Source organism: Nocardioides sp. Bht2 (assembly GCF_047308515.1).
Taxonomy (GTDB): Bacteria; Actinomycetota; Actinomycetes; order Propionibacteriales; family Nocardioidaceae; genus Nocardioides.
This window is the reverse complement of record NZ_JBLBWI010000001.1, coordinates 952,843-1,064,264: the sequence shown is the minus strand read 5'-3', so window position 1 is coordinate 1,064,264 and position 111,422 is coordinate 952,843. Positions and strand designations below refer to the sequence as shown.

General features: G+C 67.9%; 115 protein-coding genes and 2 tRNA genes (1 of these 117 running past the window's edge). 60 read left to right on the top strand and 57 right to left on the bottom strand.

Going from position 1 to position 111,422, the window contains the following annotated elements; genetic code table 11:
- Positions 1–213 precede the first annotated feature (213 nt).
- Both ACLM5J_RS05195 and ACLM5J_RS05190 read right to left on the bottom strand, forming a co-directional pair.
- Positions 214–1,035 (bottom strand): rhomboid family intramembrane serine protease, encoded by an 822-nt coding sequence (locus tag ACLM5J_RS05195; protein ID WP_413654992.1) that lies wholly within the window; start codon positions 1,033–1,035, stop codon positions 214–216.
- A gap of 103 nt (positions 1,036–1,138) precedes the next feature.
- Positions 1,139–1,651: a peptidylprolyl isomerase gene (locus tag ACLM5J_RS05190; protein ID WP_413654991.1), complete on the bottom strand. Its 513-nt coding sequence runs from the start codon at positions 1,649–1,651 to the stop codon at positions 1,139–1,141.
- 276 nt (positions 1,652–1,927) lie between these two features.
- Between ACLM5J_RS05190 and ACLM5J_RS05185 the strand changes: the two genes are divergently transcribed.
- Positions 1,928–2,587, top strand: a complete 660-nt coding sequence (locus ACLM5J_RS05185) for a hypothetical protein (RefSeq protein ID WP_413654990.1) — start codon at positions 1,928–1,930, stop codon at positions 2,585–2,587.
- Position 2,588: 1 nt separating this feature from the next.
- On the opposite strand, the gene ACLM5J_RS05180 is transcribed toward ACLM5J_RS05185, so the two are convergent.
- Entirely contained in the window at positions 2,589–2,999 is a 411-nt protein-coding gene (locus ACLM5J_RS05180; RefSeq protein WP_413654989.1) for a DUF3817 domain-containing protein, read from the bottom strand.
- Positions 2,996–3,904, bottom strand: a complete 909-nt coding sequence (locus tag ACLM5J_RS05175) for an SURF1 family protein (protein WP_413654988.1) — start codon at positions 3,902–3,904, stop codon at positions 2,996–2,998. Before ACLM5J_RS05175 ends, ACLM5J_RS05180 begins: the two co-directional genes overlap by 4 nt.
- Before the next feature lie 68 nt (positions 3,905–3,972).
- On the opposite strand from ACLM5J_RS05175, the gene ACLM5J_RS05170 reads away from it, so the two are divergent.
- On the top strand, positions 3,973–4,758 hold the full coding sequence (locus tag ACLM5J_RS05170; protein WP_413654987.1) for an MBL fold metallo-hydrolase: 786 nt from the start codon (positions 3,973–3,975) through the stop codon (positions 4,756–4,758).
- A gap of 3 nt (positions 4,759–4,761) precedes the next feature.
- Here ACLM5J_RS05170 and ACLM5J_RS05165 read toward each other — a convergent pair whose 3' ends face one another.
- Complete coding sequence (locus ACLM5J_RS05165) at positions 4,762–5,841, bottom strand: hypothetical protein (protein WP_413654986.1); 1,080 nt, start codon at positions 5,839–5,841, stop codon at positions 4,762–4,764.
- A gap of 334 nt (positions 5,842–6,175) precedes the next feature.
- Here ACLM5J_RS05165 and ACLM5J_RS05160 point away from each other — a divergent pair, with 334 nt between their 5' ends.
- Together ACLM5J_RS05160 and ACLM5J_RS05155 are read left to right on the top strand one after the other, a co-directional pair.
- Positions 6,176–6,445 (top strand): type II toxin-antitoxin system RelE/ParE family toxin, encoded by a 270-nt coding sequence (locus ACLM5J_RS05160; protein ID WP_413654985.1) that lies wholly within the window; start codon positions 6,176–6,178, stop codon positions 6,443–6,445.
- Positions 6,432–6,728 (top strand): addiction module antidote protein, encoded by a 297-nt coding sequence (locus tag ACLM5J_RS05155; protein ID WP_413654984.1) that lies wholly within the window; start codon positions 6,432–6,434, stop codon positions 6,726–6,728. Before ACLM5J_RS05160 ends, ACLM5J_RS05155 begins: the two co-directional genes overlap by 14 nt.
- A 106-nt stretch (positions 6,729–6,834) precedes the next feature.
- Here the strand turns inward: ACLM5J_RS05155 and ACLM5J_RS05150 are convergent.
- From ACLM5J_RS05150 to dnaA, 11 genes are all read right to left on the bottom strand, one after another.
- Positions 6,835–6,907: transfer RNA gene (locus ACLM5J_RS05150), tRNA-Ala, on the bottom strand.
- Between the two features lie 29 nt (positions 6,908–6,936).
- The gene (locus ACLM5J_RS05145; protein ID WP_413654983.1) at positions 6,937–7,065 is read right to left on the bottom strand and encodes a DLW-39 family protein; all 129 of its coding nucleotides are present in this window, start codon (positions 7,063–7,065) and stop codon (positions 6,937–6,939) included.
- A 60-nt stretch (positions 7,066–7,125) separates the two neighbouring features.
- Positions 7,126–7,199 (bottom strand) — tRNA-Ile (locus ACLM5J_RS05140).
- 139 nt (positions 7,200–7,338) lie between these two features.
- Positions 7,339–7,851, bottom strand: coding sequence for a DUF3566 domain-containing protein (locus ACLM5J_RS05135; protein ID WP_413654982.1), 513 nt, complete (start codon positions 7,849–7,851; stop codon positions 7,339–7,341).
- Between the two features lie 3 nt (positions 7,852–7,854).
- Positions 7,855–10,473: a DNA gyrase subunit A gene (gyrA, locus tag ACLM5J_RS05130; protein ID WP_413655007.1), complete on the bottom strand. Its 2,619-nt coding sequence runs from the start codon at positions 10,471–10,473 to the stop codon at positions 7,855–7,857.
- 162 nt (positions 10,474–10,635) lie between these two features.
- Positions 10,636–12,732, bottom strand: a complete 2,097-nt coding sequence (gene gyrB / locus ACLM5J_RS05125; protein ID WP_413654981.1) for a DNA topoisomerase (ATP-hydrolyzing) subunit B — start codon at positions 12,730–12,732, stop codon at positions 10,636–10,638.
- Positions 12,733–13,039: 307 nt separating this feature from the next.
- Complete coding sequence (locus tag ACLM5J_RS05120; protein ID WP_413654980.1) at positions 13,040–13,621, bottom strand: DUF721 domain-containing protein; 582 nt, start codon at positions 13,619–13,621, stop codon at positions 13,040–13,042.
- Complete coding sequence (gene recF, locus ACLM5J_RS05115; RefSeq protein ID WP_413654979.1) at positions 13,602–14,771, bottom strand: DNA replication/repair protein RecF; 1,170 nt, start codon at positions 14,769–14,771, stop codon at positions 13,602–13,604. Before recF ends, ACLM5J_RS05120 begins: the two co-directional genes overlap by 20 nt.
- Positions 14,771–15,679, bottom strand: a complete 909-nt coding sequence (gene gnd / locus ACLM5J_RS05110; protein WP_413654978.1) for a phosphogluconate dehydrogenase (NAD(+)-dependent, decarboxylating) — start codon at positions 15,677–15,679, stop codon at positions 14,771–14,773. Before gnd ends, recF begins: the two co-directional genes overlap by 1 nt.
- Before the next feature lie 37 nt (positions 15,680–15,716).
- Positions 15,717–16,853 carry a DNA polymerase III subunit beta gene (gene dnaN / locus ACLM5J_RS05105; protein WP_413654977.1) on the bottom strand — a complete coding sequence of 379 codons (1,137 nt, stop codon included), beginning with the start codon at positions 16,851–16,853 and terminating at the stop codon, positions 15,717–15,719.
- A gap of 401 nt (positions 16,854–17,254) precedes the next feature.
- Positions 17,255–18,682, bottom strand: a complete 1,428-nt coding sequence (gene dnaA / locus ACLM5J_RS05100; protein WP_413654976.1) for a chromosomal replication initiator protein DnaA — start codon at positions 18,680–18,682, stop codon at positions 17,255–17,257.
- 488 nt (positions 18,683–19,170) lie between these two features.
- Here dnaA and rpmH point away from each other — a divergent pair, with 488 nt between their 5' ends.
- The 8 genes from rpmH (at position 19,171) to ACLM5J_RS05060 (ending at position 24,253) form a co-directional block, all read left to right on the top strand.
- Positions 19,171–19,308 carry a 50S ribosomal protein L34 gene (gene rpmH / locus ACLM5J_RS05095; protein ID WP_413654975.1) on the top strand — a complete coding sequence of 46 codons (138 nt, stop codon included), beginning with the start codon at positions 19,171–19,173 and terminating at the stop codon, positions 19,306–19,308.
- 26 nt (positions 19,309–19,334) lie between these two features.
- Positions 19,335–19,673 (top strand): ribonuclease P protein component, encoded by a 339-nt coding sequence (rnpA, locus tag ACLM5J_RS05090; protein ID WP_413654974.1) that lies wholly within the window; start codon positions 19,335–19,337, stop codon positions 19,671–19,673.
- Positions 19,670–19,921, top strand: coding sequence for a membrane protein insertion efficiency factor YidD (gene yidD / locus ACLM5J_RS05085; protein WP_413654973.1), 252 nt, complete (start codon positions 19,670–19,672; stop codon positions 19,919–19,921). Before rnpA ends, yidD begins: the two co-directional genes overlap by 4 nt.
- Before the next feature lie 9 nt (positions 19,922–19,930).
- On the top strand, positions 19,931–20,905 hold the full coding sequence (gene yidC / locus ACLM5J_RS05080) for a membrane protein insertase YidC (protein ID WP_413654972.1): 975 nt from the start codon (positions 19,931–19,933) through the stop codon (positions 20,903–20,905).
- Between the two features lie 38 nt (positions 20,906–20,943).
- Entirely contained in the window at positions 20,944–21,441 is a 498-nt protein-coding gene (locus ACLM5J_RS05075; RefSeq protein WP_413654971.1) for a protein jag, read from the top strand.
- A gap of 71 nt (positions 21,442–21,512) precedes the next feature.
- Positions 21,513–22,190 carry a 16S rRNA (guanine(527)-N(7))-methyltransferase RsmG gene (gene rsmG, locus ACLM5J_RS05070; RefSeq protein ID WP_413654970.1) on the top strand — a complete coding sequence of 226 codons (678 nt, stop codon included), beginning with the start codon at positions 21,513–21,515 and terminating at the stop codon, positions 22,188–22,190.
- An 87-nt stretch (positions 22,191–22,277) separates the two neighbouring features.
- On the top strand, positions 22,278–23,252 hold the full coding sequence (locus ACLM5J_RS05065; RefSeq protein WP_413654969.1) for a ParA family protein: 975 nt from the start codon (positions 22,278–22,280) through the stop codon (positions 23,250–23,252).
- Positions 23,249–24,253: a ParB/RepB/Spo0J family partition protein gene (locus ACLM5J_RS05060; RefSeq protein WP_413654968.1), complete on the top strand. Its 1,005-nt coding sequence runs from the start codon at positions 23,249–23,251 to the stop codon at positions 24,251–24,253. Before ACLM5J_RS05065 ends, ACLM5J_RS05060 begins: the two co-directional genes overlap by 4 nt.
- A gap of 1,967 nt (positions 24,254–26,220) precedes the next feature.
- Here ACLM5J_RS05060 and ACLM5J_RS05055 read toward each other — a convergent pair.
- On the bottom strand, positions 26,221–26,997 hold the full coding sequence (locus ACLM5J_RS05055) for a lysophospholipid acyltransferase family protein (protein WP_413654967.1): 777 nt from the start codon (positions 26,995–26,997) through the stop codon (positions 26,221–26,223).
- A 90-nt stretch (positions 26,998–27,087) separates the two neighbouring features.
- Here ACLM5J_RS05055 and ACLM5J_RS05050 point away from each other — a divergent pair, with 90 nt between their 5' ends.
- On the top strand, positions 27,088–27,810 hold the full coding sequence (locus ACLM5J_RS05050) for an N-acetyltransferase family protein (protein ID WP_413654966.1): 723 nt from the start codon (positions 27,088–27,090) through the stop codon (positions 27,808–27,810).
- On the opposite strand, the gene trxA is transcribed toward ACLM5J_RS05050, so the two are convergent.
- The 7 genes from trxA to ACLM5J_RS05015 form a co-directional block, all read right to left on the bottom strand.
- Positions 27,800–28,156: a thioredoxin gene (gene trxA / locus ACLM5J_RS05045; RefSeq protein ID WP_413654965.1), complete on the bottom strand. Its 357-nt coding sequence runs from the start codon at positions 28,154–28,156 to the stop codon at positions 27,800–27,802. The two genes, ACLM5J_RS05050 and trxA, sit on opposite strands and share 11 nt — an antisense overlap.
- 41 nt (positions 28,157–28,197) lie before the next feature.
- The gene (gene trxB, locus ACLM5J_RS05040) at positions 28,198–29,163 is read right to left on the bottom strand and encodes a thioredoxin-disulfide reductase (RefSeq protein ID WP_413654964.1); all 966 of its coding nucleotides are present in this window, start codon (positions 29,161–29,163) and stop codon (positions 28,198–28,200) included.
- A 67-nt stretch (positions 29,164–29,230) separates the two neighbouring features.
- Complete coding sequence (locus ACLM5J_RS05035) at positions 29,231–29,950, bottom strand: hypothetical protein (RefSeq protein ID WP_413654963.1); 720 nt, start codon at positions 29,948–29,950, stop codon at positions 29,231–29,233.
- An 80-nt stretch (positions 29,951–30,030) separates the two neighbouring features.
- Positions 30,031–30,693: an RNA polymerase sigma factor SigM gene (gene sigM / locus ACLM5J_RS05030; protein WP_413654962.1), complete on the bottom strand. Its 663-nt coding sequence runs from the start codon at positions 30,691–30,693 to the stop codon at positions 30,031–30,033.
- On the bottom strand, positions 30,690–32,480 hold the full coding sequence (locus ACLM5J_RS05025; RefSeq protein WP_413654961.1) for a protein kinase family protein: 1,791 nt from the start codon (positions 32,478–32,480) through the stop codon (positions 30,690–30,692). The genes sigM and ACLM5J_RS05025 overlap by 4 nt, the downstream gene beginning before the upstream one ends.
- Positions 32,481–32,541: 61 nt before the next feature.
- The gene (gene murJ, locus ACLM5J_RS05020; protein ID WP_413654960.1) at positions 32,542–34,233 is read right to left on the bottom strand and encodes a murein biosynthesis integral membrane protein MurJ; all 1,692 of its coding nucleotides are present in this window, start codon (positions 34,231–34,233) and stop codon (positions 32,542–32,544) included.
- Complete coding sequence (locus tag ACLM5J_RS05015) at positions 34,230–36,413, bottom strand: hypothetical protein (protein WP_413654959.1); 2,184 nt, start codon at positions 36,411–36,413, stop codon at positions 34,230–34,232. Before ACLM5J_RS05015 ends, murJ begins: the two co-directional genes overlap by 4 nt.
- A 46-nt stretch (positions 36,414–36,459) precedes the next feature.
- On the opposite strand from ACLM5J_RS05015, the gene ACLM5J_RS05010 reads away from it, so the two are divergent.
- Positions 36,460–37,926, top strand: coding sequence for a CCA tRNA nucleotidyltransferase (locus ACLM5J_RS05010; protein WP_413654958.1), 1,467 nt, complete (start codon positions 36,460–36,462; stop codon positions 37,924–37,926).
- Positions 37,927–37,977: 51 nt separating this feature from the next.
- Positions 37,978–38,982 (top strand): 1-aminocyclopropane-1-carboxylate deaminase/D-cysteine desulfhydrase, encoded by a 1,005-nt coding sequence (locus ACLM5J_RS05005; RefSeq protein WP_413654957.1) that lies wholly within the window; start codon positions 37,978–37,980, stop codon positions 38,980–38,982.
- 27 nt (positions 38,983–39,009) lie between these two features.
- Here ACLM5J_RS05005 and ACLM5J_RS05000 read toward each other — a convergent pair whose 3' ends face one another.
- Entirely contained in the window at positions 39,010–40,071 is a 1,062-nt protein-coding gene (locus tag ACLM5J_RS05000) for an oxygenase MpaB family protein (RefSeq protein ID WP_413654956.1), read from the bottom strand.
- Positions 40,072–40,178: 107 nt separating this feature from the next.
- Here ACLM5J_RS05000 and ACLM5J_RS04995 point away from each other — a divergent pair, with 107 nt between their 5' ends.
- The 8 genes from ACLM5J_RS04995 to ACLM5J_RS04960 all read left to right on the top strand — a co-directional run bounded on the left by ACLM5J_RS04995 (position 40,179) and on the right by ACLM5J_RS04960 (position 48,167).
- Positions 40,179–40,775, top strand: a complete 597-nt coding sequence (locus tag ACLM5J_RS04995; protein ID WP_413654955.1) for a TetR/AcrR family transcriptional regulator — start codon at positions 40,179–40,181, stop codon at positions 40,773–40,775.
- An 85-nt stretch (positions 40,776–40,860) separates the two neighbouring features.
- Positions 40,861–42,105: a zinc metallochaperone AztD gene (gene aztD / locus ACLM5J_RS04990; RefSeq protein WP_413654954.1), complete on the top strand. Its 1,245-nt coding sequence runs from the start codon at positions 40,861–40,863 to the stop codon at positions 42,103–42,105.
- Positions 42,106–42,209: 104 nt separating this feature from the next.
- Positions 42,210–42,677 (top strand): SRPBCC family protein, encoded by a 468-nt coding sequence (locus ACLM5J_RS04985; protein ID WP_413654953.1) that lies wholly within the window; start codon positions 42,210–42,212, stop codon positions 42,675–42,677.
- 82 nt (positions 42,678–42,759) lie between these two features.
- Positions 42,760–43,410 carry an AIM24 family protein gene (locus ACLM5J_RS04980; RefSeq protein WP_413654952.1) on the top strand — a complete coding sequence of 217 codons (651 nt, stop codon included), beginning with the start codon at positions 42,760–42,762 and terminating at the stop codon, positions 43,408–43,410.
- A gap of 2 nt (positions 43,411–43,412) precedes the next feature.
- Positions 43,413–44,126 (top strand): AIM24 family protein, encoded by a 714-nt coding sequence (locus ACLM5J_RS04975; protein ID WP_413654951.1) that lies wholly within the window; start codon positions 43,413–43,415, stop codon positions 44,124–44,126.
- A 42-nt stretch (positions 44,127–44,168) separates the two neighbouring features.
- Positions 44,169–45,395: an ornithine--oxo-acid transaminase gene (rocD, locus tag ACLM5J_RS04970; protein WP_413654950.1), complete on the top strand. Its 1,227-nt coding sequence runs from the start codon at positions 44,169–44,171 to the stop codon at positions 45,393–45,395.
- Positions 45,396–45,494: 99 nt separating this feature from the next.
- Complete coding sequence (locus ACLM5J_RS04965; RefSeq protein WP_413654949.1) at positions 45,495–46,730, top strand: NHL repeat-containing protein; 1,236 nt, start codon at positions 45,495–45,497, stop codon at positions 46,728–46,730.
- Positions 46,731–46,814: 84 nt separating this feature from the next.
- On the top strand, positions 46,815–48,167 hold the full coding sequence (locus ACLM5J_RS04960) for a lipase family protein (RefSeq protein WP_413654948.1): 1,353 nt from the start codon (positions 46,815–46,817) through the stop codon (positions 48,165–48,167).
- A gap of 24 nt (positions 48,168–48,191) precedes the next feature.
- Here the strand turns inward: ACLM5J_RS04960 and ACLM5J_RS04955 are convergent, their stop codons facing one another.
- Positions 48,192–48,758 (bottom strand): helix-turn-helix domain-containing protein, encoded by a 567-nt coding sequence (locus ACLM5J_RS04955; protein WP_413654947.1) that lies wholly within the window; start codon positions 48,756–48,758, stop codon positions 48,192–48,194.
- A gap of 73 nt (positions 48,759–48,831) precedes the next feature.
- Between ACLM5J_RS04955 and ACLM5J_RS04950 the strand changes: the two genes are divergently transcribed.
- Together ACLM5J_RS04950 and ACLM5J_RS04945 are read left to right on the top strand one after the other, a co-directional pair.
- Positions 48,832–50,436, top strand: a complete 1,605-nt coding sequence (locus ACLM5J_RS04950; RefSeq protein ID WP_413654946.1) for an FAD-dependent oxidoreductase — start codon at positions 48,832–48,834, stop codon at positions 50,434–50,436.
- 149 nt (positions 50,437–50,585) lie between these two features.
- Positions 50,586–51,188, top strand: a complete 603-nt coding sequence (locus tag ACLM5J_RS04945) for a hypothetical protein (RefSeq protein ID WP_413654945.1) — start codon at positions 50,586–50,588, stop codon at positions 51,186–51,188.
- Positions 51,189–51,774: 586 nt separating this feature from the next.
- Here ACLM5J_RS04945 and ACLM5J_RS04940 read toward each other — a convergent pair.
- Positions 51,775–52,068 (bottom strand): hypothetical protein, encoded by a 294-nt coding sequence (locus tag ACLM5J_RS04940; protein WP_413654944.1) that lies wholly within the window; start codon positions 52,066–52,068, stop codon positions 51,775–51,777.
- Positions 52,069–52,151: 83 nt separating this feature from the next.
- Here ACLM5J_RS04940 and ACLM5J_RS04935 point away from each other — a divergent pair, with 83 nt between their 5' ends.
- Complete coding sequence (locus tag ACLM5J_RS04935; RefSeq protein ID WP_413654943.1) at positions 52,152–52,550, top strand: hypothetical protein; 399 nt, start codon at positions 52,152–52,154, stop codon at positions 52,548–52,550.
- A 184-nt stretch (positions 52,551–52,734) separates the two neighbouring features.
- Positions 52,735–53,208 carry a nucleotidyltransferase domain-containing protein gene (locus tag ACLM5J_RS04930; protein WP_413654942.1) on the top strand — a complete coding sequence of 158 codons (474 nt, stop codon included), beginning with the start codon at positions 52,735–52,737 and terminating at the stop codon, positions 53,206–53,208.
- Between the two features lie 231 nt (positions 53,209–53,439).
- On the opposite strand, the gene ACLM5J_RS04925 is transcribed toward ACLM5J_RS04930, so the two are convergent.
- Positions 53,440–54,876 (bottom strand): hypothetical protein, encoded by a 1,437-nt coding sequence (locus tag ACLM5J_RS04925; RefSeq protein ID WP_413654941.1) that lies wholly within the window; start codon positions 54,874–54,876, stop codon positions 53,440–53,442.
- Positions 54,877–55,116: 240 nt separating this feature from the next.
- Positions 55,117–55,968 (bottom strand): nuclease-related domain-containing protein, encoded by an 852-nt coding sequence (locus ACLM5J_RS04920; protein ID WP_413654940.1) that lies wholly within the window; start codon positions 55,966–55,968, stop codon positions 55,117–55,119.
- A 223-nt stretch (positions 55,969–56,191) separates the two neighbouring features.
- Between ACLM5J_RS04920 and ACLM5J_RS04915 the strand changes: the two genes are divergently transcribed.
- A complete protein-coding gene (locus tag ACLM5J_RS04915) occupies positions 56,192–56,593 on the top strand; it encodes a PGPGW domain-containing protein (RefSeq protein ID WP_413654939.1) in 402 nt (133 codons plus the stop codon).
- A 166-nt stretch (positions 56,594–56,759) separates the two neighbouring features.
- Complete coding sequence (locus ACLM5J_RS04910; RefSeq protein WP_413654938.1) at positions 56,760–58,838, top strand: OmpA family protein; 2,079 nt, start codon at positions 56,760–56,762, stop codon at positions 58,836–58,838.
- A 215-nt stretch (positions 58,839–59,053) separates the two neighbouring features.
- Here the strand turns inward: ACLM5J_RS04910 and ACLM5J_RS04905 are convergent, their stop codons facing one another.
- From ACLM5J_RS04905 to ACLM5J_RS04885, 5 genes are all read right to left on the bottom strand, one after another.
- Complete coding sequence (locus tag ACLM5J_RS04905; RefSeq protein WP_413654937.1) at positions 59,054–59,395, bottom strand: metallopeptidase family protein; 342 nt, start codon at positions 59,393–59,395, stop codon at positions 59,054–59,056.
- Positions 59,396–59,441: 46 nt separating this feature from the next.
- Positions 59,442–59,852 carry a PIN domain nuclease gene (locus ACLM5J_RS04900; protein ID WP_413654936.1) on the bottom strand — a complete coding sequence of 137 codons (411 nt, stop codon included), beginning with the start codon at positions 59,850–59,852 and terminating at the stop codon, positions 59,442–59,444.
- Positions 59,843–60,064, bottom strand: coding sequence for an antitoxin (locus ACLM5J_RS04895; RefSeq protein WP_413654935.1), 222 nt, complete (start codon positions 60,062–60,064; stop codon positions 59,843–59,845). The genes ACLM5J_RS04900 and ACLM5J_RS04895 overlap by 10 nt, the downstream gene beginning before the upstream one ends.
- 198 nt (positions 60,065–60,262) lie before the next feature.
- A complete protein-coding gene (locus ACLM5J_RS04890) occupies positions 60,263–61,345 on the bottom strand; it encodes an inositol-3-phosphate synthase (RefSeq protein ID WP_413654934.1) in 1,083 nt (360 codons plus the stop codon).
- Between the two features lie 84 nt (positions 61,346–61,429).
- Positions 61,430–62,002: a PadR family transcriptional regulator gene (locus tag ACLM5J_RS04885; RefSeq protein WP_413654933.1), complete on the bottom strand. Its 573-nt coding sequence runs from the start codon at positions 62,000–62,002 to the stop codon at positions 61,430–61,432.
- Positions 62,003–62,288: 286 nt separating this feature from the next.
- Between ACLM5J_RS04885 and ACLM5J_RS04880 the strand changes: the two genes are divergently transcribed.
- The 3 genes from ACLM5J_RS04880 to ACLM5J_RS04870 are packed head-to-tail and all read left to right on the top strand — an operon-like array spanning position 62,289 to position 67,037.
- Complete coding sequence (locus ACLM5J_RS04880) at positions 62,289–64,562, top strand: transglycosylase domain-containing protein (RefSeq protein WP_413654932.1); 2,274 nt, start codon at positions 62,289–62,291, stop codon at positions 64,560–64,562.
- Positions 64,563–64,574: 12 nt separating this feature from the next.
- On the top strand, positions 64,575–66,056 hold the full coding sequence (locus ACLM5J_RS04875; RefSeq protein ID WP_413654931.1) for a glycosyltransferase family 87 protein: 1,482 nt from the start codon (positions 64,575–64,577) through the stop codon (positions 66,054–66,056).
- A gap of 36 nt (positions 66,057–66,092) precedes the next feature.
- Positions 66,093–67,037 carry a hypothetical protein gene (locus tag ACLM5J_RS04870; protein ID WP_413654930.1) on the top strand — a complete coding sequence of 315 codons (945 nt, stop codon included), beginning with the start codon at positions 66,093–66,095 and terminating at the stop codon, positions 67,035–67,037.
- A gap of 62 nt (positions 67,038–67,099) precedes the next feature.
- Here ACLM5J_RS04870 and ACLM5J_RS04865 read toward each other — a convergent pair whose 3' ends face one another.
- The 4 genes from ACLM5J_RS04865 to ACLM5J_RS04850 form a co-directional block, all read right to left on the bottom strand.
- On the bottom strand, positions 67,100–68,149 hold the full coding sequence (locus ACLM5J_RS04865) for an alanine racemase (protein WP_413654929.1): 1,050 nt from the start codon (positions 68,147–68,149) through the stop codon (positions 67,100–67,102).
- Positions 68,146–69,300 carry a lipid II:glycine glycyltransferase FemX gene (locus tag ACLM5J_RS04860; RefSeq protein ID WP_413654928.1) on the bottom strand — a complete coding sequence of 385 codons (1,155 nt, stop codon included), beginning with the start codon at positions 69,298–69,300 and terminating at the stop codon, positions 68,146–68,148. Before ACLM5J_RS04860 ends, ACLM5J_RS04865 begins: the two co-directional genes overlap by 4 nt.
- A 17-nt stretch (positions 69,301–69,317) precedes the next feature.
- On the bottom strand, positions 69,318–70,124 hold the full coding sequence (locus tag ACLM5J_RS04855) for a deoxyribonuclease IV (RefSeq protein ID WP_413654927.1): 807 nt from the start codon (positions 70,122–70,124) through the stop codon (positions 69,318–69,320).
- A gap of 123 nt (positions 70,125–70,247) precedes the next feature.
- Positions 70,248–71,690 (bottom strand): threonine dehydratase, encoded by a 1,443-nt coding sequence (locus tag ACLM5J_RS04850; protein ID WP_413654926.1) that lies wholly within the window; start codon positions 71,688–71,690, stop codon positions 70,248–70,250.
- 99 nt (positions 71,691–71,789) lie between these two features.
- Between ACLM5J_RS04850 and ACLM5J_RS04845 the strand changes: the two genes are divergently transcribed.
- The gene (locus ACLM5J_RS04845) at positions 71,790–73,055 is read left to right on the top strand and encodes a hypothetical protein (RefSeq protein ID WP_413654925.1); all 1,266 of its coding nucleotides are present in this window, start codon (positions 71,790–71,792) and stop codon (positions 73,053–73,055) included.
- Positions 73,052–73,174, top strand: a complete 123-nt coding sequence (locus ACLM5J_RS04840; protein WP_413654924.1) for a hypothetical protein — start codon at positions 73,052–73,054, stop codon at positions 73,172–73,174. The genes ACLM5J_RS04845 and ACLM5J_RS04840 overlap by 4 nt, the downstream gene beginning before the upstream one ends.
- Before the next feature lie 17 nt (positions 73,175–73,191).
- On the opposite strand, the gene ACLM5J_RS04835 is transcribed toward ACLM5J_RS04840, so the two are convergent.
- A complete protein-coding gene (locus ACLM5J_RS04835) occupies positions 73,192–73,914 on the bottom strand; it encodes a PaaX domain-containing protein, C- domain protein (RefSeq protein WP_413654923.1) in 723 nt (240 codons plus the stop codon).
- A gap of 66 nt (positions 73,915–73,980) precedes the next feature.
- On the opposite strand from ACLM5J_RS04835, the gene ACLM5J_RS04830 reads away from it, so the two are divergent.
- Complete coding sequence (locus ACLM5J_RS04830) at positions 73,981–75,636, top strand: acyl-CoA dehydrogenase family protein (RefSeq protein WP_413654922.1); 1,656 nt, start codon at positions 73,981–73,983, stop codon at positions 75,634–75,636.
- A gap of 12 nt (positions 75,637–75,648) precedes the next feature.
- Here ACLM5J_RS04830 and ACLM5J_RS04825 read toward each other — a convergent pair whose 3' ends face one another.
- Positions 75,649–76,704: a protein kinase domain-containing protein gene (locus ACLM5J_RS04825; RefSeq protein ID WP_413654921.1), complete on the bottom strand. Its 1,056-nt coding sequence runs from the start codon at positions 76,702–76,704 to the stop codon at positions 75,649–75,651.
- A 166-nt stretch (positions 76,705–76,870) separates the two neighbouring features.
- Here ACLM5J_RS04825 and rpsF point away from each other — a divergent pair, with 166 nt between their 5' ends.
- The 4 genes from rpsF (at position 76,871) to rplI (ending at position 78,609) form a co-directional block, all read left to right on the top strand.
- Entirely contained in the window at positions 76,871–77,158 is a 288-nt protein-coding gene (rpsF, locus tag ACLM5J_RS04820) for a 30S ribosomal protein S6 (RefSeq protein ID WP_413654920.1), read from the top strand.
- 94 nt (positions 77,159–77,252) lie between these two features.
- Entirely contained in the window at positions 77,253–77,822 is a 570-nt protein-coding gene (locus tag ACLM5J_RS04815; RefSeq protein WP_413654919.1) for a single-stranded DNA-binding protein, read from the top strand.
- An 82-nt stretch (positions 77,823–77,904) separates the two neighbouring features.
- Positions 77,905–78,141 (top strand): 30S ribosomal protein S18, encoded by a 237-nt coding sequence (gene rpsR / locus ACLM5J_RS04810; protein WP_101525917.1) that lies wholly within the window; start codon positions 77,905–77,907, stop codon positions 78,139–78,141.
- Positions 78,142–78,162: 21 nt separating this feature from the next.
- Positions 78,163–78,609 carry a 50S ribosomal protein L9 gene (gene rplI, locus ACLM5J_RS04805; protein WP_413654918.1) on the top strand — a complete coding sequence of 149 codons (447 nt, stop codon included), beginning with the start codon at positions 78,163–78,165 and terminating at the stop codon, positions 78,607–78,609.
- Between the two features lie 139 nt (positions 78,610–78,748).
- On the opposite strand, the gene ACLM5J_RS04800 is transcribed toward rplI, so the two are convergent.
- The 6 genes from ACLM5J_RS04800 to ACLM5J_RS04775 all read right to left on the bottom strand — a co-directional run bounded on the left by ACLM5J_RS04800 (position 78,749) and on the right by ACLM5J_RS04775 (position 84,943).
- Complete coding sequence (locus ACLM5J_RS04800) at positions 78,749–79,384, bottom strand: hypothetical protein (RefSeq protein WP_413654917.1); 636 nt, start codon at positions 79,382–79,384, stop codon at positions 78,749–78,751.
- A 65-nt stretch (positions 79,385–79,449) separates the two neighbouring features.
- Positions 79,450–80,775, bottom strand: a complete 1,326-nt coding sequence (locus ACLM5J_RS04795) for an MATE family efflux transporter (RefSeq protein WP_413654916.1) — start codon at positions 80,773–80,775, stop codon at positions 79,450–79,452.
- Between the two features lie 20 nt (positions 80,776–80,795).
- Positions 80,796–81,755, bottom strand: a complete 960-nt coding sequence (locus ACLM5J_RS04790; protein WP_413654915.1) for an SDR family oxidoreductase — start codon at positions 81,753–81,755, stop codon at positions 80,796–80,798.
- Positions 81,752–82,687: a bile acid:sodium symporter family protein gene (locus ACLM5J_RS04785; protein ID WP_413654914.1), complete on the bottom strand. Its 936-nt coding sequence runs from the start codon at positions 82,685–82,687 to the stop codon at positions 81,752–81,754. Before ACLM5J_RS04785 ends, ACLM5J_RS04790 begins: the two co-directional genes overlap by 4 nt.
- On the bottom strand, positions 82,684–84,021 hold the full coding sequence (locus tag ACLM5J_RS04780; RefSeq protein WP_413654913.1) for a flavin-containing monooxygenase: 1,338 nt from the start codon (positions 84,019–84,021) through the stop codon (positions 82,684–82,686). The genes ACLM5J_RS04785 and ACLM5J_RS04780 overlap by 4 nt, the downstream gene beginning before the upstream one ends.
- 115 nt (positions 84,022–84,136) lie before the next feature.
- A complete protein-coding gene (locus tag ACLM5J_RS04775) occupies positions 84,137–84,943 on the bottom strand; it encodes a hypothetical protein (RefSeq protein ID WP_413654912.1) in 807 nt (268 codons plus the stop codon).
- Between the two features lie 444 nt (positions 84,944–85,387).
- Between ACLM5J_RS04775 and dnaB the strand changes: the two genes are divergently transcribed.
- The 3 genes from dnaB (at position 85,388) to ACLM5J_RS04760 (ending at position 90,554) form a co-directional block, all read left to right on the top strand.
- Entirely contained in the window at positions 85,388–87,955 is a 2,568-nt protein-coding gene (gene dnaB, locus ACLM5J_RS04770; protein ID WP_413654911.1) for a replicative DNA helicase, read from the top strand.
- A gap of 108 nt (positions 87,956–88,063) precedes the next feature.
- On the top strand, positions 88,064–88,612 hold the full coding sequence (locus ACLM5J_RS04765) for an ImmA/IrrE family metallo-endopeptidase (RefSeq protein ID WP_413654910.1): 549 nt from the start codon (positions 88,064–88,066) through the stop codon (positions 88,610–88,612).
- Positions 88,613–88,979: 367 nt separating this feature from the next.
- The gene (locus ACLM5J_RS04760) at positions 88,980–90,554 is read left to right on the top strand and encodes an AMP-binding protein (RefSeq protein ID WP_413654909.1); all 1,575 of its coding nucleotides are present in this window, start codon (positions 88,980–88,982) and stop codon (positions 90,552–90,554) included.
- Between the two features lie 13 nt (positions 90,555–90,567).
- Here the strand turns inward: ACLM5J_RS04760 and ACLM5J_RS04755 are convergent, their stop codons facing one another.
- Entirely contained in the window at positions 90,568–91,455 is an 888-nt protein-coding gene (locus ACLM5J_RS04755) for an LLM class flavin-dependent oxidoreductase (protein ID WP_413654908.1), read from the bottom strand.
- Between the two features lie 67 nt (positions 91,456–91,522).
- Complete coding sequence (locus tag ACLM5J_RS04750; RefSeq protein WP_413654907.1) at positions 91,523–91,921, bottom strand: HIT family protein; 399 nt, start codon at positions 91,919–91,921, stop codon at positions 91,523–91,525.
- 130 nt (positions 91,922–92,051) lie between these two features.
- Here ACLM5J_RS04750 and ACLM5J_RS04745 point away from each other — a divergent pair, with 130 nt between their 5' ends.
- A complete protein-coding gene (locus ACLM5J_RS04745) occupies positions 92,052–92,537 on the top strand; it encodes an ATPase (RefSeq protein ID WP_413654906.1) in 486 nt (161 codons plus the stop codon).
- Complete coding sequence (locus tag ACLM5J_RS04740) at positions 92,534–92,875, top strand: ArsR/SmtB family transcription factor (RefSeq protein WP_413654905.1); 342 nt, start codon at positions 92,534–92,536, stop codon at positions 92,873–92,875. The genes ACLM5J_RS04745 and ACLM5J_RS04740 overlap by 4 nt, the downstream gene beginning before the upstream one ends.
- Positions 92,876–92,884: 9 nt before the next feature.
- Here ACLM5J_RS04740 and ACLM5J_RS04735 read toward each other — a convergent pair whose 3' ends face one another.
- Positions 92,885–93,439 carry a dihydrofolate reductase family protein gene (locus ACLM5J_RS04735; RefSeq protein ID WP_413654904.1) on the bottom strand — a complete coding sequence of 185 codons (555 nt, stop codon included), beginning with the start codon at positions 93,437–93,439 and terminating at the stop codon, positions 92,885–92,887.
- 31 nt (positions 93,440–93,470) lie between these two features.
- Entirely contained in the window at positions 93,471–93,914 is a 444-nt protein-coding gene (locus ACLM5J_RS04730) for a VOC family protein (RefSeq protein WP_413654903.1), read from the bottom strand.
- A 94-nt stretch (positions 93,915–94,008) separates the two neighbouring features.
- On the opposite strand from ACLM5J_RS04730, the gene ACLM5J_RS04725 reads away from it, so the two are divergent.
- Entirely contained in the window at positions 94,009–95,643 is a 1,635-nt protein-coding gene (locus ACLM5J_RS04725) for an AMP-binding protein (protein WP_413654902.1), read from the top strand.
- Between the two features lie 9 nt (positions 95,644–95,652).
- Here ACLM5J_RS04725 and ACLM5J_RS04720 read toward each other — a convergent pair whose 3' ends face one another.
- The gene (locus ACLM5J_RS04720; protein ID WP_413654901.1) at positions 95,653–96,390 is read right to left on the bottom strand and encodes a DinB family protein; all 738 of its coding nucleotides are present in this window, start codon (positions 96,388–96,390) and stop codon (positions 95,653–95,655) included.
- Between the two features lie 76 nt (positions 96,391–96,466).
- Between ACLM5J_RS04720 and ACLM5J_RS04715 the strand changes: the two genes are divergently transcribed.
- Positions 96,467–96,979 (top strand): 2'-5' RNA ligase family protein, encoded by a 513-nt coding sequence (locus ACLM5J_RS04715; RefSeq protein ID WP_413654900.1) that lies wholly within the window; start codon positions 96,467–96,469, stop codon positions 96,977–96,979.
- 125 nt (positions 96,980–97,104) lie between these two features.
- Entirely contained in the window at positions 97,105–98,058 is a 954-nt protein-coding gene (trxB, locus tag ACLM5J_RS04710; RefSeq protein ID WP_413654899.1) for a thioredoxin-disulfide reductase, read from the top strand.
- 97 nt (positions 98,059–98,155) lie between these two features.
- Here trxB (ACLM5J_RS04710) and ACLM5J_RS04705 read toward each other — a convergent pair whose 3' ends face one another.
- On the bottom strand, positions 98,156–98,413 hold the full coding sequence (locus tag ACLM5J_RS04705; protein WP_413654898.1) for a hypothetical protein: 258 nt from the start codon (positions 98,411–98,413) through the stop codon (positions 98,156–98,158).
- Positions 98,414–98,524: 111 nt separating this feature from the next.
- Between ACLM5J_RS04705 and ACLM5J_RS04700 the strand changes: the two genes are divergently transcribed.
- The 3 genes from ACLM5J_RS04700 to ACLM5J_RS04690 all read left to right on the top strand — a co-directional run bounded on the left by ACLM5J_RS04700 (position 98,525) and on the right by ACLM5J_RS04690 (position 100,935).
- Complete coding sequence (locus ACLM5J_RS04700) at positions 98,525–99,910, top strand: acyl-CoA dehydrogenase family protein (protein WP_413654897.1); 1,386 nt, start codon at positions 98,525–98,527, stop codon at positions 99,908–99,910.
- A 98-nt stretch (positions 99,911–100,008) separates the two neighbouring features.
- Positions 100,009–100,740, top strand: a complete 732-nt coding sequence (locus tag ACLM5J_RS04695; protein WP_413654896.1) for an IclR family transcriptional regulator — start codon at positions 100,009–100,011, stop codon at positions 100,738–100,740.
- 42 nt (positions 100,741–100,782) lie between these two features.
- Complete coding sequence (locus ACLM5J_RS04690) at positions 100,783–100,935, top strand: hypothetical protein (RefSeq protein WP_413654895.1); 153 nt, start codon at positions 100,783–100,785, stop codon at positions 100,933–100,935.
- Between the two features lie 23 nt (positions 100,936–100,958).
- Here the strand turns inward: ACLM5J_RS04690 and ACLM5J_RS04685 are convergent, their stop codons facing one another.
- A complete protein-coding gene (locus ACLM5J_RS04685; protein WP_413654894.1) occupies positions 100,959–101,585 on the bottom strand; it encodes a hypothetical protein in 627 nt (208 codons plus the stop codon).
- 175 nt (positions 101,586–101,760) lie between these two features.
- Between ACLM5J_RS04685 and ACLM5J_RS04680 the strand changes: the two genes are divergently transcribed.
- Complete coding sequence (locus ACLM5J_RS04680; RefSeq protein ID WP_413654893.1) at positions 101,761–102,204, top strand: RrF2 family transcriptional regulator; 444 nt, start codon at positions 101,761–101,763, stop codon at positions 102,202–102,204.
- Between the two features lie 61 nt (positions 102,205–102,265).
- Entirely contained in the window at positions 102,266–103,480 is a 1,215-nt protein-coding gene (locus tag ACLM5J_RS04675) for a globin domain-containing protein (protein ID WP_413654892.1), read from the top strand.
- A 3-nt stretch (positions 103,481–103,483) separates the two neighbouring features.
- Here ACLM5J_RS04675 and ACLM5J_RS04670 read toward each other — a convergent pair whose 3' ends face one another.
- On the bottom strand, positions 103,484–103,876 hold the full coding sequence (locus ACLM5J_RS04670) for a VOC family protein (RefSeq protein WP_413654891.1): 393 nt from the start codon (positions 103,874–103,876) through the stop codon (positions 103,484–103,486).
- An 80-nt stretch (positions 103,877–103,956) separates the two neighbouring features.
- Between ACLM5J_RS04670 and ACLM5J_RS04665 the strand changes: the two genes are divergently transcribed.
- The 4 genes from ACLM5J_RS04665 (at position 103,957) to ACLM5J_RS04650 (ending at position 106,252) form a co-directional block, all read left to right on the top strand.
- A complete protein-coding gene (locus tag ACLM5J_RS04665; RefSeq protein ID WP_413654890.1) occupies positions 103,957–104,721 on the top strand; it encodes a TetR/AcrR family transcriptional regulator C-terminal domain-containing protein in 765 nt (254 codons plus the stop codon).
- 29 nt (positions 104,722–104,750) lie between these two features.
- Positions 104,751–105,074, top strand: a complete 324-nt coding sequence (locus tag ACLM5J_RS04660) for a hypothetical protein (RefSeq protein ID WP_413654889.1) — start codon at positions 104,751–104,753, stop codon at positions 105,072–105,074.
- Positions 105,075–105,111: 37 nt separating this feature from the next.
- Entirely contained in the window at positions 105,112–105,924 is an 813-nt protein-coding gene (locus ACLM5J_RS04655) for a siderophore-interacting protein (RefSeq protein ID WP_413654888.1), read from the top strand.
- 112 nt (positions 105,925–106,036) lie between these two features.
- Positions 106,037–106,252: an amphi-Trp domain-containing protein gene (locus ACLM5J_RS04650; RefSeq protein WP_413654887.1), complete on the top strand. Its 216-nt coding sequence runs from the start codon at positions 106,037–106,039 to the stop codon at positions 106,250–106,252.
- Between the two features lie 66 nt (positions 106,253–106,318).
- On the opposite strand, the gene ACLM5J_RS04645 is transcribed toward ACLM5J_RS04650, so the two are convergent.
- Positions 106,319–106,942 carry a PaaI family thioesterase gene (locus ACLM5J_RS04645; protein ID WP_413654886.1) on the bottom strand — a complete coding sequence of 208 codons (624 nt, stop codon included), beginning with the start codon at positions 106,940–106,942 and terminating at the stop codon, positions 106,319–106,321.
- 184 nt (positions 106,943–107,126) lie between these two features.
- Here ACLM5J_RS04645 and ACLM5J_RS04640 point away from each other — a divergent pair, with 184 nt between their 5' ends.
- The 4 genes from ACLM5J_RS04640 to ACLM5J_RS04625 all read left to right on the top strand — a co-directional run bounded on the left by ACLM5J_RS04640 (position 107,127) and on the right by ACLM5J_RS04625 (position 109,887).
- Positions 107,127–107,549, top strand: coding sequence for a pyridoxamine 5'-phosphate oxidase family protein (locus ACLM5J_RS04640; RefSeq protein ID WP_413654885.1), 423 nt, complete (start codon positions 107,127–107,129; stop codon positions 107,547–107,549).
- A gap of 75 nt (positions 107,550–107,624) precedes the next feature.
- Complete coding sequence (locus ACLM5J_RS04635) at positions 107,625–108,503, top strand: DUF1295 domain-containing protein (protein WP_413654884.1); 879 nt, start codon at positions 107,625–107,627, stop codon at positions 108,501–108,503.
- On the top strand, positions 108,500–109,618 hold the full coding sequence (locus ACLM5J_RS04630) for an FAD-dependent oxidoreductase (RefSeq protein ID WP_413654883.1): 1,119 nt from the start codon (positions 108,500–108,502) through the stop codon (positions 109,616–109,618). Before ACLM5J_RS04635 ends, ACLM5J_RS04630 begins: the two co-directional genes overlap by 4 nt.
- 101 nt (positions 109,619–109,719) lie before the next feature.
- Positions 109,720–109,887 (top strand): hypothetical protein, encoded by a 168-nt coding sequence (locus ACLM5J_RS04625; RefSeq protein WP_413654882.1) that lies wholly within the window; start codon positions 109,720–109,722, stop codon positions 109,885–109,887.
- 15 nt (positions 109,888–109,902) lie between these two features.
- On the opposite strand, the gene ACLM5J_RS04620 is transcribed toward ACLM5J_RS04625, so the two are convergent.
- Both ACLM5J_RS04620 and ACLM5J_RS04615 read right to left on the bottom strand, forming a co-directional pair.
- Positions 109,903–110,175 carry a hypothetical protein gene (locus ACLM5J_RS04620; RefSeq protein WP_413654881.1) on the bottom strand — a complete coding sequence of 91 codons (273 nt, stop codon included), beginning with the start codon at positions 110,173–110,175 and terminating at the stop codon, positions 109,903–109,905.
- Between the two features lie 220 nt (positions 110,176–110,395).
- Positions 110,396–111,422, bottom strand: the 3' portion of a protein-coding gene (locus ACLM5J_RS04615; protein WP_413654880.1) for an MFS transporter. It continues 440 nt past the right edge of the window; the window shows 1,027 of its 1,467 coding nt (coding positions 441–1,467); its start codon lies off the right edge, out of view — the gene reads right to left on this strand; the stop codon is at positions 110,396–110,398.

Sequence of the window (111,422 nt, the reverse complement as noted above, 5' to 3'; positions counted from 1 at the left end):
AGATCGAGCCTGTCGAGATCACCTGCCCGCAGATCGAGCCTGTCGAGATCACCTGCCCGCAGATCGAGCCTGTCGAGATCACCTGAGCCGGTCTCGACAAGCTCGACCACCGGAACACCCCGACCACCGGAACACCTCGACCACCGGAACAGCCGACCGCAGAGATGCGAAGCGCCCCGCGACAGTGTCGCGGGGCGCTTCGACGTCAGACGCTCAGGAGAGAGCAGCCACCCGGACGCCGATCAGGGCGAGCGAGATCAGCACGACGCCGGCCACAGCCAGCGCCTGCCAGAGCCCGCGTCGTTCACGGGGCGCGTAGACGATGCCGAGCGTGAGCAGGGCACCGCCGATGAAGCCACCGAGATGGCCCTGCCACGAGATGTTCGGAACCATGAAGGTGATCACCACGTTGATCGCCAACCAGCCAAGCAACGGCCGAGCGTCGGCGCCGACCTTGCGGACCAGCACCACCAAGGCCGCGAGCAGTCCGAAGACCGCACCCGAGGCACCGAGCGTCGTACCGCTGGCGCCGCCGAGCAGCATCACGGCTGCCGAGCCGGTCAACGCGGAGCCGAGGTAGACGGCGAGCAGCCGGACCCGGCCGAGCGCCGCCTCGAGCTGCGGTGCGAGGAACCAGACGGCCAGCAGGTTGAACAGGATGTGGAAGATCTCCACATGGGTGAAGGCGCTGGTGATCAGCTGCCACCAGGCGCCGTCCGCCACTCCGGACTGCCAGGTGACCCCCGCTCCTCGGCAGGTCGCCTCGGTGGCCTGCGGGTAGTACAGGGACGGATCCTCGGTGAGGGTGCACCGTCCCTGCGGCGTCAGCGCCAGTCGATCGATCCACACCGAACTCTTGCCACCGGTGACGGTGATCAGCAGCCAGACGAAGACGTTGATGCCGATCAAGGTGCCCGCCGTCAGGGCAGGGTTGGTGGACCGTTGGCCGCCATACGCCGCGCGACCGCTGCGGGTCTCCTTGGCGCCTTGCCGCACGCAGTCAGAGCATTGGAAGCCGACTGCGGCGTCGTTCATACAGTCCGGGCAGATCGGGCGTTCGCACCGTTGACACCGGATCCAGGTCTCCCGGCCCGGGTGCCGATAGCACTCGGGCGCGGGAGCAGCCTCGGACATTGAGTCAGGACCGAACGATCTCGACGGACTCGATGATCACCGGCTCGACCGGGCGGTCCATGGCGCCGGTGGCGGTGGTGCCGATGGCGTCGACGACGTCGCGGCCGGCCTGGTCGGCAACCTCACCGAAGATGGTGTGCTTGTTGGTCAGCCACGCGGTCTCGGTGGTGGTCACGAAGAACTGCGAACCGTTGGTGCCGGGGCCGGCGTTCGCCATCGCGAGCAGGTACGGCTTGGTGAAGGCCAGCTCCGGGTGGAACTCGTCCTTGAAGGTGTAGCCCGGGCCACCGGTACCGGTGCCGAGCGGGCAGCCGCCCTGGATCATGAAGTTGTCGATCACGCGGTGGAAGGTCAGGCCGTCGTAGAACGGGCCGCTGCGACCGTTGCCGCTGTCGTACTCCTTGGTGCCCTCAGCCAGGCCCACGAAGTTCTCGACGGTCGCCGGAGCGTGGTTGGGGAAGAGGTTGATGGTGATGTCGCCCCGGTTGGTCTTCAGGACGGCCTTCAGTTCAGACATGAGGAAACTCTTTCGTCTCTCGATGAAGTACGCAGGTGATTCAGCGTCTCCCCAGATCTTCCCAGCAAAGGCAACCCGCGCCAGCACCGCGCCCGTAGTTGTGCGGTCGAGTGTCGTGAAGCGGCACTGTTCCATCCCGACCACTCGCACCCTCATCGTGGACGACGACGCGGTCTTCGCCGATGCGCGCGCCGGCGAATGAGGGCGACGAACGGTTGGCCCGTCAGGGTCGATGGTGTTTGATCGTGACAAAGCAGCCAATCCGGGAGGCAAGAGATGTCCAAGCAGAACAAGGGCCTGATCGAGACCGCTACCGAGGTCGTGGAACAGGTCGCCGATCAGGTGACCCCCGTCCTCGAGTCGGCGGTGGAGACCGCACGGAAGAAGCTCGCCGAAGGCATCGAGCAGGCCACGCCTGTCGTGGAGTCCGCGATGGAGACGGCGCGCAAGAAGCTCGCCGAAGGTGTGGAGCAGGCCACCCCGGTCGTCGAATCAGCCGTGGGGACGGCACGCGAGAAGCTCGCGGACGGCGCGGTGCTGCTGCACGAGGGCCGCGAGGCTGCGACGGCCAAGCTGTCCGAGGTCGCCTCGCAGCCGGCGCCGAAGAAGTCGGGCGGCAAGCTCAAGTGGATCCTCGCCACGGGTGCGCTGGCCGTGGTGGGCGGTGCGATCTTCAAGAAGCTCAAGGCCGACCAGGGCGCCGGCGACAACTGGCAGTCGTCCTACACGCCGCCCGCGCCGGTGCGCCCCGTTGCCGAGGCCGACGACTCTGCGGCCGCGACCCCGGACGAGGCGCTCGCCGACAACGCGGCGACGCCGCACCGTGACACCACGCCTGACGACCCGGCCGAGTTCGTCGAACTCGCCGAGCCGGACGAGCTCCCGGAGCCCGACGAGATCAACCCTGACCCGGCCGAGGGCGACGACCGGCCCTGAGTCAGCGCTGAGCGGGCTTGGCGGCCGACTGCGGCGCCGCCGCGTGCGCGGCCCGGACCCGCTTGGTGGCCCGGTGCTCGGCCCAGAAGCTGAGCACCGGGATGGTGCCGCAGAGCAGGGTGACCACGGTGAAGCCCATGTCCCACTTCTCCTTGCGGGCCAGCATGAACGCGGTCACCAGGAAGATCATGTAGAGCCACCCGTGGGCGACGCCGAGGTATTCGGTGATCCCCTCGCCCAGGTTGTGCGCGGACGAACCAGCGGCCCAGATCTCCGGCGTACTGGGGAAGATCCCCCACATCCCGGTGCCGTCGAAGTTCGCCAGCGGCACACCGATCAGGATCAGGACGACCAGCAGGACACCGACGATGGTCGCCATCACCCGGTAGCGGGTCAGCGCAGAGTTCTTCACGGCTGCGAGCGTACCGAGCCGTCGGAAACGGGGGCCTCGTCGGGCTCGGTGCTCGTGACGGCGGTCTCGTCGGCCTGGTCGACCGCGGACTCGCCATCTTCAGCGCTGGCAGGCTTTTCGTCGGGCTCGTCGTCGTCAAGATCGTCGTCATCCTCGAACTGGTCGCGCACCCAGCGCCCCCAGACGAAGACCACGAATCCACCGAAGATGAACCACTCGATCGCATAGAGCAGGTTCTTCAGCGCCGTCGTCCCGGCCGACTTGGGCAACTGCTCCAAGGTGGCCTGCTTCAAGCCATCGGTACCGGAGTTGACGGCGTCGTCCCCGACCGGCCAGGCGCCTTCGGCTGCCTTGTCGGCCACCACGCCGTAGGCGCTGTAGAGGTCGCTGTCGACGTGCCGGATGACGTCGGCGATCCGTAGCTGCGGCAGCAGGTTGTCGGTGACGTCGGTGTCGACGTCGCCGGTGCCCTCACCCGGCTGGAGCCAGACCACCATCTCGGCCGGGCCCGTCGGGGGTGCCGGTGCGGCGGCGATCTCCGGCGTCCAACCCCGGACCACCATCAGGGCGGAGCCGTCGGCCACCTGCAACGGCGTCGTCACCCAGTAGCCCTCGACCCCGTCCATCTTCCGGCCGCTGACGAACATGGTGCCCTGCGGCATCCAGGTGCCGTCGACGATCACCGGGTGGCCGACGTACTGGCCGGGGAAGCCGTCGTCCGGACCCATCACCTCGGCGAGCGGGACCGGCTCGATCCGGGTCAGATCCGCCGCTTCCGACGCGCGGCGCTCGGACCAGGCCTGGTACTGCCAGACGCCGAAGCCGGCAGCTCCCAGCGTCAGGACCAGCGCCAACAGGTGGGCTCCCCAGTAACGCGGAGCGAGCAGATTCTTGCGGGGCGGCACCCATCAACTCTACGGAGTCATCACAACTTCACCTGACGCGGGCGGGCGGCTGCACTACGGTCGGTGGGATGAGCGTTCACCACCTCAACTGCGGCAGCCTGCGACCGGTCGGCGGATTCGGCGGAAAGATGGCGCCCACGCGGGTCGTCTGCCATGTCCTGGTAGTCGAACGGGCCGACGGACTGCTGCTGGTGGACACCGGCTTCGGCACCGCTGACATCGCCGAGCCGACCCGACTCGGGCGTCCATTCGTGGCAGGGATGCGACCGAAGTTGGACGTCGAAGAGTCGGCGATCAGCCAACTCAAGGCGCTCGGCTACGCCGCCAGCGACGTTCGCGACATCGCCCTGACCCACATGGATCTCGACCATGCCGGCGGGATCGGTGACTTCCCGCAGGCGCAGGTCCACGTCGACGTGGTCGAACTCGACGCGGCCCGCAACCCGAAGCTCAGCGAACGCTCCCGCTACCGCAAGGTGCAGTGGTCGCACGGGCCCGAGTTCGTCACCCATCAGAGTGGCGGCGACGACTGGTTCGGGTTCAGCGGCGTCAAGGCGCTCGGGGACGACGTGCTGTTGATCCCGTTGCGCGGGCATTCGCGTGGCCACAGCGGTGTTGCGGTCCGGGACGGCGACCGCTGGCTGCTGCACGCCGGCGACTCGTACTTCTTCCACGGTGAGGTGGAGACGCCGGCACGCACGGCGCCGGGACTGACCGGTTTCCAGACCTTGATGGCCGCCGACAACCGGGCCCGGAAGGAGAACCAGGAGCGCCTGCGTTCGTTGGTCGCCGACCACCCGGAGGTCGTTCTCTTCTCGGCACACGACGAGGTCGAGTTCAGCCGGTTGAGCTGAGCCTCAGAGGCCGGTGGGCTCCGCCATCGGCGTCGCCTCGTTGCAGACCGCGAACGGGACCCTTCCGGCGAGCACCAGGTTGGCGGCCGCGACCGGGTTCCGGACCTGGGCGCCGATCCGCCCGGTCATCGGGTCGGCCACGGTGAGCCCGCGGAAGCCGTCGGGCCAGTCGATCGGACCGGTCTCGGGCCACACCTCCATCAGGTCGGCCCGCTGGTGGAGGTCGGCGCGTTCGGGCTGCTCGTCGCTCTCCGGGGTGAGTCGCGCGGTCAGCACCTGACTGTCGAAGTTGACCGCCCACGCCGTCAACGGACGCAGATACCGGATATCCACCTTGCTCAGCAGTGACTCCTGGTCCTCGACCGTGGCGTCGTCGCCGAGGGCTTCGGCGAACGGCACGCAGTCGGTGCGCAGGTAACTGGCCTCGGCGTCCTTGTCGAGGAGGTCGGCCAGACCTGGAACGGAGGCCAGAACGGCGTCGCCCTCCCCCGCGATGTGCCGCACCAGAAGCCGTTCCTTGGCCATCACCGTGGCGCCGCGCAGGCCGGTGGCCCGATCAGCGACCGCACGGCGCACCGCTGCCATCTCCTGGCCGCGACGGAAGGAGACGACGTAGCCGGCGCCGTCAGGGGTGTCGAAGCGCGCCTCCCAAGCGACGTCATCCTGGCCGAAGCCGTAGTCCAACCAGAGCCGCGACGCCTGGTCGCGGAGTAGCCCTTGGGTGAGGGCCGGGGTCTCGGTCCGGACCCGCTCCCAGAAGGCGTTCCGGTCGGTCATCAGCGACTCGCTGGTGAGCCTGGGGTAGCCGAGCCGTTCCCGAAGCTGACGGAAGTCGGTCAGCGTGACCTCGCCTGCGTCGGCGGGGATGAGCGCCAGCGCCTGGCGCGGATCGGTGGCGGGTGTACCGGGTTCGATCGTGACGTCGTCCGGAATCGCCTGACTGTCGACCGCAGTGGGTGCCGAGCTGGCGTTCGGTGAACCTGTGGCATCGTCGCCGGCGTCGGTGCTGCAGGCCCCCAGCACCGCACCGAGCAGCAGCCCAGGCAGCAGCGCCACCCAAGGCCGCATCGAACGAGACGTCACTCCCCCAGTCTGCCAACGCCGCCCGCGCCTCACAGCCGAAGCACCCGCTCGACGTCGCCGAGCCACGTGACTCTGACGACACCGGATTCCCTCACATTCGGCGATGCCGCGCAGTCACGCCGTACCGCATCCTGCAGAGGTCCACACAGCGATCCCCTCGCTCGGACCGCGGGTCGGTGGGTGCCCCGATTCGCCCGCCGGCCCGCTTCGGCGTGCTCAGGCCGCCCTCAACTGTCGGATGCTCCCCGCAAAGTGCTCCCACGGGCATTGAGCACCCCGGGGGATGTGAACTACAGTTGACAGCACGGATCATCAAGACGGACCACTTCGACACGTGGATCAGACACCTGAAGGACATTCGCGCCGCTGCCCGTATCCGGGTCCGCATCGAACGACTAGCGGCTGCCCCGGCGACGCGAGACCGGTAGGTGACGGGGTCAGCGAACTGCGTATCGACCATGGCCCGGGATACCGGGTCTACTACCTGCAGCAACGAGACATCGTGATCGTGCTTCTCTGCGGTGGAGACAAGTCATCCCAGACAAGCGACATCAGACGAGCACGAGCACTTGCGAAGGAGTGGAGGAATCATGGGATCCGTTGAGTTCTCTGACTACGAATCAGCCGACTACCTGACCTCTCTCGACCACATCACCGCCTATCTTGAAGCGGTTCTCGAGGAGGCCGGCGACGACCCTGCGTACATCACGCAAGCCCTCGGCACCATCGCCCGTGCGCAGAACTTCAGTGAGCTCGCCCGCAAGGTCGGCATGAGCCGGGAAGGTCTCTACAAGGCACTCTCAGCAGACGGCAACCCGAGTTTCGCGACGATCGTCAAGGTAGCGAACGCGCTGGGCCTTGAGATCGCATTCCGGGCAAGCGCCTAACCCGCCCGCTCAATGTGACCTGACGGCGCGAAAACGGCCCGAAAGTGGACTGTGAGGTCACATTGAAATGAAGAAAAACCCGGAGTGGAGCCTCCGGGTCTTCCAGTGGAGCCTAGGGGACTCGAACCCCTAACCCCCTGCTTGCAAAGCAGGTGCGCTACCAATTGCGCCAAGGCCCCGTTTCGGCCACCAGGGTGGCCGGGCGGTGTCAGACGTTCTTGTTGACGTCGTCCGTTGCTGCTGCCCAGAGTGCCTGCTCCTGCTTGGACTCGTCCAACTTCTTCTTCGCGAAGATGGCGCCTGCGGCGGCAAGTGCGATGAGAAGTAGCTTCTTCATGAGAGTCTCCCTTGGTAGTGGTTGGACTCGTCCAATAATGCGGTACACACACAAACTGGGTGGGCCTAACAGGACTTGAACCTGTGACCTCTTCCTTATCAGGGAAGCGCTCTAACCGTCTGAGCTATAGGCCCCTTGCGACTGGTGAAGACTATCCCAGCGCCCTCGCTGGCACCAAACCGGGGGCCCGCTCGGTCCCGCGGCCGACCCGGGACGTCATACGGAGTGGGGGAGCGGGTGCTCCGTCCGTATGACGTCCGCGAGGTTAGTGACTCAGCGCTCCTCTTCGGAGAGCGTCACTTCGACGCCGCCGAGCAGCGCTGCGGCCATGTTGTACAGATACGCGGTCAGGGTGGCGATCGCGGTGATCAGGATGACGTCGATGACCGCCACCAGCATCGTGAAGCCCATCACCCGGCCGGTGCCGAGGTAGTTCTCGACGGCGAAGTTCGTGCCGTCCTCACCACCGATCACGTCGTGCACCATCTGGTTGATCGAGTCCCACACGCCGGCCGCACCGAGGACCATCCAGACGATCCCGACCGCGACGACGGTGACCACGCCGAACGCCACCGACAGCAGGAACGACGTCTTCATCACCGACCACGGGTCGACGCGGGTCAGCCGCAGCCTGGCCCGCCGTGGACGGCGGCCACCCGACGACTCGGCGGCCGCGGTTGCCGCGTCCTCCGACTCCGGGTTGGCGTTGGCGCGCATCTGGTCCGCCGCTGAGTTGATCGCGGTACGAAACCGCGCGGTCAGCGGTTCCTTCTGGCTCTCCGACATCGACTACTCACCGTTCTCGGTCGTGGAGGGGGCATCGGGCGTGGCTTCGATTGTCGCATCCGCCTGGTCAGCGGCCCCGTTCTCGGCGGCGTCAGCGGCCGCACCTTCCACCACTTCGCCCTCGACGACGATCGGCTCGCCGTTCTCGTCGAGCTCCACCTCGTCCTCGTCACGGCTCTCCACCGATCGGGTGACGACGGCGACCGAGTCCTTCTTCTTCGGCGTCACGAACTTCACACCCTGGGTGGCCCGTCCGGTCGGTCGGAAGTCGGCGTTGATCGGGCTCCGGACGACCTGACCGCTCTGCGTGATGGTCAGGATCTCGTCGCCGTCCTCGACGATGAAGGCACCGACCAGGACGCCGCGGTCCTCGTTGGCCAACGTCATCGCCTTGACGCCCTTGGTGCCACGGTTGGTCAACCGGTACTCGTTGATCCGGGTGCGCTTGGCGTAGCCGCCATCGGTCATCGTGAAGACGTACTGGACCTTGGCGCCGGACTCCTCGTCGGCGTTCTCAGCGGCCGCGTCAGCAGCGCGGATCACCGACATGGAGAGCACCGAGTCGCCCTCGGCGGTCGACATACCGGTAACACCGGAGGTCGCCCGACCCATCGGGCGCAGCTGGCCGTCGTCCGCGGTGAACCGCACCGCCTGGCCCTTGCGCGAGACCAACAGGATCTCGTCGTCGGGGGAGACCAGTTCGGCACCGATCAGGACGTCGTCCTCCTCGCGGAAGTTGATCGCGATGACGCCGGCCTGGCGCGGCGAGTTGTAGTCGCCCAGTCGCGTCTTCTTGACCAGGCCGCTCCGGGTGGCGAGCACCAGGTAGGGCGCCTGGTCGTAGTCGCGGATCGCCAACACCTGGGCGATCGACTCGTCCGGCTGGAACGACAGCAGGCCGGCCACGTGCCCGCCCTTGGCGTCACGCGACGCCTCGGGAAGGTTGTAGGCCTTGGTCCGGTAGACCCGGCCGGCGGTGGTGAAGAAGAGCAGCCAGTGGTGGTTGGTGGTCGAGATGAAGTGCTCGACCACGTCATCGCCACGCAGGCTCGCGCCGCGCACGCCCTTACCGCCACGCTTCTGGGTACGGTACTGGTCGGCACGGGTCCGCTTGGCGTAGCCACCGCGGGTGATGGAGACGACGAGCTCCTCGTCGGGGATCAGGTCTTCCATCGAGAGGTCGCCGTCGGCGGCGATCATCTGCGAACGACGCGGGGTGCCGAACTTCTCGACGATCTCGCCGAGCTCGTCGATCACGATCTGACGCTGACGGGCCTCGTTGGCGAGGATGTCGTTGAGGTCGGCGATCTCGCGCTCGAGCTCCGCCAAGCGGTCCATGATCTTCTGGCGCTCGAGAGCGGCCAGACGACGCAGCTGCATGTCGAGGATCGCCTGTGCCTGCAGCTCGTCGATGTCGAGCAGGTCGATCAGGCCGTTGCGGGCCTCCTCGACGTCGGGGGAGCGGCGGATCAGCGCGATCACGTCGTCGAGGGCGTCGAGCGCCTTCACCAGACCGCGGTAGATGTGCGCCTGCTCCTCGGCACGCCGCAACCGGTAACGGGTCCGGCGCTGGATGACCTCGATCTGGTGGGTGCACCAGTTGGTGATGAACTGGTCGATCGTCAACGTACGCGGGACGCCGTCGACCAGCGCCAACATGTTGGCGCTGAAGTTGGTCTGCAGTTCCGTGTGCTTGAACAGGTTGTTGAGCACCACGCGGGCCACGGCGTCGCGGCGCAGCACCACGACCAGGCGCTGACCGGTCCGCGACGAGGTGTCGTCACGGACGTCGGAGATGCCCTGGACGCGACCGGAGTCGGCCAGTTCGGCGATCTTCAGCGCCAGGTTGTCCGGGTTCACCATGTACGGGAGCTCGGTGATGACCAGGCAGGTGCGGCCCTTGGCGTCCTCGTCGATCTCGACGACGGCACGCTGCGGGATCGAGCCACGACCGGTCCGGTAGGCCTCCTCGATGCCGGCGCGGCCGACGATCAGCGCACCGTTCGGGAAGTCCGGGCCCTTGATCCGCTCGATGATCGCGGCCTGCTGCTCCTCGCGCTCGGCGTCGGGGTTCTGCAGAACCCAGGTCGCAGCAGCGGCGACCTCGCCGAGGTTGTGCGGCGGGATGTTGGTGGCCATACCGACGGCGATACCGGCGGAGCCGTTGACCAGGAGGTTCGGGAACCGGGCCGGCAGGATGGTCGGCTCGGAGGAGCGACCGTCGTAGTTCGGCTGGAAGTTGACGGTCTCCTCGTCGATGTCGCGGACCATCTCCATGGCCAGCGGTGCCATCTTGCACTCGGTGTAACGCATGGCCGCTGCGGGGTCGTTACCCGGCGAGCCGAAGTTTCCTTGGCCGAGGATCAGCGGCGCACGCATCACCCACGGCTGCGCGAGGCGGACCATCGTGTCGTAGATCGCGGTGTCACCGTGCGGGTGGTACTGACCCATCACGTCGCCGACGACGCGCGAGCACTTCGAGAAGCCGCGGTCGGGGCGGTAACCGCCGTCGTACATCGCGTAGAGCACGCGACGGTGTACCGGCTTCAGGCCGTCACGGACGTCGGGCAGCGCACGGCCGACGATGACCGCCATCGCGTAGTCGATGTAGGAGCGCTGCATCGAGGTCTGCAGTTCGATCTGGTCGACCCGGCCGCCGCCGCCGTCGCCGCCGCTCCCACCGGTGGAGGCGCCCACCTCTGCGGGGATGTTCTCGGGTGTGTTCTCGCTCAAGAGAGTTCCTTCTGAAGTGTTCTACTCGACTCTAAGTTTTTTTCTAGATACTCAGATATCGAGGAATCGAACGTCTTTAGCGTTGCGTTGGATGAAGGAGCGACGCTGTTCCACGTCCTCGCCCATCAGGATCGAGAAGATCTCGTCGGCGTGTGCTGCGTCGTCGAGCGTGACCTGCAGCAGCAGGCGCTGCTCCGGGTCCATCGTGGTCTCCCACAGCTCGTCGGCGTTCATCTCACCGAGACCCTTGTACCGCTGCACCGGGTTCTCCTTGGGCAGCTTCTTGCCCGACTCCAGGCCGGCCTTCATCAAGGCGTCGCGCTCGGCGTCGGAGTAGACGAACTCGTGCTCGTGCGGCTTGTTCCAGCGCAGGCGGTAGAGCGGCGGCTGCGCCATGTAGACGTAGCCACCCTCGATCAGCGGCTTGAGGAAGCGGAACAGCAGCGTCAGCAGCAGCGTATTGATGTGGTGGCCGTCGACGTCGGCGTCAGCCATCAGCACGATCTTGTGGTAGCGCAGCTTGTCGATGCTGAACTCTTCGTGGATACCGGTACCGGCGGCCGAGATGATGGCCTGGACCTCGGCGTTGCCCAGGACCTTGTCGATCCGGGCCTTCTCCACGTTGAGGATCTTTCCGCGGATCGGCAGGATCGCCTGGATCCGCGGGTCGCGGCCCTGCTTGGCCGAGCCACCTGCGGAGTCACCCTCCACAATGAAGACTTCACACTCTTCGGGGTTGGTCGACTGGCAGTCGGCCAGCTTGCCGGGGAGACCACCGCCGCCGAGCAGACCCTTACGGTTGCGGGCCAGGTCGCGGGCCTTGCGGGCCGCGATCCGCGCGGTGGCCGCAGCCTGCGCCTTGCGGATGATCTCCTTGCCCTCGCCCGGGTTCTGCTCGAGCCAGGCACCGAGCTGGTCGTTGACGACCGACTGCACGAAGCCCTTCGCCTCGGTGTTGCCGAGCTTGGCCTTGGTCTGGCCCTCGAACTGCGGCTCGGAGATCTTCAGGCTGATGATCGCGGTCAGGCCTTCGCGGATGTCATCGCCGGTGAGCCGATCTTCCTTCTTCTTGATCAGGCCCCACTCTTCACCCCAGCGGTTGATCAGCGAGGTGAGCGCCGAACGGAAGCCCTCCTCGTGGGTACCGCCCTCGGGGGTGTTGATGTTGTTGGCGAAGGTGTGCACCGACTCGTTGTACGAGGAGATCTGCCACTGCATGGCGACCTCGAGGCTCATCGGGTTGGCCACCGAGTCACCGGTCTCCGCCTCGAAGGCGATGATCGGGGAGATCGGCTGCTTGCGCCGGTTGAGGAAGTCGACGTAGTCGGCGAGACCGCGCTCGAACTGGAAGACCTGCTCCAGCGCGGTGCGACCGTCGACCTCGGCAGCGTGAACCTCTGCGGCGCCGTCGCTGGCGCCGGTGCCGTCGGAGACCGCCTCGGCGATCTCGCTGGCCTGGGCACGGAGGTCGCGAAGCTCGATCCGCAGGCCCTTGTTCAGGAACGCCATCTCCCGGAACCGGGTCGAGATCGTCTCCAGCGTGTAGGAGGTCGTCTCGAAGATGTCGGGGGAGGCCCACCAGGTGACGGTGGTACCGGTCCGCTCGCCCTCCTCCAACTCGCGCACCTGGCGCAGCGGGTAGTCCGGGACGCCGATCGAGAACTCCTGCTCCCACAGGTAGCCGCGGTTCTTGATCTCCAGACGAAGGTGCGTGGAGAGCGCGTTCACCACCGAGGAGCCGACGCCGTGCAGACCGCCGGAGACCTTGTAGCCACCACCGCCGAACTTTCCACCGGCGTGCAGAACGGTGAGAGCGAGCGTCGCCGCCGGCAACTCCTGACCGGGAGCCGTTCCGGTCGGGATACCGCGGCCGTTGTCCTCGACGCTGATCGATCCGTCGTCGTTGAGCGTCACCTTGATGGTGTCGCAGTAGCCGGCGAGGGACTCGTCCACGGCGTTGTCGACGATCTCCCAGATCAGGTGGTGCAGGCCCCGCTCACCGGTCGAACCGATGTACATACCGGGTCGCTTGCGCACCGCCTCGAGACCCTCGAGAACCTGAATCGCCGATGCGTCGTAGGTGTCGCCCTCGGTTGGGGCACTCGACTTGAGTTCGGTGGAATTCTCGACAGCTTCGTTCTCGCTCACGCGTTCCTCTATCTGATGTAGGACATGCAGAGGGTCGCGGCACGGCGATCTAGAACCTGGCCCAGCGACCCACCCGCCATCTTACCCCGCAGGCGCGACGAATCCCCGCAAGTAGCCCTGAGCCTGGGGATAAACTGCGAGAAATGTGCCTCTAGAACGCTCGCAAACCCATCTGCAACGCCCTAATAGGGGGTCTGATGAGTCCCCATACCTATGAGGAGCGCTTAGAACGGCAGAACGGGCACCATGGCGCTGGCCGGCCTCGGTCGGCTCCCCGCTCCGGTCAAGGCTCGCTTCGCCGTCGACCTCAGCCGTAGGTGTCGCGCGGCCCACGACCGTCGCGACTGGTGAGCCGTCCCTTGCGCCAGGTCGGCAGGTTCGGCCCCTCGACCTCGATCACCACCACGGTTCCGTGGCCGAGATCCTCGTTCAAGCGGCGTACCAGCGTCGGTGCCAGCAACCGCAACTGAGTGGCCCAGGCGGTCGAATCGGTCCGGACCGAGAGCTTGCCGTCGGCGAAGGCGATCGGCGTGCAGTGCTGCGCCACCTCGTCGCCGACGATGCTCGGCCACCGTCCGAAGACGCCGTGCACCCGGAGATCCAGCGCCCAGCCGAGGTCGGAGACCAGGCGGCCCATCGTCGAGTCCAACAGTTGCGGATCCCGCTCGTCCGGATGGGCACCCGACGACTTCGGCACACCCGTGCGCCGGAACTTCCGTAGGCTCTTCGGCTTGCGGCGGGGCGCCGTCGACGCCGCACCGGCGGTCGCCTTGCTGATCGCGCGCGCCAGGTCGAGGCCGGAGACGTCGTGCTCACCGGCTGCCCAGAACTCGCCCTCGGGCACCTCCCTCGGTTCGCCCGGGGACGGATCACTCTCTGACGACGTCACCGCGTTCCACCTCCCCAGCTGCCACCACATGTCGGACGCCGCCCAACTCCTCAGGCACGTCGGCCCCGACCGCGGCGGTCACCAACACCTGTTCAGCGTCCTTGACGAGGCTGGCCAGCTGGTTACGCCGTTCGGTGTCCAACTCGGCGAAGACGTCGTCCAAGATCAGGATCGGGTCATCGCCCTCGCTACGCAACAGGTCGTAGGAGGCCAACTTCAACGCCAGCGCGAACGACCACGACTCCCCGTGTGAGGCATACCCCTTGACCGGGAGCCGCTGTTCGACCGAGCCCAGCGTGAAGTGCAGCTCGTCGCGGTGCGGACCGACCAGGCTGACACCGCGGTCCAGCTCGTCACGGCGGCGCACCTCGAGTTCGGCACGGATCGCCCCTTCCAACGCGGTCACCTCGGCGATCACCTCCCCCAGCTCCAGCGAGGGACGGTAGGTCAGATCGGCGTCATCGCGCCCGGCACCGCGGGCGACCGTCTGGTACGCAGCACCCAGGTAGGGCCGCAGGTCCTCGACCAACCGGATCCGCGCGGCCAGGATCTCGGCGCCGGTCCGGGCCAGGTGCTCGTCCCAGACCACCAAGGTGTCCAGGATCGTCGGATCGCTGTGCAGTGCCCGCGCACCACCGCGGGAGCGCGCCGTCTTGAGCAGGCTGTTGCGCTGCTTGAGTACCCGCTCATAGTCGGCGCGGACGCCGGCCATCCTCGGCGAGCGGAGCATCAACAGGTCATCGAGGAAACGGCGGCGATCCGACGGATCCCCCTTGACCAGAGCCAGGTCGTCGGGGGCGAAGACGACGGTACGGACCAATCCGATCAGGTCGCGGGTCCGCGGCAAGGGGGAGCGGTTGATCCGAGCCCGGTTGGCACGGCCCGGGTTGATCTCCACCTCCAACACCGCGGTCCGACCGTCCCGGACCACCGCCGCGCGGATGATCGCCTGGTCGGTCTCCGCCTTCACCAGTGGCGTGTCACTGGAGACCCGGTGTGAGGAGAGTCGACTCAGATAGTCGATCGCCTCGACCAGGTTGGTCTTGCCCTGACCGTTACGACCGACGAACGCGTTGACGCCCGGCTCAAGCGGAAGTTCCAGATCTGCGTAGGAACGGAAGTTGTGCAGCGTCAGATGAGAGACATGCATCAGGTGACGTCAGGCGCCTGAGGAGGATCGGGATGACTGGAGCGGACCGCGTGGCCGCCGAACTGGTTGCGCATCGCGGCGATCGCCTTCATTGCGGGGGAGTCGTCCTGACGGGAGACGAAACGGGCGAAGAGCGCAGCCGTGATCGCAGGCACCGGAACCGCGTTCTCGATGGCGGCCTCGACCGTCCACCGGCCCTCACCGGAATCTTCGGCAAAGCCCTTGACCTCGGACAACCCCGGATCTTCGTCGAGTGCCTTGACCATCAGGTCGAGGAGCCAGGACCGGATCACGGTTCCTTCACGCCAGGAGTCGAAGACCTCGGTGACGTTGTCGACCAGGTCGACCTTCTCCAGCAACTCCCAGCCTTCGGCGTACGCCTGCATCAAGGCGTACTCGATGCCGTTGTGCACCATCTTCGCGAAGTGGCCGGCGCCGACCTTCCCGGCGTGGACGGCGCCCGAGTCACCCTCGGGTTTCAAGGCGTCGAAGATCGGCTGGACCTTGGCGATCTCCTCGGCAGCGCCGCCGTACATCAACGCATACCCGTTGGTCGCGCCCCAGACTCCGCCGGAGACACCGCAGTCGACGAACCCGATCTGGTGGGCGGCCAGCAGTTCCGCGTGTGCCTGGTCGTCGGTCCACCGCGAGTTGCCACCATCGATGACGACGTCGCCGCTACCCAGCAGGCCGGCGAGCTCCTCGATCGTGGCCTGGGTCGGGTCCCCCGCGGGGACCATCACCCAGACGACCTTGGGGCTGGGCAACTGCTCGACCATCGCCGCCAGCGAGTCGGCATCGGCCAACTCGGGGTTGCGGTCGTAGCCCACCACCTCGTGCCCGGCCGCACGCAGCCGGGCACGCATATTTCCGCCCATCTTGCCGAGTCCGACGAGTCCGATCCTCACGGTGACCTCCTCGAGGTGGGCGGATGGGGGAGTGGTTTCAGGAGAGCAGGCGGCGCGGCATCAGCAGGTAACGGAATCCGCCGCCCTCTGCGCCGTCGCTGGTTCCGCTCATCACGACCGGCTTGGTCGACTGGGTGAAGGCCAGCTCGACGACCGGCTCCTCGATCGCGCCCAGACCGTCGAGCAGGAAGCCGGGGTTGAAGCCGGTGGTGATGTCGTCACCGTCGATCACGGCCTCGATCGACTCACTTGCCTGCGCCTCGTCGCCGGAGCCGGCGTCGAGGGTGAGCACACCGTCGCTGAACGCGAGCTGGACCGCGGTGTTGCGCTCGGCGACCAGGGAGACGCGCTTGACCGACTCGATCAACGCCTCGCGGTCGACGGTGGCGGTGGTGAGGTGCTCAGCCGGGAAGAGACTGCGAACCTTCGGGAACTCGCCGTCGAGCAGACGCGTCGTGGTCCGGCGGGTACCGCCTGGTGCGGTGCCTTCGAAACCGATGATGCCGTCGCCTGCTCCGCTGGCGGAGAGCGCGATGGTGATCTCAGCGCCGGAGCTCAGCGACTTGGCGGTGTCGGCGAGGACCTTGGCAGGCACCAGCGCGGCGACGGTCTCGTCAGGCGTACCCGGGTTCCACGGGATCTCGCGCAGCGACAACCGGAAACGGTCGGTCGCGAGCAGCGAGATGGTGGCGCCGTCGATCTCGATCCGGACACCGGTCAGCACGGGAAGCATGTCGTCACGGCCAGCCGCGGTGACGGCCTGGCTGACGGCGCGGGCGAAGACGTCGCTGCGCACCGTGCCGGTGGCAGCCGGCATCTGCGGCAGTGAGGGGTACTCCTCGACCGGCAGCGTCTGCAGGCTGAACCGAGCCGAGCCACAGGTCAACGAGACCCGGGCGCCGTCAAGGACCATCTCGACCGGCTTGTTCGGCAGGCTCTTGCAGATGTCGGCCAACAGACGACCGCTGACGAGCGCCTTGCCCTCGTCACTCACCTCGGCAGTGAGCTCGGCGCGGGCCGACGTCTCGTAGTCGAAGGTGGAGAGCACAAGGCCCTGGTCCGTGGTTTCGATGAGCAAGCCAGCAAGGACGGGGACGCTCGGCCGGATCGGCAGGCTACGAGCAGCCCAGGCCACAGCATCGGCGAGCACGTCACGCTCGACGCGGAACTTCACGTAACTCTTCCTCCGGTGCGATCAGTGAGAGCGAATAACAAGTCCTGAGCCTGCATCCTGCCATGCGATGCAGCAGCGAGGGGAGGCCTGGGCCCCTCTCGCCCGCTTCTGGGTTCTTGTCATTCGTTGGTCATCCACAGCTGGGCGGGCAGTTGGGGGTTGGCGGGTTTTGGGAGGCATGAATTGCTCTCACAGTTGTCATAGGGTCGGTGGAAATTGTGGAGAACTCGCCTTTCCGCAGGTCAGCGGCGAAATTTCCGTGCACAGGGGCTGTGGGAAGAGCAGTGGATGCGCTGCGAGGGGGTGTGGAACTCCGCCGGTCCGAATGACAAGTTCTCTGCTTGCCCACAGAACTACTCATTTGTGATTCGTAGGGTTCGGCGGAGTTCTCCACAGGTTGTTCAGCTCTGACGTGCCTGCATCTTGATCCGGTTCGTGAGCTCCGAGACCTGGTTGAAGACCGATCGACGCTCGGCGATGAGCTGGTTGATCTTCCGCTCGGCGTACATGACCGTGGTGTGGTCACGGTTGCCGAACTGGGCGCCGATCTTGGGCAGCGACAGATTGGTCAGCTCGCGGCACAGGTACATGGCGATCTGGCGACCCTGGACCAGGTGGCGTCCACGCGAGGGTCCGGTGAGGTCCTCGATGGTGACGCCGAAGTAAGAGGCCGTCTGCGCGATGATCGCGGCCGCGGTGATCTCCGGCTCGGCACCTTCCGGAATCAGGTCCTTGAGCACGATCTCAGCGAGGGTGGTGTCGACCTCTTGACGGTTGAGGCTGGCGAAGGCGGTGACCCGGATCAACGCGCCCTCAAGCTCACGGATGTTCGTCTGCACCTTCGAGGCGATGAACTCCAGCACGTCGGCCGGCGCGCTCATCCGCTCCATCGCCGCCTTCTTACGGAGGATCGCGACGCGGGTCTCCAGGTCGGGCGCCTGGACGTCGGTGATCAGGCCCCACTCGAACCGGCTGCGGAGACGGTCCTCAAGAGCTTCAAGGCGCTTGGGCGGCCGATCGCTGGTGAGCACGATCTGCTTGTTCGCGTTGTGCAGCGCATTGAAGGTGTGGAAGAACTCCTCCTGCGTCTGCGTCTTCCCTTCGAGGAACTGGATGTCGTCGATCAGGAGGACGTCCACGTCGCGGTAGCGACGCTGGAACGTCTCGGGTCGCTTGTCGCGGATCGCGTTGATGAATTCGTTGGTGAACTCTTCGCTGGAGACGTAGCGGACCTTGATCCCCCGGAAGAGCGCCCGGACGTAGTGGCCGACCGAGTGCAGTAGGTGGGTCTTGCCCAGTCCGGAGTCTCCGTAGATGAGGAGCGGGTTGTACGCCTTGCCCGGGGACTCGGCCACGGCGACCGCCGCCGCGTGCGGAAAGCGGTTCGACGACCCGATGACGAAGGTCTCGAAGGTGTACTTCGGGTTCAGTCGCGTCTCGAGGACGTTCGTTTGACCACTTGTCGTTTTATCGACAAAGCCACTTTCGGGGTAAGCGCTCAGGCTGGAAGCCGGCTCCGGCTCTGGCTCAGGTTCGGGTGCGATCGGCTCGGGCTCGATGTCGAGAGCCTGCTCGAGCTGAGGGTTCACCGTCACGGCGATCCGGATCTGCTGGCCGTAGGCCGCAGTCAGGGAGTCCTCGAGGCGGGTACGGAGTCGGCCCTCGAGTTGGTTGCGGGTGAACTCGTTGGGGACCGCGATGATCGCGGTGTTCTCGTGGAGGGTGACCGGCTCACTGGTGCGGAGCCAGCCGCGGTGGTTGGGCTGAAGATCGTCTACCAAGCCTCGCCAGACCTGATCGAGGTTGGGCAACTCGTCGCCGCTGGACACCGTGTGATTCTCCCTTGCTGGTCTGCCGGGCGGATGCTCGGCAAGAATTTTCTCCACAACTTTGTCCACAGGTTGTGCATGGCCAGTGCAATCGCCCAAATCTGCGACCGCCCTACCCCTGCGAATCTCGGCTCTGGATGACGTTTCGGCAGGTCAGAGCCTGTTTTACGACCAATGTGACGCGCCTCACTCCGGGGCTATGTCGAGCTGTGGATAGTGCGCTCAACTGCCTGTGGAGAGCTTGAACTTAGCCGTGTTTGTGGGTTCGGTTCAACCCGTCATCCACAGGTTTCGGCGTGCCGAGTTTGACCCTCCGATTGGCCAGCACGTACCGTTACAAGGTCGCGTCCGGTCTCGACCGGTGCCGCATGTCCACGAAGCCCCACAAAAAGGGCATCCTGGGCGGGCGGTGCCAGCCGAAGGTTGCCGTCTGTTCGGGCATCGGACGTGGACAAGCCCTGCACTCGAATATCGAAAGAGCTAATGCCGTGAGCAAGCGTACTTACCAGCCGAACAACCGTCGCCGTCACAAGGTGCACGGCTTCCGCCTGCGCATGCGTACGCGCGCCGGCCGCGCCATCCTGTCGGCTCGTCGCCGCAAGGGCCGCAACCAGCTCGCCGTCTGAGCTCTCCCGCGAAAACCTGAACGGCCTTGCTGCCGAAGGAGTCCCGTCTCACGACAGGTGACGATTTCCGTCGAGCAAGCCGTCAGGGCCGTCGAGCCGGTTCCGCAACGCTGGTTCTCCACCTCTGGGTGGGTGAACCGGGGCGGGGACCGGCTCGTGTCGGTTTCGTGGTGAGCAAGGCGGTGGGTAATGCGGTCGTTCGCAATCGCGTGCGTCGCCGACTCCGAAACCTGATCCGGGAGCACCTAGCGGTGCTTCCGGTTTCTGGCGTTCTCGTGATCCGTGCGCTTCCCGCGTCGGCCGAGGCTGACTTCGCGTCGCTCGGTGCGGATCTGGAGCACTGCTTACGGCGGTTGGTGGCATGAAGTACGACCCCCTGCGCCTGCTCATGATCGGCTTCTTGAAGCTCTATCGGCTGTTGATCAGCCCGTTGTATGGCCAGGTCTGTCGTTACCACCCGAGCTGCTCCGCCTATGCGCTGGAAGCAGTGACGGTCCACGGAAGCCTGCGCGGCGGCTGGCTGGCTCTACGCCGGCTTGGTCGCTGCCACCCGTGGGCCGACGGTGGAGTGGACCCGGTTCCCCCAGCCCGCAACAGTCCTGCCCCCTCCTGAGGAGCCTCTGTGTCCTTCTTCACCTCTATCGGCAGCTTCATCATGCAGCCGCTCTATTACGCCATCTCCGTGGTGCTGGTCGGCTGGCATAACTTCTGGAGCCTGTTTCTCGATGCAGACTCCGGTGCCGCCTGGGTGCTATCCATCGTCGGACTGACCCTGGTCATCCGCGCCGCGCTGATCCCGCTCTTCGTGAAGCAGATCAAGTCGTCGCGCAATATGCAGCTGCTCCAGCCGAAGGTGCGGGAGCTGCAGAAGAAGTACGGCCACGACCGTGAACGCCTCGCTCAGGAGACGATGGCGCTCTACAAGGAGGCGGGAACCAACCCGTTCGCCTCCTGCCTGCCGTTGTTACTGCAGATGCCGATCTTCCTCGCCCTGTTCCGCTTGCTCGACCAGGCCGCGAAGCACGAGGAAGGCCGCGGCATCCTGAGCGATGAGCGGGCCACCGAGTTCGCCCACTCCGAGCTCTTCGGTGTGCAGATCTCGAAGACCTTCATCGGCGCTGACGGCGACCTGGGCGTCCAGATCATGGCGTTGATCCTGGTCCTCGCCATGCTGGTGACCACCTTCACCACGCAGCGTCAGCTGATGACCAAGAACATGCCGGAGTCCGCGATGAGCGGCCCGTACGCCCAGCAGCAGAAGATGCTCCTCTACGTGCTGCCGGTGGTCTTCGCCGTCGGTGGTGTCGCGTTCCCGATCGGCGTCCTCTTCTACTGGACAGTGTCGAACCTCTGGACCATGGGCCAGCAGTTCTATGTGATCCGTCGTAACCCTGCTCCCGGCACGCCGGCTGCCGACGCGAAGAACGCCCGCGAGAAGGCGAAGGCCGCACGTAAGGGCCAGCCTGTCTCGAGCGACGTCATCGAGGTTGAGCCGGAGGCGGTCGAGGACCGCCCCGCACCCCGCGTCCAGCCCAAGCGCCAGACCAAGAGTCAGCGGAAGAAGGGCCCGCAGAGTCGCGGCCCGAAGAGTTCCTGACCTGCTCGTTCCCCTCCAGTACTAAGGAGTTGTGAGAAGTGACTGAAGACGTGACCACCGAGGCGCCCCGGCCCTCGAAGACCGCCCGCCTCGAGAACGAGGGCGAGATCGCCGCGGACTACCTGGAGGAACTGCTCGACATCGCAGACCTCGACGGCGACATCGACATGGACGTCGAGGGCGATCGTGCTGCCGTCTCGATCGTGGGTGCTGACCTCAAGCAGTTGGTCGGCCGCGACGGGGAGGTGCTGGAGGCTCTTCAGGAACTGACCCGCCTCGCTGTCTACCGGGAGACCGGCGAGCGCTCGCGGCTGATGCTCGACGTCGGTGGCTTCCGCGCCGCCCAGCGTGAGCGGCTCACCGAGCTCGCCGCGCAGACGGTGGCCCGGGTGAAGGAGACCGGTGCTCCGGTCTCACTCGACCCGATGTCGCCGTTCGAGCGGAAGGTCGTCCACGACGCCGTCGCTGCCGGTGGGTGCCGTTCGGAGTCCGAGGGCGCTGAGCCCCGCCGCTTCGTGGTCGTCCTTCCCGACTGAGTTTGACGATGGTGGATGTTTCACGTGAAACACCCCCTGGGCCGCCGGAGATTCCGGCGGAGGCCCGGGGGGTGTTCCCGTCTGAGCGACTTTCCCTTGCTGAGCGCTACACCGCGTGGCTGGCTGACGCCGGCGTCGTCCGCGGCCTGATCGGGCCGCGCGAGGTTCCGCGACTGTGGGAGCGCCACGTCCTGAACTGTGCCGTCGTCAATGAGGCACTTCCCTCGACGCCGTTCACGCTCTGCGACATCGGCTCAGGAGCGGGACTTCCAGGCCTGGTCCTGGCGATCATGCGGCCGGACGCAGAGATCACCTTGGTGGAGCCGCTGCTCCGGAGGACCGACTTCCTCACGGAGGTCGCCGACGATCTGGGTCTCTCGAATGTGACGGTTCACCGTGGTCGCGCTGAAGACCTGGCAGGACTGCAGCAGTTCGACGTGGTGACCTCCCGCGCGGTGGCGCCACTCGATCGACTGCTGCGTTGGTCGATGCCCTTGGTGGCGCCCACTGGTCAACTGGTCGCTATGAAGGGCTCCTCGGCAGCTGAGGAGATCGAGACGCATGCTGGGGTACTCAAGAAGCTCCGTTGTGCGCCGCCGACCATCCAGTCCGTGGGCGCCGGTGTCGTTGATCCACAGACGACAGTGGTCCGGGTTTCCTGGGCAGATCCGAGCCGAGTAAGTTTGCCGGGTGCGGGTCGTCGCACAGGTTCACCTTCGGGGAAGAAGAATCAGCGGAAGCGCCGCTAGCTAAGCGGAGTTATCCACCGGTTTTTGATGGGCGCTGAGCGTGCCTGTCCACAGAAACGCCCCGATCATCCACAGGAAGAGGCGCTCATGGTTTCACGTGAAACAGAGCCGGAAACCCCGACCTTCACCGTGCGTACCGCGGGTGATCTCGCGAAGAACCACGAGATGTATGCCGACGAAGCGACGCCGCTTGCGAAGGCAGCAGAACACACGGTTCTTGCGCGATCGACCACGCGGATCGCCAGCCAGCGTCCCGACGCGACCCGGGTGATGGTGGTGGCCAACCAGAAGGGCGGGGTCGGCAAGACCACGACGACGGTCAACGTGGCCGCGGGCCTGGCTCAGCTCGGTCAGCGCGTCCTTGTCATCGACCTGGACCCGCAGGGCAACGCGTCCACTGCGCTCTCTGTAGATCACCGCCGAGGGACGCCCTCCACCTACGACCTTCTGGTGGAAGGCGCTCCGCTGGCTGACGTCGTCCACCCCAGCCCGGAGCACGAAGGGCTGCAGGTTGTCCCGGCTACCATCGACTTGGCGGGTGCGGAGATCGAGCTCGTCTCGGTGGTTGCACGTGAGAGCCGCCTGCGGAAGGCGATCTACGCCCACCCGCTCGTCGGCTCAGCGGCTGAGGTGGGGGAGGACCGACTCGACTACGTCCTGATCGACTGCCCGCCGTCGCTCGGGCTGTTGACCCTGAACGCCCTGGTCGCCGGCGAGGAGATGCTCATCCCCATCCAGGCTGAGTACTACGCCCTGGAGGGGCTGGGTCAGCTCCTGGAGACCGTCGAGATGGTCCGTCAGCACCTCAACCAGGATCTGAACGTCTCGACCATCCTGATCACCATGTTCGACGCACGCACCCGGCTCTCGGCCGGTGTCGCGGACGAGGTTCGGGAGCACTTCGGTGACACGGTCCTGAAGACGTCGATCCCGCGTTCGGTCCGGGTCTCTGAGGCACCGTCCTACGGTCAGACTGTGATGACGTATGACCCGGGATCTCCCGGCGCCTTGAGCTACCTTGAAGCTGCTCGTGAGATCAGCACGAAGGGAGCACCGGCATGACCAAGTCCGCACCGCGGCGGGGCCTCGGGCGAGGGCTTGGCGCCCTCATTCCCACTGCCACAGAGCCGCTCTCCGCGCCCGCTGGTGGCGTAGATGGCCGTGAGGGCCTGGGCAGCCTGGGACGCCCGCAGAACGGCTCTGCTGAGGGCGTTCCCTCCGCCGCGCCCAGCACACAGGGCGTCGACGAGGCCACGGCCTATTTCGCTGAGCTTCCGATCGCCTCCATCCACCCGAACACCCGGCAACCCCGCCAGGTCTTCGAGGAGGAGGCGATGGCCGAGCTCGTCCACTCGGTGCGTGAAGTAGGCCTGCTGCAGCCGATCGTGGTGCGACGTGCGGGCGCCGACAGCTACGAGCTGATCATGGGCGAGCGGCGTTGGCGGGCCTCGCAGGAGGCCGGGCTGACGGTCATCCCGGCGATCGTGCGCCAGACCGACGACGATGACATGCTCCGCGACGCGCTGCTGGAGAACCTGCACCGCTCGCAGCTGAACCCTCTGGAAGAGGCTGCGGCCTACGGCCAGCTGCTCGAAGACTTCGGCTGCACCCACGACGAACTCGCGCAGCGGATCGGCCGCTCGCGGCCCCAGATCAGCAACACCCTGCGTCTGCTCCGCCTCTCGCCTGCTGTCCAGCGGCGGGTGGCCGCGGGCGTCCTCTCAGCCGGACATGCGCGTGCCCTGCTCGGCGTTGAGGACCCTGAGATGCAGGATCGTCTGGCTCAGAAGGTCGTCGCCGAGGGGATCAGCGTCCGTGGTCTCGAGGAGATCATGGCGGTCGGGGACCACGGCAAGAAGGAGGAGCGGGCCCCTCGCCGGAAGCTCTCCGCCCCCGGTCTGACCGAGCTTTCGGACCGCCTGAGCGACCGTTTCGAGACTCGGGTGAAGGTGGACCTGGGCAAGTCCAAGGGCAAGATCACCGTCGAGTTCGCCTCGATGGACGACCTTCGCCGGATTGTCGACGTGATGGATCCACGTAACCGCTCGGACCGTCCGATCTGATCGAACGAGGAATCTGCGGCTGGTCGTACCGGTCGGGAAAGTGGCGCGGACCCTGGGTCCGCGCCACTTCTGCGTTCTGGGTGGCGACTGCGTCGCGGCCCAGGAGGCGGTGCGTAGGGACCTGCCTCGCGGGGTGGGGAAGGGGCGGGCCGGGTGGGCGCGGTGGGTTCGCAGAGGTCGCGTGGGGGAGGGCCGAGCGCCCCGTGGAGGTCCTGCCGGTGACGTCTGGCTGTCCGCGGAGTACAGCGGGCCGGCCCCGGGTTCCACGTGAAACGTAGGCCGGGGCCTTTCGGGTAGGCGCTGACCGGCGGCCCAAGTGGTCGCAGAGAGCCGTCCTCGAAGTTCCGCGAAGCCCCGTCTCCTGCTCGGCGAGGCCATCGGAGTAAGAGTCCTTGGTGGTTCGAACCAGGGCACCGGATGCAGTGAGACGGGCCTTCGCTAGGTCCTAGCGGTTCGGTGACGGGCACTCTTGGTCTCATTCGGAGGTGCCGAACGCCCGTCTTTGAGGTCGATATATCGATATAGCGACCTGCAAACCGAGTGCCTGGCATGAATGGCGCAAATCGGACCCAGATATGGCGTAGTGGACCCCTGGCCCAGGTCGGGTCCTGCCATCCACTTCGCTCAGAATCGCTCTCACAGAACTCGATCAGAGGCGTCGGCCCATAGGGAAGGTCACCTGGAGGTACAAAGAGGGGACTAGAACGCACATAGGCGTCAAGATCCCCGAAGAATCCCATCGATGTAGTTCTATGCTGCCTACGGGATCGTTCTGAGAGGCTCCTCCTGGTTCGAGAAGAAGGAAAATGGGCGGGCCTGAGAAGGCGGCCAAACCGCGCCGGATGCCCTCCGGACCCGGCGGGAATCCGCGCAGTTCGAGTTCGGCGGCGGCTTTCGGGAGCACCTGGTCGAAGGTCGATCGCCAACCCTGGACCTCTGCGTAGCTCGCCAAGTCCATCACGGGCACCGGTCGGTGGTCCGCGGAGGTCGCTCCGGCCACATTGCACAGCAGAGGTTTCCAGCTGCGGACGCGTGTGTCGTCGAGCCGATCTGCGGATGGGTGGCCGCGAGAGCCGGGAGGGCGAGTGGTCTGGAAACGTGGCCTGGGTAGTCGGCCGGGTGACGAGGGTGCAGTGGGAGACGACGATGCCAGGGCCCGGAACGGGTTCTGGAAACCGCGCAGTGAACTCGTAGTCCTCTGCAAGGTGCAACCCTTCCTGGCTGAGAGACCGCCACCGGAACCGCTGATCGCGTGGGAGGCATAGAGGGAGGCGGCGATGTCGCAGGCGAAAGCCGGCGAGCTACCGCCAAGGTTCTTCGCGGGTCGAAAGAACCCGGAGTTCTACGCACCACCGGAACATGCGGCGGAGGGGCGGGGTGGTGGAGCAGAGGGCGGTGGGCCAGAAGCGCAGGTCCAGCAGTCGTTGCCTCCGTCGAGCCGGTGGAGGGATTGGTCGGGTTCACCGACAAGGGCGGTCGTGCGAACCAGAGGGTGCCCGTTCCGACCGGCCGACCAGATCAGCTGAATGACGCCTGACCTTCAGATGGCGCAACGAGGGTTTCGGCAGAGCGACGGGTGAAGGACGCACAGATGCCCAGGACGAGCGTCCCTATCGGAGCTGGAGCGCTGCCCGAGGGACGCGCTTGCCGGCGAACTGTGGGCCCGGCAGGAGGCGCCTCCACCGCGTGCCGGAGTTGGATCGGGGGAGCCTCTGAATGCGGCCCCGAACGTGCCGCCGACGTAGCGAGCAGAGGCTACGCCGGAAGCGGCTGCTGTCCCGAGTTGGCGCGTTCCGGTAATCCGCAACGCGGGTCAGATCGCCAGAAGTCGCCTAGTGAGAGCAGGCCACCGCGCGCCGCAGGGCCCCGTTTCAGGCGTAAAACCCACCTAAAAGCGATCAGTCGCTATGTCGACAAACCGACATAGCGACTGATCGCTTTGTAAACGTTTCCCGTGAAACGTCGCGCTACTTCTTCCGCTTCTTCATCGCCTTCTCGCGCTTGCGGGCGGCGCGCTGGCGCTTCTCGTCGGCGTCGATCTTCTCGGCTTCTTCGAGGGTCGGAGCGGAGCCACCGTAGCTGGCGGGGAGCCACCAGGAACCGGGCGGCTGTTCCTCGGCGGGGTACTCGCGGATGCAGGCGTCGAGCAGTGCTTCCATCCGACGCTGTAGCTCAGCGGTCTCGGCGACCGGGTCCTCGCCGGTCGGGTACATCGGCTCGCCGACCTTCACCAGAACGGTCTTGCCGCGCTTGAAGTCCTTGGGGTGGTCCTTGGTGAACATCCGCTGGCAACCCCAGGTGACCACCGGGAAGAGTGGCACCCCGGCCTTGGCGGCGATCCGGACCGCGCCGGTCTTGAGCTCCTTGATCAGGAAGCTCCGGGAGATGGTGGCCTCCGGAAAGATGCCGACCAGTTCGCCGCGCCGCAAGGCCTCGGCAGCAACATCCATCGACTCGAGGCCAGCGGACCGGTCGACGCTGATGTGCTTGAAGGACCGCATCACCGGACCTCCTACCGGGTGGTCGAAGACCTCGCGCTTCGCCATGAACCGGGTGTAACGACCGCGAGCCACCGAGGGGTATCCAGCCATCAGGTAGTCGACATAAGAGGTGTGGTTCACCGCCAGCATCGCGCCACCGGTCTCCGGCAGCAGGTCCACACCCTCCATGCGTACGTCGACGGCACCCAACTTGAACCAGGTCTTCGCGGCAGCGACGACGACGGGGTAGCTGATGTCGGGCATGAGACTCCTTGCGGGACGACGGAGAGCGACCGGTTGGCGGCGCCAGGGAGATCTAGACTAGGCCCATACGCTCGGTACTCGGAGACGTGCATGCCGCAACGAATCAGGGCCTTTCAGCTGGAGTTCTTCGGGCAGCTCCCGCCCGTCGCTCAATCCTGCGCGTTCTGGGAGTCCGATCCGCACGACCGCGCCGAACCCGGCCAACTGGACAACCGGGACGTCAAGCTCGCCTGGCTGACGGCGACGCTTCAGGAGTGGGGAACCTGCGGCCAGGTCGCGATCGTCGACGACGAACTCATCGGCTTCGCCTTCTATGCGCCCAGTAGCAGGGTCCCCGGCGGCACCGCGCCATTGAGTGGCCCGACCGCAGGGGAGACCGTCCTCCTGCTCGGCACCTGGGTGGATCCACGTTGGCGTGGCGGCGGGGTCGCGAAGCAACTCATCCAAGCGACCGCGAAGGATCTGATCGAACGCCGGGCCGCAGGTGCGATCGAGGTGATCGCCGCAGCGCACGCGGCGCCGCCGGATAGAGCGTCGACCGATCCTGTTCACGATGTGCGCTTGGCCCAGGACGCGGTGCACCGCGACTGCCGACTCCCGGTCGCGTTCGCCGAGGCGGTGGGCTTTGAAATGCAACGAGCGCACCCCACCTATCCGCGGTTACGGATGAACCTGCGCCGTACGTTGCCGTGGTCGCGTGGACTGGCAGCGCGCTGGCGCCGACTCGTGGTGGCGGTGCGCCCTCCGCAAATGGCGCCGCGGCCCCGCCGAAGCGAGGCCGCGGAGACCAGAACGGTTGAACTCAGCCGATGAAGTCGGCAAGCTCCTTGAGCAGAACGCCCTTGGGCTTGGCGCCGACGATGGTCTTGACGACCTCGCCGCCCTGGTACACGTTCAGCGTCGGGATACCGCTCACGCGGTAGTTCGACGGAGTCACCGGGTTCTCGTCGACATTGAGCTTGAAGAAGCCCATCTTGTCGCCGTGCGCCGCAGCGATCTCGTCGAGGATCGGGGCGACCTGGCGGCACGGGCCGCACCACTCTGCCCAGAAGTCGACCAGAACGGGCTTGTCGGACTTGAGGACCTCGGCGTCGAAGTCAGCGTCGGTCACAGCTGGGATGTTGCCCACGGTGATGCCTTTCTGATGGTCGGTTGACATGGTTGGAACAACGGCGGGGATGCAGGGATTCCCGCCGGGGATCAGACGCTTACAGCGACCGCGGTTGCGGCTGCGTGGTCAAGGTCGGCGATGTAGCGCTCGGCGTCGAGGGCGGCGGTGCAGCCGGTGCCAGCCGCGGTGATCGCCTGCTGGTACGAGCTGTCGACCAGGTCACCGGAGGCGAAGACGCCGGCGAGGTTGGTGCGCGTGGTGGGGGAGTCGACCTTCACGTAACCCTCGTCGTCGATCTCCACCTGGCCCGCGAAGAGCTCGCTGCGCGGGTCGAGGCCGATCGCGATGAAGAGGCCGGTGGCCGGCAGCTCGGAGGTCTCGCCGTTGACGGTGTTGCGCAGGGTCAGGCTCTCCAGGCTCTCGGTGCCGTTGATCGCGGCGACCTCGGAGTCCCAGATGATCTCCAGCTTCGGGTCGGCGAACGCGCGCTCCTGCATCACCTTGGAGGCGCGCAGCTCGTCGCGACGGTGGATCAGGTAGACCTTCTCCGCGAACCGGGTCAGGAAGGTTGCCTCCTCGACCGCCGAGTCGCCGCCGCCGACGACCGCGATCGTCTGGTTGCGGAAGAAGAAGCCGTCGCAGGTCGCGCACCAGGAGACGCCGCGGCCGGAGAGTGCGTCCTCGTTGGGGAGGTTCAGCTTCCGGTGCGCCGATCCGGTGGAGAGGATCACGCTGCGGGCCTGGTAGGTGTCGGTCGCCGTCTTGACGATCTTGATGTCGCCGGTGAGGTCGACCTCGATCACGTCGTCGGGGATCAGCTCGGCGCCGAAGCGCTCAGCCTGTGCCCGCATCTCGTCCATCAGCGCCGGGCCCATGATGCCGTCACGGAAGCCGGGGTAGTTCTCGACCTCGGTGGTGTTCATCAAGGCGCCACCGGCGGTGACCGCACCCTCGAAGACCAGCGGCTGCAGCGCGGCGCGGGCCGCGTAGACCGCTGCGGTGTAGCCCGACGGTCCCGAGCCGATGATGATGACGTTGCGGATGTCGGTGCTCATGGTGCGCGAGGCCTCCTGGCCGGATCTGGATCGTCGGTACGTAGACGGAACCGATCCTATGCACCCGTCATTCCCGCGGCGGCAGGGTGACCGATGTGAGAGCGCGCTCGTTGCCGTCCTGGCAGGTCAGGACCTCCACCACGCGCGGGGTGTCGGAGACCTGACGCAACGTGTAGTAGACGACTCCATCGGACTTCAGGGGCTTCGCGGCGTCCGCGCAGCTCGACAATCCGAGAAGGTGGTCCAACGCCCGATTCTCGTTGGAACTGTCTGCCGTCGGGTTCAGCGACTTGGCGACGGCGTCCTCGATGGTGCGTTGCTCGCGCTTCGTCAGCGGTGGTTCGAACATACTGAGAGTGGAGCCGAGCAGGTCGCCGGCGTCTGAGGTGAGGTAGCCCTTCGTACGGGTATCGAGCTCCGATTCGGGTGCCGATCGCTGGTCGCGATTCGTCGGCCCCTTCGCAGCGGCTGAGTCGGGCGTGTCGGAGACCGCGGCCGACTCAGCTGTCGTGGAGCCCTGTGCGGCATCCTCCTCGCTGGAGTCGAGCTGGGAGAGGAAGGCACCTCCGGCGCCGATGGCGATGACGGCGGCCGCGGCCGCGATGAGCGCGGTGCGGTAGCGGCGTGGGCGCAGCGGCGTGACGGTGGCCCCTGCTTCCGTTTCAGTCTCGCGGGCAGCGACGAGCTCCGCCAACGTCGAGTCGAGGCGGGCCGCGACGTCGTCGGGCATCTGCTCACGGGCGCGGGCGGCCCGGAGCAGTCGGGTCACTTCTGGTTCTTCGGTCACGACGGGTCACCTCCCAAGGTTCGGTCGTGCGGTGGAGCAGGTCGTGCTTCGCCGTGGATCAGCGATGTGGCGTGCGAGGCTCAGGTCGGTGGGCCACGCGGGGCATCACTGGGTGGGACGGATGTGCCGCTCGGACGGTTCCCCGAGGGCGCCGTGACCTGGGCGACATCGAGGTCGACCAGCAGTTTGGCCAACCGCCGCCGACCCCGGGCGCACCGCGATTTCACCGTACCGATCGCGCAGTCGAGCATCCGGGCGACGTCGGCGACCGGGTAACCCTCCATGTCGACCAGCACCAGTGCGGCGCGTTGATCGTCCGGCAGGGTGGCCAGGGCGGCCAGCACCTGGTCGCGCCGTTCCGCGGTCAACGCGGCGGCGTCGGGTTCCTCCGCCTCGCTGATGGTCAGCAGCGAACCGCGGCCGCCGTACTCGTCCACGTCGTCGGGCAACGCTTCGGCGTGGCGCACCTTCAATGCGCGCAGTCGGTCCAGGCAGGCGTTGACGACGACGCGGTGCAGCCACGTGGTCACCTGGGCGTCGCCCCGGTAGGAGCCGGCCCGTCGGAAGGCCGCGATCATCGCCTCCTGCAACGCGTCGGCCGCGTCCTCGCGGTTGCCCATCGTGCGCAACGCAACGGCCCAGAGCCGGTCCCGGTGCCGCGCGAACAGCTCCCCGAACGCCTCGGCGTCGCCGTCGAGGTGGGCCGCGAGGAGGGTCCGGTCGTCCCGGTCGTCGCTGGTCATGACCGGATCTGGACCTCGGCGATCTGACCGCGGAAGCCATCGGCGTCCGGCAGGCTGGTCAGCCAGACGGCGACCCAGCGGGTGGTGGCAGGCTGCTGGGGATTGAGCCGGGTCAGGCCATCGACGCCGGAGGCGCTGGCCAGGACAGTGCTGTTGGCGAGGTCTTCGGGGCGCGTGGTCCCGGTGAAGCCGAGGAGTTCGAGGTCGGTCTTGCCGCCGGTGACCTCGACCGACACCTGGGAGAGGTGGCGCGCCTTGCCGAGGTCGATCAGCAGGCCGACGCCGTCCTTGATCCCGCCGGGGCCGAAGTTCTGCCGATAGCTCATCGTCTGCCAGGCGGTGGCCGAGTCGCTGTCGAAGGCGAGGGCGACCTGGTCGGGGTTCTCCTCGCGCGAGTCGCCCTGCGGGTCGAAGTCGAAGGTCGCCTTGGGGGCGACCGCGGCACCGGTCGCCTGTGATTCGCTGATCGGCTCGGCCGGGGTGGGGTCGTCGTCGCCGCCGTCGCTACGGCCGCGGTTGAAGCCGTAGATCATCGCGAGCAGCACGAGCAGGGAGGCGGCGAGGATCCATGCCCCGCGCATCCATCGTCGCCCGGGAACCGGCTCCTCCTCCTCGGGCTCGTCGTCCATGATCGGGACCTTGCCGACCTCGGTACCCCAGGGCCAGAACGTGGATGAGTCGGAGAGATCCGGGACGTCGTGGCGTGGGTAGAGCGCGGGCCCGCCCTCGGGGGAGTCGGGTGCGAAGAGGGGGCGCTCCGGGTTGTCCTCGAACGGTGGCGGCGGCGGCGCAGGCTCCGCGCTGGGGGTGCGCCACTGCGGATCGAGGATCTCGTCGTCGAAGACCGGCACGCCGGCCTGGGTGAGTTCGCCGGGGAGCTCACCCGTCGACTCGTTGAGGCTGTCGGCGCTCGGGAGCGCGTCGTCGGCAGGGTCTTCGTCACTCGGCAGTCCGGGGGCCAGCGCGAACGTCTCGATCCGGGGGATCCGTGGCGTGGTGTTGCCACGGGTCCGGGCGGCTTCGGCGGCGGCGACGGCGTTGCGGTCGCCGATGAAGTCGAACATCGCCATCGCGACTTCGGAGGCGGAGCGGACGCGTTGGCCGGGCAGGGCGTGATCGGGGTTGAAGACGCCGTCGCAGAGCGCGTCGAGCACGCGCGGCACGCCGGCTCGCACCTGGCGCGGCCGGAGCACTCGACCGTGGTCACGGGGAGCGGCAGGCACCTTCGAGCCCGACGGCCCCGGCCAACGCCCGGTGAGCGCCGCGTAGAGGAGGCCCACCAGGTCGACCAGTTCGGCGCCGAGGGCTGCGGGCGTGACCCCGTGCAGGGCCGCGTCGACGGCGAAGCCGACCACCTTGACCGAGCCTCGCTCGTCGATCATCACGTTGTCAGGGACCAGCCGGCCGTGGGTGATCCCGAGCCCGTGGGCCGTCGTCAGCAGTTCGGCCACCTCGCCGATCACCCAGGCGGCGCGGCGCGGGGTGAGCGGCTCCTCGGCCAGCATCGTGTCGAGCGACTGTCCCTCGCCCCACTCGTTCACGACGTAGCACCAGGTGTCGGTGACGCCGGCGTCCAGCACCCGCAGCAGCCGTGGGTCGAGGACCTGTGCGGAACGGCGGGCGGCGGTGATCAGCGCGTCCGCGCGGGGGTCTTCGCGATCGATCAGGTGGACGGCGACCGGTCGGGCCAGAACGCCGTCCCAGGCACGCCAGAAGCGACCGCCCCGCGCGTCACTGAGCAGGTCGATCAGACGGTAGCGACCGGTGAGCACGTCGCCGGGTCGCATCGAGATGGGCAGGTCTCCCCCTTCGCTCGTCTAGCCGTTGTTGGTCATCGTAGAGCGATTCCTAGCGTCGGCGGGGGAGCGGCAGCCGACGGCTGATCATCTCGATCAGTTCGGAGACCTCGCGAACCTGGAAAGCGCTGGCTGCGATGGCGAAGACGACGACGTCGACCAGACCGGTGACGCCGAGCAGGAACGCGACGCCGAACCAACCGGCACCGGTCAGCGGCTCGGTGAGCAGCTCCAGGGTCAGCCAGGCTGCGGTGCTGGCGATCAGCGCGGCGAGCGCGGTGCGGGCCAGGAAGGAGACCAGCGCCTTGAGTTCCAGGCCACCGAGCGCGTGGCGCAACTGGAAGAAGGAGAGGGTGGCGCCGACCGCATAGGCACCACCGAACGCGATCACCAGGGCCGGCGAGGTGAACGAGGCGTCGGTGCGGCCGACCAGTACCACCGCCAGTGCGATGTTGCTGGCCGAGACGGCGCACTGGATGAAGAAGACCGTGCGGGTCCGTTCCAGGGCGTAGAAGCCGCGGAGCATGAAGTAGTGGATCGTGAAGAAGAAGAGCGCCGGGGCGAAGAGCGCCAACGACGGTGCGAAGTTCTGGTAGCTGTCGGCGGCGGCACCGTAGCCCCAGACGATCCGGGCGATCGGGTCGGCCAGGAAGGGCAGCAGCGCGGCGAACGGGATGATCAGGGCCAGAGCGGTGCGCAGCGTCGAGGAGAGGGTGGCAGCCAGGCCGCGGAGGTCGACGTCGGCGGCGCGTCGGGAGAGGGCCGGCAGCACTGCGGTCGCCAACGAGACGGTGATGATCGCGTGCGGCACCATCGCCATCAGGTAGGTGTTGGAGTAGACGGTGTACCCGGTGCCGGCGGAGGTGACGCTCTGCCCACATTCGCCGACGGTGCTCGCCGTACCGCTGGAGGCGAGTCGGACCACCACGGTGTAGGCGATCTGGTTGACCACGACGAAGAGGACGGTCCAGACGCCGAGGCGCAGAGTGTGGCCGAGTCCGGTGCCGCGGAAGTCGAACCGCGGTCGATAGCGGAAGCCGGCGGCGCGCAGGTAGGGCAGCAGGATCGCGAACTGGGCCACGATGCCCAGCGTCGAACCGATACCCAGCAGCATCTCCTGCGAGGTGCTGAACGGACCGCACTGTTCGGCGCCGCGGGCCGCGCCGAAGACGAGCAGGTAGATCCCGAGGATCGCCACCGAGATCACGTTGTTCGCGATCGGCGCCCACATCATCGGGCCGAATCGTCCACGGGAGTTGAGGATCTGGCCGACCAGCACGAACATGCCGTAGAAGAAGACCTGCGGCAGGCAGAACCGGGCGAAGTCGACGATGCTGTCGCGCTGTGCGGCGAGCGCGGGATCGTCGAAGGAGCTGTCCAGGAAGAGGCCCATCGCCACCGGCGCGAAGATCACCAGGAGCACGGTGACCGTGCCGAGGAAGAGCGCAGCGAGCGTGATGATCCGGTTGGTGTAGGCCTCGCCGCCGTCCGGATCGTTCTTCATCGACCGGACCAGTTGCGGCACCAGCACGGCGTTGAAGATGCCGCCTGCCAGCAGGATGTAGACCATGTTGGGGATCGTGTTCGCGATGTTGAACACGTCGGCGTGCAGCATGTTGCCGAGCGCCGCTGCCAACAGGATCGTGCGCAGGTAGCCGCTGAGCCGGGAGACCATGGTTCCGGCAGCCATCACCGCGCTGCTGCCAAGCACCGAGGACGACCTCTGGTCGCGATGCTTGGTCACGAGGCGTCTCGATTCCGGATCCGCTTACCGAGGCGGATGGCGATCGCGATGAAGAGGATGCCGACGCCGACACCGAGCACCACCCAGATCACCTTGCCCACCGAGTTGGAGCGGATCCGGAGCTCCTCGACGGCGCCGATCGGCGAGCCGTCGGGGGTGACCGCCACCAGGTCGACCTGGTGGACGCCGATCGTGCCGGCCTTGGCGGTCAGGGTGAGGGTGCGCGAGGTGTTGGCTTCGAGCTCGATCGTGGCGGGGGCCTTGATCTGCAGGTCCTGGTCGGTCTCGGCACGGACCGAGAAGGCGACCGGGTGTTCCAGGCCGTTGGTGACTGTCATCGTGAACGGCCCACTCTCTGCCGAGAGGATCACGAACGACGGGGTGCTGAGCTCGACCTTGGCCAGATGCCGGCGCAGCCAGTCGGTCGCGGCAGCGGTCCGGGTCAGCGCGGTGAGCCGGTCCTCGCGGTTGTGCACCGAGAGGCTGGCGAGGGCTTCGGTGCCGACCTGGGCGGCCAGGGTGTCGTTGAATGGCAGCAGTTCGTCCAGGGTGACGCCGGCGGTGGCGAGCTGGTCGGCCGCGGTGAAGTGCGGGCCGGTGAGTTCGGCGTCCACCTGGCGCTGCGGGTAGACGAGGGTGTCGGTCTCGGTGAAGTCGGTGATCGCGGACCGGGCCTCGCCGACCTGGCCGAGGTCGACGAACGGCTGGTCGAGTGAGTCGAAGAAGGTGTCGGCCGAGCTACCTGGATCGATTCCGTGGGGCAGGTTCACCAGCAGTGGCGAAGCGTCGTCGGTGATCGCCCGGACCGCGGCCTCGGCCAGGATGCGTTGCCGCATAGCCAAGGAGCTGGTCCGGTCGAACGGGTCGGCGCCGCGGTAGGTGTCGGTGTAGATCAGTGCCCTGCCGCCGCCCACCTCGACGGCGGAGGTGTCGGCGGCCTCGGTGGCGAACTTCTCCGGCAGTGAGTGGTTGGAGAGCAGGACGAGGGCGTCTCCGGCGTTCTTCATCACGGTCAAGGGCGCCAGCCCGTTGGGCGGCGCGATCACCGGGCTGCTGACGATACCGAGGCCGAGCAGCGTGGCGTGCGAGGCGGTCTGCGCGTCGGTGATGGTCGACGGGCTGTGCTGGCTCGCCGCGGCGACGTCGAGGTCCCCGTAGGGCAGAGCCAGGACGTCGCTGGATTTGAGTCGCGCTGTCACCGCGCGCAGCCAGTCGTCGGCGAGCTCCGCGGCTCGGGCGTCGATCCCCTCGAGCTGCTTCGACTCCTCCGGCTCTTCAGTGGGCGCGGTGTCGTCGTCCTCGTCGACCTCGACGGTGGTGCCGAGGTTGCGTTCCGGGTTGCCGTCGGCCAACTGCTGGACCGCGGCGATCACGCTCGGGTCCACCAGCACGGAGGAGTCGGCGGCGGATCGGCCACCGATCAGTTCGGCCAGGTTCGCCAGTCGCCCACCGGGCGCCAGATCGCTGGCCCACTCGTCGACGTCGGCGATCCGGCCCTCAGCGGTCTGGTTGACGGCCCGGCGGACCGGTACGACGACGCTGGTGGTGACCGGGTCGTGGTCGCCGCTGACCAGCGGCACGAAGGTCCGCGCCCGACCGTCGGCGAGACCGTCGCGGCCGCCGTCCGCGCTGTCGGAGAGGACCTGGACGCCGAGCTGGTAGACCCCTTCGGCGCCGGTGATCTCAAGCTTCTTGACGGGAACACGGACCCGCCAACGTGCGGTGCCACCGGCCGGCAACTGGGTGATCGAGTTGTCCAGCACCTCCGGGCTCTGCAGGCGCTGGCCGAACGAGACCTCTGCTTCGGCGTCCGCGGCGGTGGTGAGCTCTGCACTGCTGCGGAAGGGGGCGTAGGACGAGAGCGGGTGCACGTTGAGGCCGGTCAGCGTGTTCTCAGTGAGGTTGGTGACCGTGCCGCGCATCGTGATCGACCCCTTCTTCGGGATCACTGCGGGCGAGACGTTCTCGATGGTGACCTCGAACGAATCCTTGGTCGGTGCCCGTCGAGCGGAGCGGGAGGCCTTGGGGGCAGCCTGTTTGCGCGCCTCGGTGGTCTGCTGTTGGTGCTCCCGTCGTCCGGGGTCGCCAGGCTCGGCGTGCGCAGGTGTCATCGTGGCGACCGGAAGGAGGAAGGCCAGAGACACCAGAGGCGCGAGGAAGCGGGCCGCCGGGGGAATCACGGCGTCGACTCTATCCGCCCCACCTCGCCGCGTAGGCTTGTCTCCCGTGTCCGACGCTGAACCCACGCCCCTGCTGATCTCCGACGTACAGGAGAGGGTCGCGCGCGAGCTCGATCGGTTGGCCCCCGTGATCGACGAACTCGGACGTCGCTTCAGTGAGGCAGGGCACACGATCGCGCTGGTCGGCGGTCCGGTGCGCGACGCGATGCTGGGCCGGCTGCACAACGACCTCGACTTCACCACCTCGGCGCGACCCGAGGTGACCGAGAAGTTGCTCCGCGGCCTGAGCGACGCGATCTGGGACATGGGTCGCGACTTCGGCACCATCGGCGCTCGGATCGGCGGCTGGCAGGTCGAGGTCACCACGTTCCGCTCCGAGGCCTACGACCCGACGTCGCGTAAGCCGGAGGTAAACTTCGGCGACACCCTGGAGGGCGACCTCGGCCGCCGCGACTTCACCGTCAACGCGATGGCGCTGACCATCCCGGACCGTGGGTTCGAGGACCCGTTCGGTGGTCTGGTCGATCTGGCTGCCGGCGTGTTGCGGACCCCGGGTACGCCGGAGCAATCGTTCTCCGACGACCCGCTGCGGATGATGCGGGCGGCTCGCTTCGCTGCGCAACTGGGGTTCACCCCCGCGCCCGAGGTGGTCACCGCGATGACCGAGATGGCGGCACGGATCGAGATCATCTCCGCCGAACGGGTCCGCGACGAGCTGGTGAAGCTGATCTGCGCGCCCTACCCGCGGCGTGGGCTGAAGCTGCTGGTGGAGACCGGTCTCGCCGACCACGTACTGCCGGAACTGCCGGCGTTGGCGTTGGAACGTGACGAGCACCACCGGCACAAGGACGTCTACGAGCACACGCTGACCGTGCTGGAGCAGGCGATCGACCTGGAGAAGGCGCGTGGCGGCCCCGACGCCGAGCCGGACTTCATCAGCCGGTTCGCGGCGCTGATGCACGACGTCGGCAAGCCCCGCACCCGCAAGTTCCTCGACGACGGCACGGTGACCTTCCACCACCACGACGTCGTGGGCGCGAAGATCACCCGCAAGCGGATGCGGGCGCTGCGGTTCTCCAACGACCAGGTGGACGCCGTCACGAAGTTGGTGGAGCTGCACCTGCGGTTCCACGGCTACGACTCCGGAGACTGGACCGACGCCGCGGTGCGTCGCTATGTGCGCGATGCCGGCGACCAGGTGGAGCGTCTGCACATCCTGACCCGGGCCGACTGCACCACCCGGAACAAGCGGAAGGCCGAGCGGCTCCGTCGGACCTACGACAACCTGGAGGAGCGGATCGCCCGGCTCTCCGAGCAGGAGGAGCTGGACTCGATCCGGCCCGACCTGGACGGTGCCCAGATCATGCAGATCCTGGGTATCGAACCGGGCCCGGTCGTGGGCAAGGCCTACAAGTTCCTGCTGGAGCTGCGGATGGACCACGGTCCGCAGAGTGTCGAGGACGCCACGGCCGCGTTGCTGGCATGGTGGCAGGAGCAGCAGCCGGACGCCTGAGCAGCGGTAGCGTTCCCGGCAGGATCGTCGTCGAGAACGCCGAGGTGCCCCGTGTCCAGCTCTTCCACCGCCCCATCCGCGCTCCATCGACGCTGGCCCGAGTTGGATCTCGGGTATCGCCGTCTCGGAGCGACGCCGACCCGGGTCGAGCAGGTGGACCTGCCGGGGATCGCCGAGGGTCTATGGATCAAACGCGACGACGAGTTCGGTGACGGCGCCTGGGGCGGAAACAAGGTCCGCAAACTGGAGTGGATCCTGCCTGAGGCGCAGCGCCGCGGGGTGCGCACCCTCTTCACCGTCGGCGGGATCGGTACGCACTGGGGGTTGGCCTGTGCGCGCTACGGCGACGAGGTGGGGTTGCGGACGGTGCTCGGCCTGGTCGATCAGCCGGTCGACGACCATGTCCGCGAACAGTGGGCACGGTTGGTCGCCAGTCCTGCGGTGATCCACCGGTTCAGCGCGTCGTGGCGGTTGCGCCTGGCCGCGCCCTGGTTGCTGGCCCGGGCCGCCGACCGCCGGGGTCTGCGCTTCACGCCGCCCTGGTACCTGCCGGCCGGGGGATCGAACGCGGTCGGCACGCTCGGCTATGTCGAGACGGCGTTGGAGATCGCGGACCAGGTGGCGGCGGGTGAGCTTCCGGAACCTGCCTCGGTGGTGGTCCCGATCGGTTCCGGCGGGACCGCCGCAGGGCTGACCCTGGGCTTCAAGATCGCCGGGCTGGCGACGCGGGTGCTGGGTGTCGTCGTCAACGACTCGTTCCCGTTGCACGCCGAGGTGATGGCCCGGTTGGCGAACCGCACCGGTGAGCTGCTGCGCTCCCGCGGTGCCCGCGACGTCCCCTCGGTGACGGCGTCCGATCTGACCACCCGCGACGACTGGCTCGGCAGCACCTACGGGGACCCGACCCCGGCGTCGATGGCTGCCGTGCGAGCCGCGGCGACGGTGGGCCTGGAGTTGGAACCCGTCTACACCGGAAAGGCGCTGGCCGCCGTCGCGGAGCTGGGCGGAGCGTTGCCCGGCCCGGTGCTCTGGCTGCACACCCACGGCCCGCGGTAGCGGGCGGTCTCCGGCGTTGGGCTAGAGCTAGCCCAGCGAACCCAGGGACGCCTGCGACTCGATCAGACCCTCGTCGCTGGGGCGTTCGGACCGGCCGAAGACCCGTTCCTCCTGCCGCCGACGGAGCTCCTGGTGGGCGTCGCGCGGGCGCTCCAGGCCGTACCGCTGCCGGGCCTCTTCGGGGGTGAGGGTCTCGGGGCTGAGCGGTGGCACCTTGCGCAGCACCGGCTCGACGACCGGCACGGTGGCGGGGGAGAGCAGCTTCAACAGGGCGATCTCGATGGCTGGGGTCAGTTGGGCGAGCCAGAACGCCGTCTTCAGCACCGGACGGACCAGAGCGTCGGTGACCCGGCTCTGCTTGACGCCGCCGAGTTCGCGCATCCAACGCGGCATGGTGGCGATGGTTCCGGCCCGTAGGGTTCGGGCGACCAGCCAACTCGCCGGACGCAGCGCCTTCGGCGTGGGCGGCAGCATGATCGAGGCGTCGAGCAGGTGGTTCATCGCCTTGTGGGCGAGGTGCGAGCCGATCAGCTCGGGACGCATCCGCTCGTAGTACGCCCGGAGCTCGGCTCGGTCGGCGGGGATGTCTGCAGGGTCGCAGGTCTGGAGTTCGGCGGCCACCCGGCACTCGGCCCAGTAGCGGGCTTCGTCCTCGGGGCTGAGCTTGCCGGGGCCGTACATCTCGTACGCCTTCAGGATCGAGTGCCAGCCGGTGAGCTGGATCCACAACTGGGAGTCGGGGTCGTTGGCGTCGTAGCGAGTGCCGGTGACCGGATCGGTGCCGATCGCCTTGGTGTGAACCTTGACCAGGACGTCGGCCGCGTGCGCGATGCTGCGACTGTCGGCGAAGGCAACCATCGCGAAGTAGCGCAGCGTCCGGTCGTAGCGGTTGCGCGGTCGGGTGTAGATGCCTCCGGAATGTTCGACGGCGGCGACCAGGTGGGGGTCGAGCTCTTCGATCACGACGGCGCGCTGGAACCCGATCGTCAACGACGTCGGGTAGCTCCACACACGCCAGGTGACCGAGTCCGGTCCGAAGAGTCCGTAGTCCTCAGCCGGGGTGACCTGTCTCCGTGCGCTGCGTGCCATAACTGACTCCAGAAGGTGTGGTGGCATGTCCTCAGCCATTTAATACACCACTGTAGCTTTTGGGAAGGCTTTGTTTGATCCGGTGCTCGCGCCACTAGGCTCCGGGCATGGCTCGACGTCCTTATGCAGCGAGACTGCCGCTGGCAGAGCGCCGCGAGCAGTTGCTCGACGCAGCGCTGGCGGTGATCACCAGGGACGGGTATGGCGCCGTGTCGATCGAGGCCGTTGCGCAGGAGGCCGGAGTGACCCGGCCGGTCGTCTATGGCGCGTACGACACATTGTCGGATCTCTTGATCGCCTTGCTGGACAGGCAGCAGGCACGGTTGATCGGCCTGCTCATCGCGGCGCTTCCCGAAGCCTTCGATGAGCGTGGTCCTGAGGACGTCGTGGAAGAGTCGGTGCGCGCGATGGTGGCCGCGGTGGTGGCTGATCCGGAGACGTGGCGACCGGTGCTGTTCGCCAACGACGCGACTCCTGCCGAGGTTCGCGACCGGATCGCTGCCGACCGGGAGATGGTCCGGCAGCGGATCGCCGAGCTGATCGGTGAGCTCCTGCCCTGGCCTGAGGTCGACACCGAGGTGTTGTCGCATGCCGTGGTGGCGATCCTCGAGCACTTCGCCCGGCTGCTCATCGATGATCCCGAGCGCTTCGACGCCGACCGTTTGGTCGCGTCCGTGCGACAGATCGTCCGCATGGTCCGCTGAATCTTGGCGCCCACCTGTCTCATCGGGGGGTTTCGCGCCGCCATCCAGTTGACAACGATTCTCATTTGCAATGAGAATCGTTCTCATGAAACGACGAATGATGCCGATGGTGGTCGCGCTCGGGTTGGCTCTGGCCGCTTGTGGCGAGACCGAAGCCGAGTCGAAGGGCGCCGCCGAGGCGCCGCATGCAGAGGAGAAGCACCAGGGGGAGGGGGCCAGTGACGCCGAGGAGGCTGTTCGGCCGGAGTCGCGGCTCGCGATCACTCATGACGGCGGCATCACCGTGCTGCGCGCCGGGGACGGCGAGGTGGTCGGCGAGATCGAGCTCGACGGCTTCCTGCGCCTCAACCAGGCCGGCGACGGCAGGCACGCCCTGGTCACCACGGGCAAGGGGTTCGAGGTGCTCGACCTCGGTGCCTGGACCCAGGCTCATGGCGACCACGGCCACTCCTATACCGCCGAGCCGCGGATGACCGGAACCGTCTTTCCTGCGGAGTTGGCCGGCCATGCCGTCGTCCACGCCGACCGGACCGTGCTGTTCGCCGATGGCACCGGTGAGATCACTGCCTTCGACCCGCACCACCTCGCCGACGGCGAGGTCGAGACCACCGAGTTCGCCACCGAGCACGCTCACCACGGCGTCGCGCTGATCCGCGCGGACGGTGCTCTGGTGGCGACCGACGGCACCACCGATGAGCGATCGTCGGTCACCGTTCGCGCTGTCGACGGCGAGGAGATCGCGCGCTACGACGACTGCCCCGGCGTGCACGGTGAGGCGGTCGCCGGTGAGACGGTGGCGTTCGGTTGCGAGGACGGCGTCCTGCTGCTGAAGGGTGACGAGTTCACCAAGGTCGACGCCCCCGGCGACTATGCGCGGATCGGCAACCTGGCCGGAAGTGACGACTCGCCGGTCCTGCTCGGCGACTACAAGGTCGACCCCGACGCCGAGTTGGAGCGACCGACCCGGGTCACTCTGATCGACACCGAGACCGAGAAGCTGCGCCTGGTGGACCTCGGCGCCAGCTACTCGTTCCGCTCGCTCGGACGGGGCGCGGGCGGTGAGGCGCTGGTGCTCGGCACCGATGGTGGGCTGCGGGTGATCGACCCGGCCACCGGAAAGATCGACCGCACGGTGAAGGTGACCGCGCCGTGGCGCGAGCCCAGCGACTGGCAGCAGCCGCGCCCGACGCTGAGGGTGGTCGGAGAGATCGCCTGGGTGAGTGAGCCGAAGAGCAAGCAGGTGCACGCCGTCGACGTCGTCGGTGGCCGGGTGGTGGCGAGCTGGGACCTCCCGCAGGTGCCGAACGAGCTGCTCGGCGTCACGGGCTGACTGCGGGTCGTGACCGTGGCGGCAGGGTCAGTGTTGTAGATCACACTGACGTGGCTCCTCCTACTGGATAGCGTTCAGTAACTCACGAATCCTGGAGGTTCACCGTGCCACTGACCGACGTCGCACCGATCGAAGCAACCGTCACCATCGCTGCTCCGCCTGCCAAGGTGTGGAGCCTGGTGAGCGACCCGCGCAACTACGCGCGGTGGAGCCCGCAGACCGCCAAGACCTTCGTCCGTGGCGGTGCCGTCACCGAGGGCGCCACGATGTTCAACATCAACCGGCGCGGCCTGCTGGTGTGGCCCACCCAGGCGCGGATCGAGACGGTCGACCACGAGCGCACCTTCGCCTTCAAGGTGAAGGAGAACTGGACCGTCTGGTCGTTCAACCTCGAGGAGACCGCCGACGGCGGGACCCAACTGACCGAGCGCCGCGACGCCCCGAAGGGCATCTCCGACCTGTCGGTGAAGCTCACCAAGGCCGTCTTCGGTGGGGTTCCCGCCTTCACCGACGAACTGCAGCGCGGCATGGAGCAGACCTTGGCGCAGATCAAGGTCGAAGCCGAAGCCTGAGTCGCCGACCCCGCCTCACGTCGTCCGGATTTCTGGTCCGGTTCGGGTGTGAGGCGGGGAGCCGCTGGGCATGCTTGGCTCCATGAGGAGCGAACTCTTTGACGCCGAGCATGTCCGGGTCTCCAGCCCTGAGCGATGGGCGATGCAGAACAACCAGATGATCCGGGTCGGGCTCGGTCCCGACGTGCTGGCCACGAAGGGCGCGATGGTGGCCTATCAGGGCAACATCGCCTTCCACCACGAGAAGTCCGGCAGCATGGCGAAGCTGGCCAAGAAGATCGTCACCAGCGAGGACGTCTCGTTGATGCGGGTCAGCGGACAGGGCGAGGTCTGGTTCGCCCAGAACGCCGGCTACGTCTACACCCTCGAGCTCGAGAACGAGGGGATCAGCCTCAATGTCGCGAACCTGTTGGCGTTCGACGCCACGCTGACCTGGGACATCAACAAGATCAAGGGTGCCGGCATGTTGGCCGGCGGTTTCTTCAACACCACCGTCGGTGGTCAGGGCACGGTGGCGGTGACGTCGGTCGGCAAGCCCACGGTCTTCGACTGCTCGCAGGCGCCGGTCGCCGTGGACCCGAACTCGCTGGTGCTGTGGTCCTCGCACCTGGTGCCGACGGTCACCAACAGCATGAACATGTCGTCGGCGCTGCGCGGCGGTTCGGGTGAGGCGATCCAGTTCGTCTTCCACGGTCAGGGATTCGTCGTCGTCCAGGCGTTCGAGGGGGCCTGACCATGCGCAGCAACCTCTTCCAGGCCGAGTCGCAACCGGTGCTCAGTCAGGAACGCTGGGCGAAGCAGAACGACCAGGCGATCCGGGTCGGGCTCGGTCCCGACGTGCTGGCCACCAAGGGCGCGATGACCAGCTATCGCGGGCAGATCGCCTTCCACCACGAGAAGTCCGGGGGAATGGCGAAGCTGGCCAAGAAGATCGTCACCAGCGAGGACGTCTCGTTGATGCGGGTCAGTGGGCAGGGCGAGGTCTGGTTCGGCCAGGACGCCGGCTACGTCTACACGGTCGAGTTGGAGAACGAAGGCGTCAGCCTCAACGTGCGGAACCTGCTCGCCTTCGACGCCACCTTGGCCTGGGACATCAAGCGGATCAAGGGCGCCGGGATTATGGCCGGCAACGGACTCTTCAACACCACGGTCACCGGCGTCGGGACGGTCGCCGTCAGTGTGGTCGGCAAGCCGGTCCTCTTCGACTGCTCGGCGGCGCCGGTCGCGGTCGACCCGAACGCCACCGTGCTCTGGTCGTCCCACCTCTCGCCGTCGATCAACAACAGCATGAACATGTCGTCCGCGCTCCGCGGCGGCTCCGGCGAGGCGATCCAGTACGTCTTCCACGGCCCAGGCTTCGTCCTGGTCCAGGCGCACGAGTGGGCTCCGCCCCCGGAGGAGAAGTCCGGCGGCGGGATCATCGGGAACGCGCTCGACCTGTTCAGCTGATTGGTCCTTGGCGCGGCCACTTCGAGCACGTACCGTCGATTCATGGAGGCTGATGACACGGTTCGTGGCTCGTCCACCAGCGAGCGGATCGCCCAGGCTGAGCGCTGGGCCGCACACAACTACCACCCGTTGCCGGTGGTGATCGAGAGCGCCGAGGGCGTCTGGGTCACCGACGTCGACGGGCGCCGGTATCTCGACTTCCTGGCGGCCTACAGCGCGGTGAACTTCGGGCATCGACATCCTGCGCTGACGGCGGCGGCCCACGCGCAGCTCGACCAGCTGACGTTGACCAGCCGCGCGTTCGGGTCGGCACCGTTCGGGCCGTTCGTCGAGGGGGTCGCGCGCCTGGCAGGCAAGCAGATGGTGCTACCGATGAACACCGGCGCGGAGGCGGTGGAGTCGGCGATCAAGATCAGCCGCAAGTGGGGCTACGACGTGAAGGGTGTGCCGGCGGATGCCGCCACGATCGTCGTCGCGCACGGCAACTTCCACGGCCGCACCACGACCATCGTCTCGTTCAGCGACGACCCCGTCGCGACGACGGGGTTCGGGCCGTTCACCCCCGGCTTCCGGATGGTTCCCTACGGCGACGCCGCTGCGGTCGAGGCCGCGATCGACGAGACCACGGTGGCGGTGCTGGTCGAGCCGATCCAGGGCGAGGCGGGCGTGATCATCCCGCCGCCGTCCTACCTGCCTGAGCTTCGCGCGATCACGGCCGTCCGGGGCGTGCTGCTGATCGCCGACGAGATCCAGTCGGGGCTGGGGCGGACCGGGGCGACCTTCGCCTGCGACCTGGTCGGCGTCGTCCCCGACCTCTATCTGCTGGGAAAGGCGCTCGGCGGTGGCATCGTTCCGGTCTCCGCGGTGGTGGGCGATCGGGAGGTGCTCGGCGTCCTGCACCCTGGAGAGCACGGCTCGACGTTCGGCGGCAACCCGCTCGCAGCGGCTGTCGGAACGGCGGTGGTGGATCTCCTCGAGACTGGCGAGATGCAGCAGCGCGCCAAGAGCCTCGGCGAGATCCTCGACGCGCGGCTGAACCGGCTGATCGGGCACGGCGTGACGGCGGTCCGCTCGGTCGGTCTGTGGGCGGGCGTCGACATCGATCCGGCGGTCGGCACCGCCCGCGAGGTCTGCGAGCGGCTGATGGCACGCGGCGTCCTGGCCAAGGACACGCACGGGCACACGGTGCGGCTGGCACCTCCGCTGGTCGTCACCGAAGGTGAGTTGGATCTGGCGTTGACGGCCCTGGAGGAGTCGCTGCGAAGCTGAGGGCCGCCGATCCGTAGAAACACTGCTGGTCGGGCGCGCCGATGTTAGGTTGCGGTCTAGTCCACAACCGCACTCATCTGCCATGGCTCGGGGGCCCACGTGAAGAAGTCTTCTGCCCTGCTCATCTCCGTCGTCGTCGCCGGGGCACTCGCCCTGGCGCCCGTGACCAGCGCCGAGGCGGCCAAGCCGCGGGTCAGCATCAAGGTCTCGGATGCCACGCCGGTGGCGGGATCCATCATCACCTTCAAGGGCAAGGTCCGAGGTGCCTCGGCCGGCAAGCGGATCAGCCTGCAGAAGAAGGTCGGCATGCGATGGAAGAAGGTCGACTCCGGACGCGTCTCGGGGAGTCGCAGGTACTCCTTGGCCGTCCGGGTGAAGGCCGGGCGTCACGTCTACCGGACCAAGGTGGCCAAGCAGGGTCGGTTCAAGACGGCGGTGTCGCGAACGGTCGCCGTCCGGGCGAAGAAGGTCTGCGTGCGCTACAAGCCGTCGTACCTGACGCAGAGCGTCACCAGTCCAGCAGGCATGGCGGTCGACCAGCGCGACGGGTCGTACTACATCGCTGAGCGGTACCGGGTGCGGAAGTTCTCCGCCAGTGGCAAGCTGCTCTACACGATCGGCGGCACTGCGGCCGGCACGAACAACCAGTCCTTCAATGCTGCCGGCGACGTCGAGATCGACAAGCACGGCAACGTCTACGTCACCGACTTCTTCAACTACCGGGTGCAGAAGTTCTCCTCGAAGGGCACGTACCTGAGGTCGTTCGGCACCCCGGGCGTGCAGTCCGGAGGCGTCGTCGACCCCAACTCGACGAACTGGCAGACGCACTTCTTCCACGTCCAGGACGTCGAGGTGCGCGACGACGGCCTGGTCTACGTGCAGGACAACTACAACGTGAAGATCTACAACCCCAACGGCACCTACCGGTCGTACATCGACCTGCACTACCTGAGCAGCCCCGAAGAAGACGACACGGTGGCCCAGTTGCAGCTCGATGAGGCGGGCAACCTGTACGCGGCGTACAGCAACAACCAGGTCATCACCCGGTTCAACACCTCGTTCAAGCGCAATGCGGTGATCCGGCTTCAACGATCGACCGACGCGAACACGGATGGCCTGGCGCTGACCCGCCAGGGCACGCTGATGGTCAGTCGTGACCTTGAGTCCGGGCCGGTCGTCCAGGAGTACACCCGGGACGGGAAGCGGCTGCGCAATCTTCCGGTGCTTGACGTTTTCCCCGGGAGCCTGGTCAGGGGGCGCGGCGATTTGTTCTACTTGGTCTCGTTCTTCAGCAACGCAGTGGTGAAGTACTCGCCCACCAGGCGCGCCTGCTGACGCTCGCGGAACCGGGGTTACTCACTGGTTACTTGGCGACTAGGGTGGGGCCGTCAGTGACCCACGTCACCTCGGGAGCGCATCGTGAGAGTCCGCAGCCTTCGTACGTCCGTCCTGTTCGCCACGTTGAGCGTGGCGGCGAGTGCCCTCGTTGCTGTGGGGGTGAGCGGTGCGCCTGCGCCGGCGGTAGCCAGTGAGTCTCGTGGCATCGAGATTCCAGCGTTCTACGACCCGCCGGCGCAGATCCCGAGCCAGCCGGGGGAGTTGATCCGCTCTGAGGCGATGCCGTTGTCGGTGAACCTGCCGGTGATCTTCCCGGGCAGGGCCACGCGGCTGATGTACAGCTCGGTGGACTCTGCGGGGCGCCCGGTCGCGGTGACCGGCGCCTATATCCAGCCGACCAAGGCGTGGTCCGGTCCGGGGCCGCGCCCGGTGGTGGCGTTCGGCTCGGGCACCATCGGCGCCGGTGACCAGTGCGCGCCGTCGCTGGGGCTGGAGAAGCCGTTCAACGTCGGCATCGGGGTCGACGGCGTCGAGACGCTGACCATCAACTACGACATGGTCCAGATGTCCGGTCTGCTCAACCGGGGAATCGCGGTCGCACTGACCGACTACGTGGGGCTCGGGGCGACCGATCGCCCGCACCACTACGTGAACCGGGTCTCGACGGCGCACGCCATGCTCGACGTCGCCCGTGCGGTGAAGAAGCTGCCCGGGGTGAGCATCCCGGCCGATACGAAGTTCGGGGCGTGGGGCTACAGCCAGGGTGGCGGCGCCTCGGGTGCCGCGGCGGAGCTGCAGCCCAGCTATGCGCCGGACGTCAACCTGGTCGCCTCGTATGTCGGGGCGCCGCCGGCCGACCTGCGCGCCACCATCGACGGCGTGGACGGCGGCCTGATCGTCGGCGTGCTGGGCTTCGCGCTGAACGGGTTCATCGACGCGGTTCCGGAGCTCGGCGCGGTGGTCGCGGCGAATCTGAACGCGAAGGGCAAGACGCTGTTGGCCGACACGGCGACGTCCTGCATCGGCGACATCATCTTCAACCACGCGATGACCAAGACCCGCGATCTGACCACCAGTGGCAAGAGCCTCGGCCAGATCGTCGACGCCGACCCGGCGCTCGCGGCGTTCGTGGCCGAGCAGCGGATCGGGCGGCTCAAGCCGACCGCCGCGACTCTGGTGGCGACGGCGTTGGCGGACGGCGCCGTCCCGCACAAGCAGGCGCGGCAGCTGGTCAAGGACTGGTGCGCCAAGGGCGCGAACGTGAAGTACCTCCCGGTCGGCACCCTGCCGCTGCCCGGCGACGCCGACAAGCTGGCGCTGGGTCACGTCAGCGGCATGGTGCTCGCCTGGCCGACCGCGCTGTCGTGGATGACCGACCGGCTCCAGGGGGAGCGGGCCTACGGGAACTGTGGGTTGCTGCCGCTGATGCCGTGAGGGGTTGAGAGAACGCCGTCCGCCCTATTCCTTGTCGTTGTGGACGTGGGCGCGTTGGCCGTCGCGATCGAAGATCATCAACAGCTCGGCGGGCCCGTCCACCGCGATGAACGCGTGCGGGGTCATCGTCGCGAACTCCGCCGCCTCGCCGGCCTCGACGATGATCTCGCGCTCGCCCAGCAGGAGCAGGAGACGGCCGGTGAGCACGAAGAGCCAGTCGTGCCCGGGGTGAACGCGCTGCTGTGGCTTGGTGGCGGTCGGCTCCAGGCGGGTCTTCAGGGCGACCGTCGCGCTGTCGGGTCGGCTGAGCGCCCAGGTCGTGCGGCCCTCGACCTGGCTCGGGGTCGGCCGGATCACCACGTCGTGGTTGTCGCTCGCGTCGAGCAACGCGTCCAGGCCGACCTGGAGGCCGGCGGCCAGCGGGACCAGCACGTCGAGGCTGACGGCGCGCTTGCCGGTCTCGATGCGACTGATCGTCGACGGGCTGAGGTTGGTGCGCGCGGCGAGGTCGTCCAAAGACAGCCCGAGCGTGGTGCGCAGGCTGCGCAAGCGAGTGCGGACGAGGTGTTCGAGATCGACCTGTGCAGACATGGCGCTCCTTGCACGTCTTGCGAATAGTGCAAGGAGCCTACCGGATTTCGCCAGAGGTTCCTATGCTCGAGTCATGACTGAGCACCGCGAGCACTCTCACCACGCTGACTCGACTCCCACTGCGATCGTCCGGCACTGCGACGTCGCGGTGATCGGCGGTTCGGCCGCCGGTCTCGCCGCGGCTCTGCAACTGGGGCGTCAGCGCCGGTCGGTGATCGTGGTCGACTCCGGGGATCCCCGCAACGCGCCGGCCGAGCACATGCACAGCTTCCTGGGGCGCGACGGCACCAACCCGGCAGAGCTGCTGGTCGCGGGGCGCGCGGAGGTGCGGAGCTACGGCGGTGAGGTGCTGTCCGGGCAGGCGCTGCGCGTCCGGCGGGATGGGGAGCGCTTCGTGGTCGAGCTCGCTACCGGTGACAGCGTCGCGGCACGCCGCATCGTCGTCGCAACGGGCCTGGGTGACGAGTTGCCCGCCGTCGACGGGCTGGCTGCGCACTGGGGTCGTGAGGTGTTCCACTGCCCGTTCTGCCACGGCTACGAGGTGCGCGATCAGCGCCTGGTCCACCTCGTCACCAGCTCCGTCGGGTTGCATGTGGCTCCGCTGCTTCGGCAGCTGACGGAGCGGTTGACCCTCCTGGTCGCCGACGGAGTCGAGGTGGACGCAGCCGAGCTTGCCACCCTGACGGCTGCCGGTGTGGACGTGCGGGAGGCCGCCACTGCGATGCGGGTGGTTGCCGGCGCGGACGGTCGGCTGGTCGGGGTGGAGCTGACGGACGGCACGCTGATCGACGCCGACGCGATCCTCGTCGGACCGCGATTCCACCCGCGGACCGAGGCGTTCGCGGAGCTTGGGCTGCGCCCCAGCCCGCACCCCACGGGGTTGGGAGAGGTGATCGAAGTCGACCTGATGGGTGCCACTGCTGTCGAAGGTGTCTTCGCGGCAGGCAGCGTCACCGACCCGAGCCAGCAGGTGCTCTCGGCAGCTGCGCACGGCAGCCGAGTCGGCGGGGCCGTCGCGGTGAGCCTTGCCGCCGAGGACACCCAAGTCGCTGGGCGCCCGTCCGGCTCGGTGGCCGACTGGGACCACCGCTACTCCAATGACCCGATCTGGAGCGGCAACCCGAACGGCTCACTGGTGGCGGAGGTGGCTGACTTGGCGCCCGGCCGCGCACTGGACGTCGGTGCGGGGGAGGGCGGCGACGCGATCTGGCTTGCCGAACAGGGCTGGAAGGTGACCGCGAGTGACATCTCCTCCCGTGCGCTCGCGCGGGTCCAGGCCGAGGCGGAGCGTCGCAACCTGCCGGTCACCTGCGCATTGGCCGACGCGAACGCGCGGGAGCCGTTCGCCCGAGGCGGGTTCGAGCTGGTCTCCGCGGCCTACGCGTCGATCCCGCGGACGCCCGATCTGCGCGGGGTCCACAACGTCCTCGACGCTGTGGCCCCCGGCGGAACGCTCGTGATCCTGAGCCACGACATGGAGGCCATGCAGGACCCGAAGCACCAGCATCGGCCGTTCGACCCGGAGGCCTACCTGCACATTGAGGACTTCGCTGCCGTGCTCCAGGCGACCCCGGGCTGGACCATCGCCGTCAACGAGAAGCGTCCGCGGCCTGCGGGCTCGGCGAGCGCGGCGCATCACGCCGACGACCGGGTGCTGCGAGCGGTGCGGCAGGGCTGAACAGGGTCTCCAGGTGTTGCTGATTCGGTAGTGCTTCAGTGCCGTTGTGTGGTGTCACGGGGTGACACCACACAACGGCGTTGTCCGTGTCGAGCTCGGTGCGGGGTGGCAGGCTGGAGCACGACCGGTTGTGTCGTAAGGGGGCAGGGATGACCCGCAGCCAGTTCCGCGGCGAGATCGTCGGCATCGGGAGCGCGAGCGGCATCAGGGTCGTCGTCGGCCGCTGGAGGTCCTCTCCGCTGGGGAGCTTCGCGGACATCATGGTCGAGACGGCAGCGGGGCACCGCGTCCTGCTGGCACCTAGTCCGGAGGTCGCGGAGTTCGTAGCGGCGACCTACTCGTTCGACGCCGTCCGCATCGAGGAGGTGCGTGTGGACGAGACGCCGGACGGCGGGTGGTCCGTCGCCTCGCCGTCACTCGCTCTTGAGGTGCACGTGGGTGGCAGGACGGTCCTGGGCCGGCTACTGCGCCTGGTTCCTCGACGCGTTGCGGAGAGCCCGGCCTGGTGCACGCTCACCGATCCGGTCGCGCGCGTCGCGCTGCGCGGCGTCCGGACCCGTGGCAGCGCGGGCGCGGGTCGTCGGGAGTGGTACGGGGCAACCGACCACCGCTCCGTCACTCGCATTGCGGGCTCGTTCGACGGCGTCGACCTGGGCGAGCTGCGACCTGTGCTGCCCCCGCCGCGGTTCGGCTTCTCCTCGACCCCGCCCACGCCCTCGATCACGCAGGTGGTCACCACGGTGGCGTGGTGACCGGTCCGGTTCAGTCCGCGGGCTGACCTACAGGGAGGAGCCTCGCCGCATAGCGCCGGGTTCCGCGCCTGAGGCGCGGCTGTCGAACGCGAGCGTCCTCCCTGGGGTGCAGGTGGAGCGAGAACGCCGCCAGCGAATGGCCGGCGGCGTCCTGCTTCACGCGAGCGGAGTCAGGCGCCGCTGATCACGCGTCCTGATCGCCGAGGTCGCGCCGACTGATCCGCCGCTTCTTCCCGATCCTGCGAAGCACCGCCCACGGCTCGCGCACAGCGCGACCGTTACGACGGTTCTTGTGAGGCTTGCAGAGCTGACAGCCCTTGTGCTGCCTGTGAGGTGAGTGAGCCATCCGTGGCTCTCCTTTCCGTGGTCAACACCCGCCACGGAGGGCGGGGTTGGGATGCCACGAAAGTCATGAGGTGAGCGTAGCCGCGAGTGCCGACTGATCTGGGAGATAGCGGCGTCGCGAAGCCCGGACGGCCGGAGGGCCCGCGGAAGTCGCCCAAGCGGTCGCCGCCTACCTGAAGCGACGAACCTAGCGGTGGGTGGTTAGAAGCGCTCGCCTGGGATTGAAACGGCTGGCCGCTTTCTACGCGTCGGCGTTGGGGTCCACGCCCCAAAGTCGCACAAGCCCCTTGCGAGGAGGGCCACCGCACTCCACATATACAACGAACGTCTGCTCAGCCTTGACTTGCTCGCGGGCCCAACCAAGAACCTCATCCACGTCGGTCGCGCCAGTCAACCGGTACTCGTCGCAGTGCCACATCACCTGCTCTTGAGCAACGCCCAGGGGCGCGGGCGGCAGCTTCCAGAAGTACACGCGGTAGGCAGGCCGATCCGATTTCCAGTCGATGTCTCGTGGATCCACGCCCTCGACGATCACACTCAGATCCTAGGGCCACGGCGAGTTGCTTATCGACAGCCGCGCAAGCCCTGCTCGCGGCCGATGACTCGCATACTGTCCTCATGACAGACAGGGCGCGGCACGAGGACCTCGTATTCGTGCTCGATCTGAGTACCGATGAGATCTACGAGTTCTCGACCTACGTGGAGCAACTCGACGGCAGTCTGCTCATCGGTGACTACCTCGAATCCGAGCAGACCTTCTTTCGCACTGATGGCGAGCGTCTGTCACCGATGATCGGCGGGAACGGGACCGTCGAGCGCCTGAGACCCACCGGTGAACGCAACCCGTCTGAGTTGACAGCCGCCCTGGAGAGGAACGCCACCCGGGAGGGGATCTCCTGGGACGGTGCTGACCCTATGGATTGGCTACTTGCGGTGCGCCGTCGGGAGTACACACACCGTTGGCCGCAATGGCCCAAGTGGCTAGAGCGGTGCAAGCGCGGCCTCGAACCTGAGTGACTCAACCCTTACCAGCACTCGTTGGTGGGAACCTTCCGAGGGCCCGACGAGCGGCGGCATCGCCGCACTCGTCATGGAGTGAACGCGGCAGGCCTTGTCTCTACTGGCCGGGGCGGCTTTTTGCCTTGGACTTGCTTGAGCCGGTGCATAGAGGGGAGGCCTGCATTGTCGATAAGGTGCCCTTATGGCGCTGGTTGACGAGTACCTCGAAGCACGGCGCGACGAAGACGTCGCGTGGCTGCGGCGCGTGCTCGCGTTGCGGGCGATGGTGGCAACGGGGAGGTCCCAGCGGCAGATCGCCGAGGCGCTCGGCATCACTCAGCCGGCGGTGAGTCAGCAGTTGAAGTCAGCTGGGATTGTGCGCGAGGCGCACCCTGAGGTTCTGGTGCAGGCTGCTGCGCCGGTCCTGAAGTCACTTGCGCAGGAGCGCGGATACAGGAATCTTGCGGTGTTCGGCTCGGTCGCTCGCGGGCAGGCACGGGAAGACTCCGACATCGATCTGATCGTCGAGTCGCCCGAGGGCACTTCGAGCTTTGGCTTCGTCGAGTTCAAGTTGCTTATTGAGGAGGTCCTGGGTCGAGAGGTCGACCTCATCGACTACGGGGGACTCAAGCCCCGCCTCGACGACGACATCCGCCGGGAGGCGGTGGCGTTGTGATGGACCGCAAGGCCGCCGGCTATCCAAGCTCGGAGTGCTCGCGCCGGACGGCGTCGAGTGGGCGCTTGCCGTCGCGAACCGCAACTTCCTGATCCATCAATATGACGAGATCAATCGCGACCTGACTGAATGACCTTGTCGGCCGACCTGCCGCCGTGGGCGCAGTCATTGGACGGGCTCTTTCAGGCCTCCGATCCCGTGATCAGCAGTTCTGAGTGACAGCGGACGCTGTCACTCCAAGAGGCGATCAGCTGCGGTGTCGGAACTGGCATTGGCGAGGTCCGGTTCCGCCGTAGGCGAGTGATCAACCGCCTGCGGGTGGTGCGGTTCATCGTCCTGGGACGAGTAGTCGGTCGAGGACAACGCTGACGGGATGTCCTGGTCGATGCCCTTCGCCGCCGCGTCTGTCGGACGCAGCCTCGGTGGTGCCGCCGACCATGCTCGCAACGACCCGAGCACATCGGAGTAGAACCCGTCGATAGAGGTAAGAACGGAGTCGATGAACGCCCCACGCCCGCGGCCGCGCTTGGTTCCCATCGTGGCGGTCGTCGCGATGCGGAAGGTCCGGATCTCCCTGCCGGAGTCATCAACCAGCGACGCTGGGTTCTCTCGGATTGTGCCGAGGAGCTCCGCCATCGCCGATCCGCGGCCGTGCGCAACGAAGGACTCCACGCGGGCCGAGTCTGGGGTGGCCTTCAACTGTCGGATCAGCCAGTTGACCCGCGTCGTCGGACGCCCTTCACGGGGCGCGTCCACATCGACATGGCAGGTCACCTTGGAAGAGCGCAGGTCTGCCGTGATGACGAGGTTCCCCACGGTATCGGGTATGCGCACGACACCGGTGAGCGTGCCAGTTTGGCACAGCGTCGTGGTCATCGCCTGTACGCGTGACGCGGGGTCGGTGAGTTCTTTGCGGGTCAGTACCGGGACGACCTCGGCACCGAGTTGGCGACCGAGTTGCAGGCTTGCGAACCGGAGGAGCGCGTCAAACCGCGTGATGACTTCGGAGACTCCCTTGTCGGACTGCCGGAGCGTGCCAGCGGCTACCGCGTCCCTCACGCCCACCCAGGCCTCGCCCATGTCGTCGAACTCGAGAGCGCCAGACTTCCGATGCTCCAGATACCGGATCAGCTCACCCAGAATCCAGGCCTGGTCCGGGTCGGCAACCCCTCGGAATTCCTTCTGCATGACCGCGTCGGCAAGCACTTGTGACCACGACACGTGGTGGAGTTCGACCTTGCGAAGCTTCCGCTTGTCGACCTTCGTCGGATGCTGGCCGGCAACCGCTGGAATCTCGTTGGAGATGGTGATAACTGCGTCGAATCCTTGCTCGCGTGCGATGTCCAGATAGGCCTCAAGTTGCTCTGCGCCGAGCTGGTTCGGGCCAGTCTTCACCTCGACCAGAGCGGTCCAGGACTTGCTACCTCGCGAAACGCGAATGAGTCCATCGGGATAAAGCCGCCGCTCACCAAGCAGGAAGGGCACCTCGATGTAGCACTCCATGTTTCCTGCTGGCGCTCCGAGCGGCTTGACGAAGCTCCGACCGAACTCCTTCACAGCGCCCAGCACAGCCAGCAGAGCCGAAGTTGCCCGCCGCTCCTGCTCCTCTGCGCCGTTAATACCGGACGTCGGGATTAGACGTGCCTCGTGCCAAGACTCTTCGCTCATCACTGCCCCTATGCAGTCGCTCATTGTTCGCGGAGTTTGGTGCCGTCGAGTGCGGCACCTTCCGGCGAAGGCTAGCCCCGCTTCGGAAGACTGGTGGGCCAGATGCAGAGATCCAGTTGGGAACGACCGGTTCGACCTCATCGACTGGAGGAGTCAACCGTGGCCTCGACGATGACGTCCGACGGGAGACGGTGGCATTGTCAGGGAAACCGGGCTGAAGCCCTTTAATGTCCGGTCTGATCAGGCCTGAGGTAGCGCCGCAGTAAGTCGGACGACCGCGTCGTCAATGCCGTAAGGGAATTCGCCGCTAGCAGCGAGGCGTGGATATAGCTTCTTCGGCCAGAACACTTCTACACCGCGAATGCTGAAGGCACCACCGAAGAGCGGCCAGTCGGCGTCGATGAAGCAGAGGACGCCGGTCACCGGCATGTCGTCGCCGACGAGGGCGCGCACGATCTCGACCTGGCCAAGGACGCCGTCCACGAGTTTGGTGCGGTCGCGGCTGCCGACCATCAGCGTCTCCACCCGCGGGCGGAGGATGCCACCCTCGATCCGCAATTCCGGTCGTTGATTGACGTAGCGCTTGGCGTCGATGACGTAGATGCCGGTCGGGGCGATCGCGATGTGGTCGATGTTGGCGCGAGTGCCGGGGATGCGGCGGTCGTGGAGGACGCGGACGGTGTCCGAGGCCAGTTCATCGAGCCGGCGTCCGAGTTGCTCCTCGCCGATCGCTCCGGTGTTCCATGCCTTCGTGGACTGCGGGTCGTCGCTCATGGCAAGGATCAGTCCGCCGAGCTTGGGGTGTTTCGCGCGGATCCGCTTCTCGCGCTTGGCCTTACGGCGCTCGTACTCGCGCCGGGCGGAAGCGCCTGCGACGTCCGGTGCCGAGGTTGGCGGCTCGGCTTTCGATTCGGCGGTGGAGTCCGATGGTTCCGGGGCGTTGAGAGCTCCCGCAGGTGCGCATTCCAAGCACCGCACGGTTTTGGTGGCACGTTCGTAGACCGCTTCAACTCCTGCCGGGAGCGATGCGCCGCACAGACGACAGACGCCGTCGTAGCGAAGGCGCATTCGCTTCTCGCCGGACTGAGGCATGGGCTGAGGTTAACTGCGATGACGGTCCTCTGGCGGGGTCTCGACAAGCTCGACCACCGAGGAACCACGCATGGGTGACGACGATTCGATCAGGAGAGGAGTCGAGACCTTCCAGCGCGGTCGACGTCGACGGCGTCCAGGATTCGCCTCAGGCTCGGCTCAGGATGGCCTCAGACTCTTCAGGCATCCTGATGCCACCGCACCGTCCACCGCTGGAGTCCTGATGTCCGAGAGCACTGCGCTTCCCCGCATGGAGGCCATGTTCGCCCGCCTTGACGGGTGGGCGGGCCAGACCGCGGTGCGCCGCGCCGTCATCAAGTCCTTCGTGGCGGTGACCGCGCCGGTGGTCATCCTGGCGGGCGTGGCCATGCTGGTCCTTCCTGGGCCGGGTCTGGTGGCCATCGCCGGCGGCTTCTCCCTGCTCGCTGTCGGCTTCCCGTGGGCCCGCCAGGTGGTGAGTCGGGCCGGCCGGATGCTCTCCGACCTGCGACAGGTCGTGCTTCCCCCGAATTGCTCGCCCGGCCGACGCGTTCTCGGTACGGCGATGATCGTCGGCTTCTTCGTGACGACGACTGTGGCCACGACCGCCGTCACCGCGTGGTTGGGTGCGCAGGCCCTCATCTGACGAGGGCTACACAGGCCCGGGCCTTCGCACCTCGAAACCTCAGATTCGAGTCCGCAGGGCCGATGGGATCAAGGCACTGCCACGAACGCCCGGGCAGTTGATCGAGTGCAGGTCTGCGCCGGGGCGCACCTGCCGCACACCTCGATCCCGAAGGCGCCGTCACCCCATGCTTGCCACCACTCCCAGTCGCAGAGGCTTGTCGCTGACCAGGCGCGCTCTCTCCGCCCTCCTCGCTCTCGCCGTCGCGACCGTCGGCGCTATCGCCGGCCTGGTCGGCGTCGCCGGACCTGCCTCCGCAGGTGTTCAGGCCACCTGCAGTTGGACCGAGCTCGTGGGTCTGCCCCAGGGGATCCGTGCAGCCGAGTTCTCCGCCTCCACCGACGGCTGGCTGGTGCTCTTCGTTGACGGCGTCCGCCGCGACGACCAGAGCATGTGGCTGCGCGGCACCATCAAGCAGGCCGACGCCGACTTCGCCGCCCAGGTCGAGGCCGACGTCATCGAGTGGCGCTGGTACGACCCCGCCGTCATCGATAGCGAGTCGCTGGCGACGATCACCCACGCGACGCCGTTCGTCTGCGACTTCAACTGGCCGCTGGTCGCTCCGCCCACTGCTCAGAGCATCGACTTCACCCAGCCTGCCGACGTGGCGCACGGAGAAACTCCCGCCCCGCTTGTCGTCTCCGCGACCTCCGGCCTCTCCGTGACCACCGAGTCGTTGACCCCCGAAGTCTGCACGGTCGACGGCGTCGACGTCACGCTCGTCGGTGTCGGTGAGTGCACGATCGAGGCCACCCAGGACGGCGGCGTCGGGCCCGACGAGGTCACCTACGCAGCGGCGTCCGCGGTGAGCCGCACGTTCAACGTCAACGCGGGCAGCCTGCACCAGGACGTGCAGTTCACCGACCCGCTGAACATGCGCCTCGGCGAGGGCTCCCAGGTGCTGCTGGCCACCGCCGACAGTGAGGGCCCGATCTGGTTCGAGTCGCTCACGCCGGAGGTCTGCATCGCGACCAACCGGGCCAGCAACTCCACCGTCTCCGCCGACGCGCTCGGCGAGTGCACCGTCCGCGCCCACCAGGACGGCGGCCCGGTCGGCGACGGCCGCTTCGCCTACAACGCCGCCAGCGCCGACCAGAGCTTCAACGTGTGGCCCGCCGCCCTTGACCAGACCATCACCTTCCCTGCGCTCGACGACGTCGAACTGGGCGACAGCGCGCAGCACGCGGCCGCCACCGCAACCTCGGGCCTCGACGTCAGCTACCGCAGCCTGACGCCGGAGACCTGCTCGGTCACCGGTGGTGAGGTCGCCCCTCTTGCCATCGGCACTTGCACGATCGAGGCGGCCCAGGCCGGCAACGCCGACGTGAACACCCTGGAGACGGTCTACAACGCTGCCGAGCCGGTCACCCGCTCCTTCGAGATCGTCGCCGCGCCGCAGGCTCAGGCCCAGGTGGTCACGGCCGCAGGCGCCCACGGCTACCCGCTCTCCAAGCGCACGGCGGACGTGCGGTTCACCAGCAGCGCGGGCCTTCCGGTCACCGTGACGTCGCAGACCCCGAAGGTCTGCACTGTGGCGAAGAACGGCGTGGCTCTGAAGTCCGGAGGCACCTGCACCCTCACCGCGATCGCTGCCGGAAACGCCGCCTTTGCCCCCTCGGAGCAGGTCGAGGTCACCTTCGGTGTCTGGGCAGCCCCGACGGCACCCGCCAAGGCACCCGCGCCGCGCGCTGTCACGGTGCTCGGCAAGGGCGAGGGTGCCTACCGCGTCACCGCGACGCCAGCGAAGGTCTGCAGCGTCGTTCGCGGCAAGGCCGTTCTCACCGGAGCAGGCACCTGCAAGGTCGTGGTCCGTGACGGCTCCCGCGTCGTCCGCCGCTCCACGATCGCCGTCACCGAGGTCAACGGAGCGAAGCCGAGCGCGGGCGGACTCGAGCGGATCGGATCCGTGCGCTTCGACTTCAACTCCGCCAAGCTCACCCCGGCCGGGAAGAAGACCCTGCGCCAGCTGGCACCCAAGCTCCGCAAGGCCGAACTCATCGTGATCTACGGCAACACCCAGGCGTACGGCGGCGGCGACAACCCCGCCAACCGGAAGCTCTCGGCCAAGCGCGCTGCCGCCGTCGTGAAGTTCCTGCGCGGGCTGCGGGTCAAGGCGAAGGCGACCACCGTCGCCACCTCTTCGCGGAACCCCCTCGGCAAGAACGACGCGGCCAACCGTCGAGCCGACATCTACTGGCTCTCGTAAGGCGATCTGCGCCGTCGTCCGGTGTCCTCAGATGACACCAGACGACGGCGTTGGTCGGCGGTCTCGACAAGCTCGACCTCCGGGGCGGCTTGACCTCCGGGACCGTGGAGGTGGTCTCGACAGGCTCGACCTCCGGGGTGGCTCGACCTCCGGGACCGTGGAGGTGGTCTCGACAGGCTCGACCTCCGGGACCGTGGCTCGACCTCCGGGGCGGCTCACCAGCCGAGCTCACGCAGCTTGGCATCTCCGATGCCGAAGTAGTGGCCGACCTCGTGGATCACTGTCCGCCGGACCTGCTCGACGACGTCGCCCTCGGTGGCACAGATCCGACAGATGGCCTGGCGGTAGATGGTGATCCGGTCGGGCAGCACCCCCGCGTAGTGGGTGGTGCGCCGGGTCAGCGGAATCCCTTGGTAGAGCCCGAGCAACCCAGGGCGACCTGGTCCGTGCTCCACGACGACGGCGACGTTGCTCATCAGCGAGCCGAACTCATCGGGCAGTCCGTCCAGCGCCTCGGCGACCATCGTCTCGAAGCACTCCGGCTCGATCTCGATCACGCTGCCATCCTCCGCCGGCGTTCAACACCTGGGTTGTCAAGACGGATCAGGTGCAGAGTCGTTCGACCGGCTGACCGGTCAGCTCCGCGATAAGTTCGAAGTCCTTGTCGAGATGGAGGACGGTCAACCCAGCGAGCTCGGCGGTGGCGGCGATCAGGAGGTCGGGAATCGAGGGCGCGCGGTGATGGCCCCGGTCGGCGAGCAGCAGCTGCACCTCAAGCGCTCGGTCTTCGATCGCGGGAGTCAGGTACTCGACCGGCATCCGCGAGAGCGGAGGGCGAGTGACGACTTGCCGCGCATCATCAGATGACCGCGCTGAGTATCCGATCTCCAGACGGGTCATGGTGGTGACCCGGACCAGACCCCGTTCGATCCGCGTTGCCCACTCTGCGGCGTCGGGGCTGGGGCCCAGCTTGACCAGGGCCGACTTGTCGATCAGCCAGGTCGTCACCGCCACGCGGCATCCATGACCGCGTCGTCACCGAGGTCGGCGAACTGGTCGCTGAACAGCTGGAGATCCGCGACGGAGACCGGGCCGCCCGGCAAGGCGGAGTCAGCGGCCAGGCGCCGTCGGATGTACTCCGCTCGCGAGAGACCCAGGCGCGCTGCATGGGCATCGATGCCCGCTAGGACATGCTCGGGAACGTCGCGGATCAACAGGTTGGGCATGGCACCTCCAGCCGTGGATATCTGATGATATCGCGCGCTGCCATGCTGTGAACCTTCGCGAAGGCAGGCGAATCGATCTGGCCGCTTGCGCGCGGGAACGCGCCTGGAAATGCTGAAGCGCCGCCAGCCCTTGCGGGACCGACGGCGCTTGTTCAGTCAGTCAGGTTGTGCGGTCTCGGCACGAGTGCCGAGGGTGGATCACTCGCCGCGGATGAACTTCTCGAGCTCGGCGCGACCCTTGTCGTCTTCCATCTGCACCGGCGGCGACTTCATCAGGTAAGCCGACGCGGAGAGGATCGGGCCACCGAGGCCACGGTCCAGAGCGATCTTGGCGGCACGGACGGCGTCGATGATGATGCCGGCGCTGTTCGGGGAGTCCCAGACCTCGAGCTTGTACTCCAGGTTCAGCGGGACGTCACCGAAGGCGCGACCCTCGAGGCGCACGTAGGCCCACTTGCGGTCGTCGAGCCACGCGACGTAGTCGGACGGGCCGATGTGGACGTTCTTGTCCTCGATCTTGCCGGCCAGCGGACCGGTCAGGTTCGAGGTCACGGCCTGGGTCTTGGAGACCTTCTTGGACTCAAGGCGCTCACGCTCGAGCATGTTCTTGAAGTCCATGTTGCCGCCGACGTTGAGCTGGTAGGTGCGGTCCAGCACCACGCCGCGGTCTTCGAACAGCTTCGCCATCACGCGGTGGGTGATGGTGGCGCCGACCTGGGACTTGATGTCGTCGCCGACGATCGGGATACCGGCGTCCTCGAACTTCTTGGCCCACTCGGGGTCCGAAGCGATGAAGACGGGCAGCGCGTTGACGAAGGCCACGCCAGCGTCGATGGCGCACTGGGCGTAGAACTTGTCGGCCTTCTCGGAGCCCACCGGGAGGTAGGAGACGAGGACGTCGACCTGAGCGTCCTTGAGTGCCTGGACGACGTCGACCGGCTCGGCGTCCGACTCCTCGATCGTCATGGCGTAGTACTTGCCGATGCCGTCGAGCGTCGGGCCACGCTGAACGGTCACGCCGGTGGGCGCGACGTCGGTGATGCTGATGGTGTTGTTCTCCGAAGCGACGATGGCCTCGGACAGGTCGAAGCCGACCTTCTTGGCGTCGACGTCGAACGCAGCGACGAACTCGACGTCGGAGACGTGGTAGTCACCGAACTTGACGTGCATCAGACCCGGAACGGTGCCGGACGGGTCGGCGTCCTTGTAGTACTCCACGCCCTGGATGAGGGAGGTGGCGCAGTTGCCCACTCCCACGATTGCTACGCGAACCGATCCCATCGGTCTCCTCATTCCTGCATTGTCGATTTACTGACTGACTGAACTGCTGACTGAAAACTGCGTTCCTGTCTGGCCGTGGCCCGGTCAGGAAGGTCCGGTGTTGTCCGCCGGGCGTTGGTTGCGCTCGGCGTTGATCAGGTCGGAGAGCCACTTGACCTCGCGCTCCACCGACTCCACGCCGTGGCGTTGGAGCTCGGAGGCGTAACGGTCCATCTCCTTCTGGGTGAGCGACAGGTCGCCCTGAACCTTCTCCAAGCGCTCTTGGAGCCGACTGCGCCGCCCCTCCAGCACACGGAGTCGGATCTCCATGTCGGTACGCCCGAAGAAGGCGAACCGGATGTCGAAGGTGTCGTCCTCCCAGGCATTGGGGCCGACCTCGGACATCAGCTGAACGAACTGGTTCTCGCCCGCCGGGGTCAACTGGTAGACGATCCGCGGACGGCGGCTGGTCAGAGCACCGGGGTTGGTCACCGTGCGCTCTTCGATCCAGTCGGCCCGCAACATCTTCTTCAACGCGGGATACAAGGAACCGTAGGAGAGGATCCGACCCCACCCCAGCATCAGGTTGAGTCGCTTCCGCAACTCGTATCCGTGCATGGGTGACTCGTGCAGCAGCCCTAGGACTGCTAGCTCGATGCTCTCTCCACGCCTTGCCACCGACCTATCGTACCGATATATCGCACCTCGTGTGAATTGCACTCGAACACGGAGTGTCCACGGACTGCCGAATCGGGCTATGGCGGCGTCGCCGAGCGCCCGCTCGGTTGCCATCTGTGCGTCCTCAGGGGCTGCAGCTGCGCTCTCGGGAGCTATTTGTGGGCCCTCGGGGGTGGGTGCGGGTGCGCGAGAACTCGGTGCGGTTGGCGCGCCCCGCGTACTCTTGCCAACCGAAGCAGCGCCGCCAGCAGCATCGCGCGGCCCAGTCGAGGGAAGTTCTCAACACGTGACCGGTAAGCGCAAGTCCGCATCCGCAGGGAAGGCTCCGGCCCGATCTGCCGCGGCGAAGAAGACCTCAGCGAGCAAGCGGCCCCCCGCCTCGCCGTTCAAGCGGCGCCTGCGCAAGGCGCTCAAATGGAGCGGCATCACCGGCCTGGTGCTGGCCCTGCTCGGCGCGCTCAGCCTGGTCATCCTGTACCGGGCCATCGAGATCCCGAACCCGAACGCGGACTTCCAGACGGAGACCACCTACGTCTACTACGCCGACGGCAAGAGCGAGGTCGGCAAGTTCGCGACCCAGAACCGGAACTCGATCCCGTTCTCGGAGATGCCGGACTCGATCAAGGCCGCCGTCGTCGCCGCTGAGGACCGCAGCTTCTGGACCAACAAGGGCATCGACCCCAAGGGCATCCTCCGCGCCGCCTTCTCCAACGCGCAGGGCAACGACCAGCAGGGTGCCTCCACGATCACCCAGCAGTACGTGAAGATCCTCTACCTGAGCCAGGAACGCAGCTACAAGCGGAAGGTCCGCGAAGCGATCGTCTCGCTCAAGCTGCACCGCCAGCAGAGCAAGGAACAGATCCTCGAGGGCTACCTCAACACCATCTACTTCGGTCGTGGTGCCTACGGCATCGACGCCGCCGCGCGCGCCTACTTCGCGGTGCCCGCCAAGAAGCTCAGCGTCCGCCAGAGCGCCGTGCTGGCCTCGGTGATCAACAACCCGACCCAGTTCGACCCGGCCAACGGCAAGGCCAACCGGGACGCCCTGAAGAACCGGTACGCCTGGATCCTCAACGGGATGGCCAAGACCGGCGAGATCGACGCCGTGACCGCGGAGAAGGCCGGCCGCAAGCTGCCCAAGTTCCCCAAGGTGAAGGCGGACACCACCTACGGCGGCCAGAAGGGCCATGCGCTCGCGCTGATCCGCAGCGAGCTGGTCCGCCTCGGCTTCAACGAGCAGGAGATCAACGGTGGTGGCCTCCGGGTGACCACCACGCTCACCAAGAAGGCGATGGACGCCGCGGCGTCCGGCGTCGCCGAGGCCCGTCCGCAGGGCGTCAAGGGGCTGCACATCGCGGCTGCCAGCGTCGAGCCCGGAACCGGTGCACTGCGCGGCTTCTACGGCGGCCAGGACTACCTGGAGTCACAGATCAACTGGGCCGTCTCCGGCGGCCAGCCCGGTTCGACGTTCAAGGCGTTCGCGCTGGCGGCCGGCATCAAGGCGGGCTTCTCGCTCAAGGACACCTTCGACGGCGACTCGCCCTTCGAGTTCCAGCCGGGCGTCAAGCCGGTCCGCAACCTCGGTGGCGGCGACGGCCGGGACTACGGCCGGGTCAACCTGATCACGGCCGCCGAGCAGTCGATCAACACCGCCTTCGTCGACCTCACCATGGCGTTGCCGGACGGCCCCAAGGACGTCTTGAAGGCGGCCAAGGCGATGGGCATCCCCGGCAGCGGCCCGCAGAGCCTGAACAACCTCTACAAGTCCCCGGGCCTCCAGCCGAACCCCGGTATCGCGCTGGGCTCGGCGACGGTCAGCCCGATCAACATGGCCAACGGCTACGCCACCATCGCCAACGGCGGCGTCCGCGCCGACCTGCACGTGATCGACAAGGTCGTCGACCGGAACGGCGAGACCCAGTACCAGCACAAGGTCACCGACAAGCGGGTCCTCGACGAGGACGTGAACTCCGACGTCTCCTACGCGCTGGAGCGGGTGATCACCGGTCCCGGTGGCTCCGGCTTCCGGGCCAAGGGCCTCGGCCGTGAGGCGGGCGGCAAGACCGGTACCGCGACCAACTCCAAGGACCAGGTGTCGTCGTCCTGGTTCATCGGGTTCACCCCGCAGCTCTCGACCGCGGTGATGATGGTCCGCGGCGACGGCGACGACTCCGTCGAGGAGGTGCTGCCGGGTACCTACTACGGCGGTACCTACCCGACGTTGATGTGGACCTCGATCATGCGCCAGGCCCTCGAGGGCGAGCCCTACGAGTCGCTCCCGGAGCCGGCGAACACCGACGGTGACGCGCCGACGGACGGTCACGAGTTCGTGCCGCCGCCGCCCAAGGAGACCAAGAAGCCGAAGCCTCCGAAGGAGACGAAGAAGCCGGAGCAGCCGTCGCAGGAGCCCACCACCGAGGCGCCGCCGACCAGCGAGGCCCCGACGGAGGAGCCCACCGACGAGCCGACGGACGACCCGTCGAGTACGCCGACCGACACCGCGACGCCGCTGCTGCGTCAGGAGTGGTCGCCGTCCGCATGGCGAAGGGGCCGGCCCTAACGGGCGTCGACCATGACCGATGACCGCCCTGTTGCGCCCTCGTTGGACGACCCGGTACTCACCTCGCTGAGTGAGTCGGTGGGTGGACCGGCGGGGGCGCACGGGCGCGGGCACCGGTGGTGGACGCCGGTCCGGGTGATCCTCGCGGTCACCGCAGCACTGTTCGTGCTGGGCATGGTGCAGAAGGCGCCGTGCTACACCGCCGACTGGTCCAACGGCGAAGAGCGGTTCGCCAAGATGTGCTACTCCGACATGCCGTACCTCTATGTGGGGCGCGGCTTCGCCGAACTCTCCTGGCCCTACGACGACGACGAGCAGACCCGGGCCCGATACGACGTGATGGAGTACCCGGTCGGGATCTCCTACTTCGCCTACGGCGCCGCGTGGATCACCCAGGCGGTCCACGGTTTTCCGGACGTCGTCGCCCGCGGCAAGCTGCCCGTCGCCCAACTCGGCGCCGACCAGGATGTGATCCAGGAGCGCAGCGACTACGTCGCGGTCTCCGCGGTGCTGCTCGGTGCGATCACCCTGCTCGGGGCCTGGCTGCTGGCCCGCACCCACCGTTCCCGGCCCTGGGACGCGATGCTCTTCGCTGCGGCTCCGGTGCTGGTCCTCAACGGGCTGATCAACTGGGACCTGCTCGCCGTCACCCTGGTCGCCGGTGCGCTCTACGCCTGGTCGCGCGACAGACCGTTGCTCACCGGCATCCTGATCGGTCTGGGCACGGCGACCAAGCTCTACCCGCTCTTCCTGCTCGGCGCGATCCTGGTGATCTGTCTACGCCGCCGCGAGTACGCGAAGTTCGCGGTGGCGACCGGTGCCGCCGCGCTCAGTTGGCTGCTGGCCAACCTGCCGGCGATGCTCACCGGCTGGGAGGAGTGGAAGGTCTTCTGGAGCTTCAACTCCGAGCGCGGCGCCGACCTCGGCAGCGTCTGGCTGGTGCTCTCCCAAGCTGGTCACACCTTCGACGCGAGCACCATCAACGACGTCTCCTGGCTCTTCTTCATCGCCTGGTGTGTCGCGGTGATGGCGATCGGGCTGATGGCTCCCGAGACTCCGCGGATGGCTCAGCTCGGCTTCCTGATCGTGGCCGGCTTCCTGCTGATCAACAAGGTCTACTCGCCGCAGTACGTGCTCTGGCTGCTGCCGCTGGCGGTGCTGGCCCGGCCACGCTGGCGTGACCAGCTGATCTGGCAGGCCGGTGAGGTCTTCTACTTCGCCGCCGTCTGGTGGTACCTCGGCGGCTTCCTCCAGCCCGGCTCCGGCGACGAGCCCGGCTTCTACTGGCTGGCGATCGGCCTCCGCCTGCTCTGCGAGCTCTACCTGATCGGGATCGTCGTGCGCGACGTGCTCTGGCCGCAGTTCGACGTCGTCCGCGAGGGGCGGGGCTTCGACGGCTGGCCACCGCGTCGGCGGGCAGCGAAAGACAGCGGTAGATCGCTGTCGCCAGGTGACAGCGATCGACCACTGTCATCCACAGGCCCGCTTGCTTGAGTGGCGTGGCGCCGCAGCGGTTCTCATCCTTGGCGGGTGGACCTCCCTGCCATGCTCGACCTGCAGTCCGGTGTCGTCGCCCGACGGCAGTTGCTGCGCGCTGGGCTGACCGAGTCGGATCTGCGCCGGATGCTCCGGCGTCGGGAGCTCGCCCTGCTGATGCCAGGGGTCTACCTGCAGCACACCGGAGAGCCGAGCTGGCTGCAGCGGGCGTGGGGCGGCGTCCTGCCTGCGTGGCCAGCGGCACTCTGTGCGGATTCGGCGCTGCGCGCCTGGGATGGTCCGGGACGGCGGGGGCATCGGGACGGGGACCCGATCCATGTCGCGATCGCTCGTGATCGCCGAACCGTGACGACGCCGGGCCTGGTGGTGCATCGACTGGTCCACCTCGACAGCAAGGTGTTGTGGAATCTCGCGCCGCCGAGACTGCGGATCGAGGAGGCGGCGCTCGACGTCGCTGCCGCGGCGGCGGATGACTTCGCGGCCATCGCCGTGTTGGCGGAGGCGGTCGGATCGCGCCGGACGACCGCTGCCCGCATCGGCGACGCGCTGGCCCAGCGCACCAGGATCCGCCGCCGATCGTTCCTTGCTGCGGTCATCGCTGACCTTGAGGCAGGCGCATGCTCCGTGTTGGAGCACGGCTACCTCCACCGCGTCGAGCGCGCTCACGGCTTGCCGAGGAGCAGGCGGCAGGTCGCGGCGCTGTCAGCGGGCCGGATCTACCGCGACGTCGTCTATGTGGATTTCGGCCAGGTCGTCGAGCTTGACGGCCGACTCGATCACACCAGCGTCTCGGCGCGTGATCGCGACCTCGAGCGTGACCTCGACGCGGCGCTCGACGGGCTCGCCGGAATCAGGCTGGGATGGGGTCAGGTGTTCGACCGTCCGTGCCACACCGCCCGGCGGGTCGGCGAACTGCTCCGACGCCGAGGCTGGCCCGGCACCCCGGAGACGTGTCCCGACTGTCCGCCGCCGAGATAGTGGTAGATCGCTGTCGCCAGGTGACAGCGATCTACCACTATGTGCCGGGAGTCGGGCGCAGCTCAGCTGAAGACGACCCGATCGACGGTGGTGGTGGTGAAGCGGACCCGGACGTCGATCTCGTCACCGATCTCGGGGACGGTCGAGCCGTGCGGGACGAAGAGCATGCTGGCCTGCATGTGCGGCGGCTCGGCGAAGAGGCGCTGCTTGCCGCCGATGCTGTACGGCGAACGGACGAAACCGGCCGCGTCCATGCCGCCGCGGGCCAGGGCGCCGGCCTTCGCCTTCAGAGTGCTGGCTCCGGTGGGCGCCTCCAGGCCGATGCCGTGCGCGGTGCCGCCGCCGACGACCAGGATGGTGCCGTCCTTGGGCGCCGTCCGACCGCGGTAGCCGAAGATGTCGCCGCGCGCCACCGGGTGGGTGTCGAGGACGGTCGCGGTGACCCGCAGCGCGCCGCGGTCGCCCAGCCAGAGCCGGGTTCCGGTGCGCGGACGGAAGGCGTAGTCGGGCCAGGTTCGGGCCAGCTCGGCGAGCTCGAGGTCGGTCAAATGGCTGACCCAGACGGTGTGCGTGGAGAGGTCGGCGGCGACCTGGTCGGTCATCAGGCGCTGCACCTCGGACAGGTGCGAGGCGCCACCCATCGGCAGGTGGAGCGCGACCCCTTCGAGTCGCAGCGACGGCGTCGCGGCCAGGAACTCGGCGGCCTCACGGAGCCCGGCAGCGGTGAAGCCGTGCCGCAGCATCGACGTCCGCTGCTCCAGAATGATCCGGGCGTCGGGGTCGCGCTCAGCCAGGTCGCGCAGGTCGCTGATCCGGCCCAGGGTGTGGATCACCCGGTCGTCGTGGGGCTGCGCGACGGCGGCACCGAACGGGCGCCACGGCGTCAGCACCAGCAGCGAGCCGGGGAACGCGTCGCGGACCTCGGCAAGTTCGTCGTAGGTGCCGACGGCCAGGGTGTCCACGCCGAGCAGGCGCGCCTCCTCAGCGAGTCGGGCGTTGCCGAGCCCGTAGCCGTTGCCCTTCGCGACCGGCACCAGAGTGGGCGCCTTGCCGAGGGTGAGGTGCTGGTTCGCGCGGAACCGGGTGGCGTCGACGTGGAGGGTAAGGCTCATCGCTTCTCCATGTAGATCTCGAAGGCCTTGTGGATGAGCCGGTTGATCGGGAGGTCCCATTCGCCGGCGTACTCCACTGCCTCACCACCGGTACCCACCTTGAACTGGATGAGTCCGACGTGCGGGTCGTCGGCGTCGAGGGTGTCGGTGATGCCGCGCAGGTCGTACACGTCGGCGTAGGCGGCGATCGCGTCACGGATCATCTGCCACTGCACCGCGTTCGAGCCACGGACGTCGCGCTTCTCGGTCGACGAGGCGCCGTAGGAGTACCAGGTGTGCGCGCCCGACCGGATCCAGATCGTGCTCGCCACCAGGTCGCCCTCGTGGTGGGCCAGGTAGAGCCGGATCTCGGTGCTCGCCTCGGCCGAGCCGAGCGCGGCGAACATGGTGCGGAAGTAGCTGAGCGGACGCGGCGTGAAGTGGTCGCGCTCCGCGGTGTGCACGTAGAGCGCATGGAACGCGGCGAGGTCGGCCTCCAACGTCTCCGCGCTCGCCAACCGGACCTCGACACCGGATTTCGCGGCCTTCTTGATGTTGCGCCGCCAGAGCTGGTTCATCCCAGCCAGGACGTCGGCCTCGGAGCGGGGCTTGCCGTCGTCGTCGCGCAGCGGGATCGCGAAGTTGAACTGCGGCTGACCGGCCGAGAAGCCGCCGTCCGCAGCCAGGTGCTTCCAGCCGAGCTCGTTGAGCTGGCTGACGACGCGGGCACCCGAGACGCAGCGCTCCAACGGGGCCATCTCGGTCAGCCGGTGCACGGACTCGTCGGCGATGCCCTGCTTGATCGCGGCGGCGTCCCAGCGGCCGGTGACGACCGGCGGACCCATCCGGACGGCGAACGCGCCCTGACGCTTCAGGTGCGCCACCATCGGCGTCAGCCAAGCGTTCAGCTCGTCGCTCTCCCAGTCGATGACCGGGCCCTCGGGCAGGTACGCGAGGTAGCGCTTGACCTTGGGCAGCTGGCGGTAGAGCACCAGCGCGGCACCGACCACTGCGCCGCCCTGCTCCCACAGCAGCGACTCACTGCGCCACTCAGCCTTGACGGCTGCCCAGGCAGGGCTCTGCAGGAAGCTCGCCGAACGCCGGGTCCGCAGGAATGCGGTGTGCTCGGCGGCGGTCGCGGTACGGACGGTGATCGGAGCTGGGGAAGACACGGCCACGAGGCTACCGCTCAGAGCCGCTCGCGCAGCCATGCGAAGTCTGCGGTGTGCTCGGCGACACCACCCGGCGTCTCGCAGATCACCGGCGCGGCGGCGTCGCGGATCACCGAGGCGAGCAGCTCGGGGTCGATCCGGCCGGCGCCGAAGTTGGCGTGCCGGTCGGCTCCGGAGTCGAAGTCGTCGCGGCTGTCGTTGGCGTGCACCAGGTCGATCCGGCCGGTGATCGCGCGGACCTTCTCCACCACGCTCTCGAGGGCGTTGCCGCCGGCGTGGGCGTGGCAGGTATCGAGGCAGAACCCGACCTGGTCGGCCTGCTCGGCGGAGCCGATCGCCTCCCAGACCTGGGCGATCCGGTCCAGGTGGCGGGTCATCGCGTGGTCACCGCCAGCGGTGTTCTCGATCAGCAGCGGGATCTTCAGGTCGGTCGCCTCGACGGCCTTGCGCCAGTTGTCGAAACCCTTGGCGAGCAGCTCCGGATCGTCGCCGGCCTTGTCGACATGGCCGCCGTGCACGACCAGGCCCTTCGCGCCGATCGAGGCGGCGGCGTCGATGTGCTGTTGGAGCAGTTTGCGCGACGGGATCCGCACCCGGTTGTTCGTGGTGGCGACGTTGATGATGTACGGCGCGTGCACGTAGATCGAGAGGCCCGCTGCCTCGGCTGCCGCGCGCAGGCCTTCGGCACCATCCGCGTACTCGACGACGGGGCCCTTGTAGGACTGCGGGCTGCCCAGGAACATCTGGATGACGTCGGTACCGCGGGCTTGCGCCTCGGCGATCGGGTCGGTCTGGTCGACGTGGGCTCCGATGGCAATGCTCATGTCCGCCATCCTCTCAGGTCGCCCCGAGCCGGGTGGGACGTCATACGTCGCGTGGAAGCGGGTCCACGGGGTGTATGACGTTGTGCGGGCTGCGGGCTGCGGGCTGTCGGGGGTGGTCAGACGTCAGGCGAAGGCGCGGGTGAGGATCTCGTAGTCGCAGTTGCCGCCGGTGTGCAGGATCGCCACCCGGCGACCGGCGACTCGGGCGCGTTCGCTGAGCAGACCCGCCAGCGCCAACGAGCCGGCCGGCTCGGCGAGGTTGTGGGTGGTTCGGAACATCAGCGCCATCGCCTCGGCCGCGGCCTCCTCGCTGACCTCGACGATCCGCGAGGCACCGGCTCGGATCAGGGCCACTGCCTGGGGGTCGGGAGTCCGGCAGGCGACGCCGTCGACGAAGGTGTCGGCGGTCTCGGTGCTGACCGGGTAGCCGGCCGCCACCGATCGGGCGTAGGCAGGAGCGTTGGCCGCCACCACGCCGACGATCTCGGTACGGAGTCCGAGCAGGTCCCGGACCGCGATCTGAGCGCAGATCCCGGAACCCATCCCGACCGGCACATAGATGACGTCGATGCCCGCCACCTGGTCGTGCAGCTCGGCGGCAGCGGTGGCCACCCCCTCCACCAGCCACGGGTGGAACGGCGGCACCATCATCAGGTTCCGCTGAGCCGCCAGGTTCGCGGCGTACTCGGCCGCTGCCTGGAAGTCGGCGCCCTGGACGATCAGCTCGGCGCCCATCGCCTCGATCGCGACGTTCTTGTCGGGGCTGTTCCCCTCCGGGACAACGATCGTGATCGGCAGACCGTAGGCCCGTCCGGCGAAGGCGAGGCTCTGGCCGTGGTTGCCGCGCGTGGCCGAGATCAACCCGGGCGGACGGATCCCGGAGACCCGCAGCCGTTCCACGAAGTTGAGTCCGCCACGGACCTTGAACGCCCCGGTCGGAGTGTGGTTCTCGTGCTTCACCCAGGTCTCGGTTCCGGTCAGCTGCTCCAACAGTGGCCACCGGTACGTCGGCGTGGTCGGGATGTGCCGGGCCACCACGCTGCGGGCATAGCCGAGCGAGGTGGAGGTGAGCAGCGGCTGGCCGCTACCGGGGGAGGACGGCGTCGGTTGGGACGGCGTCGCCGGAAAGCTCGGTGCCGGCGGCATCGGTGCCGGTGGAACCGCGGGCTGAGGCTGCGGGGGAGCTGCGTACTGCGGCGGCGCGTACTGCGGCGGAGCGGCCTGGGGAGCCGGAGCAGCCGGATGCGTCACCGCACCCGGCACGGCGGGCAGCGTGGAGGCGCGGATCTGCGCCAGGGCCAGGGCGACGTCGCCGGTCGGGGTGAGCCCGTTGCGAACGTTGACGATCAGCTCCTGGAGCTGCACCAGACGGCCGATCGCGATCTGGTTGCCGATCCGGACCCGGGCGGCGCTGACCAACGCGCCAAGCATCGGTTCGGAGAGGCCGATCAGGTCGGCGAGCTCGTGCGGCGGCACGCCCAAGACGCTCTGCGCCTGCTGCGCGATCGAGGCCACCGTGTCGCCGTACAGGTCGATCTGCTGCCGCTGCGCGTCGTCCTGGCTCACCGGCGACCTCCTTGCTCGTTGCTCCGGGCACGTGGCGGTGAGTGCACACCGACCTCGACTGCGGATGTTACCGACGTCGGCATCTGGCAGGCTGGCCCCATGACCACAGGCTCGGGGAATGCGGCCATCGCACTGTCTGCTGCCGGCGTCCTGTTGCCGTGGCTGATCGTTCCCGCCGCGGCTGCAGCGCCTGCGGACGAGACTGTGCAGATGGGTGGCGACACCGCGCACGCACCGGTACTGGCTGCGGGGGTCCACGAGGTCGCGATCTCCGACCAGGCCGGCTTCTTCGCGGTCGAGCGAACGATCCCGGGCTCCACGATCTGGGTCGGCGAGACCGTGATCACCGCGAACCCCGCCAACGGCGACCTTCTGCTCGCCGCCGTCAAGGAGAACGGCGACGACTGCGGCTGGTCGAGCCCCGGCGTCGTCGACGACCTGATCGACGACCACGAGTTCCGGACCGGAATCGTCAACTCCGGCGACTGCACGGACGACGACGTCATCTATATCCGCAACGAGCCCGGCTCCGGCTCCAACTTCAACGGCGAGCATCTCCAGGTCGCGATCTGGGAGGAGCCTCCCGCCGAAGACCCGAGCCTGCTCCCGCCGGCCTCGACCGAGGTCCGCTGGGACGGCTCGAAACGCGAGGAGAAGGGCGCCGCGACGCTGGGCACCGACTTCGGGTCAGCCCCCGAACTCAGCGACGGCCGGTGGCAGGTGCGGGTCCAGCCAGGCCGGACCGCTCTCTTCCGGGTTCCGCTCGCGTGGGGCCAACACGTGCAGGTCGGTCTTTCCCAGCCAGGATTCGCCGACGGCCCCGGCTTCCGTGACGCGCGCTCGGTCGAGGTCGAGCCGCTGTTGATCACCCCGCTGGGTGGCGAAGGCGCCTGGGCCGAGGCTCTCGCCTCCAGGTCGGGCACCCGGGCGCCGTCCACCTCGCTCTACGTCTACGACAGTCCGACCACGGGTGGCGCGGTCTCGCCGGTCGTCCAATGGCGGAACCGGAGCGAGCCGACGACGAACCCGGCAGCGTTCCCGGGCACCTACTACGTCTCGTTGCGGGTCGACGGGAAGGCTGAGCTTCCGGACGTGGTCAAGGACGGCATCGACCTGGCCCTCGACGTCCAGGTCTTCGGGGAGCCGGGCGGTGAGCCCTATGCGGAGGCGGCCCCGAAGCTGCCGGACCTGGCCGCGGCCCGAGGCGCGAAGGGGTCGGACGACGCCGGCTCCGGGAGCGCTGCCAGCTCGGACGAACCCGACTGGGGTGTCGTCGGCGGTCTGGGCGCGATCGCGGTGGGCATGGCGGCGGCGGGTGGCGGCCTCCTGGCGCGTTGGCGGCGGGTCACCGGGCGGTCCCGATGAGCGCGGCAGCAGTGCTGGCGGTCGTGCTGGCGGTCTCGTCGTGGCCGTTGGTCTGGGCCCTGATCGGGGCTGCGGTCGTGTTGACGGTGCTCGGCCTGCTGCTCTGGCGCAACAGCTGAGCGCCTCGACGCGGCCGTCAGGCCAGGCTGCGTCGGTAGTCGGCGTAGGAGGCGCGGAGCGCCTCGGCCGGCCAGTCGGCGGGGCGCAGCGCATCGGGTAGGACCGGGTCGGTGAGCAGGTGCCGGACGATCGCCGCGGCGATGGTGATCCGGCTGATCGGTTCAGTGTCTGCCTCGAAGTGAGACAGCAGCACCGTGCCGCGTTCGCTCCAGGCGGAGAGGTCCCAGAGCCGGTGTGCCAGTTCGACGGGGTCCTCGTCCGGGACGGCGGTGAAGCGGGTGGTCTGTGCGAGGAGTTCGGGCGAGAGCTCGGTGGTGCGCAGGTTGTCGGGGCGCAGCCAGAGACCCTCGCGGAGTTCGGCCAGCCGCTGCCCGGCGAGTTCGCGGCGTAGTTCCTGGCGACTGATCGGATCGCGACCCTGGGTGGTGACCGCGACCATCGTCCACCGCCCGGCGTCGTCGTGGGTGTCGGGGGTCAACGCTTCGTCCTGGCGGCGCTGTCGCTCCAGGAGCCGCGGGCTGAGCCGGTAGTTGCCGTCGTCCCGAGTGAGGTCGCCGGAGGCGACCAGTCTGCTGAGGGCGACCCGCAGCGTGGCCTCGCTGACGCCGAGGTCGGCCACCAGGGGGATCAGGTCGCGGGCCGGTGACTGTGCGGGGTGGCTGCCCAGGAGCAGGCTCAACACCACGGAGCGCGCGCTGAGCGGGCGCAGCTCGAGGGCGGTGAGCGCGGCGGTGGACATGGGGGGATCCTACGGCCTTCATTACAACTCTTCCACGGATGTTCTATTCGATGTAATGTCGAAGGCATGACCCAGACGCAGCCGGCCATCGATCCGCATCTCGTGCTCAACCAGCCGCCGCCGCACGCCCCTTACGACGCCTCGGCCGACGCTGCTCTGCTCGAAGGGTTGCGTCGCGAGGGCGCGGCCTGGGCCGAGGACGACATCCGCCGTCTGGGTCGGTTCGCGGGCACCCCCGAGGTGCAGGAGTGGAGCGACCAGGCCAACCGGTTCGAGCCCGAACTCCGCACCGTCGACCGATACGGCAACCGGGTCGACGAGGTCGAGTTCCACCCCAGCTGGCACAACCTGATGCGGGTCTCGGTCGCCGAAGGACTCGCCGGCGCGGCCTGGACCGACCAGCGCGAAGGCGCCCATGTCGCGCGGACCGCCGGCTACCTCGCCTGGGGACACAGTGAAGCCGGGCACGGGTGCCCGATCACGATGACCTACGCCGCGATTCCGGCGCTCCGCCACCAACCTGACCTCGCCGCGATCTACGAGCCGCTGATCGCCTCCCGGATCTACGACCCGGGTCTGCGGACGCCGACCGAGAAGCGCGGGCTGCTGGTCGGGATGGGGATGACCGAGAAGCAAGGCGGCTCGGACGTGCGGACCAACTCCACCGTCGCCACGCCCACCGGTGAACCTGGCGTCTTCACGTTGAACGGGCACAAGTGGTTCACCTCGGCCCCGATGAGCGACCTCTTCCTCGTGCTGGCCCAGGCCCCCGGTGGCCTGACCTGCTTCCTGGTACCCCGTGTCCTGCCCGACGGCACCCGGAACAGCTTCCGGATCGTGCGTCTCAAGGAGAAGCTCGGCAACCGGTCCAACGCCTCCTCGGAGCCGGAGTTCGACGGCACCGTCGCCTGGCAGGTGGGCGCCGAGGGCCGTGGGGTGAAGACCATCATCGACATGGTCAACAGCACCCGGCTCGACTGTGTCACCGGCTCCGCCGCGATGATGCGTAAGGCGTTCGTCGAGGCCGCGCACCACGTCAGTCACCGGGCCGCCTTCGGAGCCCGGCTGATCGACCAGCCGCTGATGCGCAACGTGCTGACCGATCTGGCCCTGGAGTCGGAGGCGGCGACCGCCTTGTCGCTCCGTCTGGCCGGCGCGGCCGACCGGGGCATCCGCGGCGACGCCGAGGAGCAGGCGTTCCGTCGGCTGGCCACCGCCGTCGGCAAGTACTGGGTGACCAAGCGCGGCCCCGCCTTCACCGCAGAAGCGATGGAGTGCCTCGGCGGCAACGGGTATGTGGAGGAGTCGGGGATGCCGCGGCTCTACCGGGAAGCCCCGCTGAACTCGATCTGGGAAGGGTCCGGCAACGTCAACGCCCTCGACGTGCTCCGGGCGCTGGGCCGTGAGCCCGCCGCCGTCGCTGCGCTGATGGGGGAGTTCGAGAAGTCGCAGGGGGCGGACGCCCGCCTGGATGCGGTGGTCGCCCGCCTGGGCCGCGAGCTCGCCGACCAGGAGGCGATCGAGTCTCGGGCACGCCGGCTGGTGGAGCTGATGGCGCTCGCCCTGCAGGCGTCGCTGCTGGTGCGCCACGCCCCGACGCCGGTCGCCGACGCCTTCTGCGCCTCGCGCCTCGGCGGCGACTGGGGCCACGCCTTCGGCACCCTGCCGGCCGGAGTCGACACCGGCGCGATCCTCGACCGGGCGTTCCCGCCGGGGGCCTGAGGGAGCGGGCGATCAGATGAAGATCAGTGCCAGCGCTGCGGCGGCGCAGCCGATCGCGACCAAGAAACAGAGGAGTGCCGCGATCAGGGTGCCGTTCGCGGTGGGGCTGGTTGCCGGCGAAGCGCCGCTCGGTTGCGACGGCGGACCGTTGTACGCGTAGCCGGTCGGTGGGGTCGGCGTCGGCGGATGGGCCGACCCGCCACTGGCCGGCGCGCCGGACGGATGCGACGGCGGAGCCGGCGGCTGAGCGTTGCCGAGCTGGTCGAAGACCTCCGGCGGTTCCGGCTCGAACTGCCACGGCGCACCTGGCGGCACCCCGATCGAGCGGAGCGCGGCGAGCGCCTCGTGCGAACTGCGCGGACGTCGTCCGGGATCCTCGTCGGTCAACCAGGTCAACCACTGCGCCAGCGGTCCGTTCGGGACGCCGTTCTGGTGCCGCGGGCTGAGCCCGGTGAGCATCTGGATGCCGACCACGCCGAGCGCGTAGAGGTCCTGTTGCGGCGTCGGGGGAGCCCCGATCTGCTGCTCCGGGGCCATGTAGCCGCCGGTGCCGATCGCGCCCGGGTGCATCGTCAGGCGGACGTCGTCGATCAGCGCAGCGACGCCGAAGTCGCCGAGCCGCAGGTGGGGTCGGCCGGTGCCGGTGGGCTCGAGGAGCAGGTTGGCGGGCTTGACGTCGCGGTGCACCACGCCGGCGTCGTGCACCGCGGTGAGCGCCTGAAGCGTCTGGTCCAGCAGGACCCGGACGTAGGGATCGGGCAGCGGGCCGTGGTCGCCGAGCAGGGTGTGCACCGAACCGCCGCGGACCAGATCCATCGCGAAGATCACGATGTTGTCCTCGGCCGCCCAGCCGCTCGGGGCGACCACGTGCGGGTGGCTGATCCGCACCGACTGCTCGCGGACGAAGCGCAGCAGCATGGCGCTGTCGTGCTGGCCGAGCACCTTGGCGGCGACGAAACGCTGGGTACGGAGGTCCCAGGCGCGCCACACCGAACCCATGCCGCCAGCGCCGATCTGGTCGATCAGGGCGTAGCGGCCGGCGATGAGGTGATCCGGGGAGAAGGTCATGGCGAGGTCACCCTACCCAGCAATTCACGGCTCAATCCCGCCCGCTGATAGCCTGTGGTGTCTTTTGGCTCTACTCCCACAGACGGGAGATACCCGGAGACACTACGCAAGCCCTCCTGCCACGGAGAGACCGTGGCCGCCGAGTCCAGAGGAGGTGGAGACCGCTATGCGTGCATACGAAGTTATGGTCATCCTCGAGCCCAGCCTTGACGAGCGCACCATCGAGCCGTCGCTCGACAAGTACCTCAACGTGATCCGCGACGGTGGCGGCACCGTCGAGAACGTTGACGTCTGGGGCCGTCGTCGCCTGGCGTACGAGGTCAAGAAGAACGCTGAAGGTATCTACGCCGTGATCACGCTGCAGGCAACGCCTGACGTGGTCAAGGAGTTCGACCGTCAGCTGACGCTCAACGAGTCGATCCTGCGTACCAAGGTCCTCCGCGCTGCCGCGTGAGGCCCACCCGTCTGTGGAGAAGGGTGTCGCTGAGAGGCGTCACCCGTCACCATAGGCAGAGCGAGTAGTCCTCAGATCAGCTAGGAGAGCGCATATGGCAGGCGAAACCATCATCACGGTGGTCGGCAACCTCACCGGTGACCCGGAACTCCGCTTCACCCCCTCGGGTGCTGCGGTGGCCAACTTCACCATCGCGTCCACCCCCCGCACGTTCGATCGTCAGACGAACGAGTGGAAGGACGGCGAGGCCCTGTTCCTGCGCTGCTCCATCTGGCGCCAGGCGGCGGAGAACGTCGCCGAGTCGCTCCAGAAGGGCATGCGCGTCGTCGCCCAGGGCCGCTTGACCGCTCGGTCGTACGAGACCCGTGAAGGTGAGAAGCGCACCGTCATGGAGCTCGACGTCGAAGAGGTCGGCCCCAGCCTGAAGTTCGCTACCGCGAAGGTGGCCCGTGCGGGTCGCAGCAGCGGTGGCGGCGGCGGGTTCAACGGCGGCGGCGGTGGCGGCGGTGGCTACAACACCGGCGGCGCGCCTGCTGGCGGTGGCTTCGGTGGCGGTGCTCCCGCCAACGACCCGTGGGCCTCCCCGGCTCCCCAGGGTGGCGGTGCTCCCGCCAACGACCCGTGGGGCGCACCGGGCGTGGCTCCTGAAGAGCCGCCGTTCTGATCGAGGGTCACCCCTCAAAAACCAACCGAAACCAGCCAACCATTCCGGCACCTGCCGGGCTTACTGAGAAGGAAGCACCACAATGGCCAAGGCAGTGATTCGCAAGCCCAAGAAGAAGGTTTGCCAGTTCTGCAAGGAGAAGGCGACCGGTGTCGACTACAAGGACACCACGCTGCTCCGCAAGTTCATCTCCGACCGCGGCAAGATCCGTGCCCGCCGCGTGACCGGCAACTGCGTCCAGCACCAGCGCGACGTCGCCATGGCGGTCAAGAACGCCCGCGAGGTGGCACTTCTGCCCTACACCTCCACCGGTCGCTGAGTCGAGAAGGAGAACTGAACTATGAAGCTCATTCTGACCCAGGAAGTCGCCGGTCTCGGCGCCGCCGGTGACGTCGTCGAGGTGAAGGACGGCTACGGCCGTAACTACCTGATCCCGCGCGGCGACGCGATCCGCTGGACCCGTGGCGGCGAGAAGACCGTTGAGTCGATCAAGGCTGCGCGTGCTTCGCGTGCCCTGCGCGACAACGCTCACGCTGTCGAGGTCAAGGCCAAGCTCGAGGCGAAGCCGGTCAACGTGGCCGTCCGCGCCGGCGAGGGCGGTCGTCTGTTCGGTGCCGTCACCGCTGGTGAGATCGCTGCCGCTCTGGCCGCGACCTCGGGCGAGCAGGTCGACAAGCGCACCATCGTCATGGGCAACCCGATCAAGGCTCTGGGCGCGCACCAGGTCTCGGTCAAGCTGCACGACGAGGTGTCGGCAACCGTCGCCCTCAACGTCGTCTCCGCCTGACGTTTTACGTTTCATCAGGAGTGCCCCGGCCCGTCAGGGTCGGGGCACTCCTGCATTTCGGCGCGGCCCTCGGCGGACGTCATACGAGGTGTGGACCCGCTCGCAACGTATGACGTCCCGTATCGAGGCGCGGCAGGGGTCAGGAGGACTCGGGGCGGGGGCGGGAGGCGAGCCAGCTCCGGCCGCTGACCGCGAAGAGGTTCCAGACCAACCAGAGCCAGAGCAGCACGAAGCCGCCGTCGGCGGCGGTGATCAGGCCGTCGTTCTCGGCGGCGGAACCGATCGGGACCAGGGCGATCACGACGACGGCGGCGGTCAGTGCGACGCCGAAGCGCCCGGCGACCGTGCGGTCGACGGGTTTCTGACGGCGCGCCGCGGCGATCAGCGCCCGGCAGAGCAGCACCACGAAGGCCAGGTCGGGCAGCTGTACCGCCCAGATCATCGAGAGTCCGGCCTCGCCGATCGCCTCCTCGGCGGCGGGCACGAAGAGCACGCAGGCGGTGGCCAGTGCGAGCCCGGTCGCGGTGAGCAACGTCGGCCGCTCCGGGAGCGGCAGCTTCATCACGCCCCACAACACCAGCAGCCAGCCGAGCGGGTCGGGGAAGAGGTCGTAGCGCGACTGGGAGTCGAGCGCGATCAGGATCAGCCCCATCGCCATCGCCTGCAACGGAGCCATCGGCTTCGCTTCGGCGCGGGCCCGCTCGCGGGGGCTCTTCTCGGCAAGGGGTTCGTCGGGCCGCGCGGCGTCGTCGGGTTGCGGCTCGGATGGCTTCACGAGGGAGAGCCTAGTGGCGCGGCTCGGTGGAGATCCGGCGCTCCAGCCAACCGGCCGATGCGGGTTCAGGAACTGGCGCGGGTGGCGCCGATCAGCATCCAGGCCTCACCGCGGGCACGATGCAGCAGGACCACCAGTCGCCCGCCCATGAAGATCGCGCCGAAGGCGAGCCAGACCCAGACCAGGGAGTCGGCCCAGAGGGCGAACGGCGCGTAGCTGACGAAGACGGCCAAGCCGCCCCACGCGAGGTAGCGCCCGTCTCCGGCGCCGATCAGGACGCCGTCGAGGACGAAGACGACGCCTGCCGCGGGCTGGGCGAGGGCGGCCACCAGGAGCGCGCTGGCCAGTGCGCTGACGACGGCGTCGTCGTTGGTGAAGAGGCGGCCGATCACCGGGCTGGAGGCGGCGAGCGCGGCTCCGGTGACGAGACCCGACCAGATACCCCAGGTGATCATCCGCTGGGTGAGGGCGCGGGTCCGTGCGACGTCGCCGGAGCCGAGGGCGCGACCGGTGAGCGCCTGCGCGGCGATCGCGACGGCGTCCAGGACGAAGGCGAGGAAGGTCCAGATCGTGAAGGCGAGCTGATGGGCCGCCAACGTGGTGGAGTCGTCGAAGCTGACCACGCTGTAGGTGGTCACGAGCAGTGCCGCACGCAGGGTCAGGGTGCGGATCAGGAGCGGGATACCCGCCCGGCCCGCGGAGCGTACGCCCCCGGTCCGGGGCCGCAGGTTGACGCCGGCCCGCCGGGTCGCGTGGGCGAGGACGGCGAGGAGCCCGGCCGCCATCAAGGTCTGGGCGAGGACCGTGCCCCACGCCGACCCGGTCAGGCCGAGCCGGGGCAACGGGCCGGTACCGTGCACCAGCGCCAGGTTCGCGGCGATGTTGAGCAGGTTCCCGGCGACGGCGGCGACCAGCGGGGTGCGGGTGTCCTGCAGGCCGCGGAGGACGCCGGTCGCAGCCAGCACCAGCAGCAGCGGCGTGGTGCCGAGGAAGGCGATCCGGAGGTAGTCGGCAGCGGGACCGCTGACCTCGGCGGAGGCGCCGAACAGGTCGATCCACCATTCGGCGGTGAGCACCCCGACCAGCGTGACCGGAACACCGATCGCCACCGCCAGCCAGACGCCGTCCATACCGCTCGCGAGTGCGCCTGCCCGGTCACCGGCGCCCAGCTTGCGGGCTACGTCGGCGGTGGTGCCGTAGGCCAGGAAGACGCAGAGCCCGACCACCGTGGTGATCACGGCGCCGGCCACTCCGAGAGCAGCCAACGGGACGGTGCCCAGATGCCCGATGATCGCGGCGTCGGCCAGCAGGAAGAGCGGCTCGGCGACCAGCGCCAGGAAGGCGGGGATCGCCAGGGCCAGGATCTCCTGGTCGACGGCTCGGTTCTGCACCGCCCAAGCCTAGTGAGGCGTTAGAGCCCCCGGGACAACCGCCAGGCGGCGAAGGCTTCGGCGCTGGTCTTGGCGGGCCGATAGCCGAGGTCGCGTTTGAGGCGGGTGTTGTCGAGGACCGGACGGTGGGCGAGGAAGACGGTCTGTTCGGGGCCGTAGGGGGTGAGGCTCAGCCGTTTGCCGACGGTGAGGACCGCGCGCAGGACCGCCTCGGGGATGGCGAGGGTGCGCTTGCTGAGCGCTGCGGCGATCTGGTCGATGGTGAGGGCGCCGTCACCGGCGACGTTGAAGATGCCGGTGACGGGACCGGTCGCTGCCTGCTCGATCGCGCCCACCACGTCGGTGTCCCAGATGAAGACGAAGGGGGAGTCGTGGCCGCGGATCTTGAGCAGCCGCTTCTTCTCGAACAGCGCGGTGATCTGGTTGTCGACCCGCTCGCCCAGGATCGTGCCGATCCGCAGGACGACCTGTTCCAGTTCGGGATGCGTCGCGCGGAGCTCGGCCAGCAACTCTTCGACCTGGCGCTTGTGGTCGCTGTAGGCGAACTCGACGTTGCCCCGGATCGGATCGTCCTCCGTCAGCCAGCCGCCGTGGGCCGCGCCGTTGTCCGGGTGGTAGCCGTAGGCCGCTCCTGATGAGGAGACGACGATCCGGCGGACCCCGTGGCGCAGGCAGGCGTCCAGCACGTGCCGGGTGCCGGTGACGTCGACGGCGAACTCCAACGCCCGCGAGGAGTCCTTGCCCGGCGTGACGATCGAGGCCAGGTGCACCACGATCTCGACGTCGCGCGACGCGAACGCCTGCTCCACGACGTCGGCGTCCGTGACGTCGAGGTGGAGGTGTTCGGCGCCGTCGGGCAGGTGGCTCGGTCGGCGGAGATCGGCGCTGTAGACCCGATGCCCGGCGGCGGCCAGTCCACGTACGACGGAGGTGCCGAGGAAGCCGCTGCCGCCAGTGACCAGGATGGTGTGGCCGCTCATCTGACCACCTGCTCGGCGAGTGGTGCGCGGGTGCGCCGTCGCCAGACCTCGGCGACCGCGAGCCCGGCGATGATGTCCCAGATGCCCCACCAGGCGGCGACCAACGCCATGCCGCCGAGTCCGTCGAAGTAGGTGAAGACCAGCAGCAGTCCGAGTCCGGCGTTGCGGATACCTACCTCGAACGTCATCGCCTTGGTGCTACTGGCGGGGAGACGGGTGCCGCGGGCGATCGTCCAGCCGATCAGTAGGGCGAGTGCGTCGTGGAGCAGGACCGCGATCAGCACCACGCCGATGTAGTCGAGGAAGATCTCCCAGTTGTTGGCGACGCCGGCCACGATCACTGCGCCGAGGCCGATGAAGGCGATCGGACCGACGACCTTGGCGCCGCGTTCGGCGAACCGTGGCCAGAAGTGCGCGATGGTGATGCCGGCCGCGAACGGAACCCCGATCACCAGCCCGATCTCGAGCAGCATGTCGAGCGCAGAGAGGTCGATGTCGCGAAGGACGTCCTGGCCGGTGGGGTGCAGCTTCCCCCAGAACGCGACGTTGAGCGGCATCAGGAAGATCGCCAGCACGTTGCTGACCGCCGTCATCGAGACCGAGAGCGCGACGTCGCCGCGAGCGCGGTGGGTCAGGATGTTGGAGACGTTGCCCGGCGGGCAGCAGGCCACCAGGATCATCCCGAGCGCTACCGACCCGCGGACGTCGAGGAGCAGCGTCAGGCAGAAGGTGAGGGCGGGCAGCAGCAGGAACTGGGCGACGACCCCGATCGCGATCGTGCCGGGACGGCGCAGCGCGAGGCGGAAGTCGTCGAGCTTGGTGTCGAGGGCGATCCCGAAGAGGATCGCACCGATCACGATCTTGAGGGTGGTCAGCGAGCCCTCGTCGAACGCGATCCGGATCGAGTCGACATCGGCGGCCATCACGGTCATCGTGGCTCTCCCTCGGTCAGGGTGGCGGTAGCGGCGCGGACGGCGCTGCGGTAGGCGTCCTTGTTGACGTAGTAGCTCATCCGCTCCAGCCCGAGGTAGCGGTAGCCACCGGTGAGGTCAGGCCGAGGGCCGGCCAGTCTGGCGGCGAAGGTGCGGGCGCGTTCCGGGGCCTCGCGTTGGGCGCGGAGGTAGCTCGCCACCAGTTCGGCCTGCTCGAAGCGGCCCTGCCAGCCCAGCCCGGAGGCCTCCACCATGCCCAGCACGAAGAGGTTCGGCGTCGAGCGGGGGAAGATGTTGAGGTAGAGGTCCGGGGAGGTGCCGCTGCCGGGGCCGGCCCAGTCGAGAGCGGCGGGATCCACGAACGGGTAGTGCAGGTGGTACCCGGTGGCGAGGACGATCTGGTCGTAGTCGCCGTGGCTGCCGGCGACGAAGCGGACGGAGTCGCCGTCGAACCGATCGACGTCACCGCGCACGGTGATGTCGCCGTGGCCGACGTGGTGCAGGACCAGCGAGTTCACCACGGGGTGCGATTCGTAGATCTTGTAGTCGGGCTTGGGGAAGCCGAAGCGAACCGGGTCGCCGGTGAAGAGCTTGAGCACCCGGGAGTCGATCGCCTGCTTGATCCGCGCTGGCAGGGGCTTGCCCTGGTTGAGGGTGTCCGCTGGCCGCCCGAAGAGGTACTTGGGTACGAAGTAGTAGCCGCGGCGCACCGAGATGTCGACGGAGGCGGCGTAGTGGACGGCATCGACCGCGATGTCGCAGCCGGAGTTGCCGGCGCCGATGATCAACACCCGTTTGCCGGCGAAGACCTGGGCGCTCTTGTAGGCGCTGGTGTGGAAGAGCTCCCCGTTGAAGCTGCCGCGGAAGGTGGGGACGGCGGGCTCGGAGAGGGTTCCGTTGGCGATCAGGACGCCGGCGTGACGGCGGGTCCGGGTGCCCTCGGGGCCGGTACTGGTGACCAGCCAGCCGTCGTCGCCGTCCTGCTTGATCTCGGTGACTTCGGTGGAGAATGAGAAGCCGTCGCGGAGCGTGAAGCGGTCGGCGTAGGCGTTGAAGTAGGCACGGAGCTCGCGGTGGCTGGGGTAGTCGGCGACGGCCGCGGCCATCGGGAACTCGGTGAACTCGGTGGTGGTCTTCGACGAGATCAGGTGCGCGGAGTTGTACATGGTGCTCCGCGGGGCGTCGATGTCCCAGAGCCCGCCGACGCCGGAGTTGAGCTCGTACCCGCTCCAGGGGAGCCCTGCCTTCTGCAGGTTGCGGGCAGCGGCCAGGCCGGTGGGACCGGCGCCGATGACGGCGTAGGTGGCTGGTGTGTCGAACGCTGAGCCAGGCACCGGCTCTCCCTTCACGTGGGTCGTGTCGGACACGGTAGTGCCGATCTCCGACAGAGAGAGAAGAGTTTAATTCTAGTTCTTCACTCTAGTTTCACCCTCGCTCTACTGAGCGGCCCTAAGCGCCGAGGACCGCAATCGCGGCGATGCAGAAGAGGAAGGTCCACCCGCCCGTCACTCGGGCAGGTGCCTGTGGGCCGGGACGGCGGAGGAAGAGCATCGTGAGGTAGGCGAGCAGGCCGAGGAACGGAATCGGGTTGGCGATGATCCAGTACCAGGCCCACCGCGTGGCGAACGCCGGCTCGGGGCCGAAGTAGAGGTGGAGTGCGACGTCGATCAGACCGATCGCACCCATGGCCAGGACCCATCCGGGGACCGGGCGATCGTAGACCGACCCAGCGGGGTCAGGATGGCCGGAGCGCACCGAGACGTCGGGGGCGACCTGCTGAAGGGTGGCCGTGACGTCGCGCATCAGCGCGCTGGGCTCTGCGGTAGGTGCACCCCAGGAGATGGGGGCTAGGTCTCGACTGACAGCGTCGAGATGTTTGATCTCCGGGCCGCTCTGGGAAGACGACTCGCGCACCACGGTGTGGAAGGAGCGCCACCCCTGCTTCCAGGTGATGCGGACCAGGTTGCTGAAGGTCGCTTCGGGGTCACGGGGGACGGCGGTGTGATCGTCCAACTCGATGCTGCTGACCTCCCCGCGCTCGACGGCGTCGGCGAGATCGCGCCAGTCAGCGGATTGTGGGCTCAGGAGCCAGCTGACGGCGACGACGATCCAGGCGACCGCCAGCAGCCCGACGATCACCTGCTGGAGGAAGGAGCGGGGTGGCGTGGACGGCGTCGCGGGCGCGGCCGGAACCAGGGTCCGTTCGGTGGCGGGATCTGTGTTCGGGCCCGCCGCCGTCGGGTCACTGCTCTGCACGTTCGAAGCGTCGCACAGAACGGCGTGTCGCGGACGACGCGCCGGAAGAAACTGGACATATGTCTACCGCTGTGACGGTTGTGAACAACTAGGGCTCACCTGTGGGAAACGGATGTGTTGCGCGCTCGTGTCGACAAAGAAACACGGCAACCCCAGATGGCGCGAAGATGAACCAAAGTTGCCGGTATTTGTTTTTTCCACAGAACCGGAACAGCGTTTCCGCAGGTCAGAGGCACTTTCGACAATCGGGGCGACCGTTGTCCACAGGCTCCTCCCCAGGCTGTGCACAGTCAATCCGCCGTCATCCACGGCTATCCACGGGTTATCCACAGGGCCTGTGGATAGGCCGCTTTCGCGTTGGCCGGTCGGGCGCGTACGGTCGCCCTGTCTGACTCGCCCGAGCGGTTGTGTCGGAGGTCGGGGATAGACCTAGTTCCGGACGCCGTGCAGGGTGGCGAGAGGGGTTGTGGAGTGAGCGTCGTCGAGGGTACTCACGAGCTTCCGCCCGAGCCCGACTGGGGCGACGGGCCAGCGGCCTTCGAGCCGGGAGAGGCCCCACGCGGTCCGAACGACCGGACTCCGCCGTCCGACAACGCCGCCGAGCAGAGCGTGCTCGGCGCGATGCTGCTCTCCAAGGACGCCATCGCCGACGTCGCCGAAGTGATCCGCGGTACCGACTACTACCGGCCGGCCCACGAGATCATCCACGACGCGATCATCGACCTCTTCGGTCGTGGCGAGCCCGCCGACCCGGTGACGGTGGCTGCCGAGCTCCAGCGGCGCGGCGAGCTGCAGCGTGCTGGTGGTGCGCCCTACATGCACACGTTGGCCGCCAATGTGCCGATCGCCGCGAACGCCGGCTACTACGCCGAGATCGTCCGGGAGAAGGCGATCCTGCGCCGGATGGTCGCCGCCGGCACCAAGATCGTCTCCCTCGGCTACGCCGGTGAGGGCGACGTCGACAACCTGGTCGACGAGGCCCAGGCCGAGATGTACAAGATCACCGACAAGCGCACGGCCGAGGACTACGCGCCGCTCGCCGACATCATGGAGGGCGTCCTCGATGAGATCGAGGCGATCTCGACGCGTGAGGAGGGCATCTACGGCGTGCCCACCGGCTTCGCCGACCTCGACGAACTCACCAACGGCCTGCACGCCGGCCAGATGATCATCGTCGCGGCGCGTCCCGCGATGGGTAAGGCGCTGGCGCTCGACACGCCGCTGGCCACTCCCGCTGGCTGGACGACGATGGGTGCGGTCGCGGTGGGCGATCAGCTCATCGACGCCGATGGGCGCCCGACGACGGTCGTCGCGGCTACCGACGTGATGGTGGATCGTCCCTGCTACGAGGTGGAGTTCTCGGACGGCTCGTGCATCGTTGCCGACGCTGAGCACCAGTGGCTGACCGAGACGAGGTCCGCGCGCAAGTCCGAGTGGGCAGCCCGCACCCAGTACAACAGGACCAGGAACCAGCACACCTTCGCCTCAGTCGTGACGACCGAACAGATCGCGTCGTCGGTCCGCATCGGTGTTGAGGGACGCGCGAACCACGCCGTATTGAATGCCAGCGCACTTGACCTGCCCGAGGCTGAACTGCTGATCGAGCCGTACGTGCTCGGTGCCTGGCTGGGAGACGGCCACACCGATGGCTGTCGGATCACCTCGGAGAGCTCGGAGATCCCGATGCTGATCGAGGGCCTCGGCTATGTCGTCCGCTCGCAGGGAAACATGCTCTACTCGATCACGCTGCCGGATGGGGACCGTGCAGAGAACGGGCTCTGCCCCGGCTGCGGTGGCCGTTGCACCGGTACGTACCTGTGCCAATCGTGCCGCGACGACCATGGCACCTTCACCGCCCTGCTGCGCCAGTTGGGCGTGCTCGGCAACAAGCACATCCCCGACAGCTACCTGCGCGGCTCGGTGGAGCAGCGCCGGGCGCTGCTGGCTGGGCTGATGGATACCGACGGCACGGTGGTCCGAGGAGTCGGGTCGTGCCAGTTCGCCGTCACCAACCGTGAGTTAGCCGATGATGTGTACGAGCTGATCGTGTCGTTGGGCTATCGATGCGGACGGCGGGAGAAGCGGGTCGCGGGTCGCTCCGAGGCCAGCTCGACGTGCTACATCCTGAACTTCTCGACGATCGACGACGTCTTCCGGTTGGAGCGCAAGCACCTTCTGCACAAGCAGGAGCGCCCGGAGAACACTCGACGGATCGGGCGGCGGTACATCACCGCGATCCGTGAGGTGCCGTCGGTTCCGGTGCGTTGTGTCCAGGTGGACAACGACGATCACCTCTACCTCGCGGGCGAGTCGATGATCCCGACCCACAACTCCACGTTGGCCCTTGACTTCTGCCGTGCGGCGTCGATCCACAACGGCATGGCCAGCGTCTTCTTCTCCCTCGAAATGAACCGCGCCGAGATCACCATGCGTCTGCTCTCGGCCGAGGCGAAGGTTCCGCTGAACCACATCCGTAACGGCAACATGACCGACGACGACTGGGCGCGGCTGGCGCGGAAGATGGGCGAGGTCTCCTCGGCGCCGATGTTCATCGACGACAGCCCCAACATGACGATGATGGAGATCCGGTCCAAGGCCCGTCGGCTCAAGCAGAACCACGACCTGCGCCTGATCGTGATCGACTATATGCAGCTGATGAGCTCCGGCAAGAAGGTCGAGTCGCGGCAGTTGGAGGTCTCGGAGTTCTCGCGTCAGATCAAGCTGCTGGCCAAGGAGATCGAAGTCCCGATCATCGCCCTGTCCCAACTCAACCGTGGTCCCGAGCAGCGCGCCGACAAGAAGCCGGCCGCCTCCGACCTCCGTGAGTCCGGCTCGCTCGAGCAAGACGCCGACATGATCATCCTGTTGCACCGCGAAGACGTCTACGAGAAGGAGTCGACCCGCCCCGGCGAGGCCGACCTGATCGTTGCCAAGCACCGCAACGGCCCCACCCGCGACGTCACCGTGGCCTTCCAGGGCCACTACTCGCGGTTCGTGGATATGGCGCACTAAGGGGCCTGTGACGGTGGCGAATTGGACGATGGGCGCGCCACCGGCGAGCCAGGGTGTTGACGTTGCAACTAGCCTGCGTGTTGCACAAAATGGATCCTCATCTGAGGTATGATTTCGTGCAACGCGCATGAGCTCGGTCACCTGGTGATGCATGGTGCCTACGACACCCCCACCGGTCGAGAGCGCGAATGGGAAGCGAACCGGTTCGCGGCCGCATGGTTGATGCCTGAAGCTGACGTGCTTGCGAGCGGCCTTCGCAACGCTAGTGTCGATCGCATTATCGAAGCTAAGGGTCGCTGGGGAGTTTCTGCCATGGCTCTCACGCATCGACTTCACGAGCTTGGTGTGATTTCTGATTGGGCCTACACGAGCGCGTGCAGGCGCCTGAGCCAACTGGGCTATCGTCGTGGTGAGCCCGACCGCGACCCAGCACCGCGCGAGTCCTCCCAGGTTCTAGACAAGGCGTTCGCGCTACTTCGCGATCACGGAATCACGACCACCGCGATCGCGAGGGACCTGACTATTCACCCGGAGGCTCTCCGAGAATTGGTGTTTGGTCTGGTGCTGACACCGGTGGATGGCGGAAGCGCGGGGTCGGGTCGGCGTGAGGGATCACGGTTGACCGTGATTGATGGAGGGCGTCGACGCCGGAGTTAGCAGCTGACGCGGGACGGTGGCGTCCTCAATAGGACCAAGCGCGATCAGCTCACGAGGCTGCCGCAACTCGATTGACTCCGGTTCGGCGGTCGGCGACGCTCGGCTTCGCGTCACGGTGCAAGGCATTCACGTGGCTTGGCTAGCCGGCTGCCGTTGCGGGCGGCACAGGTGACAAGTCTCTTGCGCGGCTGGTGACAAGTCCGGCCGGCAAGTTGATGGCGTTGATGGGTTTGCTCGACCCGTCATCGGCCCGACCCCTTGACGCCCCTTTCGCCGCCCCGTTCCGCTGGACGGGAGAGCGCCGCCTCCACCCTCTCGCCCGATGATTCGATGACGTTTCCGTTGGTTCGAGAGGGAGTGCGCAGACGTGGAGACGGTTCAGAAGTGGGTTCGTGCGCTGGTCGACGAGCAGGAGACCGGTCTGGTCTTCGGTGACGACAGGTGGTCGTGGGCCCAGACCGTCGGCGATGCTGCTGCGCGGGCACGTGTTCTGGCTGAGTACGCCAAGGCGGACGAGCCGCTGCATGTGGGCGTGCTGATGGAGAACACCCCGGAGATGGTCCGGGCGCTGGTCTCCGGCGCCGTCGGGTCGCACGTCACGGTCGGGATCAACGCCACCCGGCGTGGCGAGGCGCTGGCCCGCGACATCGTGCACACCGACGTGAACGTCCTGCTCACCGACGACCACCACGCGCCGCTCGTCGAGGGCCTCGACCTCGGCGGAATCCCGGTGATCAACGTCGACGACGCCGCGTGGGCTGCCCGTGCCGCGGAGGCGGACCGCAGCGTCGAAGGCTTCGCTGACGCCGTCGACACCGACACGTTCGTGCTGATCTTCACCTCCGGCACCTCCGGCGACCCGAAGGCAGTGATGGTTCCGCACCTGCTGTCGACCGCGTCGGTGCAGGTGTTGGCGCCGAGCTTCGGCCTGGGCCGCGACGACGTCTACTACTGCGCGATGCCGCTCTTCCACTCCAATGCCATCGTGACCTCGTTCGCGCTCGCCCTGGCGAGCGGCGGCGACCTGGTGATCAAGCGCAAGTTCTCGGCGTCCGGCCTGCTGCCCGACATCCGCAAACATGGCGCCACCTTCATGAACTACATCGGCAAGCCGCTCGCCTACGTGCTCGCCACCCCCGAGCTCGACGACGACGCCGACAACACCCTTCGCGTCGCCTACGGCAACGAGGCGACCGACCGTGACATCGCCGAGTTCTCCCGACGCTTCGGCTGCACCGTCACCGACGGCTACGGCTCCACCGAGGGCGCGGTCTTCATCGTCCGCGACGAGAACACCCCGCCCGGCTCGATCGGCAAGGCGGTCGGTGGCTCCACGGTCTGGAACCGGGAGAGCCGCGAGGTGTGCCCGCCCGCGGTCTTCGACGCGTCCGGCCGGGTCGTCAACCTCGACGACGCGGTCGGCGAACTGGTCAACCCTGAAGGCGGCGGCCTCTTCCAGGGCTACTACAACGACGAGGCCTCCACGAAGGCTCGCCTCGACGGCGGCGTCTACTGGTCGGGCGACCTGGCCTACCGCGACACCGAGGGCAACATCTTCCTGGCCGGTCGCACCGACGACTGGCTGCGGGTGGACGGCGAGAACCTCGCCACCGGTCCGGTCGAGCGTCTGATGATGCGCAACGACGCGATCAGCCAAGCCGCCGTCTACAGCGTTCCGGACGAGATCACCGGCGACCGGTTGATGATCGCGCTGGTGCTCCGCGAGAACGCCACCCTGGCGCCAGAGGAGTTCGAGCGGTTCCTCGACGAGCAGGCGGACCTCTCGCCCAAGGCCCGACCCTCCCTGGTCCGGATCACCGCCCAGATGCCGACCACCGCCACCAACAAGGTGATCAAGCGCGAACTGCGCCAGGTCGGTGCCGCCACCACCGACGAGATCTGGGAGCGGGAGCCGCGCGGCACCGCCTACATCAAGCGCTGAGGCGTCGCGGCGCTCAGCCGAGCTGCGCAAGCCCCTCGGTGGCGATCTGCTCGAAGACGGTGAGGTCGTTCGCGAAGATCGAGTCGGGAACGGGCCAGTGGATGACGAGTTCGTCGATGCCGAGGTCGCGGTAGGTGCCGGCCCAGTCGACGAAGGCGTCGAGCGAGGCCAAGGGCTTCTCGGCGGTAGAGCCTTCGAGCAGCACCTTGGTCAGCTCGGCGACGTCGCGGCCCCGCGCTTCACAAGCCGCCGTCAGCTTCTCGATCTGACGCTCGACCACGGACGGCGCCTCGGCCACGGGGACCTCGCCGGGGCCCTTCGGGTCGCCGTAGGTGACCCAGCCCTGGCCGTACTCGGCGGCGAGTCTGAGTCCGCGGGGTCCGGTCGCGGCGACCAGGAACGGCACCCGCGGCGTCTGCACGCAGCCGGGGATGTTGCGCGCCTCGACGGCGTCGTAGAACTCGCCGTGCCGGGTGGTGACGGGCTCGCGCAACAGTTCGTCGAGCATCGGGAGGAACTCGTCGAAACGGTCGGCGCGCTCCTTCGGCGTCCACGCCTCCTGGCCGAGGGCGGTGGCGTCGAAACCGGTGCCACCCACCCCGATACCGACGCTGAGCCGCCCCTGCGAGATGTCGTCGATGCTCATCAGGTCCTTGGCCAGCGTGACCGGGTGCCGGAAGTTCGGCGAGGTGACCAAGGTGCCGAGCCGCAGCGTGCTGGTAGCGGCTGCGGCCGCCGTCAGGGTGGGGACCGCCCCGAACCAGGGCTCGTCGCGGAACGAGCGCCACGAGAGGTGGTCGTAGGTGTACGCCGTGTGGAACCCGAGCTCTTCGGCGCGTCGCCAGATCTGTTGCCCCACGGGCCAGCGGTGGATCGGCAGGATGACCGTGCTCAGGCGCATGTCGCGAGGTTACTCCCACTCAATGTGAGCTCAGCGTCCATTTTCGGCGGCGAAGTGCGCGCTGAGGTCACATTGAGGCGAGGGCTTCCTTGATCCGACGCTGGGCGTCGTCCAGTGACTCGGCCGACGGGTCGGTGTCCACCGAACCGAAGTCGAAGTCGCTCAGCGAGTGCGCGGCGAAGACGTGCACGTGCAGGTGGGGAACCTCCAGGCCGGCGATGATCATCCCGACGCGCGGGGCGTCGAAGGCGCGCTCGATCGCCTGACCCACCCGCTGCGCGACGGCGGTCACCTTGGCGAAGGTTCCGCTGTCGATCGCCTGCCAGTGGTCGATCTCGGCGCGCGGCACGACGAGCGTGTGACCCGGCGAGAGCGGAGCGATGGTCAAGAACGCCACCACCTCGTCGTCCTCGTAGACGAAGCGGCCGGGGATGTCGCCGTTGATGATCTGCGTGAAGACGGTCATGGAGCCACTGTAGGGAGTCCGTCGAAGGTTGAGGCGCGGGCCCGGCTCCGCGAATCAAGAGCAACCAAAGGGTTGCGCTACTCCCGAGCGTGTGCAACTCTGAAGTTGCAGACAACGAGAGGGGAGCATCATGACCGAGGCGAACCACAGCGCCGACGAACTGGCTGCGCTCGACAGCATCACCCGCGACATCGAGATCGACGCCAGCGCCGAAAAGGTGTGGGCCTTGATCGTCCGACCGGGCTGGTACGTCAACGAGGGCACCGTCGAGGATCCGCAGGACCTCCGCTACGAGACCGACGAATCAGGCCGCGAGATCACCGTGCTGAACCATCCCAAGTGGGGCGAGTTCCGGTTCCTCACCGTCGCGCTCGAGCAGCCGACGTATGCCGCCTTCCGCTGGCTCAGCCGGACCGACCCGACGTCGACGGCCGGCACGCTGGTGGAGTTCTGGATCGAGCAGCGTGACGCCGGCGTCACGCTGCGGGTGAAGGAGAGCGGCTTCTCCAGCCTCTCCGACGACCCCGCCGTCTGGCTCAAGGAGCGCGAGGGCAACGACAAGGGGTGGCTCGAGGAGCTCGCCGTCGCGAAGTCCTATGTCGAGGACGCCGGATGACGGGGACGAACCTGACCAGCGACCTGACCGCGGTCTGTTCCGCCCTCGGCGACCCGACCCGCTGGGAGATCCTCTCCCGGCTGGGGGAGCAGGCGATGTCGGCCTCCGCCCTGGCCCGGGTGCTGCCGGTCTCGCGCCAGGCGATCGCCAAACACCTCGACCTGCTCACCGACGTCGGGTTGATCACCAACGAAAGACGTGGCCGCGAGGTGGTTCATCTGGTGATCGGCGCCAAGCTCAACGCGCTCGGACATGAGCTGGAACGGCTGGGCAACGCCTGGGACACCCGGCTCCGCGCGATCAAGGAGCTGGCCGAGGAGAGTGCCGCCGACAGCTGAGCCCAACGGCTACCCGCGATACCGCAACAGCACGACGCCGTTGGCGAAGCTGCGCTGGTCGATCAGGGCGAGCTCGGTGCGGGTGCCGGTCGGCAGACCGGGCTTGCCACCACCGGTCGCTACCGGCACGACGTAGAGCTGGACCTCGTCGACCAGGCCGGCGCTGAGTGCTTGGCCGGCAAGGTCGGCGCCGCCGATCAGGATGCTGCCCTCGGTGTCGGCCTTGAGCGCCCGGACGGCGGCGGGGTCGAAGCGACGCTCGATCCGGGTCCGGGCGGTGAGGGGTTCGGCCAAGCTGGTCGAGTAGACGATCTTCTCCGCGTCCTGCCAGGCCGCGGAGAAGGCGGCGTACGCCTCCGAGGCGGCGGCGAGCGAGGTGTCCGTCTCCCAGACCGACATCGCTTCATAGAGCCGACGCCCGTACAGGAAGGTGGTCGCGTCCCGGACCAGTTCGGTGTGGGCGGCGAACACGTCGTCGTGGACGGGGAAGAGGTTGATGTCGCCGTCCGGGTCCTCGATGAAGCCGTCCAGCGTGACGTTCGTGGGGTAGATCAGCTCGGCCATCCGGCCACGCTCCCCGCGCCGCGCCGCACTGTCAAGGGTGGGCGCTGCTCAGCTCCTGGGCGAGCATCACCAGGATCCCGCTCGGTCCACGCAGGTAGGTGAGCTTGTAGAGATCCTGGTAGCGAGCCACCCCGCGCAGCGGGAAACAACCGTGCCGGGCGGCGATCTCCAGCGCCTCGTCGATGTCGTCGACCGAGAACGCGACCCGGTGCATGCCGATCTCGTTGGGCAGCGTGGGTTCGGTCTCGATCGCCTCGGGGTGGAGGTACTCGAAGAGCTCCAGGCGCCCGTTGCCGTCCGGCGTCTGCAGCATCTCGATCCTGGCGTGGTTGCCGTCCAACCCGACGGCGGTGTCGGTCCAGTCGCCGCTGACCGTGTCCCGACCCAGCACCGTCAGGCCGAGATCGGTGAAGAAGGCGATCGCCGCCTCCAGATCGCGGACGGCGATGCCGACGTTCTCCAGCTTGATGGCCATGACCTGCACGTTACCCACTGGCGTACGCCAGGAGGCTCGGGCAAGGTGGAGGGCGCTGCACCGACTCATCCCGCGCACGAGGAAGAGGAACGCCGTGACCGTCGCTATCGAACTGGGCCAGAGCACCACTCCGCTGCTCGACGAGACGATCGGTGAGAGCCTGGAACGGACGGTGGCTGAGCACCCTGACGCCGAGGCTCTGGTCGAGGTGGCGACGGGGCGCCGTTGGAGTTGGCGGGAGTTCGACGACGCCGTCAACGAGATCGCTCGCGGACTCCTCAGCGACGGCGTCGCGGTCGGTGACCGGGTCGGGATCTGGGCGCCGAACTGTGCCGAGTGGACGATCGTCCAGTTCGCGGCTGCGAAGGTGGGCGCGATCCTGGTCAACGTCAATCCCTCGTACCGCACTCATGAGTTCGCCTACGCCGTCCAGCAGTCCGGGCTGCGGATGCTCTTCACGGTGACCAGCTTCAAGACGAGTGAGTACCGGGCGATGGTCTCCGAGGTCGTCGCGGCCGGGGACGCCGGCAGCCTGGAGCGAACGGTCTATGTCGACACGGCGGATTGGGCGGAGCTGATCGCCGACGGCGACCAGATCGCCGCCGATGCCGTCGCGCAACGGATGGCCACCCTGGCGCCTGACGACGCGATCAACATCCAGTACACGTCGGGCACCACCGGGTTCCCGAAGGGCGCGACGCTGAGCCACCGCAACATCTTGAACAACGGCTACTTCACCACCGAGCTGATCAACCTCACCGCAGCCGATCGGCTCTGTATCCCGGTGCCGTTCTACCACTGCTTCGGGATGGTGATGGCCAACCTCGGCTGCGTCACCCACGGCACCACGATGGTGATCCCAGCCCCCGGGTTCGACCCCGAGACCACGTTGCGCACCATCGCCGACGAGCGGTGCACCGGCGTCTACGGCGTGCCGACGATGTTCATCGCGATGCAGAACCACCCCGACTTCACCAGCTTCGACCTGACCAGCCTGCGGACCGGGATCATGGCCGGATCGATCTGTCCGGTCGAGGTGATGAAGCGGTGTGTGGAGGAGATGCACATGCGCGAGGTCTCCATCGCCTACGGGATGACCGAGACCAGCCCGGTGAGCTGCCAGACCCGTGCCGACGACGACCTGGAACGCCGGACCGCGACCATCGGCCGGGCGGCGCCCCACGTGGAGATCAAGATCGTCGACCCCGTCACCGGGGCGACGTTGCCCCGTGGCGAGACGGGCGAGTTCTGCACCCGCGGCTACTCGGTGATGCTCGGCTACTGGAACGACGCCGAGAAGACCGCGGAGGCGATCGACGCCGACGGCTGGATGCATACCGGCGACCTCGCGGTGATGCGCGCCGACGGCTACTGCAACATCGTCGGGCGGATCAAGGACATGGTGATCCGCGGCGGGGAGAACATCTACCCCCGGGAGATCGAGGAGTTCCTCTATACCCACCCCGACATCGAGGACGTCCAGGTGATCGGCGTCCCCGACGAGCGCTACGGCGAGGAGCTCTGCGCCTGGATCAAGGTCAAAGACGGCGCCCGGCCGCTCGACGCGGACGCCGTCCGCGCCTTCGCTGCGGGCAGGCTCGCGCACTTCAAGATCCCGCGGTACGTCCTGATCGTGGAGGAGTTCCCGATGACCGTCACCGGCAAGATCCGCAAGGTGGAGATGCGCGAACGGTCGGCCCGCGAGCTCGGGCTCACCGACGACGGGTGAGTCGGCGGCTCAGCGCTTTTCGAGCAGGGCCAGGTCCCGGCGGATGTAGCGCAGGTGCGCCCACTCCTCCTCCAGGATCACCCGGATGCAGTCGCCCACACTCGGCCGCCGATCTCCGTCGCCCCAGGGGTTCTCCCGCTCGGCGGCGAGAAGTTCCGGCGTCGCTGTGGCCAGGAAGTCGGTCACCGACTGTTGCCGTTGTGCCCGGACCGCGAGGACTTCGTCGTACGACGGCGGTTCGGGGCGGAAGATCGACATGTCGAAGCCCATCTCCTCGGCACCGGTGAAGATCTGACCGATCTCGTGGAAGGGCTCGTCGAGACGGAGGATCGCCCGGCCCAGCCAGGTGTCGGTGGCAAGGATCAGGTGCCGCAGGGTCTGCGCCAGCGACCATTCACCGTTCACCTGCTCGTCGATCAGCCCGAGCGGCGTCCCGGTGACGGTCTCCTGCCACGCCGCCTGGACGGCGACCCACCCTTCGCGCAGCCCCTGCGGCGTCTCTGCGTTCTGCAATGCGCGGCCCGGGAACTGCCGGTTGAGTTCGGCGTCGACCAGCGGCACGACGTCGACGCCGTTGACCACCAGAGTGCCGAAGAAGAGGTCGTGGCTGTCGATCTCCAGCCCGTTGACATCGACCTCGCGCATGGTCACGCCGCTGAGATCGGAGAAGCGGACAGTCGCTCCCTTGAAGCTCGCCGCGACGAACTTCGCGCCCTCGAATTCGTCGGTGTTCGAGTAGGTCGTCATCGTTCCATCATGGTCCGAATCGTGCGGAGGTCAACGGGCCGCCGGGTGGCAGTCGCGGGCGTCCTAGGCTGGGCCGGTGCCCGACCACGCCTTTGAACTGAGCTTCGACGACGCGTCCGAGCGGGCGATCGTCGATCAGTGGCTGGCCCTGAAGGCCGCAGGCATCCCGTCGCAGGCCGACCACCGTTCGATGACCAATGCGCCGCACCTGACCCTGGCAGCGGCGACCCCGATCCCGGCCACGTTGATCGAGCCGGCTGTCTCGTTGATCGGGCCGCTACTGCCGACCCGGATCCAGCTCCGCGGGTTGATCCTGCTGGGCAACGGTCCCCGGGTGACCGTGGCGCACCTGGTCGAACCGACGCCGGCGCTCGCCGCAGCAACCTTGGAGCTGCGGGCCCTGGTGCCGGGGCTGCGGCACCCGGTCTGGATGCCGCACCTCACGTTGGCTCGACGGGTTCCGCGGCGCCTCCTGCCGGCCGCGCTCGAGGTGCTGGCCGCGACGCCGACGGTCGAGACCCTCTCCGCCGACCGGCTCCGCTGGTGGGACCCGGATGCGGACGTGGTGGACGACATCGCGATCGGCTAGTCCGGTCGGTCACTCTCGGTGGTCGGCAGTCGGCATGGGCGCCGCTCGTCTCTTGCATAGCCTCCGGGCGGCCCCGGTGGACGTGTTACCGGGGCTGTCCTTTGAAAACTCTGAGAGGCCGTTCCATGCAGCAGTCCGTTCGCAACGTCATCATCATCGGGTCCGGTCCCTCCGGCTACACCGCCGGCGTCTACGCCGCGCGCGCCGGACTCCAGCCCCTGGTCTTCGAGGGTTCCGTCACCGCCGGCGGAGCCTTGATGAACACCACCGAGGTGGAGAACTTCCCGGGCTTCCGTGACGGCATCATGGGTCCGGCTCTGATGGATGAGATGCGTGCTCAGGCCGAACGGTTCGGTGCCGAGCTGGTCGCCGACGACGTCATCGAGGTCGACCTCGTGGGCGAAATCAAGACCGTCAGGACCGCCACCGATACGTTCCAGGCACGCACGGTCATCCTCGCCACCGGCTCCGGATACCGGAAGCTGGGCATCGAGCGCGAGGAGGAACTGTCGGGGCGCGGGGTCTCCTGGTGCGCCACCTGCGACGGATTCTTCTTCCGTGACCAGACCATCGCGGTGGTCGGTGGCGGTGACTCCGCCGTCGAGGAGGCCACCTTCCTCACCCGGTTCGGCGCCAAGGTCTACCTCATCGTCCGTCGCGATGAACTCCGGGCGTCCAAGATCATGCAGGAGCGCGCCTTCGCCGACCCGAAGCTCGAGATCATCTGGAACGCCGAGGTGGGTGCGTTGCACGGGCAGGACCGGTTGGAGGGCGTCACCCTCGTCGACACCATGACCGGCGCGGAGTCCGCGCTCGAGATCTCCGGCCTTTTCATCGCGATCGGTCACGACCCCCGGAGCGAACTGCTGACCGGTCAGGTCGACCTGGACGAGGACGGCTACGTCCTGGTCAACCACCCCACCACCGAGACCAACCTCGCGGGTGTCTTCGCGGCCGGCGACCTGGTCGACCACCACTATCGCCAGGCCATCACGGCGGCGGGCACCGGATGCGCCGCCGCGCTGGACGCCGAGCGCCACCTCGCTGAGCTGGACCACCGGAGCCTGCTCCGCGCCTGATCGGGAGGCGAGACCGAGCCATGCCCCGGAACGCGCAAGGACCGCTCGGTCCCGTCGTTGGACGGGGCCCGGCGGTCCTTGTGCGTGGAGCTCCGGCTCAGTGCTGGTCGATGCCTTCGAAGCCGATCTTTACCAGCGAGAGCGTGCCCAGACCGGGATTCTGCTCCCGGACCGCCTGGTCCACCATCCGTTCCAGGATCGCATCCGGAACCAGACACTCAAGGCAGTCGGCGGTGCCCGCCTCCAGCGCCACCACGACGTCGCCGCCCTCGTCGACGCTCTGCGCGTACAGCTTGAAGCCGTCGGCCTCGAGTCCGGTCCGGACCCCGGCCAGGGCGTCGTCCACCGTCTTCATGTCCATCGTTGACCTCCAATTTCTTGCGTCACTTCCGCTGAGCCGCAGTGGCTCGGTGACATAGCGAAGCCAGTGAATAGCCTCCCGGCATCGCAATCTCAGGAGGTTCTGTTGAATAGAAGTGCCAGTTCGTTGGCGACCATCATCGAGACCGTCGTCGCGCCCGCTGCGGGCGCCGTCGACAAGGAGGGCGCCTTCCCTCGTGCTTCCATCGACGCCTTGGCAGCTGCGGGTCTGTTCGCGCTCACCGTGCCGACCCAGTACGGCGGCGCCGGGCTGGGCCCGCAGGCAGCCGTCGACCTGGTCCGCGAGATCGCCGGTGTCTGCGGCTCCACCGCGATGGTCACCGGGATGCACTACGCCGCTACCGGTGTTCTGATCGCCGACGACCGTGCAGAGGTGTTGGAGGCCATCGGCCGCGGCGAGCACTTGACCACGCTGGCGTTCTCGGAGACCGGATCGCGCAGCCACTTCTGGGCACCCGGCAGCACCGCCACCGCTGTGGGCGATCGGATCCGGCTCGACGCGCACAAGAGCTGGGTGACCTCGGCGCAGCAGGCCGACAGCTACATCTGGTCGTCGCGCCCGCTGGCGGCCGAGGGGCCGATGACCCTGTGGTTCGTGCCGACCAGCGCCGAGGGCCTGGAGATCGGACCCGAGTTCGACGGTCTCGGCCTGCGGGGCAACGGGTCCACCTCGGTCCGGGGCAACGCCGTCGAGGTGGAGCCCACGGCCCTGATCGGCACTGACGGCGAGGGCCTCGACTTCGCCCTCGCCTCGGCGCTGCCGTGGTTCCTCCTGGTCAACGCGGCAGCCAGTGCCGGACTGATCCAGGCCGTGATCCGCGACGCCGTCGCCCACGTCACCACCAGCCGGCTGGAGCACCTGGGGCAGACCCTGGCCCAGCAGCCGCAGACCTTGGCCCGGATCGCGACGATGCAGATCACCGCCGACCGCACCAACGCTCTGCTCGACCTCGCCGCAGGTCGGGTGGCGGCCGGCGCCGAGGACGCGCCGCTTCGGGTGTTGGAGGCCAAGGCCTGTGCCGACGAAGCGTCTGCTCAGGTGGCCGACCTGGCGATGCAGGTCTGCGGTGGAGCCGCCTTCCGCAAGGAGCTCTCCATCGAACGGCGTTTCCGCGACTCTCGCGCAGCCCGGGTGATGGCGCCCACGCAGGACGCCCTGGCCGAGTTCATCGGCCGCGCCGTCTGCGGCATGGGTGAGCTCATCGACGAGGCCGCGCTGGTGGCTCTGCTGGCCAGCGGTCAGCTCGCCGGTGCCGCTCTCGACACGACCGAGCAGGAGCCGCTGCCGGCCGACAGTGCCTTGTGGGCGACGCCAGGGGTGGTCATCACGCCCCACGTCTCCTGGTTCTCCGACTCCTACACCCGCGACGTGGTGGCGCTGTTCGCTGCGAACATCGAGGCTCTCGAGGAGGGGCGGCCGCTCGCCAACGTGGTCGACCGGGAACTGGGCTTCCACCCGTTGCCCGACTGAGGTCGGCGGGACGTATGCTGGGATCCACTTCCGTTTGATGGAAGTGAAGGAGTCGGCGGGCCGCTTCTCCCGGCGCCCGCCCCGCAAGGAGATCCCCGATGAGCGAGCCCGGCGACGGCGTAGCGCGCCCGAGCGTTCTGGCTCGCGCGACCCTGATCCTCGACGCTTTCGCGGAGTCATCCGGGCACCTGTTGCTCGACGAGATCACCGCGCTCACCGGGCTCCCGCACTCCACCACCTTCCGCCTGGTCCGACAGTTGGTCGAGCACGGTTGGTTGGAGGCGGACTACCCGGGGTACCGGCTGGGCGGCCGACTCCGTGAGCTGGGGCAGTCCTCGGTGGATCACAACGAGATCCGGGCCGCGGCTGCGGTCGCTCTCAACGACCTGCATCTGGCCACCGGCATGGTGGTCCACCTGTCGGTGTTGCACGGCGCGAGTTCGCACTACCTCGACAAGGTCGGCGGCGTCGCCTCGCGAACGGTTCCGTCCCGCGTCGGTGCCCGGATCCCGGCGACCAGTACGGTGAGCGGCCGGGCCATCCTGGCGCAGTTGCCCCCCGAGGAGGTCGACGCCCTGCTCGGCGGTTCGGCCGACCTCGAGGCCGTCCACCGCGACCTCGCCCAGGTCCGCAGTCAACGCGGCGTGGCGGTTCGCCCCGGGCGTGATCCGGTCATCGGCGTCACCTCGATGGCGGTGCCGGTGCTCGGGCCGCGGGGGCCGATCGCCGCGATCTCGGTGGGCGCCAAAGGCCTGATCCAACAGTCCGCAGTGGCGCCACTGCTGCTGCACACTGCGGCGGTCATTGCGAGCCGTCACGCCAACCTCTGAGCGTGCGTCCCGCGTGGCGCCGCGCCGATTAGGCTCCGCCACATGGATGTCATGCTCTTCTTCGTCCTCCTTTCGCTCGCGACGATCCTGGCCCTGTTCTGGCTGATCCGCCTGGCCGTGCGCTACGGGGTCAACGACGCCCTGCAGATGAACCGGAGTTGGTTGCGCAGTTCGGATGAGGTGCGGCGCGACTGACCCTTGGCGATGGGTAGTAGGGATCAGGCCCGGCTCTCGAACCAGGGCTGGTGCAGGTCGTAGAAGGTCGCCGACTGCATCGCGTAGGCCAACTCGCTGCGTACCTCCGGCGGGGGCTCGATCTTCTCGCCTTCGCGGGCTGCCGCCTCACTGGTGAAGGCGATCGTCTCGACGAAGCTGCCGTCGTCCTCGATCGCGAGGGTTCCGCCGAGGATGTCGGGCCGCATCTCGTGCAGGGTGGTGGTGTCGGCCATCATTGCCTTGAGCCGACTCGGGTCGTCCACGCGGCCGCGGATGATCTGCACGAACCCGGCATCGTCAGAGCCGCCGTCCATCAGCAGGGTGACGTCGTCGCAGTCGTGGAACTCCACGGGGCCGTCCATCAGGGCCATCAGCCGGGCCGCCCACTCGCCCTGTTCGGGGCGGTCGGAGTTGGCCATCGCAGCTTCGCGGGAGTCGAACCTGATCACGCCGATCAGTTGGCCGTCGTCGGTGAATCCGTGCGTGCCGCCGAGCCATCCGGTGGCGCCGGGTGCCAGCTCCTGGTGCCAGGTGTTGATCATCTGGCGTGCTTCGTCCTGCTTGCTGCAGGGGCCTTGAATCATTTGGATGAACATCGCTGCCTCCTGGTCGTAGGTGTGGGTACGCACCGGTCGAGGCTGCTCGCGGGCCCCGGCCGGGCCCTGGCCGAAACCTACGTCCGCGGCGTCGTCAGCGCATCGCCAAAATTGGCTGTCCTGGTAGTGCGGCGCCCACGCGTGCGCGTGCTGCAGCGCACACACTTTTATTTTGCATTTCATATTCCAAATTAATTACCGTGGGCACATGGAGCTCACGAAGTTCACCGACCTCGGCCTCCGCGTGATGATGCGGCTCGCCGTCCTCGATGAGGGCGAATCTCTGACCACGCAAGCCGTTGCGGAACAGGTCGCGGTCTCCTATGCGCATGCAGCCAAGGTGGTCGCGAAGCTTCAGGCGCTCGGCGTCGTGGAGACCCGGCGTGGCCGTGCAGGCGGTCTATGGATCACCCGGCAGGGCCGCGGGATCTCGATCGGCGCACTCGTGCGGGCGTTGGAGGGCGCCGACGAGGTGATCACCTGCGAGGGCGACAACCCATGCCCGCTCAGGCATTCGTGCCGACTGCGCGGCCTACTGCGCCAGGCGCAGGAGGCGTTCTTCGCGACGCTCGATCCGTACACGATCGACGACCTCACCGCCCCGCCGACCGGCCCGGTGCTGCTCTCGCTGAGCACGCGGACCCCTGGCTAGGCCCCACTCTTCGTCGCTACCGCGACGAATGACGATGAATGTTCAACCCCGGGAGGAATCAGTGCTCAGCCCCACCTCGACCGACGTCATCCGCGCCACCCTGCCTGTCGTCGGAGCAGCCATCGGAGAGATCACCCCGCTCTTCTATGGACGCATGTTCGCCGCCCACCCCGAACTGCTTCGCGACACCTTCAATCGTGGCAACCAGCAAGCAGGCGACCAGCCGAAGGCGCTGGCCTCCTCGATCGCGCGCTACGCCACGATGCTCGTCGACCCGGCCACCCCCGAGCCCGCGGAGATGCTGTCGCGGATCGCGCACAAGCACGCCTCGCTCGGCGTCCGTGAGGACCAGTACGAGATCGTGCACACCCACCTCTTCGCCGCGATCGTCGAGGTCCTAGGTGACGCCGTCACTCCGGAGGTCGCGGCCGCCTGGGATGAGGTCTACTGGCACATGGCCCGCGACCTGATCGCGATCGAGCGCGGTCTCTATGCGGGCGCCGGCGTCGACCCCGAGCACGTTTTCCGTGATCTGGTGGTCGTCGAGCGGGTTCAGGAGTCACCCGACACCGTCTCCTTCGTGCTTGCCGACGTCGACGGCGCCCCCTTGCCCGAGGCGCAGCCCGGTCAGTACGTCTCGGTCGGGGTGCGGTTGTCCGACGGTGCCCGTCAGATCCGTCAGTACAGCTTGGTCCGGTTCGGCGGCGCCGAGTGGGCGATCACGGTGAAGGCGGTGCCCGCCCGAACCGGAGCCGACGGTACTGAGATCCCCGAGGGCGAGGTCTCGAACTTCCTGCACCGCAACGTCTTCGAGGGCGACATGCTGCAGGTCTCGCCGCCTTTCGGTGACCTGATCCTGGACGACTCGGAGAACCCGTTGGTGCTGATCTCGGCCGGCATCGGGACCACTCCGATGATCGGCATGCTGCACCACCTGCGGCTCTCCGGTAGCAGTCGACCGGTGACCGTGCTGCATGCAGACCGTTCGCCGTCGCGGCACGCGCTGCGCCGCGACCTCAAGGAGTTGGTCGCCACCATCGACGGCGCGACCCTGGTCCGCTGGTACGAGGACCTCGGCACCCGCGTGCCACGCGCCGATCTCGCCGCCGGGCTGGTGGATCTGGAGGCGGTCTCGGTTCCGACTGACGCTCAGGTGTACCTCTGCGGCCCGCTCCCGTTCATGGAGTCGGTGCACGCCGGCCTGGTGGCGAAGGGCGTCGCCGGCGACGCGATCCGCTACGAGGTCTTCGGGCCGGACAAGTGGCTGGTCGGCTGAGGATCAGGCCTCGCCGGGGGCGTGCATCCACTGCACGAGTTGCCAGACGATCCCGTTCTCGTCGGCGAACTGGCAGTAGCGCTCGCCCCACGGCTCGGTCTCCGGTTCGGTGACGACCTCCGCCCCTGTCGCTGCGATCCGGGCGAACTCGGCGTCGATCTGCTCGACCTCGAAGGCGAGCAGGGTGCCGTCGCCGGCTGAGCCGGCGATCCGGGCGGGCTTGAAGGTCGCCAGCCCCGTCTGCAGGAAGATCACGTTGACGCCGGCGCTCGGGTGGGCGAGGGAGACGAAGCCGTCCGCGGACATCGCTTCGGTGAAACCGAGATGGCTGGCGAAGCGGGCCGAGGCGGCCGGGTCGGGGACGTTGAGCGAGATGGCGGAGGCGGTGATGTGCATGGCTTCTCCTTGTCGGGCGAATAACTTCGTACGATGTACAACGTACAACGTTATGGAAAGATTCCCGGCATGGAGAAGCAATGCCCCGATCGCTGATCGACCTGCTGTGGCGTGACCATCCGGACGCGCCCATCGGGGGAGCGCGCGGGCCGAAGGCGCGGATCTCGACCGGCTCGGTCGTCGCTGCCGCGATCGCTCTCGCCGACGCCGATGGCTTGGCTGCGGTGACCATCCGCAGCCTCGCCACCGACCTCGGCGTCTCGACCATGTCGATCTACACCCACGTCAACAGCCGTGACGATCTGTTGGTGTTGATGGCCGACGCCGCGCACGGAGCGGCGGCCGCCGCTCGGGGCCCGGTTTCGGACCTGCCTTGGCGGGCCGGGGTGGCGGCTCTTGCAGAGGCGAACCTCGAGGAGTTGCGTCGCCGTCCCTGGCTGTTGGAGATCGACGACGACCGAAGTGCGCTCGGACCGGGCACGATCGCCAAGTACGACCGCGAGCTCGCGGTCCTGGTGCGGCTCGGGCTCGACGACGTCACGACCGACGCCGCGCTGACCTTCGTCCTCGACTTCGTCCGGTCCAGCGCTCGGGCCCTGCGCACCCCGCGGCACGCCGCGGAACTCGCGGAGAACTGGCCGAACTTGAGTGTGAGCCTCGCCGACTACCTCGGAGATGCCTACCCGCTGGCGCAGCGGGTAGGCGCCGCCGCAGGTGAAGCGATGGGCGGCGTCGGCGAACCGTCGTTTGCCTGGCGGTTCGGTCTGGCGCGCCTGCTCGACGGCCTCGCTGCCCTCGCTCAATGTGACCCCAGCGCGCAAAATGAGGCGAATTCCGAGCGCTGAACTCACATTGAGCGGACTAGCATCGGTTCATGGAGGCCACCGAGTCTGGCGCGAACGACCACTGGTTCTGCGTCGGTGTGCCGCTCTTCGTCGGGGCGGTCCTTCTGCTCGCCGGGCTCTTCGTCGGGTTCAACCCGGTCGGTGGGCACTTCGACAACGAGAGCTTCCACTGCGGATCACCCTTCCGCGTCGCCGACGATGATGGCGGCTACGGCGGTAGCGAGCAGTACGACGCGTGTGAGCAGGAGCGCCGTCACCTGTGGCCGTTGGCTTTCGGCGGCGTCGCGCTGGGCCTGCTCTCGCTGGCCGGGGCGGGGATGTCAGCGTGGTCCCATCGGCGGGACGCGGCCTAACGGTCGGGCGTTGGGGTGCTGCTGGAACGATGTGGGGGTGAGCAAAGCAACCTCGATGTACGGCGAGGTCGTCTCGACGACGCGCCTCAGCCCCCAGTTGGTCCGCATCGTCCTCGGTGGAGAGGGGCTGGCCGACTATGTCGCCGGTGACGCCGCCGACCAGTACGTGAACTGTCAGTTCCGTCCTGCGGATGCGCCCTACGCGGTGCCGTTCACCGAGGACGAGGTCCGTGACCTCGACCGTGAGCAGCGGCCGTTCCCGCGCCGGATCACCGTGCGGCACTGGGCCGCCGGCACCCGGGAGCTCACCTTGGACATCGCCGTCCACGGCGACGTCGGGCATGCCGGACGGTGGGCGTTGGCGGCACAGCCGGGCGACCGCCTGCAGATGCGTGGGCCGGCTGGCAGCTACCACCTCCACCAGGACGCCGCCACCTTCCTGTTGGTCGGCGACGAGAGTGCGCTGCCCGCTATCGCCGCCTCGGCTGAAGCCGCTCCGGCGGGAAGTCGGGTCGTCGTGGTGGCCGAGGTCGAAGACGCCGATGGCGAGATCGAGCTCAACTCCCCGGGCACGTTGGAGGTCCACTGGGTACATCGCGCGGGGTACGCCGGCGACCTCGACACCTTGCTGGCCGAGACGGTGGCCGGTCTGCGGTTCGACGGGGTGGTCAGCGCCTTCGTACACGGTGAGGCCGAGGAGACCCGCGCCGTCCGGCGGCACCTGCTGAGTACCGGCGTCGTCGACCTGGAGCACCTGTCGTGTTCGCCGTACTGGCGACGCGGCCACGACGACGAGCAGTGGCGCACGATCAAGGGCGCCTGGACGCGCGAAGTCGCTGCCGACGTCTAGCTCCAGCAGCTCAATGTGACCTCAGCGTCGCCTTTTCGCCGAAAACCAAACGCTCAGCTCACATTGAGCGGGTGGGTTAACGTTCGCCCCAACCGACTTGAAGGAGAACCCCGTGGACCTGTTCGACCTTGACCAGACCCAGACCGTGAGCCGTGAAGAGGCCGCCGCCCGACTGCGCGACCTCGCCGACCAGCTCTCCCGGCACAACTCGGTCGAGTTCGAGCGCAACGGTCACCGGATCACCGTTGCGGTCCCCGACGAGGTGAAGCTCAAGGTCGAGGTCGAGATCGGCGACGAGAACGAGTTGGAGATCGAACTCAACTGGTGACACCCCGCTCAATGTGACCGCAGCGCTGTAATTCCCCAGGAATTGCAGCGCTGCGGTCACATTGAGCTACTCGTCGGGGACTTGAAGGAAGAGCGCGTCCATCTCCGCGCAGAGCCGGTCACCGTCGTGCAGAGTGCCCAGGACGAAGAGCTTCCGTCCCTCGATCCGGTCCACCCAGACCCGGACCCGCAATGGCCGGTCGATCGGGGTCAGGGACCGGTAGTCGACCTTCAGGAACGCGGTCCGGGCGAAGCCGCTGGAGACACGCTCCATCGTGGCGTAGCCGGCGAGCTCGTCGAAGAGCAGCGAGACGTAGCCGCCGTGGGCGGCGAGTCGACCCATATGGAAGGCCCGGAAGGTCGCGTCGGCGAAGACTCCTTCCTCGCCCACCTCCAGCACCGTGAACGGTGGCAGGGAGGGGTTGCCGCGGGCCGGAAGGTCCTTGCGTGAGTCGGCCGCGGCGTCGTCCGAGGCGACGGCGTCGGCCTGCATCCGTCCCGCGATGCCGCGGAGCGCGGTGGTGAGCTCGATGGCGAGGTCGTCAGCCGGATCGAGATAGCGGACGGCGTCCATAACGGAGCGCAGTTGCTCGACGAGGTCGCCGAAGTGCGGGCCCCCTCGATGGGTGTTGCCCACGGCCCAATCCGGCACCGTGGTGCGCTCGGCGCCGGTCTCCCGCGTCGATGTCATCCGTCTCTCCCGACTCGCTGCTTCGATATTCCCTCTGCGGCATGGTCGCAGATCCGCGGCAGAGTCTCAGAGCCACTCCCAGTGGTGCAGCTCACGCGGTACGCGACTGTGGTGGCTGGCTCCCCATAGTTGGGAGTCAGGTGCCACACAGTGGCGTCAAGCGCCGCCAGGGAGAATGGCGCGCATGAGCATCTTCGTGCCCGGCTGGGACACCTTCCCCGCCAAGTTGTGGGAGTTCTACTCCGAATACCAGCTGAACACGCTGACCACGCTCCGAGCGGACGGGCGTCCGCACGTCGTTCCGGTCGGCGTCACCCTGGACCCGGAGCAGCAGTGCGCGTGGATCATCACGCGCGACGGCTCTCGCAAGGTGCGCAATGTCGAGGCCGCGCAGCACGGCGCCGACGTCGCGCTCTGCCAGGTCGACGGGCCGCGCTGGTCGACGCTCGAAGGGCGCGCGCGGGTGCACCGTGACGTCGAGTCGCGGGATCGTGCGATCGAGCTCTACGCCGCTCGCTACCGCCGTCAGCCGACGCCGGATGAGCGGCGGATCGCGATCCGGATCGAGGTCGACCGGATCCTGCACGGGGCGATGCTCGACGGGTGATCCCTGCGGCCGGGGTACAGCCCTTGCCGCCCGAAACTCCCTCCGCGCGGGAGTAGAACTGGTTACAGTTCGAAGATGAGCAGAGCGGAGTCGCTGGCGCGGGTCGCGGTGGTCTACGTGGTCGCGATCGCTGCCGGAGCGGGTTGGCTGGCCTGGGGTGCCGACACCTCCTGGCTCTGGCTCGACGGCCTGATCGCCGACCTGATCGCGACCCTGGTGATCTTCGCGGCGAGCCGGATCCACGGCAACTCCAGCTTCTACGACGCGTGGTGGAGTGTGGCGCCGCCCCTGCTGGCGTTCTACTGGTGGCTGGCCGCCGACGCCGGTGTCTCCGACGGGCGCTGGTGGCTGCTGATGACGGTGATGCTCCTCTGGGCGATCCGGCTGACCGGCAACTGGGTCTACGGATTCCCCGGCCTGCACCACGAGGACTGGCGCTACCCGTTGCTCCGGGCCAAGGCCGGCCGTGCCGAACTGGCCGCCGACCTGATGGCGATCCACGTGGTCCCGACACTCCAGGTGTTCGCCGGGATGATCCCGGTCTACGTGGTCGCCACCCGATCCGGTGAGCCCCTCGGCTGGCTCGATCTGGTGGCGTTCGCCCTCGGCCTGGCGGCGATCGCGTTGGAGACGGTCGCCGACCTCCAGATGCACCGGTTCGTGGCGACCAAGACGCCGGGAGCCGTGATGGACCGCGGCGTCTGGTCCTGGTCGCGGCACCCCAACTACTTCGGTGAGTTCGGGGTCTGGCTTGCCTTCGGGCTCTTCGGTCTCGCCGCCGCGCCGGGGAGCTGGTGGGTCCTGCTCGGCGCCGTCGCGATGGCCGTGTTGTTGCAGACCGCAAGCATCCCGATGATGGAGCAGCGCAGCTTGGAACGCCGCCCGGAGTACGCGGACGTCGTCCGCCGGATCTCGCGGTTCGTCCCACGGCCGCCGCGCAAGGTCGCCGGGTGACCCGTCCGCGGGTGGTCGTCGCCGGGCTCGGCGACACCGGCGTACTGACCGCGATCCGGCTGGCCCGGGACGCGGACGTCGTCGCGATCAGTACCAAGCCCGGTTGGCTCAGCGGCCAGGAGCTGGGTCTTCGCCTCGCCCGCCCCGAGCGCTGGCAGCGGGACTACCGGATCGACTTCGACCGCTTCCGTGGACTGGACGACGTCCGCATCGTCCGGGGGAGCGCGGTCGGCCTGGACGCGGTCGCGAGATCCGTGCGGGTCCGCACCGAGAGTGGTGCCGAGAACGAGGAACCCTACGACGCCTTGGTGATCGCGACCGGCGTCACCAACGGGTTCTGGCGCTCACCCGAACTCCAGAACGCCGGCCAGATCGACCGCGCGCTCCGTGCTGCCCACGAACAGCTCGCCGCCGCCGCACGTGTGGTGATCGTCGGCGGCGGGCCGGCCGCGGTCAGTACGGCCGCGCAGGTTGCGGAGCGTTGGCCCGGCAAACAGGTGCGGCTGTACTTCCCGGGAGAGCGCGCATTGCCGCACCACCATCACCGGGTCTGGGAGAAGGTCGCGGCCCGGCTGCTGGCACTCGGTGTCTCGGTGCATCCGGAACATCGCGCGGTGCTCCCTTCCGACGGGCCGTGGGAGCTGGCCACCGGTCCGGTCGCGTGGTCGACCGGCCAAGCGCCCACCGATGCCGACGTGGTGCTCTGGGCGGTCGGCGCGGTACGTCCGCATACCGAGTGGCTGCCGCGCGAACTCCTGGATGCCCGCGGTTTCGTCAACGTGGGAGCGACCTTGCAGGTGCCGGGAACCGAGGCGGTCTTCGCGGTCGGTGACGTCGCCGCCACCGACCCGCTGCGGAGCTCGGCGCGCAACCAGGGCCACAAGCTGGTCGCCGACAACGTGCGCGCGCAGTTGTCGGGCCGACGGATGCGTGAGTACCGGGCGCCCCGCCGTCGTTGGGGTTCGGTGCTAGGGGCCCAAGGTGACGGTCTGACCGTCTTCGCGCCCAGTGGGCGCGCGTTCCGTTTCCCCGCGTGGAGTGTGGATCCGCTGCTTCAGGGCTTCGTGGTCCGGCGCGGCATCTACGGCGGCGTGCGGGCCCCCGACGACGGTTGATCCACGCAGGAAGCCCCGTAGGATCGAAGTTCCTGTGCCGTCGCTGGACCGCGGGATCCGCGGTCCACGGATGAGGCTGACGCCTCGGAAGGACGTGTTCGATGGGTGCTTTGAAGGACCGGATGCAGTCACTGCTCCACTGGCCCGGAAAGAAGCGTGAGCGGACCCCGGCGGAGCGGAAGCAGGAAGGCCGCTGGGAGGGCGAAGGCGGCGCGCTCCACCCGACCGACGAGCCGCCGCGCCACGATCCGCCGAGCGAGGCGCGCTGAGCTAGCTCGCGATGACTACTCCGGGCCGAGCGGGTGGGCCAGGTCGTAGGCGCGGGCGAGTTTCTTCGGGACCACCATCCGCCAGGCGTCGACGACGAGCTCGCGGGCTTCGGCGGCGTCCAGGGCGGGGAGTTGGGCGTGGGCCCAGTTGAAGCGCAGATCGACGGGGCGCGGTAGCTGGAACTTCACCGGGTCGCCGGCGACCAGTGCGTCGCGCTCCTCCTTGGGGAAGGCGAACCCCATCGTCTGTTCGTCGTCGGAGAAGGCGACATAGACGAGTTGGCCCACCCGGAACCGGAGCCGACCGCGGACCCAGGCCGGGTAGGAACGGTCCAGCCCGGCGGCCAGCGTGTAGACGTCGTCGACTGTGGCGATGGTGCACCTCCTGCGTGGTTCAGATGGTTGGACCGGTGTGACGACGTCGACTCATCGCTGACGCGCTCTTCTGTCGAAATACGATCGCACCCGCCCGGCAGGCGCCGGACGGGTGCGGTTCAGTGTGGACGGCTCAGGCCGTCTCGAGCTCGGGGTGCTCGATGTGCTCCTCCGCCTCGCGGGCGGCCTTGGTCGGGATGGCGCTGGCGACCAGGGCGGCGACCAGGGCCACGCCGGCCCCGATCAGCAGGCCGGTGCGGAACCCGGCTTCCGAGGTCAGCTCCATGCCGCCGACCTTATGCGTCATCTGGGCGAGCACGACACCGACGACGGCGCCGGCCACCGAGGTGCCGACCGAGCGCATCAGTGTGTTGAAGCTGTTGGCCGAGCCGATCTCGCTCATCGGCACCGAGCCCATGATCAGGGCGGGCATCGCGCCGTAGGCCAGACCGATGCCGGAGCTGATCACCATGACGGCGATGGTGATGCCCCAGGTGTGGCCCATCAGCAGGGCGGCGACGACATAGCCGACCGCGACCACGGCGGCACCCAGGGTGAGGGTGACCTTCGGGGTGCGGGCCGCGGAGAGCTTGGCGCCGAGCGGCGAGACCAGCATCATCATGATGCCGCCGGGGAGCATCCACAGACCCATCGCGAGCATGCTCTGGCCGAGTCCGTAGCCGGTTGCTTCCGGCATCTGCAGCAGCTGCGGCAGGATCAGGGATTGGGCGTACATCGCGAAACCGACGACGAGCGCGGCGGCGTTGGTGAGCAGGACCACGGGGCGTGCCGTCACGCGCAGGTCGACCAGCGGGTCGCTGACCCGGAGCTCCCAGAATCCCCAAGCCAGCAAGAGGATCACGGCGCCGCCGAGGCAGCCGATGGTGGTGGCGCTGCCCCAGCCCCAGTCGGCGCCCTTCGAGACGCCGAGCAGCAGGCAGACGAGTCCGGCTCCGAGCCCGACCGCGCCGATCGGGTCGAAGCGGCCCTTGGCCTGGGCGGGGGTCGCGGGGACCAGGGTGGCGATCAGCAGGGTGACGATCACGGCGAGGCCGGTGGCGCCCCAGAAGAGCGTGTGCCAGTCGGAGTGCTCCGCGACGGCGGCGGCGACCGGGAGGCCGAGGGCGCCACCGACGCCCATCGAGGCGCTCATCAGGGCG

What these genes read in the sequence shown, in the direction of transcription:
- ACLM5J_RS05195 (WP_413654992.1), bottom strand. Translation starts at nt 1,035, where the DNA reads ATGAACGACGCCGCAGTCGGCTTCCAATGCTCTGACTGCGTGCGGCAA.
- ACLM5J_RS05190 (WP_413654991.1), bottom strand. Translation starts at nt 1,651, where the DNA reads ATGTCTGAACTGAAGGCCGTCCTGAAGACCAACCGGGGCGACATCACC.
- ACLM5J_RS05185 (WP_413654990.1), top strand. Translation starts at nt 1,928, where the DNA reads ATGTCCAAGCAGAACAAGGGCCTGATCGAGACCGCTACCGAGGTCGTG.
- ACLM5J_RS05170 (WP_413654987.1), top strand. Translation starts at nt 3,973, where the DNA reads ATGAGCGTTCACCACCTCAACTGCGGCAGCCTGCGACCGGTCGGCGGA.
- ACLM5J_RS05155 (WP_413654984.1), top strand. Translation starts at nt 6,432, where the DNA reads ATGGGATCCGTTGAGTTCTCTGACTACGAATCAGCCGACTACCTGACC.
- ACLM5J_RS05145 (WP_413654983.1), bottom strand. Translation starts at nt 7,065, where the DNA reads ATGAAGAAGCTACTTCTCATCGCACTTGCCGCCGCAGGCGCCATCTTC.
- ACLM5J_RS05135 (WP_413654982.1), bottom strand. Translation starts at nt 7,851, where the DNA reads ATGTCGGAGAGCCAGAAGGAACCGCTGACCGCGCGGTTTCGTACCGCG.
- gyrA (WP_413655007.1), bottom strand. Translation starts at nt 10,473, where the DNA reads ATGCAGCGCTCCTACATCGACTACGCGATGGCGGTCATCGTCGGCCGT.
- recF (WP_413654979.1), bottom strand. Translation starts at nt 14,771, where the DNA reads ATGCATGTCTCTCATCTGACGCTGCACAACTTCCGTTCCTACGCAGAT.
- yidD (WP_413654973.1), top strand. Translation starts at nt 19,670, where the DNA reads ATGAAGTACGACCCCCTGCGCCTGCTCATGATCGGCTTCTTGAAGCTC.
- ACLM5J_RS05065 (WP_413654969.1), top strand. Translation starts at nt 22,278, where the DNA reads ATGGTTTCACGTGAAACAGAGCCGGAAACCCCGACCTTCACCGTGCGT.
- ACLM5J_RS05060 (WP_413654968.1), top strand. Translation starts at nt 23,249, where the DNA reads ATGACCAAGTCCGCACCGCGGCGGGGCCTCGGGCGAGGGCTTGGCGCC.
- ACLM5J_RS05055 (WP_413654967.1), bottom strand. Translation starts at nt 26,997, where the DNA reads ATGCCCGACATCAGCTACCCCGTCGTCGTCGCTGCCGCGAAGACCTGG.
- ACLM5J_RS05050 (WP_413654966.1), top strand. Translation starts at nt 27,088, where the DNA reads ATGCCGCAACGAATCAGGGCCTTTCAGCTGGAGTTCTTCGGGCAGCTC.
- trxA (WP_413654965.1), bottom strand. Translation starts at nt 28,156, where the DNA reads ATGTCAACCGACCATCAGAAAGGCATCACCGTGGGCAACATCCCAGCT.
- trxB (WP_413654964.1), bottom strand. Translation starts at nt 29,163, where the DNA reads ATGAGCACCGACATCCGCAACGTCATCATCATCGGCTCGGGACCGTCG.
- sigM (WP_413654962.1), bottom strand. Translation starts at nt 30,693, where the DNA reads ATGACCAGCGACGACCGGGACGACCGGACCCTCCTCGCGGCCCACCTC.
- ACLM5J_RS05025 (WP_413654961.1), bottom strand. Translation starts at nt 32,480, where the DNA reads ATGCGACCCGGCGACGTGCTCACCGGTCGCTACCGTCTGATCGACCTG.
- ACLM5J_RS05000 (WP_413654956.1), bottom strand. Translation starts at nt 40,071, where the DNA reads ATGGCACGCAGCGCACGGAGACAGGTCACCCCGGCTGAGGACTACGGA.
- ACLM5J_RS04995 (WP_413654955.1), top strand. Translation starts at nt 40,179, where the DNA reads ATGGCTCGACGTCCTTATGCAGCGAGACTGCCGCTGGCAGAGCGCCGC.
- aztD (WP_413654954.1), top strand. Translation starts at nt 40,861, where the DNA reads ATGAAACGACGAATGATGCCGATGGTGGTCGCGCTCGGGTTGGCTCTG.
- ACLM5J_RS04980 (WP_413654952.1), top strand. Translation starts at nt 42,760, where the DNA reads ATGAGGAGCGAACTCTTTGACGCCGAGCATGTCCGGGTCTCCAGCCCT.
- ACLM5J_RS04975 (WP_413654951.1), top strand. Translation starts at nt 43,413, where the DNA reads ATGCGCAGCAACCTCTTCCAGGCCGAGTCGCAACCGGTGCTCAGTCAG.
- rocD (WP_413654950.1), top strand. Translation starts at nt 44,169, where the DNA reads ATGGAGGCTGATGACACGGTTCGTGGCTCGTCCACCAGCGAGCGGATC.
- ACLM5J_RS04955 (WP_413654947.1), bottom strand. Translation starts at nt 48,758, where the DNA reads ATGTCTGCACAGGTCGATCTCGAACACCTCGTCCGCACTCGCTTGCGC.
- ACLM5J_RS04950 (WP_413654946.1), top strand. Translation starts at nt 48,832, where the DNA reads ATGACTGAGCACCGCGAGCACTCTCACCACGCTGACTCGACTCCCACT.
- ACLM5J_RS04945 (WP_413654945.1), top strand. Translation starts at nt 50,586, where the DNA reads ATGACCCGCAGCCAGTTCCGCGGCGAGATCGTCGGCATCGGGAGCGCG.
- ACLM5J_RS04935 (WP_413654943.1), top strand. Translation starts at nt 52,152, where the DNA reads ATGACAGACAGGGCGCGGCACGAGGACCTCGTATTCGTGCTCGATCTG.
- ACLM5J_RS04930 (WP_413654942.1), top strand. Translation starts at nt 52,735, where the DNA reads ATGGCGCTGGTTGACGAGTACCTCGAAGCACGGCGCGACGAAGACGTC.
- ACLM5J_RS04925 (WP_413654941.1), bottom strand. Translation starts at nt 54,876, where the DNA reads ATGAGCGAAGAGTCTTGGCACGAGGCACGTCTAATCCCGACGTCCGGT.
- ACLM5J_RS04920 (WP_413654940.1), bottom strand. Translation starts at nt 55,968, where the DNA reads ATGCCTCAGTCCGGCGAGAAGCGAATGCGCCTTCGCTACGACGGCGTC.
- ACLM5J_RS04915 (WP_413654939.1), top strand. Translation starts at nt 56,192, where the DNA reads ATGTCCGAGAGCACTGCGCTTCCCCGCATGGAGGCCATGTTCGCCCGC.
- ACLM5J_RS04910 (WP_413654938.1), top strand. Translation starts at nt 56,760, where the DNA reads ATGCTTGCCACCACTCCCAGTCGCAGAGGCTTGTCGCTGACCAGGCGC.
- ACLM5J_RS04895 (WP_413654935.1), bottom strand. Translation starts at nt 60,064, where the DNA reads ATGCCCAACCTGTTGATCCGCGACGTTCCCGAGCATGTCCTAGCGGGC.
- ACLM5J_RS04890 (WP_413654934.1), bottom strand. Translation starts at nt 61,345, where the DNA reads ATGGGATCGGTTCGCGTAGCAATCGTGGGAGTGGGCAACTGCGCCACC.
- ACLM5J_RS04875 (WP_413654931.1), top strand. Translation starts at nt 64,575, where the DNA reads ATGACCGATGACCGCCCTGTTGCGCCCTCGTTGGACGACCCGGTACTC.
- ACLM5J_RS04865 (WP_413654929.1), bottom strand. Translation starts at nt 68,149, where the DNA reads ATGAGCCTTACCCTCCACGTCGACGCCACCCGGTTCCGCGCGAACCAG.
- ACLM5J_RS04855 (WP_413654927.1), bottom strand. Translation starts at nt 70,124, where the DNA reads ATGAGCATTGCCATCGGAGCCCACGTCGACCAGACCGACCCGATCGCC.
- ACLM5J_RS04845 (WP_413654925.1), top strand. Translation starts at nt 71,790, where the DNA reads ATGACCACAGGCTCGGGGAATGCGGCCATCGCACTGTCTGCTGCCGGC.
- ACLM5J_RS04840 (WP_413654924.1), top strand. Translation starts at nt 73,052, where the DNA reads ATGAGCGCGGCAGCAGTGCTGGCGGTCGTGCTGGCGGTCTCGTCGTGG.
- ACLM5J_RS04835 (WP_413654923.1), bottom strand. Translation starts at nt 73,914, where the DNA reads ATGTCCACCGCCGCGCTCACCGCCCTCGAGCTGCGCCCGCTCAGCGCG.
- ACLM5J_RS04830 (WP_413654922.1), top strand. Translation starts at nt 73,981, where the DNA reads ATGACCCAGACGCAGCCGGCCATCGATCCGCATCTCGTGCTCAACCAG.
- ACLM5J_RS04825 (WP_413654921.1), bottom strand. Translation starts at nt 76,704, where the DNA reads ATGACCTTCTCCCCGGATCACCTCATCGCCGGCCGCTACGCCCTGATC.
- rpsF (WP_413654920.1), top strand. Translation starts at nt 76,871, where the DNA reads ATGCGTGCATACGAAGTTATGGTCATCCTCGAGCCCAGCCTTGACGAG.
- ACLM5J_RS04815 (WP_413654919.1), top strand. Translation starts at nt 77,253, where the DNA reads ATGGCAGGCGAAACCATCATCACGGTGGTCGGCAACCTCACCGGTGAC.
- rpsR (WP_101525917.1), top strand. Translation starts at nt 77,905, where the DNA reads ATGGCCAAGGCAGTGATTCGCAAGCCCAAGAAGAAGGTTTGCCAGTTC.
- rplI (WP_413654918.1), top strand. Translation starts at nt 78,163, where the DNA reads ATGAAGCTCATTCTGACCCAGGAAGTCGCCGGTCTCGGCGCCGCCGGT.
- ACLM5J_RS04790 (WP_413654915.1), bottom strand. Translation starts at nt 81,755, where the DNA reads ATGAGCGGCCACACCATCCTGGTCACTGGCGGCAGCGGCTTCCTCGGC.
- ACLM5J_RS04785 (WP_413654914.1), bottom strand. Translation starts at nt 82,687, where the DNA reads ATGACCGTGATGGCCGCCGATGTCGACTCGATCCGGATCGCGTTCGAC.
- ACLM5J_RS04765 (WP_413654910.1), top strand. Translation starts at nt 88,064, where the DNA reads ATGATTTCGTGCAACGCGCATGAGCTCGGTCACCTGGTGATGCATGGT.
- ACLM5J_RS04755 (WP_413654908.1), bottom strand. Translation starts at nt 91,455, where the DNA reads ATGCGCCTGAGCACGGTCATCCTGCCGATCCACCGCTGGCCCGTGGGG.
- ACLM5J_RS04750 (WP_413654907.1), bottom strand. Translation starts at nt 91,921, where the DNA reads ATGACCGTCTTCACGCAGATCATCAACGGCGACATCCCCGGCCGCTTC.
- ACLM5J_RS04745 (WP_413654906.1), top strand. Translation starts at nt 92,052, where the DNA reads ATGACCGAGGCGAACCACAGCGCCGACGAACTGGCTGCGCTCGACAGC.
- ACLM5J_RS04740 (WP_413654905.1), top strand. Translation starts at nt 92,534, where the DNA reads ATGACGGGGACGAACCTGACCAGCGACCTGACCGCGGTCTGTTCCGCC.
- ACLM5J_RS04735 (WP_413654904.1), bottom strand. Translation starts at nt 93,439, where the DNA reads ATGGCCGAGCTGATCTACCCCACGAACGTCACGCTGGACGGCTTCATC.
- ACLM5J_RS04730 (WP_413654903.1), bottom strand. Translation starts at nt 93,914, where the DNA reads ATGGCCATCAAGCTGGAGAACGTCGGCATCGCCGTCCGCGATCTGGAG.
- ACLM5J_RS04720 (WP_413654901.1), bottom strand. Translation starts at nt 96,390, where the DNA reads ATGACGACCTACTCGAACACCGACGAATTCGAGGGCGCGAAGTTCGTC.
- trxB (WP_413654899.1), top strand. Translation starts at nt 97,105, where the DNA reads ATGCAGCAGTCCGTTCGCAACGTCATCATCATCGGGTCCGGTCCCTCC.
- ACLM5J_RS04705 (WP_413654898.1), bottom strand. Translation starts at nt 98,413, where the DNA reads ATGAAGACGGTGGACGACGCCCTGGCCGGGGTCCGGACCGGACTCGAG.
- ACLM5J_RS04695 (WP_413654896.1), top strand. Translation starts at nt 100,009, where the DNA reads ATGAGCGAGCCCGGCGACGGCGTAGCGCGCCCGAGCGTTCTGGCTCGC.
- ACLM5J_RS04690 (WP_413654895.1), top strand. Translation starts at nt 100,783, where the DNA reads ATGGATGTCATGCTCTTCTTCGTCCTCCTTTCGCTCGCGACGATCCTG.
- ACLM5J_RS04680 (WP_413654893.1), top strand. Translation starts at nt 101,761, where the DNA reads ATGGAGCTCACGAAGTTCACCGACCTCGGCCTCCGCGTGATGATGCGG.
- ACLM5J_RS04670 (WP_413654891.1), bottom strand. Translation starts at nt 103,876, where the DNA reads ATGCACATCACCGCCTCCGCCATCTCGCTCAACGTCCCCGACCCGGCC.
- ACLM5J_RS04665 (WP_413654890.1), top strand. Translation starts at nt 103,957, where the DNA reads ATGCCCCGATCGCTGATCGACCTGCTGTGGCGTGACCATCCGGACGCG.
- ACLM5J_RS04660 (WP_413654889.1), top strand. Translation starts at nt 104,751, where the DNA reads ATGGAGGCCACCGAGTCTGGCGCGAACGACCACTGGTTCTGCGTCGGT.
- ACLM5J_RS04645 (WP_413654886.1), bottom strand. Translation starts at nt 106,942, where the DNA reads ATGACATCGACGCGGGAGACCGGCGCCGAGCGCACCACGGTGCCGGAT.
- ACLM5J_RS04640 (WP_413654885.1), top strand. Translation starts at nt 107,127, where the DNA reads ATGAGCATCTTCGTGCCCGGCTGGGACACCTTCCCCGCCAAGTTGTGG.
- ACLM5J_RS04635 (WP_413654884.1), top strand. Translation starts at nt 107,625, where the DNA reads ATGAGCAGAGCGGAGTCGCTGGCGCGGGTCGCGGTGGTCTACGTGGTC.
- ACLM5J_RS04625 (WP_413654882.1), top strand. Translation starts at nt 109,720, where the DNA reads ATGGGTGCTTTGAAGGACCGGATGCAGTCACTGCTCCACTGGCCCGGA.